Source organism: Corynebacterium lowii (assembly GCF_001412085.1).
Taxonomy (GTDB): domain Bacteria; phylum Actinomycetota; class Actinomycetes; order Mycobacteriales; family Mycobacteriaceae; genus Corynebacterium; species Corynebacterium lowii.
The window spans coordinates 1-110,997 of the sequence record NZ_LKEV01000006.1; the positions used below are offsets into that span (position 1 = coordinate 1).

Genomic DNA, 110,997 nt, shown 5'->3' on the forward strand with positions numbered 1-110,997 from the left:
TAGCTAAGCCCATTTCATGCTGATGGTACTGCATTCGTTGGGGTGTGGGAGAGTAGGTTGCCGCCAACACTAAAACTTCATCAAAAATTAGAGGGAGGGTAGGGTCACACCTACCCTCCCTTCTTTGTGTCTAGGTATAATTTTTCTCGTGGAAAGGCAGCATATGAATCGAGAGCGTCGGCATTCTCAGCGCGCCGGTAGCCGGAATAGCACGAATCCTCAGCGATCTGGTTTCCGCGAGGAGCGTGCGAAGAATCGGGATAATGAGCCGGAGTTGCCGGAGGATATTAATATCCGCGACCTCGATCCTATGGTGCTCCAAGATCTTCGCGTCCTCTCTAAGCAGAACGCAGAGAGCGTAGCCAAGCACATGATTATGGCGGCGACTTTGATGGATGAGGACCCTCAGTTGGCCCTGCGCCATGCCCGCGCGGCTAAGAACCGCGCAGGTCGGGTGGCCGTGGCTCGGGAGACCAATGGCATTGCCGCCTACCGAGCAGGAGAGTGGAAAGAAGCGCTCTCGGAGTTGCGCGCGGCGCGCCGCATGAGTGGTGGCCCGGGCCTCTTGGCTCTCATGGCGGATGCAGAGCGCGGCCTGGGGCGTCCGCTCAAGGCTATCGAGATTGGCCGTTCGGAAGAGGCCACGCAGCTCGATCCCGAGTCCGCCGTTGAGCTTGCTATCGTCCTGGCGGGGGCTCGCCAGGATTTGGAGCAGTTCGATGCTGCGGTGTTGACCTTAGAACGGGTACAGCCCTCTTTGGAGGCCACGGGCCTGAGCGCGGCGCGTTTGGATTATGCCTATGCCGATGCCCTAGTAGCGGCGGGGCGTGAAGAAGAGGCAAAGCCCTGGTTCCAGCGCGTGGTGGAATTGGATACCGAGGGCTTCTTTGATGCCCAGGAGCGGTTATGAGCCTGGCACAGGAATACGATGCCCTGCTTTTCGATCTCGATGGCACCGTATGGCACGGCGATACTCCGATTCCGGGGGCAGCAGCGGCATTACGGGGCCTTGACCCCATCTATCTGACCAATAACGCATCCAAAGCCCCCGAGGAAGTCCAGCGCAAACTGGCTTCGATGGGCCTGCCCACGGGCACGGTGCTTACCTCGGCACAGGCGGCGATCTCCCTGGCCCAAGAGCTCGTTCCGGGAGCCTCCGCGCTGATCCTGGGTGCAGCATCCTTCCGTAACCTTGCAGAACAAGCGGGCCTGCGGGTCGTCGATAGTGCTGATGATAACCCGCAGGTGGTGCTGCACGGCCATAACCCGGAGACGGGTTGGGCGGAGCTATCTGAGGCGGCCTTGGCGATTGCGCGGGGCGCGCGCTATATCGCCTCGAATCGGGATACCTCCCTGCCCTCGGAGCGGGGCTTTTTGGTGGGCAATGGCTCGATGGTCGCGGCGGTGGAGTCCGCTACAGGGGTGCGGGCGGTATCGGCGGGTAAGCCGGAGACGCGCATGTTTGAACAAGCCGCACAAAGCGCTCGGAAGCCGTTGGTCATCGGTGATCGCCTGGATACCGACATCGCCGGGGGAGTGGCCGCTGGCATGGATACCTTGCACGTGCTCACCGGCGTATCCACGGCGCAGGATCTCTTCATCGCACCCCCGGAGCAGCGCCCCACCTATGTGGCCCCGGACCTGAGCGGTCTGCACGAGGAACCGCAGAGTCTACGTCCTGGTCCACAAGGTAATTTCCGAGTCCGCCGCGAGGGCACCAGGATCATCGTGGAGGGCGAGGGCACGGAGCACCAACGCCTTCTCACCCTCCTTCCGGTGGCCTGGGAGGGGCCGTTTACCGAGATTCTATGAACCCGGAGGAACTGGCGGAGCGCCTGGCTGAGGTCTTGTCCCAGCCCACGGATACGCTGGGGGAGGAAGTGGATATTCTAGAGCAGGCCCATGAGGTTTTGCAGGGTGCCCTCAAAAGGAAGGAAGGCTGATGCGCAGAAGGCTGGACGCGGAACTGGTGCGCCGCAAGATTGCCCGCTCGCGGGAGCAGGCGGTGGACATGATTCGTTCCGGCCGCGTGGTAGTAGGGGGATTCCCTGCGCTGAAACCAGCCACCGTGGTGGAAGAGGGGGCGTCGATACGCGTGGAGGCTGCGGAGGAGGATACCTGGGCCTCGCGCGGGGCGCATAAGCTCATCGGGGCTCTCGACGCCTTTGGGGTCAGCCCCGAGGGGAAGCGCGTGCTTGACGCCGGAGCCTCCACGGGTGGTTTTACCGATGTGCTGCTGCGCCGAGGCGCGCGCGAGGTGGTGGCCGTGGATGTGGGATATGGTCAACTTCTCTGGCGGCTGCAAAACGATCCTCGCGTGCAGGTGCATGACCGCACTAATGTCCGCTCCCTCACCCCGGAGCAGATCGGTGGACCCTGCGAAATGATGGTGGGAGACCTTTCCTTTATCTCCCTGCGTCTGGTGTTGCCGGCCCTGGCCCAGTGCGTTACCGGGGACCTCTTTCCGATGGTGAAGCCCCAATTCGAGGTGGGCAAGGAGCGCCTGGGCAGCGGCGGTGTGGTGCGCAGCGCGGCCCTGCGCGCGGAGGTCACCGAGCAGGTGGCCCTGGAGGCTCAGGAACTGGGCCTGGGGTTGCGTCAGGTGGTGGCCTCGCCACTGCCGGGTCCGCAGGGCAACGTGGAGTTTTTCCTGTGGCTGACCAAGGGAGCACCGCCCGCACAAGACGTCGCCGCGATGGTGGCCAAGGCAGTAGAGGAGGGCCCGCAATGAGCCGCGAGGTGCTATTGGTTCCGCCGATGGGCGATAACGTGGAGGCCGCGGGCCGAGCCGCAGAACTCCTGGCTGCGGGGAATATCACCGTGCGGCCGCCCAGCGCCGGGGTGAGCCCGAGCGTGGAGTTGGTGCTCGTCCTGGGTGGCGATGGTACTTTCCTGCGTGCAGCGGATCTCGCCCATGAGGCCGATCTCCCGGTGCTGGGCATCAATCTCGGCCACGTGGGCTTCCTGGCGGAATGGGAGGCGGAGTCGCTGGAAGAGGCCGTGGGGAAGGTGATTGACCGCGACTATCGGGTGGAAGATCGCATGACCATCGACGCCACCGTGCTCTCCGAATCGCTGGCCCCCATCGCTCAGGGGTGGGCGCTCAACGAGGTGAGCATTGAGAATGTGCATCGGCACGGAGTACTGGATGCCAGCCTGGAGGTGGATGGGCGCCCGGTGAGTTCCTTCGGCTGTGATGGCGTGCTTATCTCTACCCCCACGGGTTCCACGGCCTATGCCTTTTCCGCCGGGGGGCCGGTGCTGTGGCCGGAGCTTGACGCCATCCTCGTGGTTCCCAATAATGCCCACGCGCTCTTTACCAAACCCCTGGTGATGAGCCCCCATTCCACCGCGGCGGTGGAATCCCTTTCCCCGGCGCGGGTGGTGATGGACGGTTTCCGCGAGGTCACCATGCCCGCCGGTTCCAGGGTGGAGGTGGCCAAGGGCAAGCGCCCGGTGCGCTGGGTGCGGCTCGACGATTCCCCCTTTGCCGATCGCTTGGTATCCAAACTCGATCTGCCGGTGCAGGGGTGGCGTGGTAGGAAGGATAACCATGCTGGCTGAACTCACCATTGAGAACCTCGGCGTGATTCCCCGCGCCACCACGGAGCTCAGCACGGGGCTCACGGTGCTCACGGGTGAAACGGGCGCGGGAAAAACAATGGTGGTTACCGGCCTGCGCCTGCTCACCGGAGGGCGTGCTGACGCCTCCCGTATCCGCAACGGCGCCACCAAAGCGGTGGTGGAGGGACGTTTTCTCGCGGGGTCTCATTCGGCGGACATAGTAGAGGAAGCGGGCGGGGAGCCCGACGAGAACGGTGAGTTCATCGCCTCGCGGACCGTATCGAGCAATGGGCGTTCCCGTGCTCACCTGGGCGGACGCTCGGTTCCAGCGGCCACCTTGGCGTCGTTTAGCCAGGGTTTGCTCACGATCCACGGGCAGAACGATCAACTGCGGCTGCGTTCCCCGGAGCAGCAGCGGGAAGCCCTAGATAGGTACGCTCAACTGGACCTGGAGGAATACCGCGCTGCTTATCAGCAGTGGCGGGAATTAGAGCGTGACCTGCGCCGTCGCACCCAATCGCGGCGCGAATTGGCTCAGGAGGCTGACCGCTTAGAGTTTGCTCTCAAAGAAATCGACGAGGTAGATCCGCAGCCGGGGGAAGAAACCGAACTTCTGGCGCTGGTGCGGCGCTTGCAGGACGTCGATAGCTTGCGGGAACAGGCCACCACGGCGCTGGCGGCTATCGACGGCGCGGAGGCCTTCGGGGAGACCGACGAGGCCGATCCCGCCTCTACTCTTTTGGGTCGGGCGGCCAGCGCGCTCACGGGGGACCCCGTGCTGGAAGAACTCGGCCAGCGGCTCGACGCGATTACTTCCAGCCTTGGGGAGATCACGGCGGAATTAGGCGCTTTTCTCTCCGAACTCCCTACCGATCCCGAGGCCCTGGAAAAGGCCTTGCAGCGCCAGTACCAGCTTAAAAGCCTCACTCGGAAGTACGCCCCGGACATTGAGGGGGTGATTGCCTGGCGGGACAAGGCGCGCGAAAAACTCTCCCGCATGGATACCTCCACGGAGGCGCTGGCGGAACTCAAGAAGAAAACGCAGGCCGCGTATCGGTGCGTGCATACTCAGGGCGAAAAACTGAGCAAGGAGCGGCACCGAGCCGCCACCGAACTCGGTGCCAGCGTGTCTGAGGAACTACACGGTCTGGCGATGCCGAAGGCGCAACTCATCGTGGATATTCACAAGGGCGAGCCCGGCCCCTATGGCCTGGACGAGGTATCCCTGCTGCTGGCCGCCAACCCCGAAGCCCCCGCTCGCCCGCTCGATGCCGCGGCCTCTGGCGGCGAACTATCCCGCGTGATGTTGGCCTTGGAGGTGGTGCTGGCCGGGGTGTCTCCCGGGACCACCTTAGTATTCGATGAGGTGGACGCCGGAGTGGGGGGCCGCGCCGCGATGGAGATTGGGAAGCGTCTTTCCCGCCTGGCGCAGCACAACCAGGTCATTGCCGTGACTCACCTGCCCCAGGTGGCGGCCTATGCGGATACGCACCTGCACGTGGCCAAGGACGATACCGTGACCTCGGAGGTGCAGAGCCTCACCGGGCAGCGCCGGGTGGAAGAACTCGCCCGTATGCTCGCGGGCTTGGTGGACGCCACCGGCCTGGCCCATGCCGCGGAACTCTTGGAGCGAGCCCAGGAGTTTTCCCGCGCGCCTTCACCACTTGGGGAAGAGAACGCGCAATGATGTGACACATGAGTCTGTTCTCCCGCAAAGACGATCTCCCCGGTAGACACGGGGTGCTGCGCGATTGCACCCCGCAGGGTAAGGGCCTGAAGCGCTTTTCCCAGGGGGACATCGCCATTATTGATGCCTCGGATATTTCGCGCCGCCTTGCGCAGGACCTCATCGACCTTCGCCCCGCTGCCGTGGTGAATAAGTCCGCCTTTAGCACCGGGGCCGTGCCCAACTTCGGGCCCACCATGCTGCTCGATGCCTCCATTACGCTCATTGATTCCGCTGGCCCCCTCGGTGGGCTGCGCGATGGCAAGAAGGGACGCGTCACTGAGGAAGGCGGCGTATACCACGGGGAGAAGCACCTGGGCGACGGGCGCGTGCTCGACCGTAAGGAGACGGAAAAGGCCTTTAACGAGGCCCAGCAATCCCTGGTGGAGCGCATGGAGGCCTACTTTGGCAACACCGTGGAGTTCATTAACTCCGAGGCTCCTTTGCTGGTGGATGGGTTGGGTATCCCCGATACCGGGGAGGAGATTCGCGGGCGCAAAACCCTCGTGGTCAGCCCCGGGGCACGGCACCGCGAGCAAGTCGAAGCCCTGCGCTACTTTATCCGCGAGTATGAGCCCTACATCGTGGGCGTGGAATCGGCCGCAGATACGTTGGTGGAGATGGGCTACCGCCCGCACCTCATCGTGGGTAACCCGGTCAATGTGGGAGCGGAAACGCTGCGCAGCGGAGCCCGCGTGGTGCTCCCCGCTGATGCCGATGGGCACGCCTCCGGCCTGGAGCGTATTCAAGACTTGGGAATTGGCGCCATGACCTTTCCGGCGGCCACCGATTCCGCCACGGACCTCGCCCTGCTCTTGGCGGAGTACCACGGGGCGGAACTCATCGTGAATGCCGGTGCCCCGCTGAACCTCGACGGCATGTTCGCGGGTCAGCACAAGCCCGCGGCCCTGGTAACCCGCGCCAAGGTGGGCACCAAACTCGTTGATGCCGATGCTATGGCTAACCTCTATATCGTCCCCGCCAGTGGAGGAATCGCCTGGCTGTGGGCGATTCTCGGAGTGCTGGTAGCCTGCGCCGCCATCGTGCTCATCGCTGGGTTGGGAGGCTCGGGGAGCTTTAACGATAACCTCATCGACACCTGGAATAACCTGGCACTCACCGTCCAGGGCTGGTTTAAGGAGTAACGCATGGCAAAGTCAGGATTGGTCATCGCGGGCTTGGGGTTCGGCATTGCCATCGGCTCGGCCTTGGGTGCCTTCGTGCTCGCCCCGGTGGACCACAGCGATGAGGAGGCCGTGGCCCGTGCCGAAGAGGCCGCCGCACACAGCGCCGAGGAGGCGGATTCCTCCGATAGCGTGGTGGGCAACCTCGCCCCCCGCGCTCTTTCCGGCACCCTGGACCAGCGCCCCGTGCTGATTTTCGCCACGGCCGATGCCGCGGATCGGGTTTCCTCCGTGCGGCACTGGCTCAATCAGGCCGGGGCTATCGACGCCGGGCAGATCACCCTGGAACCGCGCTTTACCGAGCAAGATGGGGCCGATAGCCTCAAAACCATCGTGACGAACACGCTCCCGGCCGGTGCTCAACTCTCCGAGAACAAACTAGACCCCGGCACCCACGCGGGCGAGGCCCTGGGCTCCGCCCTCATGCTGGGGCCGGAAGGCACACCACAGGCCACGGAGGAGGAGCGCGCTAACCTGCTCATCGCCCTGCGCGATGCCGGTTTTATTTCCTATGCCAGCGGCACGATCCTTCCTGCTCAGGGAATCGTGGTTCTCAGCGGAGACGATGAGGGTTTTGCCAAGGTGAGCCTGGATAACTTCGCTGAGGCCCTGGATACCAGGGGCAGTGCCGTGGTTCCGGCTCGGGAGGTAGATCGGGTTTCTGAGCAGGTCAGCGTGGTATTACAGCTGCGGGATGTGTTAAACTGAGGTTCCGTGAAAACGGCCACTAAGTACATTTTTGTTACCGGAGGCGTCGTCTCCTCTTTGGGGAAGGGCTTGACGGCCGCCAGTCTGGGGCAGCTTCTCACCGCTCGCGGCCTTTCGGTGACGATGCAAAAGCTCGATCCCTACCTCAACGTGGATCCGGGCACCATGAACCCCTTTGAGCACGGGGAAGTCTTTGTCACCGAGGACGGGGCGGAAACCGACCTCGATCTCGGCCACTACGAGCGTTTCCTGGATAGGAACCTCACGGCCAAGGCCAATGTGACCACCGGCAAGGTCTATTCCACCGTTATTGCCAAGGAACGCCGCGGGGAATATCTGGGCAAGACGGTCCAGGTGATTCCGCATATCACCGATGAGATTAAGTCTCGTATTCTGGCGATGGGGGAGGAAGCCGATGTGGTGATCTCCGAGATCGGCGGCACGGTGGGAGATATTGAATCCCAGCCCTTCCTGGAAGCCGTGCGGCAGGTGCGCCACGAGGTAGGCCGGGAAAATATCTTCTTCATTCACGTTTCCCTGGTGCCCTACCTGGCTCCCTCTGGGGAACTTAAGACCAAACCCACCCAGCACTCCGTGGCGGAATTGCGCTCCATCGGTATCGTGCCCGATGCCCTCGTGCTGCGCTGCGACCGCGAGGTTCCGCCCGCGCTCAAGAGCAAGATTGCCCTGATGTGCGATGTGGACGAGGAGGGCGTGATTTCCTGCGCGGACTCCGCCTCCATCTACAACATTCCCGAGGTGCTTTATAAGGAACACCTCGATACCTTCCTCATTCGCCGCCTCGGTCTGCCCTTCCGGGACGTCGATTGGAGCACGTGGGCAGACCTGCTTGATCGGGTGCACCACCCCCAGGGCGAGATCACGGTGGGGATCGTGGGCAAGTACATCGACCTGCCTGACGCCTACCTTTCCGTGGTGGAGGCGATCCGCGCGGCGGCCTTTGCTCACCGGCTGCGGGCGAATATCAAATGGATACCGGCAGACGAGGGGACCGCAGCCCTCCGGGATTGCGATGCTGCCGTGATCCCCGGAGGCTTCGGGGTGCGCGGCATCGAGGGCAAGATCGAGGCCGTGTGCTACGCGCGGGAGAATAACCTGCCGCTGCTGGGTATTTGCCTGGGCCTGCAATGCGTGGTGATCGAGGCCGCCCGCAGCGTGGGAATCGAGCAGGCCTCCTCCACGGAGTTCGCCCCCGAAACCCCGGCCCCCGTCATCGCCACGATGGCGGAACAAGAGGAGATCGTAGCGGGCCACGCCGACTTCGGCGGCACTATGCGCCTGGGGGCTTATCCGGCGCGTCTCAAGGAGGATTCCGTGGTGGCGGGCCTTTATGGAACCACTGAGGTATCCGAGCGGCACCGGCACCGCTTTGAGGTCAATAACGCCTACCGCGAACAAATCGAGAAGTCCGGCCTGGTCTTTTCCGGCACCTCCCCGGACGGCAACCTCGTGGAGTTCGTGGAGTACCCCGATCACCCCTTCCTCGTGGCCACACAGGCGCACCCGGAGTACAAGTCCCGCCCCACAAAGGCCCACCCCCTCTTTGAAGGACTCATCGCCGCGTGTATCAAGTAACGCAGAGCACCCTGCTTATCGACGCCCCGATTATCGCCGTGCGGCGCGATAGCGTCACCATGCCCGGCGGCAACACCGCCAACCGCGAGGTCGTAGAGCACTTTGGCGCCGCCGCCGTGGTGGCCTTCGACGGTTCGCGCATTGCGTTGGTGAATCAGTACCGGCACCCCCTGGGGCAACGCCTCTGGGAGCTCCCCGCGGGTTTGCTCGACGTCGCCGGTGAGAGCGCCTTGGAGGCTGCCCGCCGCGAACTCCATGAGGAGGCTGGGCTCCGCGCAGGCACCTGGGCCATGCTTCTCGACGTCGCGGTGAGCCCCGGTATCAGCGACGAGGTGACCCGCGTATTCCTGGCCACCGATCTCAGCGAGGTGGAACGCCCCGAGGCCCACGATGAGGAGGCCGATATGAAATTGGCCTGGGTGCCACTCTCCGAGGCAAAGGAGATGGTGCTGCGCGGGGAGATCATCAACTCCGTGGCGATTGCCGGAATCTTTGCGGCTACCGAGGCAACGCGCCCCGCCGATACCCCCTTTGAATTGCGCCCGCAGGCCCTGGCGAGGAGACGCCGTGGATCTGGCACAGATCTGGCTTAATCACCTGGCGGTGGAGCGGGGCCTTAGTGCTAATACGTTGAGCAACTATCGCCGGGACCTTTACCGTTACCTCGACTGGCTGGATAAGCCCCTCGACGCCGTGACCAAGGGCGATATTGAGGCCTACGTAGCCGATATTCAACGCGGTGGGCTTTCGGCCACCTCGACGGGCCGCGCCCTGGTGGTGGTGCGCGGATTCCACCGCTTTGCCGTGGAGGAGGGGGCGCTTAGCGTGGACGTGGCGCGGGAGGTTTCCCCGCCCTCTACGGGCCAACACCTGCCGGATGTGTGGAGCATTGAGGAGGTCGGTGCGCTGCTGGATTCCATTCCCTCCGAGACCCCCATTGACCTGCGTGACCGCGCGCTGCTCGAATTGCTGTACGCCACGGGTGCGCGTATCTCGGAGATCGTGGCGCTCAACGTGGACGATATGGGCGACGTCCTCATACTCACGGGTAAGGGTTCCAAGCAACGCATGGTGCCGGTGGGGGGTGCCGCCTTGCGCGCGGTAGAGGCGTATCTGGTTCGGGGCCGTCCCACACTGAGCAAGGGGCGCAGCCACGCTCTGCTGCTCAATCAGCGTGGGGGAGCGCTTTCCCGCCAGAGCAGTTGGGCGGTTCTCAAAGGTCGGGCCGAGGCCGCGGGCATGACCAAGCACATTTCCCCGCATACGCTGAGGCACAGTTTTGCCACCCACCTGCTCGAAGGCGGGGCCGATGTGCGCGTGGTGCAAGAACTCCTAGGGCACTCCTCGGTGACCACCACGCAGATTTATACCCACGTCACCGCGGATAGCCTGCGCACAGCCTGGCGGCAGGCGCACCCTCGGGCCTAGCTGCTCCGTCCCTTCCGGGGAGGCGCGGAGGAGCCGGTAGCGGTTGGGGCGTTTGACCTCCATAGGGTTTGAAGTAATGATAGACGCCACGGCTATATAGTTATGTGATGTTTCTTTCATCTGAACCGGGTTTCATTCTCTAGTATGCGCGCACAAGTAATTTTCTTCTCCCTGCTTTTCACGGCAGGCATGTGGATGTCCAAGGTCGCACAGCCCCTGTACTTTGAAGGCCGGGGTGCGATGATCGCATTTGGGGTCGGCTATGCAGTGATGGCCGTCGTTGGTGGGTTTTCCTTTGCTTGGGGATACTTGGCTGATCGCCTAGGTGGTTTCAACGCCGTGAGGCTGGGTGCTTTCGTATATGCCCTTGGTCTTGGCGGAAGGATTTTTACGGATCTTGTCCCGTCGGTGATCTTCTCGGCTATCGCGGGGGCTGGGGCTTCGCTCGCACTCGTGGGTATTCGCCCGTGGATTCGTTCAAGGGTCGCTGACGAGGAGATTCCCAAGATCGTGGCCTCGCGTAGTTTGGGGAATCAGTCTGGCGTATTCGTGGGAACGCTAGGGGCGGCGCTGATCTTTGCGCTGGCCAGCCAGGCGGAGGCAGGCCAGCGGACCGCGCTCTTGATGGCTCCGTTCCTTGTAATGCTTGCGGTTGCGTGGATTTCTTTTGCGGGTCGTTCGGCTCGATACGCTGTTCCCGCGAAAAATAATGATGTGGTGCACGATAAGGCCGCTACGCGAGTGCTGGTGGTTAAACTTGCGGTTCTTGGGGTTCTTTCTGGTTTCTATGTGAGCTTGGTTGCCCCTTATATACCGGTGATTTTCACGAGGGCTGGTTTAACGGATGCGCGGGGGCTTCCGTTGCTATTTCTGTGATGAGCCTTTCGCAAATCGCCGCAACGGCCGTGATGGCAAAGGTGGGGACCTCTGAGCGTCCGTACCGTCTTTTTGTGGTTTCGGAGAGCGCTACGGCCCTGCTGACTTTGCTTGCGGCTGGGATTCTACAGCTGCCTGCTGTGGTGGTGGTTGCCGTGTTTGTGGCAAGATCGGCGTTTCTTGCCTTGGCTGCTACCGCTGAGGAGACGATTCAATTTTCGGTGATTCCCGCCGCTGCCGTTGGTTTTGTTTTCGGGGCTTCTCAGACCGCTTTTCTCGTTGGCGATGCTCTAGGTGGCGTGGTGGGAGCAGTGTTGTGGAACTCCGCGGGGCCGTGGGAGCTTCTTCTTATTGCGGGAGTTGTTACGGGGATCAATGCCTTCTTGCTCCCGCTTCTGCTGAGGCAAAGATCTGCTGTTGCCTCATCGTGGGCGGAATAGTGTGTTGGTTTTAAAGGCTGGCGCAACGGCTCAGTTTTGATTATCACTGTGCGAGCTGCGGGGTTGGTGTGGTCTAGGCACGTACTTGCTTAGAGCCCTATAGACAAGAAATAGGCGGAGGGAAAGCACATGCTTTAGTCAAGCCTGCTCCCTTGTTTCTGTGGTGGCGGGGCGAAGGCTGTACGCTTAGGAGTGAAATAACACCGGTGTAGTTTCCAGTCAAGGAAGTGGGTATGACTGTGGGTGATGTTGAGTCCGTAGGGCTCACCGGGCGGCCGCTGCGTGAGCTTCCCGAGCCTGCTCCATTGGCTCAGCATGGGCCGGCCACGATTGTGGCAATCTGCAACCAGAAGGGCGGGGTGGGTAAGACTACCTCGACGATCAACCTGGGGGCTTGCCTGGCGGAATTGGGCCGTAAAGTCCTGCTCGTTGACCTAGACCCGCAGGGCGCACTCTCGGCGGGCCTGGGAGTGGCCCACGAGGAACTGGACATCACGGTGTACAACCTCTTGGTGGATAACCACGCGAGTATCCATAGCGCGCTGCACCGCACGAGCGTGCCCGGCATGGACCTGGTGCCCGCGAATATTGACCTTTCTGCCGCAGAGATTCAGCTGGTTAATGAGGTGGGCCGCGAGCAGACCCTGGCGCGGGTGCTGCGCCCGGTCATGCGTGATTATGACTTCATCATTCTGGATTGTCAGCCCTCCTTGGGGCTGCTCACCGTGAATGCTCTGGCCTGCGCCCACGGGGTGATTATCCCGATGGAGTGCGAGTACTTCTCGCTGCGCGGCCTGGCCTTACTCACGGACACGGTGGAGAAGGTGCGCGATCGCCTCAATTTTGATCTGGACATTATGGGAATCCTGGTCACGATGTTTGATCGCCGCACGAGCCATGCCCGCGAGGTGATGTCGCGGGTGGTGGAGGTCTTTGGCGATAAGGTCTTTGACTCCGTGATTACCCGCACGGTGCGTTTCCCCGAAACCTCCGTGGCGGGGGAGCCGATTATTTCTTGGGCGCCGCGCTCTCAGGGGGCCGAGCAGTACCGCGATTTGGCCAAGGAAGTCATTGAACGAGCGTGAGTTTCGGGTAGCCCTGGATAATTTCGAGGGCCCCTTTGATCTGCTGCTTCAGCTGATCTATGCCAAGAAGCTCAACGTCACCGAGGTGGCCCTGGCGGAGGTAACGGATGAGTTCATTTCTTATACCCGTTTGCTGGGGGAACAAGCGGAATTGGAGGAAACCACGGAGTTTTTGGTGGTTGCCGCCACGCTCTTGGACCTCAAGGCCGCCAGATTGGTGCCCCGTGGTGAGGTAGATGATGAGGCGGATATTGAGTTGCTCTCCGCCAGGGATCTGCTCTTTGCCCGCCTTTTGCAGTATCGGGCCTATAAGAAGGTGGCTGATCTGCTGGCCCAGTGGCAGCGGGCGGCACAGCGGCGCTATCCCAGGGCAGTGGGCATGGAGGAGCGCTACGCGAAGTTATTGCCGCCGGTGCGGCTTCCGGAGCGGGAGCGCTTCGCGGAGATTGCCGCCGGGGTGTTTCGCCCCCGCCCGCCGGAGGAGGTGGGCACGGGTCATTTGCACCAGGTGGCGGTGTCCGTGCCGGAACAGGCCGGGCGCATCATGGATATGCTGCGGCTGGTGGGCATTGAGCAGTGGGTGACCTTTGCGGTGCTCACCAGGGATTGCGAGGTATCCATGCAGGCCGTGGGGAGATTTTTGGCTTTGCTGGAACTCTATAAGGCCAAGGCGGTGGAGGTGAATCAACCGGAGGCGCTTGGGGAACTCAATGTGGCCTGGACGGGGCTAGAGGTAGATCCCGCGGTGGTGGCTGCGGCCAATTGGGATTAAGTATCGTGGTGCGCATGGCAGCGATTATTGATGTGGAGCATTGCGCGGGACTGCGAAACAAGGCGGTGCTGCTCTATGCCACGGATAATCCAGGGGAGGGGATTCCCGGTTCCATCGCGGTGAACCTGGACGAGGGGGTTGATTTTGAGGCGCTGGGCATTAGCGACGACACCCCGGTCATCGTGTACGGGGAACTCGCGGCCGCCGTGTGGTGGATGGCAAAGGTGGCGGGGCTGAGCAACGTCGCCGTGCTCGACGGTGGACTAGCCGCCTGGGAGGGCTCGGGGAGGGCGTCGGGAGCCCTGGGCGAGCCGAAGAAACGCGGGACGATTAAAGCCGAGATGGCGATGGAGTACGTCGCGGAAAAGGCGGAATCCGATGGCTACGTGCACACCGTGGAGGTAGATGAGACCTTGGTGCGCGAGTTCGTCGATGAGCAGGGGTACTTTGCGGACGCGCGGGACGTGCTAGAAGCCAAGGCGGGGAGCGCACGCGCGCTGATTTTTGCGCGCGGCGAGCGGGCCTGCGTGGGGGCGCTCGTGGCCACCGTGGCGGGATATGGGGACGTGCGGGTGATTCCGTGAACGAACTGCGCTCCCAGATTGAGTCCATCTTGCTGGTGGTGGATACCCCGGTGACTCCGGCGGCGCTGGCGCGGGCCGTGGAGGCGGAGGAATCTGTTGTGGCCGATACTCTCAAAGGCATAGCAAAAGAGTTTGATGAGCGGGGATCGGGCTTTGACCTGCGGGAAAATACCGAGGGGTGGCGGCTTTATACCCGCCAGGCCAATGCCCCGGCGGTAGAGGCCTTTGTACTCGATGGCACCCAAACCCGGCTTTCGCGAGCGGCGCTGGAAACCCTGGCGGTGGTGGCCTACCGTCAGCCGGTCACGAGGGCGCAGGTATCGGCGGTGCGCGGAGTCAATGTGGACGGCGTGATGCGCACGCTCCAGCTGCGCGGACTCATCAAGGAAGCCGAGGCTCCCTATACCTATGCCACCACGGAGTTATTTCTAGAACTCATGGGCATGGACTCTTTGGATAGGTTGCCCGATCTCGCCCCGCTGCTCCCGGAACTCGATCATATTGATGAGGAGTTCTAGGGGTAGGATGACGAGCGCACAGTAAGCATATAAGGAAGGACGCATCTGTGAAGGACGAGCCCATCGAGCTCTCTTTTGCCCGCCCCGCGCGGCACCAAAACGTGAGCCTCAACGAGCGCCGCGAGAATCCCTCGGCGGGAGGAGTTCGCCTTCAGAAGGTCCTCGCCCAGGCAGGGGTGGCCTCGCGGCGGCACTCGGAAGTGCTGATCGACGCCGGGCGTGTGGAGGTCAATGGCAAGGTGGTAGATCGCCAGGGCATGCGCGTGGACCCGAACGTAGACATCATCCGCGTGGACGGAGTGCGCGTGAACGTCAACGAGGACACCGTGTACTTTGTGCTCAACAAGCCGCGCGGTATGCAATCGACCATGCACGACGACATGGGGCGGCCCTGCATCGGTGACATCGTGGGCGAGCGCGTGGCCGCAGGCAAGCGCCTTTTCCACGTGGGCAGGCTGGACGCCGATACCGAGGGCCTCATCATGCTGACCAATGACGGCGAATTAGCCAACCGCCTCATGCACCCCAAATACGAGATCACCAAGACCTACATGGCCACGGTGCTCGGAGAGGGCGATCGCGCGCTCGTTTCTACCTTGCGCAAGGGCTTGGAATTGGAGGATGGCCCGGCCAAGGTGGACTACGTCCAGGTGGTAGACGCCCACAACGGCCAGTCCATCATCCGCGTGGAACTTCACGAAGGGCGCAAGCACATCGTGCGTCGTCTGCTTAAGGCCGCCGGCTATCCCGTGCAGCGCCTGGTGCGCACCAAGATTCACACGGTGCAACTGGGGGAGCAGAAGCCGGGTTCCATGCGTGCATTGAATAGTTCTGAATTGGCTAGCTTGTACAAGGCGGTGGGAATGTGAGCGAGTTGATCGTAGCGGTGGACGGCCCCGCTGGGACGGGGAAATCAAGCACCTGCCGAGCTCTCGCGGAGAGGCTCGATGCCCTCTACGTGGATACCGGGGCAATGTATCGGGTGGCCACCCTGGCGGTGCTGCGCGCCGGGGTGGACCCGGCGGATACCCAGGCCGTGATCGAGGTGACCAAAGAGTTGCCCACCGAAGTCGATGAGGAGGCCATTCGCGGCCCGGAGGTTACCCAGCACGTTTCTGTGGTCTCGGCCATTCCCGAGGTGCGCCAAAACCTCGTGGCCCAGCAGCGCAAGATTGCTCTCGAGGCGGGCCGCGCGATCGTCGAGGGCCGGGACATCGGAACCGTGGTATTCCCCGACGCCCCGGTGAAGATCTACCTCACCGCCGACGCCGAGGTGCGCGCCCAGCGCCGCTATGAGCAGGACCTCGCCGCCGGGCGCGAGGTGGAGTACGAGGCCGTGCTGGCCGATGTGATTCGCCGCGATGAGGCCGATTCCACCCGCGAGGATTCCCCGCTGCGCCCCGCCGAGGACGCCGTGGTGGTGGATACCTCCCAGATGAGCCTGGAAGAGGTGATTGATAACCTCACCGGGCTCATCCTGGATAGCGAGATGGCCCTGGAATACGAGGATGACCACGAGAAGGAGGCCCTGTGCACGGTGGCCATCGTGGGGCGCCCCAACGTGGGCAAGTCCTCCCTGGTCAATCGCTTCCTGGGCCGCCGTGAGGCCGTGGTGGAGGATACCCCCGGCGTGACGCGCGACCGCGTGAGTTACCTCTCCGATTGGGCCGGGCAGCGCTTTTGGGTGCAAGATACCGGCGGCTGGGACCCCAACGTTAAGGGGATTCACGCCGCTATCGCGCGCCAGGCAGAGGCCGCGATGGAAACAGCTGATGTGATCGTCTTTGTGGTGGATTCCAAGGTGGGAATCACCGCCACCGATGAGGTGATGGCCCGGAAGTTGCAGCGCGCCGAGGTTCCGGTGCTGCTGGTGGCCAATAAGTTCGATTCCGATGCCCAATATGCCGATATTGCGGAGCTATACGCCCTCGGGCTGGGCGATCCCTTCCCCGTCTCCGCGCAGCACGGGCGCGGCGGTGCGGACGTGCTCGATAAGATCGTGGCCTCCTTCCCCGAGGAGCCCAAGGCGGCGTCGATCGTCTCTGGCCCGCGCCGCGTCGCGCTCGTCGGCAAGCCCAACGTGGGTAAATCCTCCCTGCTCAATAAGTTCACCGGGGAGGAACGCTCCGTGGTGGACAACGTGGCGGGCACTACCGTGGACCCCGTGGACTCCCTGGTGCAGCTGGACCAACACCTGTGGAAGTTCGTGGATACCGCGGGCCTGCGCAAGAAGGTACACACGGCGCGGGGCCATGAGTACTATGCCTCGCTGCGCACTCGCGGAGTGATCGACGCCGCGGAGGTGTGCGTCATGCTTATCGACGCCTCTGAGCCGATCTCCGAGCAGGACCAGCGAGTGCTGGGGATGATTCTGGACGCCGGTAAGGCGCTGGTGATCGGCATGAATAAGTGGGACCTCATGGACGAGGACCGCCGCTGGGAGCTCGACCGCGAGCTGGATTTGCAGCTGGCACACCTGCCCTGGGTGAGCCGCATCAATATCTCCGCCAAGACCGGGCGCGCCCTGCAAAAACTGGAACCGGCGATGTTGGAGGCCCTGGAGAGCTGGGATCAGCGCATTTCCACCGGGCGGTTGAATAACTGGCTGCGCGAGACCATAGCTAAGAATCCGCCGCCGATGAAGAATAACCGCCTGCCCAAGGTGCTCTTTGCTACCCAGGCGAGCACTCGGCCGCCGACCATCGTGCTCTTTACCACCGGCTTCCTGGACGCAGGCTATCGCCGCTACCTAGAGCGCAAGTTGCGCGAGGAGTTCGGCTTTCACGGTAGCCCGGTGCGCATCGCGGTGCGCGTGCGCGAGAGGACGAAAGCATCGCAGCGATAGGGAAGCGCTACTGAAGAGCCTTCCTGGTATCCCGAATGTTCGTAGAGATACCAGGAAAGGTTCTTTTCTATTTTGTTCCGAATGTGCGCGGGGGAGCGCAGCCAATAGGAACGGGTGCGCGCCAGGGCGATGATCTCCGGAGGGGTGAGGTGATCGGTCCACTGCGTGCGCAATTCCTGGGCGATGGTCCACGGGGCGGCGATGGCGGGCAGAAAACCGGGGCGCAGCACGTCCCCGGCGTGCATGATGCGGGTTAAGCGCAGTACCCAGGGGTCGGAGACGTCGATAGTATTCCAAGCGAGGAGCACCTGGCCTTTAGGCCGCACGATGCGGTCTAGCTCCGCGCAGGCTTGGGGGACGTCAACCCAATGCCGGGTCTGCGCGCAGGCGGCCGCGTCCACGCTGTGCTCGGCTAGGGCCGTGTGCTCGGCGGTGGCCTGCCAGGAGGGAGCGTAGCGAGAGGCAAGACGAATCATCTCCGCGCTGGGGTCGAGGGCCAATACCTCGTGGTGCTCGGCCAGGGCCTCGGTGAGCTTGCCGGTTCCTGCCCCGATGTCTACGACGCGCCGAAACCCGCGCAGGAGTTCGATGACCTCGGGCGGATAGCCGGGGCGGGCGTCGTGATAGGTGCGTGCTCCGGTGCGGAAAGCCTGGGCTGAGCCTAGACGCTGCTGCGCGTCGCGGAAGCGAGGCTGCTCTACTTGGGAAGGGCGCACGGATGGGGATACTAACAACAGGCCCGCCTTCTTGACCAGATTGCCCCAACAGATAAAGTTTCGGTTATGGTTAGCGGCGAGTCGAGCAATCTCGGACAGGAAGTAGATGGGTGGGTGTGGCAGGAATGAAACGACTACGAGCCGTCGTAGCGCTTGTTGCCGTGGGTATTCTTGCGGGATTGTCTCTGGTGGGACTCGCTTCTATGAAGGACGAGGAAGAAACCGCTGTGGCCTATGAGCCCTTCCAGGAGACACCCCTGGGGGAGAGCTCCGTGATTGCGATGTCCTCGGCGGGAATGCAGCGGTCCATGATTCTTTCCATGCCCACCACCCCGGCCCCGGAAAAGGGCTATCCCGTGATCTTCATGTTCCACGGCTGGCAGGAAAATGCCGCCCTCATGCGGGATTACGCGGAAATGGATAATACCGAGGCCATCGTGGTGTACCCGGATGGACTCATGCGCGCCTGGGGCGGGGGACCCTATGCCCAGACCAACGACAACAGGGGCGATGAGGCCTTGGTGCGTGACATCATAGGGCGGCTTGAAGTGACCTATTCCATCAACCGAGAACGAGTGTTCGTCGCGGGCATGTCCAACGGCGGTGGCTTTGCGACGCTCCTGGGGTGCCGGGTCAACGACGTGATTAAGGCCGTGGCCTCCATATCCTCAGCCAATTACGAGGGTATCCGCTACGGATGTTCCACTGCCCCCATGCCCACATTGGCGATTCACGGCACGGCCGATCAGGTGATGAACTTTGAGGGCGGAATACGCCACGGGACTCGTTATTATTCCATCGCGGAGGCCCGCGAAGCCGACGTGGAGCGCAATCAGTGCCGAGAGGCCATCACTAAACCGGTGAGCGATACCATCGAGCGCACCGTGTGGCAGGGCTGCGATGCCCGCACGGAGTTCTACACGATTTACGGGGGCGTGCATATTTGGGGCGGCAACCCCGACGACCTCAACGAGACGGTGCCAAAGCACTTTGCCAGCGACACGGTGCTGGAGTTCTTTGGAGTGGAAAGGGAATAGCGATGAAGGTTATTCAGCACCGCTTTGGCGGGCCTGAAACGCTGGAAGTAGTGGAATCTGAGCCAGAAAACCCAGGGGCCGATGAGGTGTTGGTGAAGGTTTCTTACGCCGGGGTCAATCCCATTGACATTATGACCCGCAATGGCGGCGGCATGGCGGGGTTGATGACCTTGCCTTACACCCTGGGTTGGGATCTTTCCGGCACCGTGGAGGTCGTGGGAGAAGGGGTGAATCTCGCGTTAGGCCAGCGGGTATGCGGCCTGGTGCGCTTTCCGCAGGAGGGCGGAGCCTATGCCAGCAGTGCGGTGGTACCGGCGGACAACCTGGTGCCGGTCCCCGAGAATCTTAGCGATGAGGCGGCGGCTGCGTTGCCCCTGGCGGCCATGACCGCCTGGCAGGCCTTCCAGGACACCACCGTGGTGGAGGAGGGACAGCGGGTGCTCATCACAGGAGCCGGTGGCGGTGTGGGACACCTGGCGGTGCAATTGGCTCACCACCTGGGGCTACGGTGGTGGCCATTGCTAGCGAGCAAAAGCACGAATGGTTGCGCGGCCTGGGCGCATATGAGACCGTGGACTACCATGACGCGCAGGCGATGGCCGCCATTGAACCCGTGGACGTGGTGTACAGCCTGGCTCCGGGTTCCTTTGAAGCGGCGCTCAAGGCCGTGAAGAAGGGTGGAATACTGATCTCTCTGGGTGCGGGTTCCGCCGATGTTGAAGAGAAAGTAAAGGCGGCCGGGGTGCGCTTTGCCGCCACCCACGTGCGCACGCAGCGCGAGTGGTTAGAAGGAGTGATAGACCTCGCCGGGCGGGGAGTGCTGCTGCCCACGGTGAGCGAGGTCTTTGACCTCAAGAACGCTGCCGAGGCTCACCGGGCTCTGGAGAGCGGGCATACCCAGGGCAAGATCGTGTTGCGGGCCACGTCCCAGGATTAGTGGTATCGGGGAAGCCACTGGAGGCTATGGCCTCATCGTGAGCGCGCTTGGCCTCCATATAGGCCAGCCGCTCCTGGGCGGGCCACGCCCTAGAGTCCTATCGCGCTGATGACTCTGAAGGAAAAGAAAAGCGCGGCCCTCGGGCCGCGCTTTAAGAAGAGTCGGACTGACAGGATTTGAACCTGCGACCCCTACACCCCCAGTGTAGTGCGCTGCCAAACTGCGCCACAGTCCGCCGCTGCATTATCTGCAACGAGAAAGAGGTTACAGCAGTGTGCTTCGATTATTAAATCGCCAGTTCAAACCAGGTATTGATGAGGTCTGCGGCGCGCTGAGCGGAATGTCGCGTGGTGAGCATGTGGTTGGCCTGGTTGAGGCTCACGAGCGATTTATTGGCCGCACGCTGGAAGAGGGATTCGGCCTCGGCAAAGGGCACCACCTCATCCTGCGGGGAGTGGAGCACCAGCAGCGGATTTTCTGCGGCGATGGGCGGGTAGGAGGCGAGGTCGTGGAGGAACCCCTCGGGGAGATTCACGGTATAGCCCGTGATGGTGGCGGTATCGCCACTGATATAGGGCTGAATGGAGCGGTAGGGATCGTCGGGGCTGCTCACGGTGACTACGGGGGCGTCGATACCGGCACGCAGTACCGCCGCCCCGCCGAGGGAATGTCCCACGAGCAGGCTCGGGGCGTCGTAATGCTCGGTGAGCCAGGCGGCGGCCTTGCGCACCTCGGAGATGTTCTCGCTGAGTAGGAGGGAGGAGAAATTAAACCGCAGCGTGGCGATGCCGTGCTGGGCGAGGCGCTTGCTGATCCGCGCGGTGGCCAGGGTGCGCGTGGACCCGGCGAAGCAATGCGCCATGATGGCATAGGCGCGGGGTTGTTCGGGAGTATCCAGCGTGCCGGTACTAAAGGGGAGGGTGACGTGTGGGGATTGCATTTTCACTAGAATATGGGGGTCGTAAACCGAACGCTAGGGAAGGCAGCACCTCATGGGCGCATTTGACTGGTTCTGGAAAGCTATGGGCTCGGGATCGAGCCGGAACCAGAAGCGCAGCATCGCCATTACGAATGACGCGGCGGAGCGCGGAGCCGAACTAGCCGAATGTAGCCAGCAGGAACTCAACGAACGCGCCCGCGCCGCGCTCTCCGGCGGCGAGCTCAAAGACCCCGTGGAGTTCCTTGCGGTACTAGGGGAGGCCTCGCAGCGTACCCTGGGCATGACGCCTTTTAACGTGCAATCCCAGGCGGTGCTGCGCCTGCTGGAAGGCGATGTGGTGCACATGGCCACCGGCGAGGGAAAAACCCTGGTGGGCGCGATGGCGGCCACGGGCTTTGCGCTCATGGGCAAGCGCGTGCACGTGATAACGGTCAACGATTACCTGGCGCAGCGCGACGCCGAGTGGATGCGCCCCCTCGTGGAGTTCTTCGACGTGAGCGTGGGCGCGATTGCCGAGGCATTATCGCCCGAGCAGCGGCGCGAGGTCTATGGCCGCGATGTGGTCTACGGACCCGTCAATGAGATCGGCTTTGACGTGCTGCGCGATCAGCAAATCGTGGATCGCTCCGAGGCCGTGCAGGCCCCCGCCGACGTCGCGCTGGTGGACGAGGCCGATTCCGTTCTGGTAGATGAGGCCCTGGTGCCCCTGGTACTGGCGGGAAACCAACCCGGTGCCGCGCCCACGGGGCAGATCACCGGTGTGGTACGCGGCCTGAAAGAAAAAGAGGATTACACCACCGACGAGGACAAACGCAACGTATTCCTCACCGATCAGGGTGCACACAAGGTAGAGCGCGCCCTAGGAATTGAGAGCCTCTACGACGACGAGCACGTGGGCAGCACGCTCGTACAGGTGAATCTGGCCCTGCACGCGCAAGCCCTGCTGCACCGCGACGTGCACTACATCGTGCGCGAGGGCAAGGTACAGCTTATCGACGCCTCCCGCGGCCGCGTGGCCGACCTCCAACGCTGGCCGGATGGCTTGCAGGCCGCTGTGGAAGCCAAGGAAGGGCTGAGCGTGACCGAGGGCGGCAAGATCCTCGATACGATCACCCTTCAGGCGCTCATGGGACGCTACCCCCTGGTGTGCGGCATGACCGGCACGGCGGTAGAGGCCACAGACCAGTTGCGACAGTTCTATGACCTGCGCGTTTCCGTGATCGAGCGGGAAAAACCCCTGCGCCGCTTTGATGAGGCAGATCGCATTTACGCCACCATGAAGGAAAAGAACGCCGCCATCGTGGAGGAAATCGCCCTCCTTCACGCCACCGGGCAGCCGATTCTGGTGGGAACCCAAGACGTGGCCGAATCCGAGGCCCTGGCCGAGGCACTGGTGGCACGCGGTATCGAGGTGGCGGTGCTCAATGCCAAGAACGACGCCGAGGAGGCCGGAATCATCGCCCAGGCCGGGCAGGTGGGGCGCGTGACCGTATCCACCCAGATGGCCGGGCGCGGCACCGATATTCGCCTTGGCGAGGGAGCCATGGAGGGCCTGGCGGTGATTGGCACCTCGCGGCACCGATCTTCGCGCCTGGACAATCAGCTCCGAGGACGCGCTGGGCGGCAGGGGGACCCGGGTCTTTCCCTCTTCTTCGTTTCCTTAGAAGATGATGTGGTGGCCACGGGTGGGGCCGGGGAGCAGATCACCGCGCAGCCCGATAGTCAGGGCCGCATCGAGCAAAAGCGGGTGCGGGATTTTATTGAGCACTGCCAGCGAGTAACGGAGGGGCAGCTGCTAGAGATTCACGCGCAGACCTGGAAATACAACAAACTCCTGGCCGATCAGCGCGAGATTATCGACGCCCGCCGTGCCCGGCTGCTCGACACCGATCAGGCCTGGCAGGAACTATCGCAGCGAGCCCCGGAACGCGCGGAGGAGATCGCCGGATTGGGCTCGCGGGAGAAGGCCGCGCGCCAGATCATGCTCTACCACCTGGATTCCGCGTGGGCCGATCACCTGGCCCTCATGGACGATGTGCGCGAGTCCATTCACCTGCGCGCCATCGCCCGGGAGACTCCGCTAGACGAGTACCACCGCATTGCGGTGCGCGAGTTCAAGGAATTGGCACAGCGGGCCGTGGACGCGGCGGTGGAGACTTTTAATGAAGTGCGTATTGACGAAACAGGGGCGTATCTGGAGGATTACGGTTTGGCGAGGCCTTCGGCCACGTGGACGTATATGGTTTCCGATAATCCCCTGGCGGGTGGTAATTCCGTTGTGCGGGGCATTGGCAATATCTTCCGGTAGCATCAACATCGGATGGACATCGCTATGATGTGTAGTTAGCGTTTACCCAACAAGTGGAGGATGAGACATGAGCGAGAACACCGGGATCGGTCAGCCGCAGGTGGAAACCACCTCGGTTTTCCGTGCCGACCTGCTCAAGGAGATGGAATCGGGGGCTCCCGCCACCGTGAGTGCGGAGAATCTTCCGAAGGGTTCGGCCCTTCTTGTGGTTAAGCGAGGCCCCAATGCCGGTGCCAGGTTTTTGCTGGATCAGGCCACCACGACGGCGGGCCGCCACCCGGAGTCCGATATTTTCCTCGATGACGTGACTGTTTCTCGCCGCCACGCGGAGTTTCGCCTCACCGATGAGGGAGAATACGAAGTAGTAGATGTGGGATCTCTCAACGGCACCTACGTCAACCGTGAGCCCCGCAACTCCGAGACCCTGTCCACCGGCGATGAGATTCAGATTGGCAAGTTCCGTCTGGTCTATCTCTCCGCCTCCGAGTAACCCTTTTTTCATTGTATGAGCGCTGTAAGTAAGGCTGCGGCTGCGTCAAAGCCAAAAAAGACGATGTCCATTGGCGTCGTTCTCGATCGGTTGCGTCAAGAATTTCCCGACGTCACCGTATCGAAGATTCGATTCCTGGAATCCGAGGGATTGGTGATGCCTCAGCGCACATCCTCGGGTTACCGTCGCTTTACCGATGAGGACGTGGAGCGCCTGCGCTACATCCTCACCATGCAGCGCGATAATTACCTGCCGCTCAAGGTTATCCGCGAGCAGCTTGAGGCTATGGATTCCGGGCAGGTAACCGCGATTTCACATTCGCTGGTTTCCCCGGAGAACTTCCGTAGCTCGCCTTTCCGCCTCACCGATGAGGAGGTTGCCCGCAAAGCGGGAGTCTCGGCCTCCGTGGTGGAGGATTGCATCGCTGCGAAATTGATTAGCCCGGATGCCGCCGGAATGTTTAATGCCGATGATGTCACCGTGGTGAGCAACGCAGAGGCCTTGAAGGCTTTTGGCTTTGATGAGCGTCATCTGCGTTCCCTGCGCAATGCCGCGCGCCGCCAGGCTGACCTGATCGGCCAGGTGGCGGGTCCCGTGGCTAAGTCCCGCTCGGAGAGCGCCAAGCAGCAGGCCGAGGAGATGAGCCAGCAGATGAGTGCTCTGGTGGTTTCCCTGCATGCCTCTTTGTTTAAGAAGGCGCTGCGCGATGAGTTCCGTTGAGTTTCACGGCGTACATAGCACGGGGCCGGAGGATTTCTATTGCGTGGTGTTGCGCTGGGTTGAGCGCAACCGCGTGCTGCCCCTGTGGATTTCGCCTTTAGCCGCGGCGGAGATGGAGGCTCGTTCGGTGGGGTATGAGCCGCGCCGTCCCGGTACCATTGACCTCCTCATCGAGTCCCTACAAGACAGGGTTTCCGAGGTGGGAATAACCAGCGCCTTCGAGGGGGTCTTTATTGCCACGATTACTCTCCACGATGGCACGGAGATTGATGCACGCCCCTCGGATGCCCTGATGGTGGCCCAGGCGCTGGAACTTCCTTTTTATGTGGATGATGATGTGCTCACGCAGTTTTCCTTCTTTATCTCCGACGATGCCTTGCAAGAATATTTGGGTGTGAGCTTTGGAGCGCCGGAGGAAGAGAGGGAAGAAGGGGAATCGGCCTCGGGCGATGCGCAGGCGGATGCCGATTTTGAGCGCATGATGAGGGAACTGGGTGTTTCCGAGTCGGATCTCTTTGGTGACACGGATGTGACTAAAGATGACAATGGTGAAACTTAGGTTTAAACTTCAACTTGAGGTTTAAGTTTTGGGCGTGTCGCACGTGACGCGCTTGACCTTGGGATAACCTTGGCATTGAATAGAGCGTGATACGCGCGCCAAGATCAACACATCATTGGAGTACGACGGTGAGCAACAACCAGGATCGTCCTGTGCAGGAATCACTCTTCGACCTTGGACCGGGGGAAGAGGTGGGCTACCGTGTGCCGATCGCCTGCCAGGTGGCCGGGATTACGTACCGCCAGCTGGATTATTGGGCGCGGACGAACTTAGTGAAGCCCTCCATCCGCGGGGCGCAGGGCTCGGGCTCGCAGCGCCTGTATTCCTTCCGCGATATTTTGGTGCTTAAGATTGTGAAGCGGCTGCTGGATACCGGCATTTCCTTGCAGAATATCCGCCTGGCCGTGGAGCGCCTGCGCGATCGCGGTGTGGATGACATTGCGGAGATCACCCTGGTTTCCGATGGAACCACCGTGTATGAATGTCACTCCGCCAATGAGGTGATTGACCTGCTCGGTGGGGGGCAGGGCGTCTTTGGCATTGCGGTGCCGGGGATCGTCAAGGAACTCTCGGGCACCATCGCCGCCTTCCCCTCCGAGAGGATCGTGGAGGAAGGCAACGTTATCGCCGTGGATGAACTCGCGGCCCGCCGCCGGGCGCGCAAGTCCTCCTAGTTTTAAGAAGGTTCTTCGGGGGTTCTAGAGGGTTCGGGTGGAATCCGCCTGCTCGGCAAGGATCGGATCTGTCTGATCGCCTGCCTGCACAACCTCTAGGGTGATCTGGGGGTTTTCTAGGCTGGCGGCGAGCTGGCGGCCAAAGGCGGCGTCATCGACATCCTCGGGGGAGGTACCGGAGGTAAAGAGCACTACGCGAGCGGGCTGCCCCGTGGTCTGAGCCTGCTCGGCGGCGGTGCGCAGCGCGGCTAGCACGGAGGTGCGGGTGAGCGGGATACCGCCGGTGCCGAAGTTATCGAGGACGGGCATGATGCTTTCGGCGGGGCCGAACTGTACGTTATCGCGCCAGGGGCGAGTCACACCGGGGTTGAGCGGGGAAGAGTAGTTCCACAGCGCCACGGGCTGATTGAGAGCGTTGGCCTCGGAAGCAAGAGCGGCACGGGCGGCATCAAAATGGGGAACCATCTGCTCGGACGTATCGAGGAGGAAGAGAGTCTGCGCCTGAGCGGGCTGTTGATCCTGCGGCTGTTGTTCTTCGCCCTCGCCTTGTTGTTGCTGCTGCGGATTCGTGGCGGCAGCGGCGGCGTCGATAGCCTCCTGGGAGACGCCCTCAACGGGATTCAGCGCGATGGCGGCGAAGTCCAACTCTGCACCCGGCAGGGCGGTGAAGATACGGCCCTCGGGGTTGGTGAGGGCGGTGACAGCAGTAGCGGTGGCCGGGTCCTCGGGGGCGGGTGTCTGGGCATCGCGGGCGGCGAGCACCGTGGCCTGCTCGGGATCATTGGTGAGGGCCTGCGCGGCGGCCTGGGCCACGGCGGGATCCTGGCCGTAATACACCGCTTGGGGGTCCACGGCGGTGACGTCCTCAAGGGCCTGCGGGGTGCTCAACCCCACGGGGGTGCTGCCCACCACCTTGGGAGCGCTGCCCTCGGCGCGGGCGCGGCCCTGCTCGACGAGGATGGCGTCGGTAATGGCGGAATCCACCCCGATGTAGAGGGCGGCCTGAGCCGGGGAATCAACGAGCTCGGGGTGAACGCACTCGGCGGAGAAATCCCTCAAGAACATATCCGCGGCACCGGGATACTGCTCGGCTACGGGCAGGGTGACGGTTTCTGCGCAGGTGCCCTCAGCCTGGGAAGAATTGGAGGAATCATCCTTGTGGTAGAACAACCACCAGATGACGGCGGCAATGACGAGGATGATGACGATGATGGTAGTAATCACCGCACCATGACTCTTTGTTTCTGACCTGTGTTGACCCGGCACCCGGAAGTCCTCCCTTAGCTAGTCTCGCTTTTAGGTAGAAGTTTAGCGTCTTTGACCGCTAAGACAATCTTGAGCAACGCCGCGCGCAGCGGTGCGGCGCTGTGGGAAAGCTCGCGCTGCCTGCGCACATATTCCGCCTTGCCCTCGGTTGTCTCAATGGGCACAACCCCAAAGCCCAAACCGCGCACATCATAGGGGGAGGCCTCCATATCCAGAATCCGCGCGCGGCGGGCGAGCTCAAAGGTATCCAGCAGCAAATCCCCTGGCACCAGGGGGCCGAGCTTGTGCGCCCACTTGTACAGATCCATCGTGGCATGAACGCAACCGCGCTGGTCATGCTCAGGCTGTTGCGAGCGGCTCAGCACCGTGAGGTTCAAAGGCCGCGCGGGCGGGGTGAAAAACCGGAAGGCATCGTAGTGCGTGCACCGCAGCTGATGGGCCTCCACCACCTCGTTGGTTTTATCGCCCAGGCGCAGCGGCAGATCGTGGCGCGGGGTGCCGTGATAAACCATCGCCCATTCGTGCAGGCCAAAGCAATCAAAATGCGCTGGATTCGTGGCGGTGCGAGAAAGAAGCTCCCCAATTTTGGCTATTCCCTCGCCGCGGCGCGCGCTAAAAGCCTGCGTATCGACGCCCCCGCCGCAATAATCCTTCCACTGGGCATGGGGCGGATCGCCCAATAAATAGGTACCCAGGCCAGGGTGCCACTTCCGCAATTGACCGGGGCGCACCTGGTAATAATCGAAAAGGAAATCAAAGACGGGGTGCTTTTCTCCCGCCTTGCGGCGCTCTAGATGGGCGCGGGTGAGATCATCGGCGCGCTCCTCGTGATGGCGCATTTCTGCGTGCCACTGGTGCGGTTCGAGATACCTCATTCATGGGTCCAGTCGGTTACCGTGCCCACGTACTCCTCGATGAGATCCTCCAAGGCCACGATGCCGATGAGCTCGCCGCGATCGCGTACCTGGGCCATGTGCGCAGAGCGCACGTGCAGCGTGTTCAGGGCCTCATCTAGGGGCTGCTGCCCATCGACAAAGATGAGCGGGCGCAACTGCGTGCGGGGAATCACGGTGTGGGGCGAGGAAGAGGACATCCAGCCCAGCACGTCCTTGACGTGAACATATCCCAGGTAGGAGCCATCGCGGCCCGTGACGGGGAAGCGGGAAAAGCCTGTTTCTTGCACCAACTGCTCTAGATCACCGATGGTGGGGCCGGTGCGGCCAAAGGCCAGGCTGCGCACCTGATCCAGCGGAATCATCACCTCCTTGAGGCTGCGGTTTTCCGAGCGGAGCGCCTTATTAAGGCGCGCGTGTTCCTCCGCGTCAAGATAACCCTCGGCGCGGGACTCCGCGATCATGGAGGCCAGCTGCTTTTGATCCACGGTGGAATCCAGCTCATCCTTTTGCTCAATGCCAAAAAGACGCAGCGTGATACGGGCCAGCCAGTTGAGCAATTCCACGATCGGTTTGGTGAGGCGCACCCAGCCGATGATGCCGGGGGCCAGCCACAAAGCCAGGGTCTCCGGTCCCGCAATGGCGATATTCTTGGGCACCATCTCACCGAAGAGAATGTGCAGGAAGGTGATAATCGCCAGGGCAATAACAAAGGAGATGGGGTGAATGAGATCGGTGGGCACGCCCAGTGCGGTGAAAGGTTCTTCCACGAAGTGCGCCACGGCGGGCTCGGCTACCTTGCCGAGCACCAGCGAACACAGGGTGATACCAAACTGCGCCCCGGCAAGCATGATGGAAAGGTGCTCGGTGGCGTATAAGACCCGCTGGGCACCGGGGCGGCCCTGGGCGATGAGAGCCTCCACGCGATCGCGCCGCGAGGAAATGAGAGCGAACTCGCTGGCCACGAAGAAGGCATTGGCCGCAAGAAGAGCCGCGATGAGAGCGATGGTGGTAAAGATACTCATTGCTGGTACTCCTTTGCTTCCTCCTCCGTGACCGGGGTGAGAATCGCCCGGTCAATGCGGCGCTCGTCCATTCCGGAAACCCGGGCCAGCCAATGCCCCTGGGCATCGCTGAGCACTACGACGTCGCCCACCTGGGGTATGCGGCCCATCTGGGACATAATTAGCCCGCCCAAGGTTTCGTAAGGACCCTCCGGGGCGTGATAGCCAATTTCCTCGGCCAATTCACTGGTGCGCACCAGCCCGGAGACCTCCCAACTAGTGCCAAAGCGCTGAAAATCGCGCTCGGCTACTTGGTCATCGTGTTCGTCGTAAACATCGCCCAGAATCTCCTCCACGACGTCCTCGATCGTGATGATTCCGGCGGTGCCGCCGTACTCGTCGGCCACCAGCACCATTTGAGAGCCCGCAGAACGCACGGCCTTGAGGACGGCATCGCCGCCGAGGGATTCCGGGATCGTGGGTATTTTGCGGGCCAAAGAACCCACGGTGACCTGGTGGCGCTCCTGGGAAGGAACGGAAAAAGCATCCTTGACGTGCACCACGCCCAGGGTCTCATCGAGATCGCCATTGACCACGGGAAAGCGGGAATGACCGGTATCCAGGCTGAGCGCGATGAGGTGATTAACGCTTTCCTCGGCCTGCAAGAGATCCACGGTGGAACGGGGAGTCATCAGTTCCTCGGCGGTGGTCTCACCGAACTTCAGCGAGGCCTCCAAGACCTCGGCCGTGGCGGCGTCGATACCGCCCTCCCCGGCGGAGTGGCGCACCAGGGAGCCTAATTCCTGGGGGGAGCGCGCGGAGGCTAATTCATCGGCGGGCTCGATGCCGAGCCTGCGAACCACCCAGTTAGCCGCCACGTTGAGGAAGTTGATGAACCATTTGAAGGCGGTGTTGAAGATGTGCACCGGATGCACGACGAAGCGCGCTACCGGTAGCGGCATGGTGATCGCAATATTCTTAGGTACGAGCTCGCCAAAGACCATCGAGAGGGCGGTGGCAACGATCATCGCCAGAATCACCGCCACGGTGGAAGAGGAACTTTCCGAAAGCCCCACGAGTTCGAGGACGGGGGTGAAATACCGCGCCAAGATGGGCTCCGCGAGGAAACCCGTGGCCAGGGTGGTGACCGTGATGCCAAGCTGTGCGCCGGAAAGCACGAAGGAAAGATTGCGGAAGTCCCGCTGCACGGCGCGCGCGGAGGCGTCGCCACGCTCCTTGACGTGGCTATCTACGGTGGAGCGCTCCACCCCGGTGAGCGCAAACTCGATGGCCACGAAGAGCCCCGTGCTGGCCGTGAGCAAAATGAAGCCGAGTAGAGAGAGAATACCTATGAATATGTCCATGGTGGCTTAGGAGCCAGCCTTCTTCTTGGAAACACGTGCTCCCGTGATTTTAGCCAAATCCGGAGAATCGGGGGTGATCGTTATTTGCTGTGCGTCCACCCCGGCCTTGCGCAGGAGCTGGGCCACCTCTTTTTCCTGCTGCTCCATCACCAGGGTGACCACGGTGCCGCTGTGCCCGCCGCGGGCGGTACGCCCGGCGCGGTGCACATAGGCCTTATGCTCGGCGGGGGGATCGACGTGAACTACCAGGGATACCTCCCCGATGTCGATGCCGCGCGCGGCGATGTCGGTGGCCACGAGCACCGGCACGGAGCCATCGGCAAAGCCTTCCAGGGCTCTCGTGCGGGTGGATTGCCCCTTATTACCGTGCAGGCCCGCGGCGGCGATACCGGCGCGCTGGAGCTTTTTGACCTGGCGATCCACGCCGTGCTTCGTGCGCATGAACATGATGGTTCGCCCCTTGCGCGCGCCGATGCGCAGCACGATCTCGTTGCGGGCCTCGCGGCTGCCCACCAGAAACTCGTAATGGCTCATGGTATCCACGGCTGCCTGCACGGGGGCGGTGGAGTGCTCCACGGGATCGTGGAGGTAGCGCTGCACCAGGGTGCTGACCTGACCATCGAGGGTGGCCGAGAAGAGCAGGCGCTGGCCACGGGGGGTGAGGTCGAGGAGTTTGCGCACCTGGGGCAAAAAGCCCATGTCCGCCATTTGATCGGCCTCGTCCAAGGCCGTGATCTCCACGGAATCAAAAAAGAGGGCGCGCTGATTGATGAGGTCCTGGGCGCGACCAGGGGTGGCCACGAGCAGATCCACGGGGGCGGCCAGGGCGGTCTTGTGGCGCTTGATATTCACCCCGCCCACGACGTCGATGACCCGCAGGCCCAGGGCAGCGGCGGGATCGGCCAAACGCTCCCGAATCTGCGCGGCGAGCTCGCGGGTGGGCACGAGCACCAGGCCACGTGGGTGGCCGGGGCGGGAGGGTGCACCGGCCAGGAGAGCCAGCATGGGCAGACCAAAGGCGAAGGTCTTACCCGAACCCGTGGGGCCGCGCCCCAAAAGATCACGCCCGGCGAGAATATCCGGGATTGTGGCCTCTTGAATAGGGAAGGGGGAGGTGATCCCCTGGGAGCGCAAAGAACGGGTGATGGGCTCGGGCAAGCCGAGCTCGGAGAAAGAAGTCACCCGTAAGATACTAGGCTACGCCTCCACCTCGGTGCGGTCCTGGGACCACAGGGTGTGGAAGTGGCCGGGGCGATCGGTGCGCTCGTAGGTGTGCGCTCCGAAGTAATCGCGCTGCCCCTGGATGAGTGCGGCGGGCAGACGTTCGGCACGCAGGCTGTCGTAGTAGGACAGCGAGGAGGCAAAGACCGGAATGGGCAGGCCCAGCTGGGTAGCCAGAATCACCACGCGGCGCCAGGAATCGAGGGAATCGGCCACCTCGCCCTTGAAGTACGGGTCCAGCAGCAGGGACTCCACCTCGGGGTTCTCGTTATAGGCCTCCACGATGCGGTTGAGGAACTTGGCGCGGATAATGCAGCCGCCGCGCCAGATAGTAGCCAGATCGCGGGGGTCCACGTCCCAGCCGTTTTCCGCCGAGCCCGCCTTGATCTCATCGAAGCCCTGCGCATAGGAAACCAACTTGGAGGCGTAGAGCGCGCGGCGGACGTCCTCGATGAAGCCCTGGGTATCCACGCCCAGATCCTTCAGGGTGGTGAGGCTACCGGCGGGCAGGGAGCGGGCGGCCTCGCGCTGGGTGCGAGCCCCGGAGAGCGCGCGGGCGAACACGGCCTCACCGATGCCGGTGACGGGAATACCCAGGTCGAGGGCGGCCTTTACCGTCCAGCGGCCGGTACCCTTTTGGCCTGCGGCGTCCACGATGACGTCGATAAGCGGGCGGCCCGTGGCGGCATCGACCTGGGCGAGTACCTCGGCGGTGATTTCGATGAGGTAGGAGTTGAGGGCGCCCTGGTTCCACTCCTGGAATACCTGGGAAATCTCGGCGGGCTCTAGGCCTGCGGCATAACGCAGCAGGTGGTAGGCCTCACCGATCACCTGCATATCGGCGTATTCGATGCCGTTGTGCACCATCTTGACGAAGTGCCCGGCGCCATCGGGGCCGATGTGGGTGCAGCAGGGGGTGCCATCGACCTTGGCGGAAATATCCTCTAGCAGCGGACCCAGGGAGGCGTAGGACTCCTTGGTGCCGCCCGGCATGATGGAGGGGCCGGTGAGCGCGCCCTCCTCGCCGCCGGAGATGCCGGTGCCCACGAAGTGCAGGCCGCGGGCGGAGATTTCCTTCTCGCGGCGCACGGTATCGGTGTAGAGGGCGTTGCCGCCATCGACGATGATGTCGCCTTCCTCCATCGCGTCCGCGAGCTGGTTAATCACGGCGTCGGTAGCAGCACCGGCCTGGACCATGATGATGGCCCGGCGCGGGCGTTCCAGTGAGGCCACGAACTCCTCGATGGTCTCGGCGGGAAGGAAGGCACCCTCCTCGCCGTGGGCGGCCATGAAGTCCTGGGTCTTGGCCGCCGTGCGGTTATAAACGGCCACGGTGTGACCGTGATGGGCGAAATTGCGGGCAAGGTTGGAGCCCATCACCGCGAGTCCGATAACACCGATGTGAGCCTGAGAATTATGAGTCATGCCCAAAAGACTACCCTGCGAGCCCGCGCAGATGCTTGGATGAGAAGCATGGACTTTCAGCAGATGATGAAACAGGCGGCACAGGAGCCGCTGGACGCCGCAGCCCTGGACCAGATCAATGCCGCTTCCCAGGGGGCCGAGGCAGCGCTGGGAATCCGCTTTACCGCCGTGGGGCCGGAGGAAGTATGCGCGGAACTAGAGGTGGATGATCGGCATAAACAACCGATGGGTTTGGTGCACGGGGGGATTTACTGCCTGCTCACCGAGGGGGTGGGCTCGATGGCGGCGCTGGTATCCACCGAGGGCAGGCCGGTGGTGGGGGTCAATAACAGCACGGACTTTATTCGCTCCGTTTCTTCTGGGGTTGTGACCGCGCGCGCGACCGCGATTCAGTGCGGGCGACGCACTCAGCTGTGGGACGTGCAGATGCGCCAGGGGGACAGATTGCTGGCCCGTGGCACGCTGCGCACCATGACGGTGGGGTAGGAGCGCTGGGCGGGGGAGGCGGCGAGCCTCGCCGGTGGATTAAATGACGGCGGGGCTAAACGGCAGACGAACTCGACTCAGCTGGGCCGAGTACGCAGCTGGGCTGGGGGCACTGCGTACACAGCCAGACCAGGCTCAGCCGGATTAGACCTAGCCAGGCTAGACCCAGCCGCGCTTCCGGCAAATCCACCACACCAGCAGCACAGAAACCAGCATGGCGAGCAGCGCCAGCGGATAACCCAGCGGCCAGGATAATTCCGGCATGCGCTCGAAGTTCATGCCATAAATACCGGCGATGAGGGTGGGCAGGGCCACCATGCCCACGAGCACGGAAAGTTTACGCATGTCCTGGTTCTGTTGGAGGGAGATCTTGGCCGCCCCGGCGTCGATAAGGGCAGATAGGCGCTCATCGCAGCTCACCACCCGGTCGCGGGCGATATTTGCGTTATCGGCCACGTCGCGGAAATAGGAGCGCACCTCCTTACTCAATAGGTCTTTATTTTGTTTTAGTAGATTGTTTAATGCCCCAGGAAGGGGGTCGAGGCTATGGCGCATTTCCAAAACCTCGCGCTTGAGTTGATAGATCTCATCAATATGAAAGTTCGAGCTCGGGTTAAACACCGCCTCTTCCAGATCGTTAAGGTCCTCTTCTAGCTCATCGGCAATGCGCAGGTATTCCTCCACGATGGTGTCCGCGGCGCACCAGGCCAGGGCAAAGGGGCCGTGGTCCTCCAAGGCCAAGGGGCGATCCATTCGCTCGATGAGGCCGGGAACCTGCACCCCGTGGCGCACGCTGAGCAGGAAATCGGTGCCGATCACCAGGTGAACCTCCCCGGTGCGAATAATCTGCCGGGGATCGCTGGGGGCTTCCGTATAGGCCACCGTGCGCATGACCACAAAGAGCACGGAATCATAGCGCTCCACCTTGGGGCGCTGCCGGGCGGTAACGGCATCTTCCACGATCAATTCATCGAGATCAAGGCGCTCGGCCACCTCAGCCATGCGTTCTTCAGTGGGGTGCTGAAGGTCTAACCAGCAGAAATCCCCTTTTTCCGGGCCGGTAGAGGGAACACCGTTGTGAAAAATGCGGCACAGATCCATGAGTCTAGAAGGATACACTGGTGCCCATGCCAACCTGGAAAGAACTCCTGGCCGCCAATCCCCAACACTCCCACGACTATGCCGCGCGCTGGCAGCGCATCGCCGCGAGCGGAAAGGACATCTTTGGCGAGGCCCGGCTTATCGACGCCCTCGCGCCCCGCAACGCTCGCATCCTGGATGCGGGCTGTGGCACCGGGCGTATCGGAGGCTGGCTGGCTCGGCGCGGGCACGAGGTAGAAGGAACCGATCTTGACCCCGTGCTTATCGAGCACGCGCGCAAGGATTACCCCGAGGCGACCTGGCAGGTAGCGGATCTGGGGAGAGACGAACTCCCCAGGAACAAGTACGACGTGGTGGTGTGCGCCGGTAACGTGGTGACCTTCATCGAGGAGCCGCGGCGCGGGGAGGCGCTGCACAATATCGCGGGGGCCGTGGCACCCGGAGGCCGCTTTGTGGTGGGCTTTGGTGCCGGGCGCGGCTGGGAGTTCGGGGACTTTACGGAGACCTGCGAGCAAACCGGCCTGGTGGTGGAGAACCGATACTCCACCTGGGATCTACGCCCTTTTCACGAGGAAGCGGACTTCCTCGTGGCGGTGCTGGCTAAGCCACAATCTTGAACACGATCGCGCTGATGGCCACCACGCCGGAGATCACCACAAAGACATTCGAGGCCTGGTGGCGATAGGGCGCCAGCGCCGGAACCTTGGAAATCGCATACATGGGCATGAGATAGAGCAAGGCGGCGATCACGGGGCCGGAAAGAGTCTCGATGAGGTCGAGCACGCTGGGATTGACGATGGCCGCCAACCAGGTGGTGAGAAAGATGAAGGCATAAACGCCGAGCTCCAGCGGGCGCTGCGGAAGATCGCGCTTGACGACGCCGCGCACGATACTCTCCGCGCCCTCCGCCGCGCCGAGCACGTGGCCGAAGTAAGAAGAGACGATGGCCGCGATGGCGATAATCGGGGCGAGGTAGGACAACACGGGATTATCAAAGGCATTGGCCATATAGGACAACACCGGAAGATTGGCCTCGCGGGCGGCCTCTAGCCCCTCGGTGCCCAGGGCCAGCGAACAAGACCACACGAAGAACATGGTGAATACCGTGAGCAAGATGGCGGTATAGGCCAGCACCACCGAGGCGTGCCGGGTGGCTTTCTCCCCGTGATTGCGCTGCATGGCCAGGGAGAACTGGGAGATGGCTGGGGAGTGGTTGAAGGCAAAGACCAAGACCGGAATGACCAGCCAGACGGCGCCGATGGTCGCCCACACGCTCTCGCTGGGAGCACCAAAGAAGCCATCGAGATCCCAGGAGGGAATGAGGTACAAGGAGATAGCACCCAGCAGGAAGATGAGCGGGTACACCAGGAACTGCGTGACGGCCAGCATGATCTTTTGGCCAAAGACCAAGATGAGCGTCATGCCGCCCACTAGAAGGCCGGAGAGGAGCGGGCGGGGAATCTCCGGGCCGTGGAATTGATTGACGATGAGGCTATTGACGGTATTGGTGATGCTCACCCCGTAGATGAGCACGATGGGATAGATGGCCGCAAAGTACAGCAGGGTGATAACCCAGCCGATCTTCTCCCCGAAGTAATCGCGGGCCACCACGGTGATGTCCTCCCCCTTGCGCGGGGAGACGCACACCATGCGGGCCAAGGCCCGATGGGAAAAGTACGTCATGGGGCCGATGAGGAGGGTGGCGATGAGCAGCGGCCACACCCCCGAACTTCCGGCGTTGATGGGGAGGAAGAGAATACCGGCGCCCACAGCGGTACCAAAAAGGGAGATGGTCCAGCTCGCATCGAGACCGCGCGGTGGGCGCTGCGTGGTTGTGGCCATAGGTAAGCGTCCTTGCTATTGAGGGGTAATTCCTATGACACTGTAGAGCCTCTGGTGAGCGCACGCACAATCAGCGGCAGGATGCCTGCCGGAAGAAATCTCGTTCGAAGTAGCACGCGGCCACGAAAGCCCGCGCGGCACTCACTCGCTGGGCCGGGGAGGCCTCGGCCAGGGCGTGTTCCACCCGCTCAATGGCCCTATGCGTCTCCTCCACAAAGGCGGCATCCCCATAGGTGTGTAACCACGGGGCATAGGGGTGATCCGAGTGGGTAGCCGCGCGCAGATGCATACCCACGTGCGCGTAAATCCAGTAACAGGGCAGCACCGCGGCGGCGGCTTCGGCGTAGTGGGAATCGGCGGCGGCCGCGAGGAAGGAGGTATAGGCCAGGGTGACGGGGGAGACCTCCTCGGTGAGGGTACCGAGTTCCGAGCGATGGAGCTGGGCTTCTTCTTCCAAGCAGGCCGCCGCGCTGCGCGCCCAGGCGATAGAGTGCTCCGGGTGATCGCAGCGGGAGGCCACCCTGGCCAGGGTGCGGGAATAAGAAAGCAGGTAATGGGAATCCTGGGCCAGATAGAAGAGGAAGTCCTCGCGCGGCAGGGTGCCCTGGGCCAATTCTTCGATAAAGGAAAGGCGGTGGGTTTCCTCCAAGGGGCGTTGAGCCAGGCTCCACAGCGCGCGCGTCCAGGGTCCGGCGGCCCAGGAATCATCGGACTCAGGGATCGGGGAGAGTTCCGTGGGCAGCGGCCAGGGCTGCGCGGAGGCGGCCTCGGCTAGGCGTCGGCTACGGTGGCTGTGATCCACGGGGCCGTTGCCGCTGCCGACGTGAAGGTCCGCGCCGTGGCGGATCGCCTCGGCCAGCCAGCGGGTAGACCATGCGAGAGCCTGGGCCGGGGTGGCGTCGATAAGCAGGCGGGTGGCGAGGCTGGAAGAGAGGGAACAGCCGGTGCCGTGGGTGTGCGGGGTGTCGATACGCGGACAGGGGACGCGGGAGACCGAGCCCTCCGGGGTGACTAAGGCGTTATCGGCGTGGGTGCCACCTAGATGGCCGCCCTTGACGATGAAGGTGGTATCCCAGCGCCGTGCTAGGGCCGCGGCCTGGTCGATTGCCTCGTCCAGGGTGGTGGCCTCGGGGGCCTCGGCCAGCACGGCCAGTTCTTTGAGGTTGGGGGTGACCACGGTGGCCTGGGCGCAGAACTCGCGCAGGGCGGCCTCGGCCTCGGCGTCGAGCAGGCGGTGCCCGCTGGTGGATACCATCACCGGATCGAGCACGATGGGGATGGGGTGCTGGGCCAGATAGTTCGCCACCGTGGCGATGGTGTCGGCGGTGCCGAGCATGCCGATCTTCACGGCATCGACGGTGACGTCCTCAAAGACGGCATCGAGCTGGGCCACCAGGAACTCCTGGGGCGGGGTGTGGATGGAGCGCACCCCGTGGGTATTTTGGGCTACCAGGGCGGTGGTCACGGAAAGGGGGAATCCCCCGGCCTCCGAGATGGCCTTGATGTCCGCCTGGATACCGGCACCCCCGGTGGGGTCGGTTCCGGCGATGGTGAGCACGCGCGGCAGTGCCATATGACAAAATCCCTTCGCTAGCACGAACTAGAGCAGGTTCCACGGGTGTGTTCTCAGCGCTCAGCGCACCCCGTTTGCCTGCTCCACAGGCTAGCAGAAGGGAGGAGGGGCTTACTTTTCCCCGAAGCGGCGGGTATCGCGTACCTCGATGGGGAAATCGGCATCCGGGCCAATCAGACCATTGAGCTTGTTCAGGCCGTTGCGGCCGTGCAGCTGCTGGCGGGTGGTGGCCAGGTTCCAGCGCTTGCGCGAGAGGGCATTGAGACCCCAGGCGAAGGCGGCCACGAGGCGGTTGCGGAAGCCTACCAGGTACATCACGTGCACGGCCAGCCACAGCAACCAGCCGATGAAGCCGGTGACCTCTACCTTGCCCATCTTCACCACGGCGGAGAAGCGGGAGATGGTAGCCATCGAGCCCTTGTCAAAGTACTCGAAAGGCTCGCGCTGCTCCGGCTGCTGGGTGCCCTCGGTCTCGGCGGCGATCTGCTCGGCTACGTACTGGCCGGTTTGAATGGCGGTCTGGGCCACGCCTGGCAGGCGGTTGAGGCCCATCATGTCACCGATGACAAAGACGTTCTTGTGCTCGCCCACGGTGAGATCGGGATTGACCTGCACGCGCCCGGCGCGATCCACCTCCACGCCGGCCTGATCTGCCACGAGCTTGCCCAGCGGGGAGGCGGCCACACCGGCGGACCAGATCTTGGTGTAGCTCTCGATGGTGTGCTCTTCCTCGCCGGCCTTGTAGGTCACGGAGGTCTCATCCACGTTGGTGACCATTGCGCCGAGCTTGACCTCCACGCCGAGCTTTTCAAGCTGACGCTGAGCCTTGCGGCCCAGGCGCTTACCGAAGGGCGGGAGGACCTGGGGCGCGCCGTCGAGAAGCAAAATCTTGGCGGAATCGGTGGAGAAGTTGCGGTACTCGCCGGAAAGCGTGCGGTGCGCCATCTCCGCGAGCTGACCGGCCAGCTCCACGCCGGTGGGGCCCGCGCCCACGATGACGAAGGTCAGGAGGCGCTCGCGCTCGGCGGGATCGGTGGTCAGCTCGGCGCGCTCGAAGGCGCCGATGATGCGGGCGCGGATCTCCAGGGCGTCGTCCAGCGTCTTCATGCCGGGGGCGTACTGGGCAAAGTGATCGTTGCCAAAGTAGGACTGCCCAGCACCGGCGGCGATAATGAGGGAATCGTACTCGTAGCTGCGCTCGTAGTTGCCCAGGTGAGTGGTCACGGTCTTGGACTCAATATCAATGTCGGTGACCTCGCCCTTGACCACGGAGGCGTTCTCCTGCCCCGCGAGGATTTGGCGGGTAGACGGGGCGATCTCCCCAGAGGAAAGAATACCCGTGGCTACCTGGTAGAGCAGGGGCTGGAAGAGGTGGTGGTTACCGCGGTCAATGAGGGTGACGTCAACGTCGGCGTCCTTGAGGTCCTTGGTGGCAAAAAGGCCGCCGAAGCCGGAGCCGATCACGACGACGTGGTGGCGCCCACCTGCGGGGCGGTAGGCCTTCTTCTCGGATGACATGGGCGTGTACGCTCCTGTTTTTCGATTGAGGTGCAGTGCTAGTGCAGATGATGTTAGTCGCCTCTCTCACCTTTGGCAGTGCACGGGCCACAGGAACCCACCCATTCGGGCTAAAACACACAATGAAGGTGGGAGGGATTTTTGTTTTAGCGCGCTGAGCCCTGCGCTGGGTATCGTTGTGAAGCGGTGAACGGATATGAAGGCACAGAGGCACACATGACACACCAGCACCTCGCGGCCATTGACATGGAGGCCTGGCCGGGGCTTGCCGCCGTGCCGAGGGATTGGCGGATGCGCAGGCGCGCGCGCCGCGCCGAGGCGGAGTTTGCTCAGGCATGCCAGGAGGCGGGGTTGGATTTGGAATCCGAACGCCCGGACCTCGTAGTGGAACACGAGGAACTTTTTTATCGCCTCGCGGCCTCCGGCTGGCTGGGGCTGGCGGAATCATATATGGCGGGGGAATGGTGGGCCAGCGATCTGCACGCGGTGCTCATGGCCTTGTTGCGCGCCGGGTACAAGCCCGCGCGCGGCGAGGTACGTCCGCGCCCTTATGACGGTGGCGCGCTGCCCGCCGATTTGGTGGAGTTCTCCTCCGCCGATGACATGAGTTTCATGGGAGGGCTCTTTGAATCCGGGGTGCCCACCACGGTGCGGGAATCCGTGCCGAGCTTTGTCCGCGGTGCCGGGCACGGCAACGAGCCGGGCACACATTTTGTGGACATCACCCGCGTGGCCCCGCCCGTGGCAATCGAGCGCGCGGATTTAGAGGCCGCCCAGGCCACGGCGGTGCAGGCGCTTCTCGACGCCGCGGAGGTCCGGCGCGGCACCGACGTTCTGGAATACCCGGCCACGGGGGGAGCGGTGGCGCTGGCCGCCGTGGATCGCGGGGCACGCCCCAGCGCCGTGACCGCCGACGCTACCTGCGCCAGTGCCACCGAGGAACGCCTTACCCTCGCCGGGGTGACCGACGCGCGCACCGTGACGATGCCGCAGCCGGTGGCACCCGGTGGGGTTCGTCCCCAGGCGGAGGCCGTGGTGAGCGTGGAATACCTAGAACAGCTCAGCCCCGCCCAGCGAGCGGACTTCATGGCCAGCCTGGATCAATCCCTGCACCCAGGGGGCTATTGCGCGATACAGGCCCTGGTGGCCACTGCGGAGTTTGGTGCGGCGGCGCAGCGCAGCGTGGATGTGCTGCGGGCCTATATCTGGCCGGGGCTGGAATACCCCAGCGTGGAACAGGTACATCGGCTGGCAGATCAGGAAAGCCGGCTGCGGGTGGTGGCCGAGAGGCATTTTGCCGAGCACTACTCCCTGGCCCTCAAGCTCCATGCGGAATGCTTTGAGGCGCACTCCCGAGAGGCCGCCGCGGCGGGCTTTGATCGCGTGTTCCGCCGCCTGTGGCGCTATCAGTTTGCCCTGCGCCGCGCCCTGCTGGATACCGGCATGATCGAGGCGGTGCAGTTTAGCCTCACGCACCGCCGACGCCGCGGGCGCTAGATTGCGCTGAGGTCCTGTTCACGGGTCTCGTGCATGACGATGATGGCGATGAGAGAGATCACGGAGACCACTCCCAGATAGAGGCCCACGGCGCTCACACCGAACTTGGCGTTCAAGGCGGTGGCGATGAAGGGGGCGATGGCCGCGCCCAGGATAGAAGCCACGTTATAGGCGATGCCGGAGCCGGTATAGCGGACGTTGGTGGGGAAGAGCTCGGGGAGAACCGCAGACATGGGGCCGAAGATGAGCCCCATGAGCAACATGCCGATGCTTAGGAAGAGCAGCACGCTGGTGGTGTTGGCGCTGCCACTGCCGAGGAAGAGGGAGAAGGTGGCACTAAAGACGATGATGGCCACCGTGACCCACAGCAGGGTGGGCTTGCGGCCTACCTTATCGGCCAGCCATCCGGAAAGGGGCACGCCCGCGATGAAGCCGAAGATGGAAATGAGCTGGAGCTTGAGGAAGTCTGTATAGGCAAAGTTCAGGCCGGCTGCATCAATGCCGTAAGAGAGAATCCACGTGGTGACCAGGTAGAACAGGGTATAGCAGCCCACCATCACGAAGGTGCCGATGACGAGCGGGCCCCCGGCGGTGCGGAATACCTCAAGGAGCGGGGAGGAGACGCGCTTATCTTGGTCGATGACCTGTTGGAACACCGGGGTTTCTTCCAGGCGCAGGCGAACGTAGAGGCCCACGGCCACCATCACCGCCGAGGCCAGGAACGGGATACGCCAACCCCACACCATGAAGGCATTATCGAGGTCACCATTGGTGTAATCGAAGGCCGAGACCAGGATGAGGAAGAGACCATTGGCGAGCAAGAAACCAAAGGGGGCACCCAGCTGTGGCCACATGGCGGCCCAGGCGCGCTTTCCCTCCTCGGCGGTTTCCGTGGCTAGGAGGGCCGCTCCCGACCATTCGCCGCCCAGGCCGAGGCCCTGGCAGAAGCGCATGAGCGCCAGCAGGGCCGGGGCGATGATGCCCACTTGCTGATAGGTGGGGAGCACGCCGATGAGGAAGGTGGCGATGCCCATAGTGAGCAGAGCAAAGACCAGGGTGGCCTTGCGCCCGATCACGTCCCCAAAGTGCCCAAAGATGATGGAAACCAGCGGACGAGCCAAGAAGGCCAGGCCGAAGGTGGCAAAGGAAGCCAACAGGCCTACGGTGGGATTTTCTGACTTGGGGAAGAAGAGATGGGGAAAGACCGCCACGGTGGCGGTGGCGTAGACGTAGAAGTCATAGAACTCAATGGTGGTACCCACGGTGGAGGCGGTAATAACGCGGGTGCGCTCGCGGGCGGTGAGGGTTGGTGCTGTGGTCATGAACTGCCTTAACTATCGGTGAATCGTTGAGATAAAGGTACAATTCCGTGCGATGGGCGGCAAATCCCGTAAAATGAGATGAAAAAATTGTTTCCCCTTTCCGCGATTCTCGCGTTTGATGGAGTGCTATGAAAAAAGGAAACCTCCCACCCTGGGGGCCGGCTTGGTCCGGTGCCGCGCTCGGCACCGCAGGGTTTGCCATACTCGGCGGCCTTCATGGCTGGACCGTTATTTCTGCCCTTCTCACGTTGCTCGCCGCCGGATTGGTGCTGAGTATCCTCGCGGGCTGGGCGCGCCACCGTATTCCGCCGATAGAGCGAGCCTCCCTGCCTGCCTGGGCAATCCTTGGCATGGCGATCACCGCCGTGGGCATGGCACAGACCCCGCTGACTCACCAGTGGTGGCTGCACGCGATCTTGGCAGGCCTGGGCGCGATCATCTGCGTGGGGGCCAACCTTGCCTACTGGCCAGCGCTGCGCGGAGAACTCAACTTCCTCTCGCTCTTTCCCGTGATGTCCCCCGTGGTGCCCGCCGTGGGCATGGCGCAGTGGGCGGCGTCGGGAGCTGGCGACGTCGTGAAGCTCATCGGTTGGGCGCTGTGCCTGCTGGCCATAGGCGGCGCGATTCCCGCCTTTATCCTGGTGTATCGCCGCATGCTGCCCCTGGGGCCACCCGCGCCCCTGGCGGCCACCTGCTGGATTCCCCTGGGTATCGTGGGGCAATCCGTCGTTGCGGTGCTCACCCTCGGCGGGCCACGCGCCTATGGCTGGATCGTGCTGGGGCTGGGTATTCCCCTGGCGCTCTGGGCCGCGTGGCGGCATTGGAGCAGCCTTCCGCAGTGGGCACCCTATAACCCAACCTGGTGGGCCTCCACCTTCCCCGTGGCCACCTGCGGGGCCGGGGCCTATGCGCTCGGCCTGCACGGGGCGAGCCTGGCCCTGCTCTATCTCCTCGTGATTCACTGGTGCATAGCCGCCGCCCGCGCGCTCAGCCACGCCGTGAAGGGATAGACCAATTGATTAGCATTGATAGCGCCAACTTCGTGATTGACCGCCCCGAGGGGGCCGTGCGCGGTTACGTGCTCTTCGCCCACTGCTTCAACAACCCGGCCGCCGTGCGCATTTCCCGACGCCTCACCGAGGTGGGCTACACGGTGCTGCGCGTGGAATACTCCGAGGAGAACGCCCCCAACCTCCGGGAGGCCGCCGCCTGGATGTCCCGCAACGTGGGGAGCCCCAACCTGCTCATCGGGCACTCCCTGGGCGGGGCCGCGGCCCTGGCCGCCGCCAACGACGTCGAGGGCTTGAGCGCCGTGGCCAGCATCGCCGCGCCCTTTGAGGTGGTGGAAAGCAGCCTGCGGCTGGGGGATAGGGAGGTGCCGCTGAGCGGGGAGTTCCTGGACGATACCCGCACGGATAAGCAACGCACCCGCATCCAAGGGCTGCGCGTGCCCCTGCTCGTCATGCACTCCCCGGAGGATGTGGTAGTAAATATCGGCAACGCCCAATCCATCTACCGCCACGCCCACCAGCCCAAGAGCTTCATCAGCCTCGACGGGGCCGACCACCTGCTTAGCGACCCCACCCATGCGGCCTATGCCGCCGAGGTCATCGCCGCCTGGGCTGGGCGCTATATCCCGGAGCACGTGAGCGTCGATGCCGTGGCCAAGCCCGCGGAGGGCTCCGACTTCACCACGGAGATACGCTCCGGGCGCCACGTCATACTTGCCGACGAGCCCGTGAGCGTCGCCGGAGCCGCTGACCTCGGCCCCAACCCCTTCGACCTGCTGAAGGCCTCGCTCGTGGCCTGTACCTCCATGACGATGGGTATGTACGCCCGACGCAAGGGATTCGACCAAGGAGACACCAGGGTAGAGGTGAACCTCGAACAACGCCGCTGGGAGGAAGGGCTGCTGACCACTTTCCGGCGCGTGATTCACTTTGACCCGGCGCTCAATGAGGAACAGCGCGCCGGGCTGCTGCGCATTGCCGATAAGTGCCCGGTGCACCGCTTGCTAGAGGGCACCGTGAAGATTGAGACGGCGGTGGGTTAGGTTTGTTTATCGGCTTTTAACGGATAAAGCGGGGGAGAAGGCGCACGTAGACCACCATGCCCAGCAACTCCACCAGGGTTTGGGTGACCACCACGGCGGCCGCTCCCGGAACGGTGAGCGCCAGGGGGAGCACCACCAGGGAATTGCGGGTGGCCCCGGAAAAGACGAGGGCGCGGGTGGCGGGAACGTCCTGGTGGAAAACTTTGGCGGTGAGGGCACCGATGGGGGCCATGATGAGCAGAAAGGCCACGTAGATGGGTATTGCCGCCAGGGGAAGATCGTGGCGCACCGCCGGAATCTGCGAGGCCACCACCACGGCCAGGGTGAGCATCATCAGTGGCACCATGCTGGACTCGGCGGTGTGCTGAGCCCGTTGAGCGATGGGAAGCCGCTGGGTGAGGGCTGCGGCCGCGAAGGGCAGAGCGATGAGAAGAAGGAAGGCCCGAATGAAGGGGCTGAGCTGAAAGACCTCGCTTGCCGCCGGGGCAAAGAAGCGCAGATACACCGGTAAGAGAAGCATTTGCAGGCCCATGAGCAGGGGAGTGGCGGCCAAGAGCTTTTCCTTGGCTCCACCCGCGAGGCCGGAAAAGACGATGACATAATCCACGCAGGGGGCGAGCAACACCAGGAGTACGCCGATGAGAAGCGTGTGATTCTGAGCGATGGGGCGGGTGAGGAGGTAGACCACGGCGGGAACTAGCACGAAGTTGAGCACCAGGAGCGCAGCGAGGAAGCGGGTATCACGCAGAGAGGAACCCAGGGTGGAGCTCGGGGAAGCTAGCGGAAGCCCCAGGAAGGTGGCGTAGATGAGCGCCATGAGGAGGGGATCAATCCACGCCTCCGAAACCGGGACGATGAGACCGACAGCTGCGCCGACGCCCAGGGCCAGGAGATAGAGGGGGATTTGGTGGCGATCTAACCAGGGGACGATGCGAGCCATTTAAGCAACCTCTAGCGGACCGCCGGGGCCAAGCAGAAACTCACGGAAATATGGCAGACGAAATTGAAGCATGCCCCAGGCTGGCGCCCGCACGAGATCGGCGCCCAGCAGGGCGTGCCGCAGCGTGGATAGAGAGGTGACGGGTTTGCCGAGTTCTTCCGAGATGCTTTTCATGCTGGCGGTATCAACCTCGGCAACGCGCGCCATCGCCTGCAAAAACTCCACCTGACGGTGCGATAAGGCGGATACCTCCGGCAGGTGAACCTGATTGCCCATGATGGGAATGGCCTGTGCAGTGGCCTCGGTAACCTCATCTATCCCGATGGTGGTATCGGATAGCTCCCAGGCGAAAGAACCGATGAGTTGGATCAGATAGGGATAGCCATAGGCGCGTTCGGTGAGCAGGTTGGTGGCTTCGGGAGTGATGGACTTAGAGGAGGCCGCCACTGTTTCGCGGACCAGGCGGGCGGAATCCGCATTGGTAAGCGGGGCGAGTTGATAGCGCAAACTGCGGCGCAGAAAGGTGGTGCCGGGGTGTTCGAGGAGCGCGGCGACGCCGGCGGTGAGACCCGCACCGATGAAGGCGACAGGGAGGTCATCGCGGATAGCGTCTTGGATGGAGGTGGCGAGGCGGTTGAGGTCCTGGGTGTTCGCGGCCTGTATCTCATCGACGGTAATGAGAACTCCGGTTACTGCACCGGCTAGTTCTCGCAACAGAGAGGTGAGTGTTTTAGTCACCTGTGGCGTATTTATGGGGTGCGTGGGTTCCGGGGTGGTGATGGACGAATCCGCGACTATGGGTGAAGAATGATCTTTGTGTTGTGACAGCGCCGCGGGCAGCGCGTGCCCAACGAGTTTGTCGATCATGCCGGAATGGCTTGGAGCGCGGAGGGTGATCCAGCCATGCGTAAGGGCAACCTCCTCAAGTTCGTTGAGGAGGGCCGTTTTTCCGATGCCGCGCGAGCCGTTGATAAGTAAAGAGCGTCCGGTGGAACCGGGTGATCCCAGGGCCTGTGAGAAGTTTTCCAATATGGGTGTGCGGCCCGCCCATACGGTAGGCGACTCACCGAAGCCGGGACGGAAGGGGTTGTCCATGAGGACAGTCTACGCGGTTGGATAAAGTGGATAAATTGGGCGGCATGGATAAATTGGATAAATCTCAGGAGGCTAGGGTGTCGAGAAGCCTCCAAAATGACATAATGTACATTATCGGACAATATCGCTAACCTGCCGAGCGGCCTCACGGGCATAAGGACTTACTCCCATGATGGTCGCTGAACCCGGCCCCGTCCAGTCCCCATAACCAACCGGAATAAGCCCCGGCACCTGGGGTTTCCCGTTTTTAATGAGGTGACGCACAGGCCCCAGCGCCGGGCGGAACCCGGTGCACCAAATCAGATGATCGGCCCGCACTTCATCGAGACTGGTGAACATGGGCGTGGCTTTCATCTCTCCGCTATCCCGCGCCCTGCGAATGGGCTCTAGTACGACGATGTCGCCTAAAGCCGAGTCCGCTCCGGGGTCGGCTTTCCCTTGGGCCAGCGCCATGAAGCGCTGCCTGTTGCGGTGGAATAAGGCCCTTCCATCCACCTCGTCCGGCATCCATCGAGGTGGGTGTTTGGTGTACCAGGTTACCGCTGTGACTTCGGGATTTTCTATGAGTTCAGCGGCAATTTGGGCGCCGGAATTAGCCCCGCCCACCACGGCAACATGACTGTTACGAAAAGGCTGTGGCCCTGGGTAATTGGCTGCGTGCCACTGCTTGCCGTGAAAAGTGCCGGGATAGGTGGGAATAAAGGGCGCTGACCGGGTGCCGGTGGCGGCAATGAGGGCGGTGGACGTCCAGGCGTTTTCTCCGTCCTGGCCCTCGGACTGAACCCGGAATACTCTCCCATCGTGCTGCACTGAGTGAACGTGCACGGGGCGCTTAACGGGTATTTGATAACGGCGCTCATAAGCGGCGAAGTAATCTACCACGTGGGAGGCGGGCGGAAACCCCTGGTAACTGGGCATGGGTATTCCGGGAAGGTTGGAAAAACCGGCGGTGGAAAATAGCCGCAATGAGGGCCAGGAATGTTGCCAGGCTCCGCCGGGGCTCGGTTGGTCATCGAGTATGAGGTAATCAATCCCCTCTTTCCTCAGGTAATATGCGGTGGCTAACCCGGCTTGCCCGGCGCCGATAATGATTGCGTCGTGGTGCGGAGGACCATTATAGGTAGGCATTACAGGCGCTGAAGATCGTGAACAAGGGTCTCCGCGAGTTTCTTGGAGGATTGCGGATTCTGGCCGGTATAGAGATTGCCGTCTACTACCACGTGCGGGCGCAGCGGGAACCCCTTGCTGTACTGCATACCCATCTCTTTGAGCTTGTCCTCCAATAACCACGAGGCTTTCCAGCCAAAGGGGTTGATCCTTTCCTCCACATTGGAGAGCCCGGTGACCTTCCTGCCTGCGAAGGAGCTGCTGGGGGCGTCGATAGCCGTGGCGAGCAATGCGGCGGGTGCGTGGCACAGCAATGCCAATGGCCTGCCGGAGGCGAGGCGCGCGTTGAGAATCGCCGCCGAGGTGGTGTTAAAGGCGAGGTCCTCCATCGGCCCGTGGCCACCGGGGTAAAAGACCAGGTCGTATTGCCCTTGGTCGATCTGGGCGAGGTCAGCGGGATTGTTCAAGATGGGCGCAAGATCGCGGAGGCGGGCTCGGAATCGTTGCGCGGTGCCTGGGGTTACTCCCCCGCGCAGGCCGAGGCTGAGTTGATCGACTACGGGAATCTGTGCGTCGGGGGTGGCGATGGTGATGTCGTACCCCGCGCTCAGGAAGGTTTCGTAGGGAACTAAGAACTCCTCCGCCCAGAATCCGGTGGGATGGCGGGTGCCGTCTTTGAGCGTCCAGTACTGCGCTCCGGTAACCACCATGAGAACTTTTTTCATGTTTAACCTTTCTTGGTGAGGGCTCCGAGCGCGAGGCGAACGCGCTCCTCTACTGCCTTACGGGGCTGGGGCGATAATTTTCCGTCGAGGTGTAGGAAGGCCAGGCCGTGGGCGGTGCTCCACAATGCTAGGGCAAGACCTTCCGCGGGTGGGAGCTTTGCCGCGAGATTGGTGCGCAGCTGGGTGGCTGCCTGTACGCGTTCGTCGCTGCTGTTATCGCACTCGGTGCCGAACATGAGGCGGAACATCTGCGGGCGGTCGAGGGCAAAGTTGACATAAGTAACGGCAAACTCCACCGGATCGGTGGGTTGATCGGGCGGAAAGAGAAGGACATCGAGGGTGCGGAACCCCTGTGCCGCCACGGCGGATTCGAGCTGGTCACGGTCGCTAAAGTGCCGGTACGGCGCGGTCTGGGAGACTCCGGCTCGCCTTGCGACGCCGCGCAGGGAGAACGTCTCCCCTTCCTCGATCATCTCTATGGCGGCGTCGATAAGCGCTTGGCGCAGGTTGCCGTGGTGGTAGTTCAATGTTGACAATGTTAACTCCCTCGGTTTAGTCTCCTATGTAAACACCGTACACATATGGAGAGAGAAACGATGAATCTTTTTGAACCCCTCACCCTCCCCGCAGGTCAGGTACTCCCCAACCGGATTGCCAAGGCCGCGATGGAGGAAAATATGGCGGCGCCGGGGCAATTGCCTGGGGAGCGCTTGCGCGGTTTATACCGCCAGTGGTCGCTCGGCGGCGCCGGATTGCTGATTACCGGCAACGTGATGGTGCACGATGCCGCGATGACCGGCCCGGCTGGCGTGGTGCTCGATAAGAAGAGCCCGCTTGAGCCCTTCCGGGAGTGGGCCGAGGCCGCGCATAGTGGCGGCAGCCGCGTGTGGATGCAGATTAATCACCCAGGGCGCCAGGTGCAGGCGAATATGCCGGGAGTGGCGTGGGGGCCTTCTGCTAACCGCGTGAATATTGGCCGGAATAGCGGCATGTTTGCCCAGGCGGAAGCGATGAGCACGCAGCAGATTGAGCAGACGATCCAGCGCTTTGTGGATACCGCTATCCTTGCGCAGGAGGCGGGTTTTGATGGCGTGGAGATTCACGCGGCGCACGGCTATCTGCTTTCTCAATTCCTTTCCCCGCTGGTCAACGAGCGTACCGATGAATGGGGCGGCAGCTTGGAAAATCGCGCCCGGTTGTTACTAGAGGTGGTTCGCCGCGTGCGCACGGCGGTGCGGCCCGACTTTGCCGTGGCCGTGAAACTCAACTCCGCGGATTTTCAGCGCGGCGGTTTCGATGAGGGCGATGCTCGCCAGGTGATCTCCTGGTTGGCTCCGCTGGGGGTAGACCTCGTGGAACTATCGGGTGGCAGTTACGAGAGCCCGGCGATGAGCGGCAACGCCAGCGGGGATAGTCGCACGGCCGCGCGTGAGGCGTATTTTCTGGACCTGGCCCGCGAACTCGTGGCGGACGCTCCCCTGCCGCTCATGGTCACCGGCGGGATCAAGCGCCTGCCCGTGGCCCAGGAAGTAATGGAAAGCGGCGTGGCCGTAGTGGGGATCGGCACGGCGCTGGCCATGAAGCCGGACCTTCCGCGCCTGTGGCGTGCCGGTGACCATGCCGCAGTGGAGGTGCCGCGGCCGCGCACAAAGAATAAGGCCGTGGCCTCGGCCGCGAGCATGGCTCACGTGCGCGCGCAGTTGCGCCGCCTGGGCCGTGGGCGCTCTCCTAAGCCGCAGTCCAATGCCCTGCTGGCCCTTGCGGTAGATCAGGTGCGAGAGGTTGCTTATCGACGCCGCTACGGCTCCTGGTTACAGCAGCGCTCCTAGGTTTATGCGTGAGATTCCTATTTATGTCTTTTATGTGTGGCTAGTAGGTTTATGTGAACTATGCTGGCTGCTATGGAATCATCGCGCAACCCCTTCCACCCCACCTTTGGCCGCTCCCCTGCCATCGTGGCGGGGCGCGAGGAAGAAGTAGCGCAATTTGAATTGGCCCTGGCCGAAGGGCCGGGTAACCCGTGGCGCACCGCGCTTATCTCCGGCAACCGTGGCATTGGGAAAACCGTGCTGCTCAATGAGCTAGAGGAGGCGGCCAAGGCTCAGGGGTGGGTGGTGTTACGCGCGCATGTGGGAGAAAATATGCTGAGTGACCTCACCGAGGTCACTATCCCCCGCACCTATGAAGCCTTGGACACCGCAGGCCCTGCTCAACGCAGAAACCTCACGGGTATCACCCTCGGGGGCGTCGGCGGCATCAAGACGGAGGTGCAGCGCACGCGCCCGGAACCGGGGCGCAATGTGCTCAGTCAATTGCAGGATTTGGCGGCCCTCACCATGCCACGCGGCACCGGAATCCTGCTCACCGTGGACGAGATTCAAAGCGCGGCCCCGGAGCACCTTCACGAACTCGCCGTGGCTATTCAAGACCTCAACCGCGACGAGATGGATATTGCCTTCCTGGCGGCGGGGCTGCCTAGTGGCGTGGAAGATCTACTTCAACTAGAGGGCACGACGTTTCTGCGCCGCGCGGAGCGTATTCAACTCGAACGCCTTGATGAGGCCACCACCCGCACGCTGCTGCGCGATACCTCCCACCTCGGCGGGCGCCCCATGATGCCGGAGGCTATCGACGTCGCCGTGAGAATCAGCCACGGCTACCCCTACTTGGTGCAGGTGGTGGGCTCTATTTCTTGGGCGAAGGCCCGACTCAACGGTGCCTCAGAGGTATCTGCCCAGCACGTAGCGGATTCCTTTACCGATGTGGTCAAACGCATAGGAACCCAGGTGCACGCGCCCTCGCTGCGCAGCGTGCCCACCCGCCAACTCGACTTCCTTCACGCTATGGCCCGCCTAGATGAGGGCGAGGGGGTGGAGATCAGCGAGATAGCCGGTGCCCTGGGCACCGCCACCACGGGTGTATCGCGGCTGCGGCACGAACTGATTTATCGGGAACTGATAGTGCCGCACTCACACGGAAAGGTGCAGTTCAGCCTTCCCTATATGGCCGAATATCTCAATTCCCTTATCCGCTAGCATAGGCGGGGTGCAGCGAGCGGATATTATTCAGCATATAGCGCAAAAATATGGGGTTGAGCCCGAATATCTCTGGCCGAAAAAGCACCCGGGCTACGCGGTGTTTCGTTGCCCCAGCAATGGCAAGTGGTTTGGCATGCTCATGGATATTCCGGGAGGAAAGATTGGTCTGGGTGGGGTGAGCGGGGCCGAGCGCACCGATATTCTGGTGCTAAAAAATGACCCCGATGTGGTGGCTCTGCTTTTGTGCAAAGAGGGCTATGTACCTGCGTATCACATGAATAAGGAGCACTGGTTTTCCATTCTGTTGGGAGACGTGGTGCCGGGAGAAGAAATACGTGCCCTGATAGCCGATAGTGCGGATATGGTCTGCACAAGAAAATAATTGATAGCGAAGATCATGTACGGTGGGGAGGGTCAGGTTTTCACGAATGGAAAGGACCGAAGAATTATGAAGAACAAGACGCTCCGTATTCTCCCCCTCTTGGCTGTGGCTCCCCTGGCTCTGGCTGCCTGCTCTTCCGATGATGGTGACAGCAGCGAGGCCACCACGAGCGAGACCGTAGCCACCACCGCACCGGCTACCACCTCCTCCGCGCCGAAGGAATCCCTCTCTTCCGAGGTATCCGACGCTTCTCAGGAAGCCTCCGAGAGCGCCGAGAACGCGCTGAATGACCTCAACGAGAAGAAGGATGAGGTGGGCGACGACCTCTCCGAGAAGAAGGACGAGGCCGCAGATCAGCTTTCCGACATGAAGGATGACGCTGCTAACGACCTCTCCGATGCCGCCAATGACCTCTCCGACAAGCTGGACGAGCAGGCTAATAACTAATCTCGGTGGCGGTAGGCTGCCACTAATTGCCAGATGGTGAGCCCACCCAGCACAATGGATACGGCTCCGATGAGCCACATGTGCTGGGTGAATACCCACAGGCCAAAGGCAATAATCACGATGAGGCGCAACCACAGCGCCGGAATCATACGAGCGGGGTTCATTTCTTCTCTAACGCTAGAAGGATATTGATTTCTCCCTCCTCATCAATGGAGGCTGCGACGAAATCGGGGGTTTCTACCGCGTAATCCGCGCGCGAGATGGGAATATCGCCAGATACCACCACGGAATCGCCGCTGCGCAGCACTTTCAACGTGGCAGTGACGTCCTCGGTATGCCCGTGCAGGGTGAGTTTTCCGGGTACGGCGACCTCCCCCACCGTGCCATCATCGGGGATGGTGGAGAGATCGACTGGTTCCGTGACCTCAAAATCCGCCGTGGGGTAAGTATCTGTTTCTAAGATTTTGGTGCGCACATTGATGTCTCGCCGCTCATTATCCGAGGCCACCTCAGACATATCCACGGTAATAAGCCCCTGCACGAGGGTATCGTTATCCACGCTCAGGGAACCCTCGACGTGAGTGGTAGATCCCGAGGTGATGCGCTTATCCCCCGGCAGAATCTCGTGGAAAGTATAACCGGCAGAGGTGATATTTTCCCCCGCGCGATCGGTGACCTCCCAGTGCCCATTCACGCTTGTCGACGCCGCCGTGGCGCCTTGGGTATTGAGCTCTTCCGTTTTAACCCCAGGTCCGTTGAGAGCATTGAGCACCGTGGGCAAAATGGAAAGAACCGCGATAAGCGCAATGGCAATGATAAATACCGTGATGATGAGTTTACGGTTGCGCAGCATGGCTACCTCAATTTCTCTATGGACCGGGCCAATTCCACGAGTTCTGAGCATAGTTCGCGCAGTTCCTCCGCGGATACTCCCTCGCTGGCGGCGGTGGAAATATCCTCGGCGGAACAGCGCAGTTCAAAGAGGGAATCTTGGAGGCGTTCCGCGCGCTGCGGCGTCATGATGACGGCATCCTGGGGAATCTGGGTTCCGGTGATGTTATGGCGCTGCTCATAAGCGCGTTGCTTACAGGAGGGCGTGCAGTACTTCTTGGGCCTTCCCCGCGTGGAAGGCTCCATTTCCTTGCCGCACCAGGCACATCGCTGTTGCTTCTTATGCGTCACGTGACTCATACTAGACCATCGCGGCGGGATGGGAACAAACTAGCCAGAGGATTCGTTATAATCGCGTAGTTGCTATTAATCGCCGGATGTAAAGGATGATGCTGCAATGGCAGATCGGGTGCTTCGAGGCAGCCGCATGGGTGCGGTGAGCTATGAGACGGACCGGGATCATGACCTGGCACCGCGTCAGATGGTGAAATACCGCACGGAATCCGGGGAAATCTTTGAGGTGCCCTTTGCGGACGACGCCGAGATTCCCGGCGAGTGGATGTGCAAGAACGGCCAGCTGGGAATCCTCATCGAGGGCGAGGGTGTTGACGCCAAGCCGGTGAAGCCCCCGCGTACCCACTGGGATATGTTGTGCGAGCGGCGCAGCATCGAAGAGCTCGATGAACTCCTCGAAGAACGCATTGAGGCTCTGCGCAAGCGCCGCCGCAACGCCGCCAAGCTGCTCAAGCAACAAAAGGAAGAAGAAGCAGCTAAGGCGGCGGAGAAGTAATTACTTCTCCCAGCCGATATTTTCCTTGGGGATCGTGGCAAAAATAGCCGCGCCCATATTGGCTAGTCCCGGCTTGACGGCTACAGTGGCGGGGCCATTAACGTAAGGCATGACTCCGAAGCGAGCTAGGGCCTCCTTCTCGATGTCCCGGGCCATTGCGTTTTGCTCCTCGGCGGTGGGAAGTTGCTCTAGCACCTTGATCTTTTCATCAATCTCGGGGGTTCCGGTACCGGAGAGATTGAGGGTGGAATCGGAGTAATACTGCTGGCCGAAGTAAGTGGTGCCGTTGGGATCATTACTCCTGATGAGGGAGTTAAAGAGGTCAAAATCCTTATCGGCAACCACCTTGGCAAAGTCGGAGGCGGGGCGTGATTGGATTTTCAGCTCTATGCCAATGTCCCTGAGCATTTTCTGCAAGGCTATGGCGGTGGCTTTAGAAGTGGGGCTATCGCCAAAATTAGGGAAGTGCAGGGTAAAACGCTCTCCGTCTTTTATCCGAATACCATCGGAGCCTTCCGCCCAACCGGCCTCGTCAAGCAGCGCGCGGGAACGGTCCGGGTCAAAGGCGATGAGCTCCCCCATCGCATCGGCATAGTCCGGCTGGTTCTGAAAGAAAGTGAGTGAGCCGGGTAGGTCCTCGCTATAGCCGAGACCATTGAAAAAGATGGTGGCAAGCAAGGAGCGGTCGATCCCGGTGAAAATGGCCTCGCGCACCTTGATGTCACTCAGCAGGGGCGCTTCGGAATTGAGCGTGAGGAGGGAAACCGTGGTATCCATCGCCGTGCGCAATTCCGCGTTGTCCCCCATGCCCAGCACGGTAGCGAGATTGTTTTTGTTAGACACACTCACGGAATCAATCTCCCCGGCGCGGAAGGCATTGATGGCGGCCTGCGATTCCATCTGGCGGTAGAGCACCTTATCTAACCTGGGCTTGCTCCCCCACCACTTATCATTGGGCACAAAGCTGACGGTGCCGCCCTGATAGTCTATTTCGCCTACCGTATAGGGGCCCGCTCCCCATTCGGGGCGCATTTTCTTAAGGAAGCCCTCGTTAAAGTCCTCCGGGGTGACAATGTTGGGATGAAGGAGGATGCCAAAGAGTCCGTTCCACCAGGGATAAATGTGGGAATAGGTGACCACGGCCTGCTTATCGTTTTCCCCGGCGGTGACGGATTCAATTTGGTTATAACCATCTGAGGCCGCGATTTGGTAGGCCTCGTCCTTGCCGTTATTGATCCGCCAGGTGTTCTCGTAGGTGCGCCAGTCCATCGGCGTGCCGTCGTTATAGGTGGCCTCGGGATTGATGGTGTAGGTGACCACCGTCTTGCCGTCAATCACTTCACTGGTGACGTCCGTGAGGTAATTGGGGTTGGGGGCATAGGTGCCCTCACTATCGCTCAGTGCGGGTTGCGGCATGTACCAGCTCCACAGCGTAGAGGTGGGGACCGTGGTATTGGCGTGGGAGGCGTTCTGCTGCTCGGGAATCTCCGAGATGGGCAGGGTGAGCGTGCCACCCTGGCGCAGGTCCTCCGGGTCCTGCGGATTGTAGGCCCCCTCCGGGGATACCACAAGCTCAATATCCTGCGGCACGCCGCAGGAGGCCAGGGCCAGGCAGGCGGCCAGCAGTGTGGCGATGAGCGGAATCTTTCTCATGGCTTTTCCTTTCGAGCGCGTTCCGCCTGGGGATCGGGAATGGGGATAGCGGAAAGAAGAGAGCGGGTATAGGGGTGCTGGGGATTCTCGAAGAGGCTATCGGTATCGGCCACCTCCACGAACTCTCCCTTGTACATCACGGCCACCTGGTCGGAGAGGTGGCGCACCACGGAAAGATCGTGGGAGACGAATACGTAGGAGATACCCAACTTGCGCTTGAGGTTATCCAGGAGGTTAATCACCCCGGCCTGCACCGAGACGTCGAGAGCCGAAACCGGCTCATCGAGCACGATGAGGGAGGGATTGGTGGCCAGCGCCCTAGCCAGGCCGATGCGTTGGCGCTGCCCGCCGGAGAAGTGGCTGGGGAAGCGATCGCGCTGGTGAGCGCCCAACTGCACCAACTCCATGAGCTCGGTGACGCGCTCGGAGATATTGCCCTCGTAGCCCAGGGCATGCAGGGGCTCGGCCAGGATTTCCTCTACCGTCATGCGGGGGTTGAGCGAGCTCAGCGGGTCCTGGAAAACGATCTGAATATCGCGCCGGGCGGCCTTGCGCTCCTGAGAACCGAAGGCGGCAACGTCCTTGCCCTTGAGCACGATGCTCGTGCCATCGCTGGGTTTGAGGTCCATCACCTCTAGTAGCGTGGTGCTCTTGCCGGAGCCCGACTCCCCCACGATGGCAAAGCACTCGCCCTGGCGCACCTGAAAGCTCACGCCCTTGACGGCTTGGGTGGTGCCCACGTGCCTCTTGAGCACTGCGCCCTTGATGATGGGGAAACTCTTGGTGAGGTCGCGCACCTCCAAGACGGTGGGGCGCTCTGCGCGCGGAACGTCTCCCAGAACGTCCTCCTCTACCTCGGGCAGCGGGTACATGCGCTCCCCGCCGAGGGTGCCGCCGCTGATCTCCGGGGCGCGCAGGCAGGCCGAAGAGTGCTTCTCCCCCACGGTCACCAGCGCGGGCTCCGATTCCTGGCAGGCGGGCAAGGCCACCGGGCACCGCTCGGCAAACTGGCAGCGCGGCTGCAAATCAATGAGGGTGGGCGGAGAACCCTGAATGGGAATAAGCGGCTCGTGCGCGGCGACGTCCACGCGCGGGGTGGAGCCAAGAAGCCCCACGGTATAGGGCATGCGGGGATTGTGGAAGATGGAATCCACCGGGCCATATTCGACGGGCGCGCCCGCGTACATCACCAGCACATCATCGGCGGTGCGGGCCACCACGCCCATATCGTGCGTAATCATGATGGTGGCCGCCCCGGTCTCGCGCTGGGCCACCTTCAGGACGTCGAGGATCTGCGCCTGGATCGTGACGTCGAGGGCCGTGGTGGGCTCATCGGCGATGAGCACCCTGGGATTATTGGCGATGGCCATAGCGATCACCACGCGCTGACGCATACCGCCGGAGAACTGGTGCGGGAAGGCCTTAAAGCGCTTCTGCGGCTCGGGAATCCCCACCAGGTCAAGCAATTCGATGGCCTGGGTGCGGGCCTGAGCCTTGGTGACGTCCTGGTGAATACGGATGGCCTCGGTGAGCTGGGAGCCAATATCGAATACCGGGGTGAGCGCGGAGAGCGGGTCCTGGAACACCATGCCGATGCCGTTGCCGCGCACCTGGGACATCTGGGCGTCGGTTTTGCCGATGAGTTCCTCGCCCTGGAAGCGCACGGAGCCCTCCACCTTGGCGTAATCGGGAACCAGGCCCATGATGGACATGGAGGTGACGGACTTGCCGGAGCCCGACTCCCCCACGATGGCCAGAGTGGTGCCGGGGTGGAGATCAAAGGAGACGCCGCGCACGGCGTGGACCAAACCGGCCTCGGAGGGGAAGGTAACGCGGAGATCCTTGACGGATAGAACGGGCTGATTCATGCTCGGCCTCCAGATTGTGAGTGCGGATCGAGAGCATCGCGCAGCCCATCGGCGATGAAGGCCATCGACACGGTGAGCAGGGTCAGCGTGAGGGCGGGAACGTAGAACTGCCAGGGGGCGGACTCGATGGTTCCCGCTCCCACGGAAAGCAGCGTTCCCAGGGAAACGTCTGGGGGTTGCACGCCCAGGCCCAGGAAGGAAAGGGCGGTTTCAGAACTCACGGCGGCCACGATTCCCAGGGTGAACTGAATGATGATGAGGGAACCGATATTGGGAATCACGTGGCGCACCACGGTGCGCGGGCGTGAAACACCCATGTACTTGGCGGCGCGCACATAATCGTTTTCCTTCACGCTCAGCGCCAGCGACCAGATCACGCGCGCCGGATACATCCAGCCGAAGGCGATGAGCACCACGATGAGCATTTTCCAATCCCCGCCGGAATCGGAGACCAGCAGGGCGATGAGCAAGAAGGTGGGAATAGCCAGCAGGAAGTGAATGGCGATGAGCACGATGCGCTCGGCCATGCCGCCGTAGAGGGCGGCACCTGCACCGATGATGGCCGAGAGCACGGAGGTGGCCGTGGAAACAGAGACCGCGATGATAAGAGAGCGGCCCAGACCGTGCACCGTTTGGGCGAAGAGATCGTTACCGGCGTCGTCCGTGCCAAACCAGTGCAGCCCGCTCGGCGGGGAGGAAAGGTTGTAGAAGTCCGGATCATCATAGGCCCACTGGGCGGCGAACCGGCCGAATACCGCCAGGAGAATCAGGGCTGCGAAGATGATGAGGCCGATGACCGCCATGCGATTGCGGAAGTAACGGCGAGTGTATAAACGGAGCTTATTCATTTAACTCACCCGAACCCGAGGATCGAGGATCACCACGAGGAAATCGGCCAAGATGGCCGAGATCGCCACCATGAGGGCGCTAAAGGCCGCCACGGCGGTGGCCCCGTGCACGTCATTGCGGGTGATCGTTTGAATGAAGTACTGGCCCATGCCGTTCCAGGCAAAGATCTGCTCCGTCATCACCGCGCCGGTGAAAATACCCGGCACGGAGAAGGCCACGGAGGTAGCCACCGGAATGATCGAGGTGCGCAGCGCGTGCTTGCGCACCGCCTGATTGCGGGTGAGGCCCTTGGCGCGAGCCGTGCGCACATAATCCGCGGAGATATTATCCAGCAGGAGGCTGCGCTGCATCATGTGATAGCCCGCATAGGAAATGGCCGTGAGCGCGATGGTGGGCAAAATGAGGTGCTGGGCCAGGTTGAGGGTTTGGGGAATGAAGCCCTCAATATCCGGAGAGGTGGCCCCGGTGACGTAGAAGATGCGGGCGCCGGTGATCTTATTGATCCACAGGCCCGCGCCCACGACCACCAGGGAGGCCACCACCACGTGAGTATTCATCAAAATGATGGAGATGGCCTGCCAGGCCCGATCACCGCGCTGATACTGGCGCGAGGCTGTGTACACGCCCACCGCTACTCCGATGACCACGGAGAGCAAGGTGGCCAGCAGCAGCAACTGCGCCGAGACCAACATGCGGTGCACGATTTGTTCATTGACGGGATCACCGATGGGAGAGGTACCCCAATCCCAATGTAGAAGGACCCCCTGAATCCACGTCCATCAGCGCTCAAGGAGCGGGGTGTCCGGGTTGAGATTCAAGGGGGTGAGAATGTCCGCGATCTGCTCCTCCGACAGGGGGGGGCGTCGGCCAACATAGTTGGAACGGGGGTCTAGGAACAGCGAGGAGAGAAAGTACGCCAGATTGGTGGCGAGGAAAATCACGATCAGCCAACTGACCGATTTTCTGAGGAGATATTTAAGCATGCGCCCTCCACTCATCTAAAACAGGGTCACTCAACACTTGCTGAGTGACCCTGATAATAGTTTGTGAAGGCTGTGCCCTTGGTGGTTTTGGGCTTGAGAACCTATAAATTAAATCCGGTGCTTGCGGCGGAAGCGCTCTACCTCGTGGCCGATGAGCTTGCTCGTCTCCGCGTAGATATTGCTGATCTGCTCGCCGCGGTGGCGCAGGCCCCACTTGGTCACCTGCACCAGGCTGTCCTTGACAAAGCTGCCGTCTAGCTTGGACTCCCCGATCTCGCGCTCGGTGAAGGTGATGGGAACCTCGCGCACGTCGTGCCCCGCCTCCACGGCACGCCAGGCCAGATCCACCTGGAAGATATAACCAGCTTGGGCCAGCTCATCGAGGTCCAGGGCTTCGAGCACTTCGCGGCGATAGGCCCGGTAGCCCGCCGTCATATCGGAGAGCCCGGCCCCCAGGGCCAGGGAGATGTAGACGTTTCCGGCCTTAGAGAGCACCCAGCGCTTCATCGGCCAGTTCACCACGCGCCCGCCGGTGATATAGCGCGAGCCAATCACCAGATCGGCCCCGGCATCGACTTCTTGGAGCAGCAGGCGCAGCTGCTCGGGGGCATGGGAGCCATCGGCATCCATCTCGCACAGGACGGTGTAGCCGCGCTCTAAGCCCCACTGAAAGCCCGCCACGTAGGCCCCACACAGCCCGCCCTTCCCGGCGCGGTGCAGCACGTGGACCTGGGAGTCCTCGGCGGCGAGGGCGTCGGCCTTCTCCCCGGTGCCATCCGGGCTGTTATCGTCCACGATGAGCACGTCCACCTCGGGAGCGGCGGTGCGCACGCGGCCCACGATGAGGGGGAGGTTTTCTAGTTCGTTATAGGTGGGGATGATAACGAGTGTTGCATCGCTGGGACGAGCCACTGACTTACTCCTTACGGGGTGCGGATGAGCGCCGGCGCCACAAGGCCACGAGTGTACCTAATGCTCCAATGATAGCGATGCTCGCTTGGACCCAGAAACCGAATCGCACGGCGGGAGTGATCGAATCACGCAGCGGCAGGGTATCAATCAGCGTGGCGGGCTCAAAGATGCCGGTCTCTGCGAGCACGGTGCCATCCGGGGCCACCATCGCGGAGACCCCGGAGGTAGCGGCCACCACCACGGCGCGGTCGGTCTCGATGGCGCGCATGCGGCTCATGGCTAATTGCTGGTAGGTCATATCGGTAAAGCCAAAGGTGGCGTTATTGGTGGGCGTGGTGAGCAACTGAGCCCCGGCGCGCACGGCGGAGCGGTAGGCATCGTCAAAGATCACCTCGTAGCAGGTGGCTACGCCCAGGGGGATGGGGCCCGCGTGGACGAGCCCGGTGCCCTGGCCGGGCTGGAAATCCCCGGCCTGGTCCACGTAGGGGGAAAAGCGGCGCAGCAGGGAACGCAGCGGCATGGTCTCCCCGAAGGGTTGGAGGTACTTCTTGTGGTGGTACTCCCCTGGGCCCTGCTCGGGTTCAAAGACCATCATCGTATTGTGCGGTCCCTGCTCATCGGAGGTCAGCGTGCCCACGAGGATCGGGGCCTGGGCAGTAGCCAGGGCGCGATCGACGAGCGCGCGGGCCGGGGCGTCGGCAAGCGGGTTGACGTCGGCGGCGTTCTCCGGCCAGATCACGAGGTCCACCGGCTCGCTGAGCTTTTCCGTCTCGCGCACGTGATTGGCCAGCACGGCGCGGCGTTGGGCGTTGAAGTCCAGGCCCATGCGCGGCACGTTGCCCTGAATGGCGGCCACGCGGGTCTCCCCGATGGGCTCGGGGCTGGGCATGGGGACCAGCGCGAGGGCCAGGGGAACGAGCGCGCAGAGGGTGGCCAGGCGGGGCTGGGGACGCAGGCGGAACAGGGCGCAGCCCACCAGGGCGGTGGCGAAGCTGACCAGCGCCGGGCCGCCGAGGCGGGCGAGATCGGCCAGGGGGCCGTCGATTTGCCCCCAGGCCAGGCGCACCCAGGCGAAACCCCCAAAGGGCCAGGAGGAACGCAGGTATTCCACCGCGCACCACCAGGCGGGAAAAAGGATGATGCTGCCCCGGCGCAGGGCCACCCCGCCGATGCCGGTGAGAATCCCGTAGAGCGCCAGGAAAACGCTCAGCGCGATATAGGGCAGGGCGCCCACGAACTCCCCCACCCAGGGCAGCATGAGGGCAAAGAGACTCAAGGCCTGTACAAAGCCCAGTAGCGCGCCCTCGCGCAGGGTTTTTGCGCGTTGCAGGGCGAAGTATAAAAGCCCCAGGCCGACGATGCCCGCGGGCCACCACCCCAGCGGCTCATAGGAGGCAAAGACGAGAAGCCCCGAGGCCGCTGCTGCGAGCAAACGCAGCAGCATTTAGCGGAAATCCTCCGGCTTAATATCGCGGCTCCAGCGCTGCACCTCTTCCTCGTTAATCACCTCGCCACCGGCAAAGGAACCATAACTGGTGCGCTGGCGGTAGGAATTAACTCGCTCGAAGCTGCGCATGCCAGCCTCTTCCAGGCGGGCGCGCAACTTCTTAGCCAGGCTGCGGCGAATGAGGGAACGGGTGGGCGGGATGATAAGCAGCAGGCCCGCAGCGGCGGTGGCAAAACCGGGCAGGGCCACCAGCACCGCACCGATGGCGATGAGGCCATAATTGCCCATCGCTTCGCCCGGGCGAATACGGCCCGTGGAGGCGGAGACGGCAATGGAACGCATCTCATAGGTGGCTAGGAAGAGGCCGCCGAAGAACACCAGAATCAGGGCGAGGAGCGCCCAGCCGACGCCGATCCAGTGAGCGACGGCCCAGAAGGTCAGGGTTTCAAGGAGGATATAGGGTAAAGCAAGAAAAAGTGGCACTCCACCAATTTACCTATATTGCGTTCACCACGCTCTGCGGCGTATCGGCGATGATGGCGCCGGGTAGCGCGGGGCGGGCAATGAGGGCCACCGGGATATTCAGGGCGGCCGCCGCTTCCACCGTGGGGGCAAGATCCAGGCGGCCGGTATCGCTGAGAATAATGCCGTCAATCTGGTGATCGCGCATGAGCTTCTTCTCCCCCGCCACGTCGCCGGGCTGTGGGGAAATCACGCGGTGGCGCGCCGGGGCCTCGGCGCGCCGAGGCCGCTGGGATTGGCGCAGAACATAGAGGTTATCGGAATCCGCGGCCAATTCCGCCACGAGTTCTGCGCCGGTGCCCTCCGCATCCACCAAGATGTGATGCCAGTGGAGCCGCGCCCAGCGGGCGGCCTCGGCCAGATCGGAGGTTTCTATCTGCGGGGCAATATCCCAGCGGCGCGGCGAATAGGCCACCAGGGCCGCCCCGGTGGCGTGCGCGGCCTCGGCAATATCGGCGTGCGCGGGGTCGAAGGGATGGGTGGCGTCCACGAGGGCGTCGATACGCTCGCGCACCACCAGGGCGGCCAGCTCGGCGGGGCTGGCGGGCAGGGCTGTGGTGACCTCCCACCCAGCCAGCGTGAGGGAATGAGAAATGCCGGGAAAACCCGCCTCCCCCACGATCACCAAAACACGCATGCGCATTGGAATAAACCTCCTTTTCATCGGGGCATTCTACGCCACAGGGGGCGCGGCACCGCACGCATGACATAGGCCAACAGGCGCAGGCGCCCGGGAATCCACAGGGTGCGGCTGTTCTTGCCGTGCTGCACCTCGTGGGCCACGGCCTCGGCCACATCGGCGGGATACACCGAAAGCGGCGCGGGCTTCATGCCCCGAGTCATCCTTCCGATCACAAAGCCGGGGCGCGCGGTGATAAGGCGCAGCGGCCCGCCGTGGAGGCGATCGGCAAGGCCCTGGCAAAAGGCATCCAGCCCGGCCTTGGTGGAGCCATACACGTAGTTGGCGCGCCGGGCCCGCCAGCCCGCGATGGAGGAAAAGGCCACGATCACCCCGCGCTCCATCACCTCGGCCAGCACCGTAAGCGCCACGACCTGCGCGGTGTAATCCACCGTGGCGATCTCGGCGGCGTGCTCCTCGGAGGCCTCCGCGCGCGCCTGCTCGCCCAAGATGCCGAAGCACACCAGGGCTATCTCGGGATTCGCCTGCTTGACGACGCCCCGGTGGGCGCGCAAGTCCGTGGCCTCGAAGGGCACCACCTCGACGCTGCGGGCACCGGCGGCGCGTAGTTGGTCTGCGAGTTCTTCCAAGCCCTCGGTGCGGCGAGCGGCCAAGACCACGGGGCGGCCCGCGCACAGGCGCAGGGCCAACTCCCCGCCGATCTCGCTGGTGGCTCCCAGCACCAGCAGCGTGCCGCTCACTGCAAGGTCCTCGGCTGGTTATTCAGCCGCTCGCACCCGGTAGCGGTGACCACCACGATGTCCTCGATGCGGGCACCGCACTGGCCGTCTAAGTAAATGCCCGGCTCCACGGAAAAGGCCATGCCCTCCTCTAACACCAGGTCATTGCCCGCCATGATGAAGGGCTCCTCGTGGGTGGAAAGACCAATGCCGTGCCCGGTGCGGTGGAAGAAGGCCTCCCCGTAGCCGGCCTCCTCGATGATGGCGCGGGCGGTGGCGTCGATCTGCTCGGCGGTAACACCTGGGCGCACGGCGGCGCAGGCGGCTTCCTGGGCACGCCGCAGCACCTCGTACATGGCGGGCTCCTCGGTGGGCCCGCCCACGATATAGGTGCGGGTGCAATCCGAGTGGTAGCCCACCCCATAGGTACCGCCGATGTCTACCACCACCATCTCCCCTCGTTCCAGGACGCGCGGAGAATAAGAATGATGGGGGTTGGCCCCGTGCGGGCCGGACCCCACGATGATGAAGTCCACCGCCTCGTGCTCAGCGAGGATCAGCGCGCGCAAATCCTCGGCCACCTCGGCCTCGGTGCGGCCGGGGGCGAGCAGAGCGGGCACGCGAGCATGCACGGCGTCGATAGCCTGAGCGGCGGCGCGCAATTGGGTGATCTCGGCGGGGTCCTTGCGCATGAAGAGTTCCTTGAGCGCCGTGGCCGCCAGCACCATCGGATTATCAAAGCGCTCTTGCAGGGCCAGGATATGCGCGCTGGTGAGAGAGTCCCCCAGGCCGATGGCACCTGGGCTCGGCAGCTCGACGAGTCCGTGGGCATCGGTGCCATCGGACCAGGGCAAAACTGTGACCCTCAGTTCCGCTAACAGCGCGGGCTGAAAATCCGCCACATCGGACTTGGGCGCAATCACATGCGGGGTGCCGGAGGCCGGAACAACCAGGGCACTAAAGCGCTCGTGGGTGCTGGGACCCGCGCCGATGAGATAGGCCATCTCCGCCCCCGTGCCGATGACCAGGCCGCTTAAGCCCTGTTCGCGGCACAGCGCGGCGGCCCGGGAAAGCCGCTCGGCATACACGGTGGAATCAAAGCGTTCACTCATGGCAGCCATCGTAGCGCCCTAGAGACCCACGGCCACCACCCCACGGCGGATAGCCTCGGTGGCCCGGCGCGCCTGCGCCCTGGTCTCCTCGCTATAGGCGGTGGCCGCCACCTGGGCCAGCAGGTCCATCACCTGACGGCACCAGCGCACAAAGTCACCGGCGGTGAGTTCCGCCCCGCACTGGGCGGCCGCCGCCAGGCAATAACCCAGGGGGGCACCGGCGGTCCACTGGTGCATGGCCAGGGCAAAGGCCGCCTCCGGAGGCGAGGAGGGTGGGAGGCGGTGGCGCTGCTCATCGTGGGCGAGCTCGGCCCAGACGTGCTCGGTGGCGTTCATGGCGGCGGCCATCGGCTCGGTGGCCGCGGCGGCCTCCCCCTGGGTGCTCTTGCGGTTTTCAAAGACGCACAGGGAGGCCACGGCGGCGAGTTCGGCGGGGTCGAGGCCATCCCAGATACCGCGCCGCAGGCATTGGGCCACCAAGAGATCGGCAGCGGAATGGATACGCGCCAGGCGTTCGCCCTCCTCGGTGAGCGTATAGCCGGGCTCCACGTAGCACATCTGCGTGAGCAGATCGAGGATGCGGCGGAAGGTATGGGCCAGGGTATCGCTGCTGCGGGCCGCGGCCTCTTGGCGCTGTTCCTGGGCGCGGTAACGGGCGATCTTCTCAGCAAAGCGCGCCAAGTGTTCCCTATCGCTCGGCGGCCAGTGGTGCACCGGGTGGCGGCGTATCTCCTCGCGCAGCCGGGCGACCTCCTTGGAGGGGCGAATACGGGCCTTGGTTTTGAGCTTGGCCGGGCCGGTGAAGCGGTGCAGCCCACGCACCAGGGCCTTGGTATTTCTGCGGTAGTTTCCCGGCACCCGCATGTGGCCCAGGCGCACCGGGGCGTTGCCCAGGGTGCGGGCCTCGATACGGCCGGTCCAGCCGTTTTGGGAGACCATCAGGGGGCGCGGATCCGTGGAACTGCGCGCGGGTTCGACCACCACGGCAATGAGGGGGCGCTTCTTACCCGGAAGTGCCAGCACCTCCCCCCTCTCCGCCGAGGCGAGCAGGCGAATGATCTCCTTATCCCGCTGCTCCCTGGCCCGGTGGCGATGCTCCTTTTCCTCGGCGGAAAGGCGCTGGCGCAGGGCAATGTACTCAAAGAGATCGTCGTGGGTACCGGGAGGACGCAGCGCCTCGAAAGCCTGGGCAAAGGCAGCCTCCTCGGAACGCAGCAGGGTGCGGGTGCGATCGAGGGTGCGGGCCTCATCCACCACGGAGGCATCGGCCTGGAACTGGGCAAAGGACATCTCTAGCAATTCCACGGCGCGCTCATAGCCGTGGAGGCCCAAGAGATTAACGGACATGTTATAGCCCGGCTGGAAGGTGGATACCAGCGGATAGGTGCGCGTGGAGGCTAGCCCCACCACCGCGCGGGGGTCTATGGAGGGCACCCACTGGACCACGGCGTGACCCACGGAGTCGATACCGCGACGCCCCGCCCGCCCGGTGAGCTGGGTGTACTGGCCGGGGGTGAGATCCACGTGGGCCTCACCGTTGAACTTCACCAGGCGCTCCAAGACCACCGTGCGCGCGGGCATATTGATCCCCAGCGCCAGGGTCTCCGTGGCAAAGACCGCGCGCACCAGGCCCCGGGAGAAAAGATCCTCCACGATGTGCCTAAAGGCCGGCAACATGCCGGCGTGGTGGGCGGCAAAGCCCCGCATGAGCGCGCTGCGCCACTGGCGGAAGCGCAGCACCTCTAGATCCTCGGCGGGAATATCCTTGACTGCCGCGTCGATGATCTCACCGATGCGCTGGGCCTCCTCCGGGGTGGTCAGGTGCAGGTGGGAGCGTAGGCATTGGAACAGGGCGGAATCGCAGCCCGCGCGCGAAAACACGAAGGTGATGGCGGGCAGCATATCGCGGCGCTGAAGGGCCTTAATGATCTCCGGGCGCGCCGGGGGGCGGTAGCGCTCCTCGGTTTTGCGCTCTAGGCGATGCAGGAGGCTGCCGGATACCTGGGTGGGGTCGGCGGCGTCGAAAAGCGGGTACGGGGTGGTGCCCACCATCAACCACTGGTGCAACGGCACGGGGCGATCCTCGGAGACGATGACCTTGGTATCCCCGCGCACCGTGGAAAGCCAGCGGCCAAACTCCTCCGAGTTAGAGACGGTGGCCGAAAGGCCGACGATCTTCACCTGCTCGTCAAGCCCCAGAATCACCTCCTCCCATACCGCGCCCCGGGAGGCATCGGCCAGGAAGTGAATCTCATCCATCACCACGTGGCTGAGCAGGTCGAGGGCAGCGGAATCCGCGTACATCATGTTGCGCAGCACCTCGGTGGTCATCACCACGATGGGCGCGGAGCCGTTGATGCTTTGATCGCCGGTGAGCAGGCCCACCTGGTTCTCCCCGTAGCGGGCCACGAGGTCGTGATACTTCTGATTGCTCAGCGCCTTGATGGGGGTGGTGTAAAAGCACTTGGTGCCCTGGGCGAGGGCCAGGGAGACGGCGAACTCCCCCACGATGGTCTTGCCCGCCCCGGTGGGGGCGCAGACGAGCACGCCATGACCGGCCTCCACCGCCGTGCAGGCCCGGGCCTGGAACTCATCAAGGGGAAAATCAAGGGCGGCGGTGAATTGGTGGAGGTGGGTCATTTAGAGAATATCGTCGTAGTTCGTGAAAGCTGCGTTCCCAGGGGCTGCTTGTGGTACGGGGGCCGGGGTGGCGATGGCCGTGGCCTCTTCATCCTCGGTATCCAGCCAATCGGGGCGCTCCTTGGCCCGGCGCTTATCCTGCCAGCGGCAGAACTGCAAGGAGAGTTCCACCAGAGCCACCAGGGAGCAGGTGAGCACCAGCATGGTGAAGGGATCGCCGCCGGGGGTCATCAGCGCGGCAAAGATAGCCAGGATCACGATGATATAGCGGCGCTTATCCTTCACCTGATCGTAGGAGATAATTCCCGCGGTATTGAGCGCCGCGATAAGCAGCGGCACCTCAAAGCTCACCCCGAAGATGAGCAGCAGGTTAAACATGAAGCTAAAGTACTGCTGCCCGGTCAGCGCAACCTCCTGGGCTTGGTCACCGATAGTGAGCAAGAACTCCAGGCCATAGACCAGCACGAAGTACGCCAGGGTGGCCCCGGTGACGAAGAGAAACACCGCGATGGACACCACGGTGGCCGTCCAGCGCCGCTCGTTTTTGAGCAGACCGGGGGTGATAAAGCCCCAGATTTGAGCCAGCCACACCGGGGAGGCAAAAACGGCACCCACCAAGGCGCCGACTTTGAGGCGCAGCATGAACATCTCGAAAGGGCTGGTGGCCAGCAGGCGGCACTCCCCATCTCCGCTTAAGTCCACCCGCTTATCGGGGTCAAGGGCGCAGTAGGGGCCGCGCAAAATCTCCGCCAGCGTGGGAATACCGAAGGCGGAGTGCTGATACCAGATGAAGCCCACGATGGTGCCCACGCACAGGGCCAGCAGCGAGATGATGATGCGCCGCCGCAATTCCTGAATGTGCTCAACGATGGACATGGTGCCATCGGGATTCTTCTTACTCACAGGGTATCGCGGTGATCTGCGGTGTTATAGGTGGTTTGGGCCTGGGGTTGCTCCTGGGCGATCTGCTTGGGAGCCTCGTCGTCCTTCTTCATCTCTTTGACCTCGGACTTGAAGATGCGCATGGAACGGCCCAGGGAGCGTGCGGCATCGGGCAGACGGCGCGCACCGAAGAGCAGCACGAAGAGCAGCGCGATAATGATGATTTCGGTGGTACCTAGAGGCATGATCGGCCTTTCTATCGGACGGGGAATCTACCGGCCATCATAGGCCCCGAGAGCCTGAGAAGCCCGGAGAGACACCTGTGAACTTACCTGGGAAGGGCTGGTAACTTTTAGGCGGTCCGCATTATTGAGCGCAAAGCGTACCAACCACTCCGTGGAACCATAGGGCATGGTGGCGGGAATCCACTCCTGCTCGGGTGCCTCCCCCAGGCTAATCGGGAAGTAATCTGCCAGCCAAGCCGCCTCGCGGTGCACCAACAGGTGGGCCTGCTGGCCCAGGGAAAAGGAGGTGGGGGCCTGCGTGGGAGCCTGGGCAGCCGGGGTACTTAAGACCTCCGGGGCTCTCATGCGGTCCAGGCGGAAGATTCGGTGATCTTGGGCACTCTCCTCCCAGGCGCTGAGGTACTGGTGGCCGGAATCCACGAATACGCGCTGGGGAGAGACCTCGCGCAGGCTCTCGGTATCGCTGCTGGCGGAGGAATAATAAAAGCGCAGTTGCTTCTTATCCCCCAGGGCCTGACGCACCACCTCCCCCACCTCGGAGCGTTCCTGCTGCGGGGTGGAATCAAAGATGGCATCGGCCTTGGTGATCTCGCGCAGCTTCGTGGCCGCGGAGCGCACCGCGGCGGCGTCGATAAGCCCCGGCTGATTTTCCAGAGATTCCAGCATGAGCAGGAGCACCGAGGCCTCCGCGGCGGTGAGCCTCAGCGCGCGGTCAAGCCCCTGATTATTGGTGATGCGCACGGAGGTATAACTGTGCACCATATCCACGAGGTTATCCGGCATAAGCCCCGGCAGGCCGCAGCAAAAGAGCCGGTTGAGATCCGCCATGATCTCCTGCGGGGTGCTGCCCAGGTCCCGGGCGGCCTCAAAAACGGAGCGGCCAGGGTGTGCCTCAAAGTACGGAATGAGATTGAGCACGCGGGCCAGCTCGGCCACCCTGTGCAGGTTCGTCATAGCGCCTCCTTGAGCAGGGCGCGGACCTGCCCGCGCAGTTCTTCATCGTCGAGGAGAATCGCGTCCGGCCCACAGGAGGCCACGGTGCGCACCAACCAATCGCGGTCCACCCCGCGCAGATACACCACCTCGCCGCGTACCTCCCCGGCCTCGCGTAGCTCCCAGGCCTTTCCTGGGGCAAGGCGTACCTTTGCATCCACGCGGTGACGGTGGTGCTCTAGGGCTTCTATCACGATCTGTTGCAGGTCACGGCCCTGCGCCTCGTGCTCGCGGGGGCCGACCTCGGAGAAATCGGAGGTGCGCAGCAGCCGGAAGGAACGCGGCTCGCCACGCTCCACGTCATAGCCCACCAGATAGAGCCGATCGCGGTGATTGACCACTCCCCAGGGGTCCATCACGCGCCGGGAACCCCCGCGATACTCGAACTCCACGCGGCGGCCCCTGCTAATCGACGCCACCAGGGTGGCCAGGGTGCGCGCAGAAAGCTGGTCCCAATCCCCACTGGCGGCATTGCTGAGTGAACCCAGATCGCGCTGCGCCCCACTGGCGGCGATCTTCGTCCACCCCGAACGCGCAAAGGTCCCCAACTGCCCGCTGCGGCCCATCTCTCCGGCCACCCCCAGCACGGCGGCCTCCTCGGGGGTGAACTCCACGGGCGCCAGCTCGTATTCTTCCTCCCGCAAGCGATACATCGGGGTGCCCTCGTGCACCTGCTTTTCTAAGGGCACCCCCGCCTGGGCCAGGGTGCGCAGATCGCGCTGCAAGCGCTTGCGGGCGGTGTCCTCGCTGACGTCGGCGTATCCGGGCACCCGCTCGCGCAGCCACCGGCCGGTGAGATAAGGGCTCCCGGTGCGCGCGGCGTCGAGGAAGGCAAAGGTGAGATTCACCAATCGCTCTACATCATTGCTCTGCGTGCTCATAGTGCTCTTCCATATAGGCGATCAGGCCCTCCACCCGCTCATCGCAAGGGGCAAAGGGATCGCCTAACTCGATGAACTGCGGCTCGGGCCGATTGACCTTCAAGCGTAGCCAGTCCACCGTCACTGGCGCACCCAATTGGCGCGCCCGGCGCAGAAAATCTCCGCGCAACCTCGCCCTGGTGCTCTGCGGCGGCTCCTCGACGGCCGCGCGTACTTCCGCCTCGGTGCTCCACCGTCGTATCAGGCCCTTGGCCTCTAGCACCCGCGCCAGGCCGCGGCCGGGGCGAATATCGTGGTAGGCCAGGTTAATTTGGGCGAGTTTGGGGTGCTCCCAGCCGCAATCAAGGCGCTCGCGGTAGCGGTTCAGCAGGGAATACTTGATGGCCCAATCGACCTCGCGGTCAATCCCGGAGTAATCGCCCGATACCAGGGCCTCTAAGGTGCGCCGCCACAGATCCACCACGGCGGTCAGGGAATCATCCTCGGGGCGCTGGGCGAGCCAGTTTTCTGCGGCCTCGCAAAAGGCGGACTGAATATCAAGCGCGCTGAGCGTGGTGCCATCGCTGAGTTCCAGGGGGGCCGTGGCGCTCTTATTGACCGCCCGGATCGCGGCGATGGGATCGGCCAGTTCCCAATCGGGCAGCGGGTAGCCCTCCTCTAGCATTTCCAGCATGAGCAGGGCAGAACCGATCTTCAGGGCCAAGGTGGGCTCGGCCATCACGGAATCGCCCACGATTACGTGCAGGCGGCGATAGCGGGAGGAATCGGCGTGGGGCTCATCGCGGGTATTGATGATGGGACGCGAGCGCGTGGTGGCCGAGGAAACCCCCTCCCACACCTGCTCGGCGCGCTGGGAAAAGCGAAAACCGCCGTCGATATTTCCCGCCCCGCAAATAATCTGCCGGGTGACCATGAAGGCCAGCAATTGGCGGCCCAGGGTTTTGAGCACCGTGCCCCGGCTAATGAGGTAATTCTCGTGGCAGCCATAGGAATTACCCACGGAATCGAGATTATTCTTAAACAGATACAGCGGGGTATCTAGGGCGGTCTCGGCTCTGCGGGCCAGATTATCCACGATCTCGTCCCCGGCGCGCTCGTGGGCGATGAGCTGGGAGATGCTATCACATTCCGCCGTGGCGACCTCCGGGTGCGCGCCCACATCCAGGTAGAGCCGCGAGGCATTGGGCAGGAATACATTGGAACTGGAATATTCCTCCACCACGGGGCGGAAGAGTTCGCGCGCCAATTCCTCGGGGCTTAATCCCCGGCGGCCGGTGCTCAGCCCGTATTCCGTTTCGATGCCAAAGATTCGGCGGAGCATGGGATTATTGGCCGCCCTTCTGCACGTAGGAGTGCACAAACTCCTCCGCATTATCCTCTAAAAGGCCGTCAATCTCATCGAGGAGATCATCGGTGCCCTGGGTATTAATCTGTACCTGGCCTGCCTCTAGGGGCTCGTCCTCGTCTCCGGGGCCGGAATGACGGTGGATCTGGGTGTTCTCGGACAAAGTATCTGCTCCTTATTAGTAATAATGAATGGGATAGCCGCGCTTTTCTAAGGCGGAAAGTAATTCCGTGGCGCTGGTGGTGGCGCTGAGTTCGGCACCGATTTCGCTTTCGGTCAGCGACCCCACCTCCGGCATCGCCAGGCGCGCCCCGCTCAGCACCAGGGATTGCCAACTCGCGGCCTCCACCTCGGTGGGAAAGCGCGCGGAGACGCTGCCGCGGAACCACGCCCGGGAATCCGGCGGCGGGGTGAGCGCCGCGCGCGCTATCTCCTCCTCGCTCAGCAGGGTGCGCATGCGTTTTTTGCGCACCAGCGCCGAGTACAGGCTGCGCTGGGGATCGACGTCGCTGTACTGCAAGTCGATGAGGTAGAGGCGGGGGTCATCGGCCGCCATACCGCGCTGCCGGTAGGCGCGGATCAGCGCGTACTTGGCCACCCAATCGAGCAGGTGCGCGGCCTTCATCGGGTCCTGAGCCAGCAGGGCCGCGGCCTCATCCCAGGCGTCCAGCACCCGCTTATCGACGCCCCCCTGGGGGCGCACCCGTGCCCGGTACTGCCCCAGAATCTCTAGCGCGGTGAGTTCGCGGCCATCCTTGAGCGCCAAGCGCTCGGTGAGGCTGAGATCCCGGGACACCCTGGTGAGATCACCCACGGGGTCGGCCAGGCGCAGATCGGAGAAGTCAGTGCCCTCCTCGATGGCGTCAATGACCAGGGAGGTCATGCCCAATTTGAGCAGGGTGGAGGTGTGCGAGCGGTTGGCATCGCCCACGATCACGTGCAGGCGGCCATAGCGCTCGGCATCGGCGTGGGGCTCATCGCGGGTATTGATGATCCCGCGGTTGAGGGTGGTCTCCAGCGAGACCTCCTGGCGGAAGTAATCGGCGCGCTGGGAAATCTGAAAGCGGTGCTCCTGCCCCTCCTCCCCTACTCCCATGCGCCCGGCCCCGATGAGCACCTGGCGGGTGACGAAGAAAGGGATAAGCCCCTGCGCCAGGGCCTCAAAATCGGTGGAACGGGAGTACTGATAGTTCTCGTGCGCCCCGTAGGAGGCCCCCTTGCCGTCCACGTTGTTCTTATAGATGCGCAGCGGCGGGCAGGGCTCGTGGCCCTTGAGAACGGAGGTATTCTGCGCCGTTAGCGCCGCCACATCGCAGGTGGCCTGGTGGGCGATGAGATCGCCGGCGGCGTCGTAAAGCATGGCCTGCCAGGCGTTCGAGCACTCCGGAGAGGAATACTCCGGGTGGGCGTGATCCACGTAGAAGCGCGCCCCATTGTGGAGCATGACGTTAGCCACCCCCACGGCATTGGGGTCTACCACCGGCACGGTGTGGTAACGGCGCAGGTCAAAGCCACGGGTATCGCGCAGGGGGGACTCATCCTCATAGTCCCAGCGCGAGGGCGCCCCCGTGTGCGCGGCGGCGTGAGCCACCACCGCATGCGTGGAGGTGATGATGGGGCTGAGGGAGGGATCGCTGGGCGTGGCGATCCCGTATTCCGTTTCAGTTCCCAGGAAGCGCGTCATGGCTCTCACCATATCGAAGGGCCCGGGCCTCGATCACGCGGGCGTCCTGGCGGCCGATGATGCGCGACCACTCCTCCGGATTGGAGGTATTGGGAAGGTCCTCGCTTTCGCGCTGCTCGGCGGCTACCGCCTCGCGCATGTGGCGGGCGGAGATACCCGCCTGGGAGGCCTCGGCCAGGTGCTCCTTAATGGCGATCTTCTTGGCCCTATCCACCACGTTGGCAATCATCGCCCCGGAGGTGAAATCGCCGTAGTGCAGCACCGCCGTGCTGCCATTGCTTAAGGTCAACTCCACGTAGGGGCGTGGGGCAAACATCTCCTCCACGGCGGCCTCGATGAGGGCTTCCGGGGGATCAGCCACCGGAATATCCCCGCCTATGTAGCGGCGGAAAATATCGCGGGCGGCCTCGGGGCCGGGGCGCTCAATGCGAATCTTCACGTCCAGGCGGCCGGGGCGCAAAATGGCGGGATCAATGAGCTCCTCGCGGTTGGTGGCCCCAATGACGATGACGTTGTGCAGGCCCTCCACCCCATCGAGTTCGGTGAGCAACTGCGGCACGATGGTGGTTTCCACGTCCGAACTGCGCCCGGAGCCGCGGGTGCGGAAGAGCGATTCCATCTCATCGAAGAAGATAATCACCGGACGCCCCCCAGAGGCCAGCTCTCGGGCGCGCTCGAAGATGGTGCGGATCTGGCGCTCCGTCTCACCCACGTACTTATTGAGCAATTCCGGGCCCTTGACGTTAAAGAAGTACGTCGCCGAGCCGCTGCGTTTAGAAAGGGAGTGCGCCACGGCCTTGGCGATGAGGGTCTTGCCGCAGCCGGGAGGCCCGTAGAGCAGCACGCCCTTGGGCGGGCGCAGGTCATAGGCCGCATAGAGTTCCGGGTGGGTAAAGGGCAGCTCCACGGCGTCGTGAATCTGCTCGATCTGGCTATCGAGGCCCCCGATGTCCGCATAGGTCACATCGGGAATCTCCTCCAGGGCCAGCTGAGCCACCTCGGAGCGGGGAATCACCTCAAAGCCATAGGCGGACTTGGGATCGCACAGCAGGGTATCGCCCACCTTGGGCGGGGTCTCCAGCAGCGGGCGGGCCAGGCGAATCACCTGCTGATCCCCGGTGGAATCCTCCACCACCGCCCGGTGGCGGCCCAATAGCTGCTGCACGGTGACCAGTTCCCCGGTGGTGCGAAAGCCCGTGGCCTCCAAGAGCTGGTGGCCCTGACCTAGGCGCACCTCTACCCCCGGCATGAGATCGCCCAGGCAGACCATCGGGGACATCGGCACGCGCAGCCTGCGGCCCTGGCTCATAATCTCCGCCGAGGAGCCATCATCGGAGCGCTCCAAAAAGGTGCCATAGGTGGACGGCGGGGCCGCCATGTCCTCGATCTGCTGGTAGAGATTGGATAACTTATCCCTGGAGGATTTCAGCATCTCCGCCAGCTTGGTATTGCGCTCCCCCAGGTACCTGTTATTGCGTTTGAGCTCCTTGACCTCATCGGCAAGGTCGATCATCCGGGCATCAGGACGCGGGCTAGTCATGTGTCTAGCCTAGCCTAAGCAAGGTTGGCCTATCGACGCGCCTTGCGTTGCGGCCGCGGGGGCGTGACACCATCGGCCAAACGACGCGCGCTGACCAGGAAGGCCGTGTGCGCATTCATGCGGTGTTCGGGGCGCGTGGCCAGGCCCTCCACGCGCCAATCGCGCACCAGGGACTCCCAGGCGCGGGGCTCGGCAAAGCACTTGAGGCCGCGAATCGTCTCCATCGTGTTCATCAACTGCGGCACGGTGGCCACGTACGTCATCAACACCCCGCCGGGAATAAGCAGGTTCCGGGCGGTATCCATGAAGTGCCAGGGCTCCACCATGTCCAAGATGATGCGATCCACCGGGCCGCCCAGATCCTCTAGGGTGACCTCCCCGAAGTCGCCTAAGCGCGGGTGCCAATTGGCCGGGCGGCCGCCAAAGTACTCGTCCACGTTATTCTCGGCGTATTCCAGGTGATCCTTGCGGATCTCGTAGGAGAACACCTCGCCCTTCTCCCCCACGGCGCGCAGCAGGGACATGGATAGCGCACCCGAACCCGCACCGGCCTCTAGGACGCGCGCGCCGGGGAAAATATCGCCCTCCACCAGGATTTGAGCGGCGTCCTTGGGATAGATCACCGCCGCCCCGCGAGGCATGGAAAGAACGTGATCCACCAACAGGTGACGGAAAAGCAGGAACTCGCTGCCCTGCACGGAGCGCACCACGCTGCCCTCGTCAAGCCCGATGATGTCATCGTGGAAGATCTGGCCCTTGTGGGTGTGGAACACCCCGCCCTCGGTGAGCACGATGGTGAAGTGCCGCCGCTTGGCGTCGGTAAGCTGCACGCGGTCGCCGGGCTGGAAGGGGCCGGAATAGGCCATGAGGGCGCTCTCCTTGGGAGGTCGGGGGAACTTAGCTGTTGATTAAGTATGCCTCAAGGGCCTCCCGGAACCACACCATGTCCTGCGCCCCGCATACCTCGCGGGCCGAGTGCATGGATAGCAGCGGCACGCCCACATCCACGGTGTCAATCCCCAGGCGCGTGGCGGAAATCGGGCCGATGGTAGAACCGCAGGGCACCGCATTATTCCCGGCAAAAACCTGCGTGGGTACCCCGGCCGCCGCACAGCAGCGCCGCCACATCGCCACCGTGGCCGGATTGGAGGCATAGCGCTGATTGGCGTTGATCTTAGTGACGGGGCCGTGATTCAACAGCGGGTGATGCTCGGAATCGTGCTTCTCGGGATAATTCGGATGCACCGCGTGGGCGGCATCGGCCGAGACCATCGTGGAACGCGCAAACATCGGCGCGGTGCTCAGCCCACAGGAATCGGCAATGCGCTCCAAGACGCTGCCCAGCAGCGGCCCTGCGGCCCCGCGGGTGCTCGCACTGCCCACCTCCTCGTGATCGAAGGCCGCCAATACCCAAATGTCCTGGCTCTCCTCCCCGGAGGCCACGGCTCCTTGGAGGGCGCGCAGGCCCGCATACACGGAGGTGAGATTATCCAGCCTGCCCGCGGCCAGCAGATCGCCGCTGAGGCGGCCCGGCTGGGCGTCGGCAAGCATGAGCCAGTGGCCGAAGATGTCCTCCGGGGCCACCTCGGCGGCTTGGGCCACCACTTCCATCACCGAGGTTTCCTCCACCGTGAGGATGGGCTGCACGTGGGTTTGGCGGTTGACCTCCGGGGCACGGTCTAAGTGAATAGCCAGGTTCGGAATGCGCAGCACCGGCTCTGTGCGCACCAGGGTGCTGGAACCATCCGCGAGCACCACCTCCCCGGCCAGGCACAACTCCCGATCGAACCAGGAACGAAGAATCGGCCCGCCATAAACTTCCACCCCCGCCTGCGGCCACCCCGCACCACGGCGCTCCGGCTGCGGCTTGAGCACGAATCCGGGGGAATCCGTGTGCGCGCCGATGATGCGGAAACCGGAGGTGGAATCGACCTCCTCGGGAATCCAGAAGGCGATTATTGCCCCACCCTGGCGCAGCACATAACCACCGGGGCTCAGTTCCCATGCGGCGGTTGCGTCGAGGGCCTGAAAGTCCAGGCGGCGCTCCACCTCCCGGGCGGCGTGCGGGGCGCTGGGAGAGGCGGCGAGGAAATCGAGGAAATCTAGATTCTCATTCATACCCTCTAGTCAATCACGGTTAGGGTGGTAAGCATCATGAGTTCTCCGGCACTATCCCCCTCGCGGGCCAACGATTATCAGCAATGCCCCCTGCTGTACCGCTTCCGCGCCATTGATAAACTCCCCGAACCCTCCACCGTGGCGCAGGTCAAGGGCACCCTCGTGCACGCCGTGTTGGAAGAAATGCACTCCTGGCCCCGCGAACAGCGCGAATACCCGGCGGCCGTCAAAAGGCTCAAGCCCCACTGGGAACGCATGTGCGCCGAGGACACCGAACTGAATGAACTCGTCCCCGATACCCTCCCCTTCCTCGTGGAATGCCGCACCCTGCTCAAGGGCTACTTCATGATGGAAAACCCCCAGGGCTTCGACGCCCACTCCTGCGAGGAATACGTGGGCACCACCCTGCCCAACGGAGTGCCCGTGCGCGGATTCATCGACCGCATCGACATCGCCCCCACCGGGCAGGTGCGCGTGGTGGACTATAAAACCGGCAAGAAGCCCCTGCCCCGCTACTCCCAGGCCGCCCAGTTCCAGATGCGCTTTTATGCCCTGGTGTACTGGCGCCTCCACGGAAAGATTCCCGATCAACTGCGCCTGATGTACCTCAAGGTGCACGACGACATGCTGCTGGCCCCCTCCAAGGAAGAGCTCGAATACTTCGAGCGCGACCTCGCCCGGTTATGGGAGGCCATCGTGAGCGATGGCGAGGCGGGCACCTTTGAGCCCAAGACCTCCAAACTCTGCGGCTGGTGTTCCTTCCAGGAATACTGCCCCGCCTTTGGCGGCACCCCGCCGGAGTATCCCGGCTGGCCTACCGCCTAGGTCTTGTTGCGGTAAGCCCCAGCGCCTTAGAAGAGCCCGCTGATGGTTCCGTCGGAGGCGATGTCGATGGCATTGGCCGCCGGCTTCTTCGGCAGGCCCGGCATGGTCATCACGTCCCCGGTGAGCACCACCACGAACCCTGCCCCGGTGCGCGGAATCAACTCGCGCACGTGCAGGGTATGGCCCGAGGGAGCGCCCAGAGCCTTGGGATCATCGCTAAAGGAATACTGCGTCTTAGAGATGCACACCGGCAGGCGATCCCAGCCCCAGCGGCGCAACTGCGCGAGGTCTTTGCGGGCCCTAGGAGAAAACTCCACGTTCTGCGCCCCATAGATCTCGCGGGCAATGGTGGTGATGGAGGCTTCCACGCCTTCTTCTGGATCGTAGAGCGGGTGCGAACCCTCACCAAGCGCGGCCATGACCTTGGCCGCGAGGTCGGCAGCCCCCTCCCCGCCCTTGGCCCACACCTCTACCTCGCTGAGCGCCACCCCGAACTCCTCGGCCCACTGCGCCATCACCTCGCGCTCGGCGGCGGTATCCGCGCTAAAGAGATTCAAAGCCACCACTGGCTCCACCCCGAACTTGCGCACATTGGTCACGTGGCGCTCTAGGTTCATCAAACCTCGGCGCAGGGCCTCGGTATCTTCTTTTGCGTAGTCGGAGGCCTCGCCATTGAACTTCAGGGAACGAATGGTAGCCACGATCACCGTGCCTGCCACCTCCAGGCCATAGCGGGCCTTGATGTCAAAGAACTTCTCCGCGCCGAGGTCGGAACCAAAGCCGGCCTCCGTAACCACCACATCACCACACTGCAAGGCCGTGCGGGTGGCCAGCAGCGTATTACAGCCGTGGGCGATATTGGCAAAGGGGCCGCCATGCACCAGGGCCGGGGTGCCGCCCAGGGTTTGCACCAGGTTGGGATAAATCGCGTCCTTGAGCAGCACCGTCAGCGCCCCCTGGGCGCCGAGATCGGCGGCGGTGACAGGCTCCCCGGAGTAGGTATAGCCGATGGTGATACGCCCGATCCGCTCCTTGAGGTCCTCAAGGTCCTCTGAGAGGCCGAGCACCGCCATGATCTCGCTGGCCGCCGTGATGGTAAAGCCCGTCTCCGCAGGCACCCCGTGGGCCCGGCCACCTAGGCCGGTGATGACCCCGCGCAGGGAGCGGTCATTGACGTCCACGCAGCGCTGCCAGGTCACCTGGCGAGGGTCGATATTGAGAGCATTGCCCTGGTGAATGTGGTTATCAATCAAGGCCGCCAGGGTATTCGTGGCGGCCGCGATGGCGTGAAAATCGCCGGTGAAGTGGAGGTTAATATCCTCCATCGGCACCACCTGGGAATAACCGCCGCCAGCGGCCCCACCTTTGATACCCATGACCGGCCCTTGAGAGGGCTCCCGCAGCGCGGCCAGGGAATTGTATCCGGCGGCGCGCAGGGCGTCGGCAAGCCCGATGAGGACGGTGGACTTCCCCTCACCCGCCGGAGTGGGTGACATGCCGGTGACCAGTACGAGTTTTCCGGGCTTGCCTTCCTCAAGGAGAGACGGATTCACCTTGGCCTTGGTGGTGCCATAGGCGATGAGGGCACCCTCCGGGATTCCGGCGCGCCGGGCAATATCCGCGATGGGTTCGAGGGGATGGTTCTGGGCAATTTCGACGTCGCTGAGGCTCATGCCTCCAAGCCTAGCGGTAGCATGGCGGCACGTGATCTCTTTTGCCCGCCGTCTTTTCCCCCGCGGCACCGAGCCGGACCCTCGTTTTACTCTGGCCAATGAGCGCACCTTCCTCGCCTGGACGCGCAGCGCACTGGCCTTTATCGCCGCCGGGGTGGCGCTCAAAGCCTTTGGCGGTGAGGTGGCCGAGGGTGCCCTGTGCACCGCCCTGGCGGTGGGAGCCTGTTGCCTCGGGGTGCTCATCGCCGTGGGGGCGGCGGTGCGCTGGGTGCAGGTGGAACGCGCGATGCGGGAGGATCGACCCCTGCCCGTGCCCACCCTGGTGCCGGTGCTCATGCTGGGGGCCGTGGCGGCGGGAATCGGGGCGATGGTGGTGTTTCTGGAATGAGAGACCCCGGATTGCAGCCCGAGCGCACCGCCTTGGCCTGGGCGCGCACGACGGCCGCCCTGGCCACCACGGCGGCGTTGCTGCTGCGCTGGGTGCAGATGGGGTGGTGGCTGTGCATGCCGGTGGCCCTGCTGGTGGCGGCAGCCGGAACCATCTACGCAACGCAGCGGCGGCGCTACCAGCGCGACGGCGCGGAGGTGGCCGCCGTGCTGAGCTTGGGGGCCTGCGTGGGGCTGTGCGGGCTGTTGGCGGTGGCTCTGATCTGTGTGGCTTAGCGTTGTGGCCTAGTGACGCAGCTCAGCGCGGAGTGGTGGGGCGAAGCGGCCTAGAGGATCAGCGAGCCAAAGAGGTAGCCCAGCCCCACGGCGATGGCGGTATAGACTACTCCCGGAATCAGGAAGGGATGGTTGAATACCGCCTTACCGATGCGGGTGGAGCCGGTATCGTCCATCTCCACGGCGGCGAGCAGGGTGGGATAGGTGGGCAGTACGAAGAGCGCCGAGACCGCCGGGAAGGCCGCCACCGCCGTGAGCGGGCTGACCCCCATCGCCAGGGCCGCGGGCATGAGGGCCTGCGCGGTGGCGGCCTGGGAATAGAGCAGCGAGGCGGCGAAGAAGAGCACCACGGCCAACAACCAGGGGCTACTGTGCAGCACCGAGCCGGAGAGCGATTCGATGCCCTCCATATTGTTCTTGATAATCGTGGTACCCAACCAGGCCACGCCGAGCACACAGATGCAGGCGGACATGCCCGAGCGGAATACCTGAGTATCCAGAATCTCGCCGGCGGGAATCTTAGTGGCCACGACGATGGCCGTGGCGGCGCTGAGCATGAGCGCCATGATCGCCTCATTGCGCGGCAGGGTGGGATCGGCAATCAGGCCCACCTGCGAGGAGGTGAGCGTGGCATAAAACACCACGAGTACGATGGCGCCGAGGAAAATCCCCACGGAGGTACGAGCCGCCCGCGTGGGTTCATAGGAAGCGGCTATCGACGCCTCCTTGACCAGCCCTTGACGCACCCGCTCCTGGTACACCGGGTCATCCTCCAAATCCTTGCCCAGGCGATTGCTCAGCCAGGCCGTAGGGAAAATGGCGAGGAAGGTAGCGGGGATCATCACGGCGAGCAGGGACAGATAGGAAACTCCCAGGGGTTCCAGGATGGAAGCCAAAAAGACCACCGCGGCGGAAATAGGCGAGGCCACAATGCCCATCTGGGCGGCCACCACCGCTACCGAGAGTGGACGCGAGGGGCGCACCTTGCCCTCCTTGGCCACCTCCACGATGACCGGGAGGGTGGAAAAAGAGGTGTGCCCGGTGCCCGCAAAGACCGTCATGAGATAGGTGACCACCGGGGCCCACAGAGTGATCTGGCGGGGATTGCGGCGCAGGAAGCGCTCGGCCCAATACACCAGGAGTTCCATGCCGCCCGCGCGCTGCATGGTGGCGATGGCGGCGATAACGGACATGATGATGCCGATGACATCGAAGGGAATATCCTCCCGGCTGACCGGAACGCCGGTCAAACCCAGGAGGAGAACACCAAGGCCACCGGTGAAGCCGATGGCGATGGAACCGAGACGGGCACCGAGGACGATCGCCGCGAGAACGATCACTATGTGCAGGATAAGCATATCCGAGAAGCCCCTTGCAGAGATACGGTTTCTAACACCGTAATTATCCTGCTGAGGAGCTTATCGGGGCAACTTATGTGAGCGGTTAGTCATCCAGATAAATGGTGCCGCGGAACTCCGGGTGCATGAGGTTTTCCTTGGAGAGCACGCGATCAAGCGTCTCCTTATCCATCAGGCCCTTATCCAACACCAGATCGCGTACCTTGGCGCCGGTGGCCGCGGCCTCCTTGGCGATGAGGTCGCCATTGTGGTGGCCGATGAAGGGGTTGAGGTAGGTGACGATGCCGATGGAATTATCCACGTAGGCGCGGCACACCTCCGCATTGGCGGTAATACCCGTGACGCACTTGGTGCGCAGGGTATCGGCCGCATTGCGCAGAATACGCAGAGACTCAAACAGCGCCTCACCAATCACCGGCTCCATCACGTTGAGCTGGAGCTGCCCGGCCTCGGCGGCCATCGTCACGGTGAGGTCATTGCCAAAGACCTTGAAGCACACCTGATTGACCACCTCGGGGATCACCGGATTGACCTTGCCCGGCATGATCGAGGAACCCGCCTGGCGCGCGGGCAGGTTGATCTCGTGCAGGCCAGCGGTGGGGCCGGAGGAAAGCAGGCGCAGATCGTTACAGATCTTGGAGAGCTTCATGGCCGCGCGCTTTATGGCGGAGTGCGCCAACACGTAGGCGCCGGTATCGGAGGTGGCCTCGATGAGGTCCTTGGCGGACTTGATCTCTAGGCCGGTGGTCTCGCTCAGGGCCGCGACCACCTGGTGACGATAGCCCGCCGGGGTGTTCACCCCGGTGCCAATGGCAGTGGCGCCGAGGTTAACCTCCAACAGACGATCCGCCGCGGCCCGCATAATGGCCTGCTCCTCGCTGAGATTGGAAGCAAAGGCGCGGAACTCATCGCCCAGGGTCATCGGCACGGCGTCTTGGAGCTGCGTGCGGCCCATCTTGAGGATGTCCTCGAACTCCGCTCCCTTGGTCTGGAAGGCGGATTGGAGGGCGTCGTAAGCCTCGATGAGGCTCATCAGCTCGTTGTACACGCCCAGGCGGAAGCCCGTGGGGTAGGCGTCGTTGGTGGACTGGGACATGTTCACATCATCGTTGGGGTTGATGATGTCGTAGGAGCCCTTGGGCTCGCCCAGGTATTCCAGGGCGAGGTTGGCAATGACCTCGTTGGTGTTCATGTTGAGGCTGGTACCGGCGCCGCCCTGGAAGAGGTCAATGGGGAATTGATCCATGCAGCGGCCCTTGTCCAGGATTTGATCGCAGGCCCAAATGATGGCCTCGGCCTTCTTGCGCGGCAGGGTGTGCAGGCGGCGATTAGCCATGGCCGTGGCCTTTTTCACCTGCACCATGCCGCGGATAAAGGCGGGCACTTGGTTGATGGTGTTGCGAGAGATTTGGAAGTTCTCCACGGCACGCAGGGTGTGGATGCCGTAATAGGCGGAGGCGGGAACTTCCATGGTGCCTAGAAGGTCCTCCTCCGTCCGGGTACCCGGGGTGGGGGTGTTCGCTTCCTGGTTCTTAACCTTGGCAGTCTTTTTCGACGTAGCCATGTGGAAACGGCGTCCTTTCTCGATGGATCAATTGACGCCTCCATAGTAGCGATGATGTGGGTTTTGCCTAGATGCGCGCAATCCTCAGATCCGTGGCCAAAATCGCCTCCGCCCCTACCCCGGCGAGGGCATCCATGACGTCGTTAGCCTCCGAGCGCGGGATCATGGCGCGCACCGCCACCCAATCCTTCCTGGTGAGCGGCGAAACTGTGGGGCCGGAAAGCCCAGGGGTGATCGCCGTGGCTTCGTCAAGGCGATCGCGGGAGACGTTGTAATCGAGCACCACGTAATGATGAGCGTGGACGATGCCTTCAAATCTGCGTAACATCACACGTTGCTCGGGGGTGATTTCGGGGGTACGCCCGACGACGATCGCCTCGGAACGGCAGATCACCTCCCCGAAAGGCTCCAAGCCCTGCTGGCGCAGGGTGGCTCCGGTGGACACCACATCCGCGATAACATCGGCCACGCCGAGCTTGATGGAAATTTCCACCGCGCCATCGAGCCGAATAACGGTGGCCTCAATCCCCTTGCCTTCCAGGTAGGTGCGCACCAGGTGCGGGTAGGCGGTGGCCACGCGCTTTCCGGCCAATTTCTCCACCGTCCAATCCTGGCCCGCCGGGGTGGCAAAGCGGAAGGTGGAGGCCCCAAAGCCCAGGGGCAGCACCTCGGTGACCTCGGCCTGAGAGTCGGCGGCGAGATCGCGGCCGGTGATGCCGAGGTCGAGTTCCCCGGAGGCCACGTAAATGGCGATGTCCTTGGGGCGGAGGAAAAAGAACTCCACGTTATTGGCCCGATCAATCACGTTGAGGGCCTTGGAATCCCGGCGGCTGGCGTACCCGGCCTCCTTGAGGATGGTGGCAGCTACCTCGGAAAGGGCGCCCTTATTGGGCACGGCAATGCGCATCATGGGTGGGTTCTCCTAAAGGTAGCGGTAGATATCTTCGGGGCTCAGGTCCCGGGAGAGCATGATGACCTGCACCCAGTACATCAGCTGGGAAATCTCTTCAGCCAGTTCCTCCTTGGATTGATACTCTGCGGCCATCCATACCTCGGCGGCCTCCTCCACCACCTTCTTGCCAATGCCGTGGACCCCGGAGGCGAGGGCGGCGGCGGTGGAGGATTCCTCCACGCTCGCCTGGGCGCGAGATTGTAGTTCCTGATAGAGGGAGTCAAAGTTCTTCACGGAAGAAGATTATTTCATGCCTGGGTGCTCAGGGTGAACCATCTCTCAACATCGGCAGCTCGAACCCCCTCAAAGGAGCGCGAACCCCCGTGGAGGCTTTGCATGAGCAGCACGCCCTCAACGAGGTCCGATTCATCCTCCGGCAGGCCGATGACCTGGCAACCAGCGGCCACGGCGGCGGTCATACCGGCCTGGGAGTCCTCAAAGACCAGGCACTCCTGCGGGGCCACCCCCAGGCGGCGGGCGGCCTCCACGTACATGTCGGGGGCGGGTTTAAATCGCCCGGCCTCGTCACCGGCCACGGAATCGCAGAAGAACTGCTCCCCCACGGCCTTGATAGAAGGGTCGGCAAGGGCGCGCTCGGTATTAGTGGTCACCATCATCGGCACGCCAAGAGCGCGCAGGCCTTCGAGCAGGGGGCGGACCCCAGGGCGTGGGGCGAGGGATTGCTCAAAGAGCCTGCCCACGCGGGCAAACATGGCGTCGTGAAGCTCCTTGGCCTGCTCGGGGCTCACCTCTACTCCGGCATGATCCGCGCAGACCTGAAGGGTGTGGTGGAAGGAACCGCCCACGGTGGCGGCGCGCAGTTCCGGGGTGAGGCGGCGGCCCAGGTGTTCACTGAGTTCGTAGGTGGCGATTCCCCACAGGGGCTCGGAATCTACCAGGGTGCCGTCCATATCCCAGAAGATCGCGCGGGGGCCGTTACTCCAAGATGGGGAGGTCATGCAGCTCCTCTTCTGCTACTCCGGCACCGCGGGCGAGGGCGCGGAAGAGATCGTTGAGCTCCGCGTATTCCTCCGGCTCAAGCACGGCGCAGTGGTGCTTCTCGTTGAAAGCGTGCAATTCCTCGATGGTGGCGCGCAGGAACACCGGCACGGCTTCCGGGGGCTCGCCCTCTACCCGGTCCAGCAGGGTACCAAGGATACTGCGCAATTCCTCCAGGGCAGTGGGATCGAAGGGCTGATCCCAGAGTTCCTTTTCCTCCTCCTGGAGATAATCCCCGGAGACAAAGGTGCTTAGATCCTTCAAAAACTCGTCGATAGCCGGTTGAAACTCGCTGCGGATGTGGGCGGAGGGGGTACTCATGGCTTCCATTGTGAATCAAACCCCCTATATGCGCACGCCCAGCAGGGATTCCATCGCCAGGCTCACCGCGCTGCCCTGCCCCTCTGTCGAACAGGTGCACGCCCACTCGTCGAGCACCGCCAGGGCACCGGGGGTATCGAGGTCGTCGGAAAGCCGGGCGCGCAGTTCGGCCACCACGGATTCGGCGTGGTCGATGCTGCCACCGCGTTGGGCGGCCTCGCGCCAATAGGCCAAGCGCTGCTCGGCCTCGGTGAGCACGGCCTGAGACCAATCGCGGTCGCTGCGGTAATGCGAGGAAAAGACGCCTAGGCGGATGGCATCGGGCTCATGGCCTGCACGTAGGAGATCGGAGACGAACACCAGATTGCCGAGGGACTTGGACATCTTCACCCCATCCAAGGCCATCATGCCGGCGTGCACGTAGTGCCCGGCCATGCGCTCGCAACCCAGGGCAGCCTCCGCGTGGGCGGCGGAGAACTCGTGGTGCGGGAAGGCGAGGTCGGAGCCACCGCCCTGGATAGCAAAGTGCGGCCCCAAGCGCTTGGTGGCGATGGCGGAGCACTCGATGTGCCAGCCGGGACGGCCCGGGCCGAAGGGAGAATCCCAGGCGGGCTCCCCCGGCCTTTGCGCGCGCCAAATCAGGGCATCGAGGCTGTGGGCCTTGCCGGGGCGCTCGGGGTCGCCGCCGCGCTCGGCAAAGAACTTCTCCATCTCGGCCCAGGAATAGTGGGACTCGTAGCCGAACTGCTCGGTGGCGTCCACGGAGGCGTACACATCCGGGTATTCGGAATCATCCACGGTGTAGGCGGCCCCGCTATCGAGCAGGGCGGAGACCATCTCGATCACCTCGTCGATGGATTCCATCGCTCCCACATAATCGCGCGGCGGTAGCACCCGCAGGGCCTCCATATCCCTGCGGAACTTTTCTATCTGGGAGGTACCCAGTTCGCGCCAATCCACCCCATCGCGGGCGGCCCGCTCAAAGAGCGGATCGTCCACATCGGTGATGTTTTGCACGTAATGTACCTCGTGGCTATTATCGCGCAGCACCCGATAAGCCAGGTCAAAGGCGAGGTAGGTGGCCGCGTGCCCCAAATGCGTGGAGTCGTAGGGGGTGATTCCGCACACGTACATGCCCACCGGCCCGCTCTCGGGTACCTCCACCTCGCGCACGGTTTGCGCCGCAGTGTCGTAGAGGTGAAGCGGTACTGGGTTGCCGGGGGCCGTGGGAAGCTGAGGGGAGGGCCAAGAACGCATGGGATACACCCTATCCCCTTTGGCGCCTCCGTGGCCCAGCTGGGTGCGGAGGGTCCGCTTAGAGCAGGCCCACAGCCAGCAGAATCATCACCAAAATACCCAGCGGAATGCGGTAGGCGGCAAACCAGGAGAAGGAATGGTGCGCCACGAACTTCAGCAACCAGGCAATACAGGCATAGCCCAAGACAAAGCAGATGAGGGTGCCCACTAGCAATTGCCCGCCCGAGGCCGCTTGCCCCACCGCGGGATCAAAAACGTCCTTGAGGGAGAACAGCCCCGAGGCCATCACGGCGGGGATGGCGAGCAGGAAGGAAAACCTCGTGGCCACCTCGCGCTCTAGGCCCAGGAAGAGGCCGCCGGAGATGGTGCCGCCGGAGCGCGAGACGCCGGGGATCAGCGCAAGACACTGGCACAGGCCCATGACCAGGGCGTCTTTCATGGTGAGTTCTTCATAAGAGCGTTCTTTGCGGCCGATCTTTTCCGCCAGGATGAACACGAAGGAGAACAAGATGAGCACGGTGGCGGTGATCCAGAGGTTGCGCAGCGTATCGCGGATGGCGTCCTGGAAGAGCACCCCGGCGATGCCGATGGGCAGGGAACCAGCAATCACCATCCACCCCATGCGGTAATCAAAATTACGGGCCTCGCGGTTAAAGAGACCCCGGAACCATGCGGTGAGAATATTCCAAATATCGCGAGCAAAGTACACCACCACCGCCAGTTCCGTGCCCAGTTGCACCACAGCCGTGAAGGAAGCCCCTGCATCGGCCCCCCAGAACAGCTCTGAGACGATGCGCAGGTGGCCCGAGGAACTCACCGGCAAAAACTCGGTGAGCCCCTGGACGATGGAGAGCACGATCACCTGTATCCAGGACATCTGCTCGGTATTGGCGGCAGCGGAGGCAAGCAAGGTCACGTCATTCACCCGCATGACCCTACTACTAGGCTGGGACCGGTGGATTTAAGAACACTGGGGCAATCCGGTCTAAGAGTCTCCGAGCTGGGCCTGAGCACGGGGCATTGGGGAACACAGGTGGCTATCGACGCCGCCCCGGCCCTCTTGCGCGCCTTCCTCGACGAGGGAGGAAACCTGGTGGACGTGGCCTCCGCAGCGGCGATGGCCGAGGTCAATTCCGGGGTACACCGCCGCGAACTGGTGCTTTCTGCGGCCTCGGGGGTGAACCCGGCATCGCCCGCGGGGCGTCGGGTGGATTGCTCGCGGCGCGCCTTACTCAACGATCTCGATGATATTTTGGCCACTCTTGGCCTGGACCACCTCGACTTGTGGAGCGTGGCCTATTGGGACCCTCACACCCCCGTGGAGGAGGTTTGTGCGGCGCTGGATTATGCGGTGGATACCGGGCGGGTGCGCTACGCCGGGGTACGCGATTACGCCGGATGGCAATTGGCCGCCACCTACGCACAACGTCCCCTCGTGGCCACGCAGGTGCCCTATTCTCTCCTGGTACGCGAGGCGGAATTGGAGGTTATGCCCGCCGCCGAATATCTGGGGGTGGGGTTGATCGCCGCCGATCCCCTCGCCCACGGGGTGCTCAGCGGAGAGATCGCCGCCGACGATCCCCATGCCCCGCGCTTTATGGGCCAGCGCTCGGAGAAGATCACAGAGGCGCTGCGCACGGCGGCTCAGGGGCTGGGGCTTTCGGCTGCCACGGCAGCGGTGGCCTGGGTACGCCAGCGGGCAGAAGTGGCCGCTACCTTGGTGGAAGCCCAGGAACCGGAGGACATATCCCGGTGCGCTCGGGCGACCTTGCCGGTGCCTATTCACAGGGCTCTTGACGATATATCTCGCTGAGCACACTGCTAAAGTTCCCTATTGTGAAGATGGCAAAGAAAGCGAAGTTCACGGCCATGCTCGCGCTGACGTGCACGGCGTTTTTGGCGGCTGGCTGCCAATCGCAGATTCCCTCGGATCTGGGTGATGAGATGGGCAATGCCCAGCCCGTTGCCTCGCCACCCAGCAGTGATCCCGCCGGTGAGGTGATCGCCCTGCCGGTGTCGGTAGCCAAGGTGCAGGCCGTGGAACGGGTGGGCAACACGCTGGCCGTGCGCTCGGCTGAGACCATCGCCCTGGGCACGGTGGAAGATTTCCGCTCCGGGGACGCCGTGGAGGTTTCTATCCCCGCCGAATGTGGCGAGCTGAGCGCCGCGAGCGATTCCTTCGTGCTGGCCTGTGGCCAGGAGGTGCGCCTCTACCCCGCCGATCATCCGCGCGAGGAGCAGGTGCGTTCCGTGGAGCACCGCGCCACCGCCGCCACCCTGCTCAGCAGCGGGGAGCTCGCCACCGCCAACGACAGCGAGGACGAGGTAGTCATATACCCCCCGCAGGGTGACCCCGTGGTGATCGGCGTGGAGGCCCCCACCACCCAATTGCTTTCCCAACCAATCAGCGGCGCCCCCGATGCCCTCGTGCGGACGTGGGCGGAGGATACGACGATCCAGGACATTGACTGGACCAATGAACGCGAGGGAGGCCGCCTGCGCGTGGGCCTGGGCGTGGGGCGGATAAGCACGGGAACCGAGGAGCTGCTCTTGGCCTCGGATACCACCGGCGATCAATTGGCGGTGTACACCACCGATGACGTTGTGCGCTTGCACCAGACGGCACCGGTGCCGGATTCCCCTTGGGCGGTGGCCTGGGATGAATCTCACCGCCTCGCCTGGGTGGCTTCTACCGCCGGTAATATACTGACTGGCTGGGATATTTCGCAGGGGGTCCCGGAGCAGCGTCACAGCCTGTCCACTGTGGCCAATGCCACCTCGCTCCTAGCGTTGGATAACGGCACCCTCGTGCTGGCCTCCGCGAGCGGCGAGGGCCTCCAAGTGATTAATAACCCCACCTCTTCCACGTAAGGATTTCTCATGGGTGCTCTTCGCAATACCGCTTATCGTCTGGTTCTCAAAGGACTCTTCGTTATGGACCCAGAGAAGGTTCATGGCTTGGTCAGTGATGTGTTGGGGGTTCTGCAATTCATGGGGCCACTCAATCGCCTCATCGGGCGAGTGATGCCTGTGCGCGATCCCATTCTGGCTCAGGAGGTTTTTGGCGCGGTATTTCCGCGTCCCCTGGGTTTGGCCGCGGGCTTTGATAAGTCCGCGCACTCCCCCGATCTATGGACTCCCATCGGCTTTGGTTATGCGGAGATTGGTACCGTCACGGCCTCTCCCCAGCCCGGTAACCCCACACCGCGGCTTTTCCGCCTTAAGGCCGATCGCGGCATCCTCAACCGCATGGGCTTTAATAACCCTGGGGCCGCCCAGGTGGCCACCAACCTCTATCGACGCCGTTACGAGGACATCGTGGGCGTCAATATCGGCAAAACCAAGGTGGTGCCGCTGGAAAACGCGGTGGAGGATTATAAGCGCTCTGCCAATCTCCTAGAGCACCTGGCCACCTACCTCGTGGTCAATGTTTCCTCCCCCAATACCCCAGGATTGCGGGACCTCCAGGCAGTGGAATCCCTACGCCCCATCTTGCAAGCAGTTCAGGGGACCACAGATGCCCCGGTGTTGGTGAAAATCGCCCCCGATCTTTCCGATGAAGATATTGATGCCGTGGCTGATCTGGCCTTGGAATTGGGGCTCGATGGAATTGTGGCTACCAATACCACCATCTCCCGCGAGGGCTTGGCTACCAAAAAGGTAGAGGAGATGGGGGCCGGAGGGGTTTCTGGCCCACCCGTGGCCGCCCGCTCCCTAGAGGTGCTCAAACGCTTGCGCGCCCGAGTAGGCGATGAGCTGGTGCTTATCTCCGTGGGGGGGATCGAGACCCCGCAGCAGGCCTGGGAGCGCATTGCCGCTGGGGCTACCCTGCTCCAGGGATATACCGGACTCATCTACGGTGGGCCGGATTGGATTCGGGATATTCACCGTGGACTGGCTGATCAATTACGAGCCCAGGGTTTTGGCAATATCGCTGAAGCCGTGGGCTGCGGACGAGCCTGGGTGGATTAATTCTCGTACCAACCCCACAGGATTGCGCGACCCAGGGAATGGAAGTAAAGCTGAAAACCGAGCACCGTGGGGCTAGCGGTGGCGTCGATTTCTAGCTCTTCCACGTCTACCGCATGGACGGCAAAGAGATAGCGGTGCGGGCCGTGCCCCTCGGGCGGCTGGGGGCCATAAAAAGAGCGCTGCCCGCTATCGTTCACTAGGGATAGCGCTCCTTCTATTTCTTCCCCGGCGGTGATCTCCGTGACGTTCACCGGGATATTGCACACCGCCCAGTGCCAGAAACCGGCGGCCGTGGGGGCATCGGGATCAAAGCATGTGATGGCGAGCGATTTGGTGCCCTCGGGCAGATCGGACCAGGCGAGGTGCGGGGAACGCGATGAGGGGGCGGCTATGTTCTCCGAGAGGCGCTGGCTTTCCTCGAAATCTTCGGAGCGGAGCGAGAACTCGGGGAGTTTCTTGAGCGGAGCATAGGGATCGGGGCCGGGGAAACGGGAATCGTGGGCGTAGGAATAACTCATGCCTTCCACTACTACACGAACTTCCACAGTTGTTATTTAAAAAGGTATCCTGAACTGCCAGTTTGTTGCTAAATGTGGGGTTGGGTTAAGGTAAACGTCGTTCGCATGAACCACCTTGCCCGGGTGGCGGAATGGCAGACGCGCTAGCTTGAGGTGCTAGTGTCCTATTAACGGACGTGGGGGTTCAAGTCCCCCTCCGGGCACAAGAGATATAAGGCCCGCCGAAAGGCGGGCTCTTTTTCATTTAGGATATTCCCCATGACTATTCGGCCTTATCAGCCCCACGACAGGGAAAGCGTGGTCCGCATCCTCGTGAGTGCTTTTCGTGAGGACCCCTCCTTTGCTCGCACCACGGCATTAGCCCTCTCGGATGATAAGAAGCAGGTATTGGAGGATATTTTTCGCCTCCAGATCGACCACGAATACGCTCCCCACGGGGTGATAGACCTCGTGGAAGAAGAAGGCCAGATCCTCGGCGTCGCCCTGTGGAACCGCCCCGATGGTGAACCCGGAGTGATCGACCAGCTCCGCAGCACCAGGCAATACACCCGTATCTTCGGGCGCAATATCGTCAAGGCCTACCTCCGGGAGCGCGAATCGGGGGCCTATCACCCCAAGTTCCCCCACTGGTACCTCTATACCCTGGCCGTCTCCCCCGCCGCCCAGGGCAAGGGGGTGGGCTCGGCCCTACTCAAGGCCGGATTGGAGCGCGCGGGTCATGAGGCAGTGTATTTGGAGGCCTCCACTCCCCGTTCCGCCAAACTCTATGCCACCCTTGGCTTCGTCCCCTTGGGCGAACTTCCCCGTCATGGTGCGGGGCCGAGCGAATTAGCCATGTGGCGCGCACCGGCCCTGTGATAGCTTTCCTTCGCCTCATAGCGCGCGACGCCCTCGCGGCGATACGCGGGTGGTCCTGGGCCAAGCGTGGGGTGGTACTCGGGGCGTCGATAGCTTTCATAGCCATCACCGCCTGGGTGGAGGTGCCCGCGGTGAGCACGCTGCGCGACTGGGCCGAACAATGGGGCGCGGGCTTTCCTCTGCTCTTTTGGACCCTCTACGTGGGTATTACGCAGTTCCCCGTGCCGCGCACCATGCTCACCTTGGCCTCGGGGATTCTCTTCGGCCCGTGGTGGGGGCTGGCCATAGCGCTCAGCGCCACGGCGGTATCGGCGTTGATCTCCTTGCTCATCGTGCGTGGACTGTTAGGCGAATGGATAAAGCCCCGTCTGCGCCACCCCGCCGTGGCAAAGATGAGCGCACGCCTGGAACAACGCGGCTGGCTGGCGGTGGGCTCGCTGCGTCTGATCGCCGGTATCCCCTTTAGCTTGCTCAATTACGTGGCGGCGTTAAGCCCCGTGCCGGTGCTTCCCTTCGTCGCGGCCACGGCCGTGGGCTCCGCTCCCGGAACGGCGGCGATAGTGCTGCTGGGCGATTCCCTGGCCACGCGGCCGAATCCCGCCCTCGTGGTGGTGATGGTGCTGCTCGCAGGAGTGGGCGTGGCCGGGGTGGTGATGGATCGTCGATTGCCAGTCAAGGCTGGGGAGTAGACGCTACACTAAAGGAATGTTTGCCCTTCATGCTCGGTATCGGGGGCGTGCCACGCGGCGCGCCGATCTGGTGTCCCGCTCGGCCCAGGCGCTGAGCACGTTGGATGGGGTGGGAACCTTTGAATCCCTCGGCGTGGAGGATATTCGCGCGGAGATCAGTACCCCGGAGGCCCTATGCAACGTGGTCATGGCCCTGCTTTCCGATGGCGACTGGGCCATCGGGCTGGGTCTGGGTACGCAGGCACTCGATGAGGCCACCGGCAGTCTGAGCCGCGCGGCCAGGCCGGGCACGGTGAGCGTGGGGGCGCACCCCCAGGCGGGCGATATAGCGGCGGTCTTTGCCCTGCTGGGCCAGGTATTAGCCAAGCGCACGGTGGAGGGCCGGGAGGCCACGGCCCTGGTGCGCGGCGGGCTGAGCCAGAATGAGGCGGCCGCGGAGCTGGGCATCTCCAAGCAGGCGATGTCCCAGCGCCTACAAGCCGCGGGATGGCAGGCGGAAAACGCCGGGTGGCAGCTGGCGGTGAACCTCCTGCGGCGGGCTAGTTAGAGCCCTCCTCCTTGACCAGCTCGGCCAGGGAGGGGTCCACGGGCTTATTAGCCACGGCATTAGCGGCCGCCACGGCGGCGGCGATCTCGGGGGCGGATTCCGTGGAGAACCAGCTATCGGTATTCTCCGGCTCCGCCATTTCCTTGGTCTCGGCGTCCACGGCCTGCGGCTCGTAGCGGAACACGCCCTCCTCGTCCTTCTTGGCCATCGCACGGGCGAATTGCTCCAGGGAATCGCCAAACTGGGAGGGCACCATCCACATCGTCGAGGCTTTGCCCTCGGCCATCTTGGGTAGCTTCTCGAGGTACTGGTAGGCCAGCACCTCGGGGGTGAGCTTGGTGGACTTGATCGCGGCGTTGACCTTTTGAATGGCGCGGGCCTCACCCTGAGCCTCCAGGTAGCGGGCGGCGCGGCGGCCCTCGGCACGCAGAATCTCCGCCTGACGGTCGGCCTCGGCGGCCAGGATGGCGGCGTGCTTCTCGCCCTCGGCCGCGAGGATACGGGCCTGCTTTTCACCCTCGGCGGTCTTAATATCGGATTCTCGCTGGCCCTCGGCGCTCAGAATGGTGGCGCGCTTCTCGCGGTCCGCCTTCATCTGCATCTCCATGGACTGTTGAATCGAGGGCGGCGGATCAATGGCCTTAAGCTCCACGCGGCTAATGCGCAGCCCCCACTTGGTAGTGGCGGCGTCGAGTTCTCCGCGCAGGCGGCGGTTGATGATCTCTCGGGAGGTCAGCGTTTCTTCCAGGGTCATTCCGCCTACGACGTCGCGCAGCGTGGCCACGGAGATCTGCTCCACGCCCACGATGTAGTTATCCACTCCGTAGATGGCGCGGGCGGGGTCGTTGATTTGGAAGGTCACCACGGTATCAATGGCCACGGTGAGGTTGTCCTGGGTGATAACGGCTTGGGGTGGGAAGGACACCACGCGCTCGCGGGTGTCGATGCGGGCGCGCACCCGGTCGAGGAAGGGCACGAGGAAGGTTAGGCCGCCTTCCACGGTGCGGGTATAGCGGCCCAGGCGCTCAATCACGGCGGCCTGGCCCTGGGGAATAAGCGCGATGGCCTTGATAACTAAGAGGGCAATAAAAAGGATGAGAACTGCCAGAACAAGTAATCCTGGTTCCATTTAAGTCTCCTTCCAGACGATAGCGACGGGACCGTCGATACGCACAACGGTGACGTACTCGCCCGCGTTGTACTCGGCGTGGGGATCAACGGTGGCGGCGGACCAGATGGTGCCGTCGAGCTTGATCTGCCCGCCGCCTTCGGTGACCGGCTCAATGACCTCGGCGCGGTGCCCCACCAGGGCACCCGTGGAGGTATCGAGGGCGAGCGGCACCTGCATTCTGCGGCGTAGAAGGGGCTTGATGAAGAACAGCAGGCCGAGGGAGACGAGGGCAAAGGTGAGCACCTGCGCCCACAGTGGTGTTTCGAGCACCGCCATGCCGCTGGCGGCTAATGCTCCGCCGCCGAGCATGAGAAGGGTGAACTCCCCCACCGCTAGTTCTAGACCCGCCAGAGCAAGGGCTGCGATGAACCAAGCGATGATTTCCACCCCACCCACCTTACCGGATTAGAGGAGGTCCGATTTGCTGAGTTCGGGGGTGGTCACAAAGTCCACCAGCCGCTCCACGGCCCCGATGAGGGTGGAATCCACGTCCCGGAAGGAGCCCACGGCGTTATACACCCGGCTCCACCCCTCCTTGGGATCGGACCATCCCAGGCGGCGGCACACCCCCGTTTTCCAATCCTCCCCGTAGGGCACCTCGGGCCAGGCCCGCATGCCCAGACGCTCGGGCTTCACCGCCGCCCAGATGTCGATGTACGGGTGCCCGGTAACCAGCACGTGCGGTCCCACCTGTTGAGTCAATCGCGTTTCCTTCGAGCCCTCCACCAGGTGATCGGCCAGCACGCCTACGCGGCGGTCGGGGCCGGGCTGGAACTCCGCCAGCCGCTCGGGCAGATGATCGAGGCCTTCGAGGTATTCCACCACCACGCCCTCCACGCGCAGGTCATGGCCCCAAATCTTTTCCACGATGGCGGCGTCGTGAATACCCTCCACCCAAATCCGCGAGGGCGCGGCTACCTTGGCCTCCACATTGCGCACGCGGCGCGAGCCGGAATTAGAACGCTGCGGGGCCTGCGGGGGCACGTATCGGCTCAGGCTCACCCGCTGCCCCTCGTAGAGGAAGGCGCCGGGGCGCATGTGAAAGAGCCGCTGGGTGCCGCGGCGATCCTCTAGCCGCACGAAGTCGCCGTCGTACGTGCGCTCGGTGCCGATGATCGCCCCCACGAAATCCTGGGCGGGTACCTCCACCACTTCCCCGGGTTTTGCGGGGATCGTCGGATAGCTGGGGCGCTGCGTGCGCGCATGCCCGGAGAAGATGTCTGCGCCGTAGGGATCCATGATGACCTACACTACTGGGATCATGTCTATCCGCCTTCACGTGTATTCCCCCTTGCAACACAGCGCCCTCTGGCTGGGCGCATGGCTCTACGGCAGGCAATCCACCGATGCGCTTATCGACGCCCTCCTGGACCTCCAGCAGCCCACCTCCGTGGAGGTGCTGCACCGGCTGCGTGCCACAGCAAAGCTCCACGGGGAAGAACCCGCCGTGCGATTAGTGCTCGCCGGACCCGCCCAACCCAGCGGCCTGCCCGCACCCGCCGACGAGCACGGGGCGCTGCTTATTCCGGCCGGTGACGACCACTATCACATGCTCATCGCCTTGCCGGGTGAGGAGGAATGGCACTGGCAGATGGTGGAAAACCCACCCGCTGCTCTCTATCTTTCCCCCGGTGAGGCCGATCTACGCCTGGCCGAGGCCACCCGGCAGGCAGCCAGCCTCATTGAGGCCCAAGGCCTGCGCACCAGTTCCCTGAGCAATCCCCGCCTTACCGTGGGCATGCTCAGCGACTTTTATGAAACCCCCGGTATTCCCGAGGACACCCCGCCCCGGGCCGCCAAACTCATCGCGCGGGCCGACCGCGTGGCCGCGATTATCGAGGCGCTCCTCGATCAGGCGGGAGACCACAGCCTCGACCCCGAGCTATTGGGGCTGTGGCGCTATATCCGGGAGGCCAGAATGACGGCGGTGGACTATGCGGTGCGAGAAATGGGCCGCTTGGCGGGCTGACAACACCCATCGTGGCAGGGCTCCCCGTTGATGGTGCAGCCCTGCACCGTGGTATTGCCCAGCATCTCGGGGGTGCGACCGGCGGTGATTTCCTCGATGAGGTCCACCACCATCGCGGTAAAGAGCTCCGTGGGGCCCGCGGTGCGGGTGCGCTCCATGTGCATGCCGCGCTCGTCGGTAGCCTGGCGCAACTCCGTATCGAGGTCCCACACCACCTCCATGTGATCGGAGATGAAGCCGATGGGACACACCACGATGTTCTTGATTCCCTCCTCATCGTGGAGGGCGCTGGCGTGATCCACGATGTCCGGCTCCAGCCACGGAATAGCCGGGCTACCCGAACGCGATTGCCACACCAGGTCGTAGTTCTCGATCCCGGCTTCCTGGGCCACCAATCGGGAGGCCTCGGCCACCTGGCGCTCATAGAGCCCCGAATCCTCGGGGCCACCCGCTGCCGTATTGGCGCTGAGCGGCACCGAATGGGCGGTAAAAATGGTGCGGGGATTCTCGCCGGGAGCAAAGCGAGCGTGGGATTCCTTCAGGGCCTCGGCCATCGCGGTGATGAACTTGGGGTGATCGTAAAACTGGCGCAGCTTGGTGAAGGTGATCTCGGGGAGGTCGCGCTGCGCTAGGTGCTGGCGAATACGCTGAATATCCTCGTCATACTGGCGGCAACCGGAATAGCCACCCCAGGCGGAGGTACTGAAAACGATGGCATTGCGCACCCCATCGGCGGCCATTTGTTCGGCGGTATCTTCCCCCAGCGGGTGCCAATTCCTATTACCAAAGTAGACGGGAAGATCCATGCCGCGTCGGCTCAGTTCCCCCTCGACATTGGCGATGATCTCCTTGTTCAACCTGTTCAGCGGGCTTACCCCGCCAAAGTGGAAGTAGTGCTCCCCCACCACTTCGAGGCGCTCACGCGGTATCCCACGGCCTCTCGTGACGTTTTCCAGGAAGGGCACAACCTCCTCCGGGGCCTCCGGGCCACCGAAAGAGAGAACGAGGAGGGCATCATAAGGCATGACACCAGATTACGACGCTGGGAAGAACCAGAGCAAAGCTACACCATGCGCACGGCGTACGGGCTCATTCCCGCCCAGCGCACCGGGGAAACCTGAACGTAGGAACCGGATTGAGGGGCTTCCACCATTTGGCCATCACCGAGGTAAATAGCCACGTGAGTATTGCCCGAGGGGCCGTAGAAGATCAGATCGCCGCGCTGCATATTGCTGGGGTCGATCTGCGTGCCGCGCTGGTACTGGTAACCCGTGTAGTGCGGCAGCGAGATACCGGCCCCGGCAAAGGCGTAGAGCACCAGGCCGGAGCAATCGAAGCCCACCTTGTTGTAATCACCGTAGGAATCGGCCACGCCGCCATCGCGGATACCCTGGCTGGGGCCACTGGCGGTACCGCCGCCCCAGGCATAGGGCTGCCCCACCTGGGAGAGCGCGCGGGCGATCACCGTCTCGATGATCTCGGAGCGAGCACCCTGGGCCGCGGAACTAGAGACCTCAGAGGAGCCACTGGAAGAACCCAGGGAACTGGAACCGAGGGCATCCTCCTCGGCGGGTTCTTCCTCTACGACCTCTTCTTCCGTGGTCTCTTCCTCGATAACCTCTTCCACGGTGGAGGAGGCTGCCGCGGGCTCCTCGTACTGCTCGCCGCTCTCAGCCGTGGTATCAGCCTCGGCGGTGATAGCGGCAGCGGTCTCCTCGGCGGTGACCTCCTCTAGGTAGGTCTCCTCCTCGGTCGTCGTTTCCACGGGTGCTTCGGTTGCGGTTGTTTCCTCTGCCACGGGCTCCGGGCTTTGCCGCTCGGCCACCTCGGCGGGGCGGGCCTCTTCCTCCGTGGGATAGGGGTTGGTCAGCTCCGTGTGCACCGGCTGGCGGCTTTCCACGGCTGCGGCGGCGGCCTCGGCGGCCTTGCGCTGCGTATTCTTCTCGGACTGCTCTGTGGCTTTCTTGCGCGCTTCTTCCGCCTGGCGGGCCTGCTCCTGCTCGCGGCGCTTCTTCTCCTCGGCCTGATACTTTTCAAAGTCCTCGCGCTGCTGAAGAAGGTTCTCCGCATTGCCCTTGGCGGCGTCCAGTTGCGTCTGCGCCCACTGCTGCTGAGCGAGTAATTGATCGTGCTCCTGGGAACTCGCCTCTAGGGCACGCGAGTTCTCCTCGATGGCAGCCTGAGCGGATTGCTGGGCCTCGGTGGCCTCGGCCTCGCGCTGCTCTGCGAGATTACGGGCCTCGCGCAGCTGCGATTCCTTATTTGCCGTGGCGGTGCGCGCCCGATCGAGGGCCTCAATAGCGGCACGCTGCTTTTCAGAATTAGTGCGCAGGTAGGTGCTGCGATCCAGGGAATCCTCCGAGGTGGTCTCGCCGGAGACTGCGCCTAAAGGATTCGAGGCCCCGCGGCGATACGCGGTGCGGGAAATCTCGTTGAGGGTCTTTTGAGCCTTCTCCAATTCCTTTTGGCTATCACCGAGCTCCGTTTTGGCTGCGGCGGCAGCCTGGCGCGCGCGCTCGGCGGTGCCCTGGGCATCGTGGAGATCCACGAGCGATTTATTTACCGCCTCGCGCAGCTCTCCCACAGAGAGTTCAAGGCTGGCAATGCGCTCTTGGGCGGAGGTTACCTGCCCGGCCAGCTGAGAGACAGAGGCCGCGTCGTTTTCCAGTGCCGCCTGAGCGCGCTCAAGGTCGGTATCGCTGGGATTGGCCGGGGTGGCCGCGACAGGAGCCACGGTGGCCAAGGAGGAGGCGCACACGATCGTGGCGATGCTGGCTCGCATCATACGTTTCACGAGCGCGGTGTTTTTGGAAGCGGATGTTCCCACAAGAGTCTCCCTTCGGAAGCGAATCGTCAAGCATTTACTCTTGACTATTCGCCCCGTGAAGCATGCCTACACGGAGGTGACGCACGGGCCGCATGGGGCCTTTGCGATGGAGAAGGTGATTCGCGGCAGGCTTCCCCACGTGCCCGAATCATCTCCCCACAGCTGCATACTCAAGCCTCACGGCTTGAAGATGGCCTCATGCAACTCGTGAGTCAATACTGAAACCATATGACACCTTGCCCCCTCTAGTCTCATTCACGTCAATATTCACACCAGTCAAACGTGTTTCATGGGGCGCTAAATGTGGGCTATCCAGCGGGAATGAAGAGAGGTTGCGTTGATTTGTGATTTCTATTACATAATCGGGCGATGTGCGTGTCGCTGCCGCGCCGTCAAGTTTTCCCTCTTGACTCTTGCATACCCCGATAGAGGCAAAACGATGCAGAGAAGTAGAAGGGAAAGGGATGTGGGAACCCAGGGGATCGACGAGCTATCCAGGTGCTGAGGATATTCGCGGATGGCGGTGGCGTAATTCGACGTGGTGAGGAAGTCCTGTTGCGCGCGCTCTAGATCATTGCGGGGATAGATAGAACTTACGACGGCCCCCGATTGCGGAGAGCGCACGAGGATCGTGTCGATCTCGGTGGAGTCGTGAAGCTCTTGGGCGACGTCGCGCAGATCGGATGTGTCTTTGGGGGTGAAGTCGAGGATTGCTACCCCGAAGGTTCCTTTGCCGGTGGCCTCGGCGGCGTCGATAGCTGCCACGAGGTCTCGGTACTGTGCGTCGGTGGTGCCACTTTTTACCGCTACCCCGTCCTTGCTGAGCTCTGCGCTCAGGGCGGTGAGGTCAAGCCGGTCCGGGATCATGCGCGTGCTTCCTTCCCTGTTATCTTCTGCCCCCTTTTATATAACGGGGCTTATAGAACGGGGGTGGCGCGGCGCGGGAGTTCATCAACAGAACGGTCGTACTGTTATGATGCTGTGAAACGAGGAGCCGGTGTGAGCCGGATAGTAGACTCGTGGACAAGCCTCGTGGTAATGCCGGACTCCGGCTCCGGCAACGAGTCTTTTCTCAACCCGTTAGGAAATGGAGCTCACTGTGATAGAAAGCAAGAACTCCTTTGACGCCAAGCGGAAGCTGAAGGTTGGCGACAAAGAGTACGACTACTTTGCTCTCGATGCCGTAGACGGCATGGACAAACTGCCCTATTCCCTGAAGGTGCTCGGTGAAAACCTCCTGCGCACCGAGGATGGCAAGAACGTCACCGCAGATCACATCCGTGCTATTGCGAACTGGGACCCCAAGGCGGAGCCCTCCACCGAGATTCAGTTCACCCCCGCTCGCGTGCTCATGCAGGACTTCACCGGCGTGCCCTGTGTGGTGGACCTGGCTACCATGCGCGAGGCCGTGACGGCCCTGGGTGGCAACCCCGATCAGGTGAACCCCCTCAACCCCGCCGAGATGGTGATTGACCACTCCGTGATCGTGGAGGCCTTCGGTGGCCCCGAGGCCCTGGCCAAGAACGTGGAGATCGAGTATCAGCGCAACGAGGAGCGCTACCAGTTCCTGCGCTGGGGCTCGGAGAACTTCTCCAACTTCCGCGTGGTGCCCCCCGGAACCGGCATCGTTCACCAGGTGAACATCGAATACCTCTCCCGCGTGGTCTTTGACAACGAGGGCGTGGCCTACCCCGATACCTGTATTGGTACGGACTCCCACACCACGATGGAAAACGGCCTGGGCATCCTGGGCTGGGGCGTGGGCGGCATTGAGGCCGAGGCTGCCATGCTGGGCCAGCCCGTCTCCATGCTCATCCCCAAGGTGGTGGGCTTCAAGCTCACCGGCGAAATCCCCGTGGGCGTGACCGCTACCGACGTGGTGCTCACCATCACCGATATGCTGCGTAAGCACGGCGTGGTGCAGAAGTTCGTGGAGTTCTACGGCAATGGCGTGAAGTCCGTGCCGCTGGCTAACCGCGCCACCATCGGCAACATGTCCCCCGAGTTCGGTTCCACCTGTGCGATCTTCCCGATCGACGAGGAGACCGTCAACTACCTGCGCTTGACCGGCCGCCCGGAGGAGCAGGTAGAGCGCGTGGAGGCTTATGCCAAGGCTCAGGGTATGTGGCTGGAGCACGACGCCCCCGAGGCCGAGTACTCCGAGTACCTGGAGCTGGATCTTTCCACCGTGGTTCCCTCCATCGCCGGCCCGAAGCGCCCGCAGGACCGCATCCTGCTCACCGATTCCAAGGCCACCTTCCGCGAGCAGTTGGGTACCTTCACCAACGATCCCATCTGCGAGGATGACTCCCCCGCTGCCGCCCGCATGGGTGCCGAGGGTGAAAACGAGGAGAACGCCGAGGTTTCCGTGGCGGGCTACAACTCCACCCCGCGCGGCCACGGCGAATCCGCCGCTGCCGGTGCCAAGGGGCGCCAGTCCAAGCCCGTGGTGGTGAAGTCCCCCAATGGCGGTGAGTTCACGGTGGATCACGGCATGGTGGCCATCGCCTCCATCACCTCGTGTACCAACACCTCCAACCCGTCGGTGATGGTGGGTGCTGGTCTGATCGCCCGCAAGGCGGCCGCTAAGGGTCTGACCTCTAAGCCCTGGGTTAAGACCATCTGCGCCCCCGGCTCTCAGGTGGTGGACGGTTACTTCAAGCGCGCCGATCTGTGGAAGGACCTGGAGGCCCTGGGCTTCTACCTTTCCGGCTTCGGCTGCACCACCTGCATCGGTAACTCCGGCCCCCTGCCGGATGAAATCTCCGAGGCGATCAATGAGAACGATCTCACCGCCACCGCCGTGCTCTCCGGTAACCGCAACTTCGAAGGCCGCATCTCCCCCGATGTGAAGATGAACTACCTGGCCTCCCCGATCATGGTGATCGCTTACGCCATTGCGGGCACGATGGACTTCGACTTCGAGACTCAGCCCCTCGGCCAGGATCAAGAGGGCAACGACGTGTTCCTGCGGGACATCTGGCCCTCCACCGAGGAGATCGAGTCCACCATCGCGGAGTGCATCACCCGCGAGATGTACGTGGAGGATTACGCCGACGTATTCAAGGGCGACGAGCAGTGGCAGAACCTGGACGTTCCCACCGGCGAGACCTTCGAGTGGGATGAGGATTCCACCTACATCCGCAAGGCCCCGTACTTCGAGGGCATGCCTATCGAGCCCGCGCCGGTGGAGGACATCCACGGCGCCCGCGTGCTGGCCAAGCTGGGCGACTCCGTGACCACGGACCACATCTCCCCCGCTTCCGCCATCAAGCCAGGTACCCCGGCCGCGCAGTACCTCGATTCTCACGGCGTGGAGCGCCAGGACTACAACTCCCTGGGTTCTCGCCGCGGTAACCACGAGGTGATGATGCGCGGTACCTTCGCCAACATCCGCCTCCAGAATCAGCTGGTGGACGTGCAGGGCGGCTATACCCGCGACTTCACCCAAGAGGGTGGCCCGCAGTCCTTCATCTTCGATGCCTGCCAGAACTACAAGGCCGCGGGCACCCCGCTCGTGGTCATCGCGGGCAAGGAGTACGGCACGGGTTCCTCGCGTGACTGGGCCGCCAAGGGCACCAACCTGCTGGGCGTGCGCGCGGTGATTACCGAGTCCTTCGAGCGTATTCACCGCTCCAACCTCATCGGCATGGGCGTGATCCCGCTTCAGTTCCCCGAGGGCTCCTCGCACGAGTCCCTGGGCCTGGACGGCACCGAGGTCTTTGACCTCACGGGTATCGCCGCGCTGAACGATGAGGCTGCGGGTATCCCGGAGACCGTGCACGTGACGGCCACCAAGAACAGCGGTGAGAAGATCGAGTTCGATGCCAAGGTGCGCATTGATACCCCCGGTGAGGCGGATTACTACCGCCACGGTGGCATCTTGCAGTACGTGCTGCGCTCGATGGCTAAGGCTCAGTAACTTCTCATCGTGCCCGTCATCAGCGAAGAAGAGCTGGAACGGCGCCGCCACGAGATACTTGAAGGGGCACGCAAGTGCTTTGGAGAGTTTGGCTATGAGGGAGCGACGGTGCGCCGCCTTGAGGCGGCCACCGGGAAATCGCGCGGGGCGATCTTTCATCACTTCGGTGATAAGGAATCGCTCTTCCTCGCCATAGCCCGGCAGGACGCGGAGCGTCAGGCCGATGTGGTGGCCGCCGAGGGCCTGGTGGAGGTGATGCGCGATATTCTGGATCACCCCGAGCGCCACGATTGGCTGGCCACTCGCCTAGAGATCGTGCGGCTTTTGCGCACCGATGCGGCTTTCCGTTCCCGATGGCAACAGCACCAGGAGGTGCTGGATCAGGCGGTGCGTTTCCGCCTACAGCGCAACGCAGAGCAGGATCGCATGCGTACCGACGTCCCGGTGGAGGTGCTTATCATGTACCTGGAAACCGTGATGGAGGGGCTTATCTCCCGGTTGGCCTCTGGGCAGCCGGTGGAGGGCTTGGCCCGCATGCTGGATCTTGTGGAGGCCTCCGTTCGTAAGTAGACCGCTTAGTTCATATCTCCCCCGGGATGATATAGACTAAGCGGTATGTCTTTGTTCCTCCTGCTTTCTCCCCGCCGCGGTGCAGCCGTGGCGGCCTCCGAATACCGGGACTTCCTGAACGCCACCGGCCTGCGCTCGGAGCAGTTGGAACAACGAATGCTCGATTCCGCAGAATCCCGAGTGGGCTCACTGGAAGGATACGCGGGCATTTTCGTGGGAGGCAGCTCCCTCAACATGACCACTCCGGTCTACGATGCCTGGCAGCGCACCGTCATCCGCGAACTCTCCGCGCTTATCGACGGCCCCCTCCCCGTCTTTTTCGCCTGCTTCGGCACCGCACTCATCACCCAGGTACTCGGCGGCGAGATCGGTCACGAGTACGGGGAAAAGGCTGGGTCGAGCCAGGTGGAACTCACCGAGGCCGGGCGCGAGGATCCCCTCTTTGGCTCCCTGCCTTCTTCTTTTATGGCCCTGACCGGGCACACGGAGTGCGTGCTCACCCTGCCCCCGCAGGCCGTGGCGGTAGCCAGCGGCCCCACCTGCCCGGTGCAGGCGCTGCGGGTGGGCCGCCACACGTGGTCGAGCCAGTTCCACGCGGAGATGAACCCCGAGGGCATGGCCAGCCGCATGAGTTTTTATCGCAACCACGGCTATTTCAGCGAGGATGAGTATGACTCCATCGTGGAATCGCTGCGGGACGTGGATACCCAGCACGCGCACCAGATTCTGCGCAACTTTGTGGAGTACTGCCGCTGCCTCATCCCCGATTACACTGGCAAGGTATGTATGCCATCATGACCGTCACCGGCGAGGACCACACGGGGATCATCGCCGCAGTGACCACCGCCCTTGCCCACCAGGACATTAATATCCTCGATGTTTCCCAGACCCTCATGGATAAGTGGTTCACCATGATTCTGCGGGTGGAGTTTGAGGAGTCCCAGCGCGGTATCGCGGCCATACAGCAGGAGATGGCCGAGGTGGAAAAGGAGCAGGGTTTGACCATCCGCCTGCAATCGGAGGCGCTTTTTAGCGTCGTCAACGAGATTTAAGGGGCGGCCATGAGCTTGAGCTTTAACCCCGGATCGGTGCTGGATACCATCGAGATGATCCAGAAGTACCGCCTGGATATTCGCACCGTGACGATGGGTATTTCCCTGTTAGAGTGCCGCCGTTCCACGATGGCAGAAACCGCCGAGGCCATCTATGATCGCGTGACCACCCAGGCTGCTCGCCTGGTGGAGGTCTGCGAGGGCATTGAGGCGGAGCTGGGGATTCCCATTGTGAATAAGCGCATCAGCGTTACCCCGGTGGCCCTGCTCTGCGGTGGGTTGGAGGGCAACCCCGCCGATCTTGCCCGCGCGCTCGATCGCGCCGCCACCGAGGTGGGGGTGAACTTCATCGGCGGCTATTCCGCGCTGGTGGAAAAGGGCGCCACGGCTGCCGACGCCCGCTTGATCTCCTCCCTTCCCGAGGCCTTGAGCGAGACCAAGGTGGTGTGTTCCTCGGTGAACGTCGCCTCCTCTCGCGCGGGAATCAACATGAACGCGGTGCGGGATCTGGGCGTGGCCATCAAGGACGCCGCGCAGGCCACGGCGGATGATGCCGCCATTGCCTGCGCGAAGTTGGTGGTCTTTGCCAACGCCGTGGGCGATAACCCCTTCATGGCCGGGGCCTTCCACGGCGTCGAGGAGCCCGATTGCGTGGTTTCCGTGGGCGTTTCCGGCCCCGGCGTGGTGGGGCGCGCCCTGGGCTCCCTAGAGGGGGCGAGCCTGGATCAGGTGGCTGAGGAAGTGAAAAAGGCCGCCTTCAAGATCACCCGCACCGGGCAACTCGTGGGAACGATGGCCGCGCAGCGCCTGGGCGTGCCCTTTGGGATCGTGGACCTCTCCCTTGCTCCCACGGCGGAATTGGGCGATTCCGTGGCGCATATCCTGGAGAACATGGGGCTGGGCCAGGTGGGCACGCACGGCACCACCGCGGCTTTGGCGCTGCTGAACGATGCCGTGAAGAAGGGCGGCATGATGGCCTGCTCCCGGGTGGGCGGACTTTCCGGTTCCTTTATCCCGGTCTCCGAGGATAAGGGGATGATCGACGCGGTGCGCTCCGGGGCTATTTCCATCGACAAGCTAGAGGCCATGACGGCCATTTGCTCGGTGGGCCTGGATATGATCGCCATTCCGGGGGATACCTCCGCCGAGACGATCTCCGCGATGATTGCCGATGAATCCGCCATCGGGGTGATGAACCATAAGACCACAGCCGTCCGAGTGATCCCGGTGCCGGGAACCACCCCAGGCCAGGAGGTGAACTTCGGTGGGCTTTTGGGCTATGCCCCGGTGATTGAGGTGAACACGGTTCCTTCCACCGAGTTCATCCAGCGCGGAGGTTTTATCCCCGCGCCGGTGCACGGCTTCCGCAACTAGCTTTCGCTCGGCTGAGGAAGTTTGCGGGGCACGACCTTCCCGGCGTCGTTACGCGGGAGAGAATCCATCCAGCAGATGAAATCCGGGATATTGTGCTGGGCGAGGTGGGATCGCACGAGGTTGCGCACGGTATCGGCGCTGAGCCCGCGCCCGGCCTCGGATTCCTCGCGCACGATATAGGCATCTAGGCGGGCGATAATGTCGTTGCGCACGCCGCGCACAAAGACGTCGGCAATGCCTTCTTGGCGCAGCAGGAAATCCTCTACCTCGCGCGGATACACATTTTCGCCGCCCTTAATCACCATGTCATCGCAACGGCCGTGGACGTGGAGGAAGCCCTGGGCGTCGAAGTGCCCGTAGTCTCCCGTGCTGAGCATGTGGTCACGCACATCGACGCCATCGCGCTTGGAGAGGTATCCGATCATGGATTCGGAGTTGGCGCTGTAAATGATGCCCTTCTCCCCCGGCGCGGCCAGGGAGCCATCTTCTTTGTATAGCGCGATGCGTACGCCGGGGGCGACGGTACCGGCACGGGTGGGATCCACGGTGAGTTCCGGTCCGCTGGCGGAGGCCACCGGGCCGTGTTCGGTGGAGCCATAGAAGTTGCACACCACGGGGCCAAAGCGGGCGTGAAGAGCCTGGATCAAGGTGGGCGGGATGGCATTGCCGGAGGAGGCGATGAACTCCGGGGGACGCAGCTGGCGCTGTTTCTCCTCGGGCAGAGCCTCTAGGGCCTTATCGAACTCGCGCAGGAATACCGCGGCGGAGAGGATACCCGTGACTCCGTAGCGCAGGCAATCCTCCACGGCCTGCTGGGGATCGAAAACGCGGCGCAAAATGGTGGTGGACTTGGTGGCAAAGGTGAGATTGACGTTGAGCCAGCCCCAGGCGTGGTACGTGGAGCAGGTCATTTGAATCACGCCCTCGCGCCGCCAGGGAATCTTAGGCAGAAGGCTGGCGGCTACCGCGGGAGATTTGGGGACGCCGCGCACCACACCCTTGGGGGTGCCGGTGGTGCCTGAGGACATGATGACGGTGGGGCCAGGGGTGGGGCGGAATTGTAGGCGCGGGGCCGGGGCCTGCGCTAAAGCGGCTTGGTAAGAGACGGCATCGAGGCCTTCGGCATCGCCGTAGCCGACGATGATGGGGAGGCCGGGGACGTCAAGAGTGGGGATAAACTCCGCATCCGCGATCACCACGGCGGCACCGTAATCCATGATGGTCCGCGAAATCTGCTGAGCGGAGGAACCGGGGTTGATAATCATGGGTACCGCACCCAGGTAGGTGCAGGCGGCCAGGGTCATGGGGGTGATGCGACTATTGCGCGCGATGATCGCTACCTGGGAACCCTGCTCTACTCCCCTGCTTTGGAGGGCCGCCGCCAAACTCAGGGCCTGGCGGTGCAGCTCCGCATAGGAGATTTCCCCCATGTCATCAATGATGGCCGTGCGCCTGGGGCAATAATGCGCCGCGGTGTTGAGGAAGGTGCCCACGGAGAAACCCCACCGGGCGTAACAGCGAGCCCAGTTAGCGAGGTCGCTGGGGCTTTTCAGGCTGAGTATCCCGGCCCGCAGAATGTGCGGTACTGCGTGGACGAAGGATCGAGCCTGCTCTCCCAGCGGGACGGGTAGAGCGACAGGTTGTTCCATGCGGAAGCGATCAGACATGATTCCCCTAGCTTGCGGCGACGATTTCGGAGGTCTTGGTCACGCCCAGGTCCGTCATGTGGATGGGGACGTTGCGGGGCTGGCCAAAGTCGATGGCGGCGCCATACCAGCGCTCACCATCGGGGGCGCACATGCCGTGGCCCATCGAAGCGGAGCGCAGGTCGATGTACTGCACCCCTGCCTGGGCGGCGGCGTCGCGGTTCATGGCCTCTGCCATGTTTTCTAGATCGGTGGTCAGCGGCACGCCCTCGAAGGAATGAATGTTATTGCCCAGCTGCACCAGGCAGGTACCCACGTTATCGGAGATGGAGGGGTACCCCACTACCTTGATGGCGGCATTGGGGGCGGCCTGGCGGATGCGGTTGATCTGCTCCACCATCGCGGCCACAAAATTGCGGTGAATCTCCTCGGGCTTCTTCATATCCGCGAGGTTGAGATACGTGTCGTTGAAGCCGATTTGGATAAGCACCTCGCGGGTGCCGCCGTCGAGGGCGCCCTGTGCGATGGCGTCGTTAATCTGCGCGGAGATGCGCTTGCCGCCGGTGGAGGCGGAGGCGCCGGGGCAGGAATAATCGTGGGCCTCCATTCCCTTGAGGCGCGCCACCTGCTTAACCATGCCGTTGGGATCCGAGGCGCAGTGGTTGTGCACGTTCTGCTTTTGTTCCTCGGGGATGGGCAGGCCCGCGGAGAGGTGATCGAGGGCGCGCGGATTGGCCATCACGGAATCGCCAAAGCCAACGAGGGCATTGGGGGCGGCGGTGGCGGGTATGGTGCTCATCCCCAGTGCGATGGCAGCAGATACGGCGGTGACGAGGGCGCGGTGGGGCAGGGAACGGAGACGCATTGCTTTGGGCAGTCCTTACTCTATTGATGCGATACCTACGGGGTGGATGTTACTGGTGTGAATTGAGATCATACTAACCTCTTTATTATTTTGTTGGCAAAATGTGCACCGATTGTCTGTGTTGCTTGCCAACGGTTCCAGCAACGTTCCAGGGATACTTTACTCATCGTGGGCCGTGATGGAACTGTTACCTACCCCGCAGTTTCCGGGGCTCTGCGGGGATTTATATTCACGGTGTGAGCAGGATAAATGGCGGATTGAGAGTAAAAACGTACCGCACGGTCTGTCTTGTCCTCTACGCTAGGCAGCAACCTATTCAGAGCGGCCGAGAGACCCGGCTCTACGACGCCGCAGCAACCCCCAGAGCCCTGGAAGGGTGCTACAGCCAGGTTCGATAGGGAGCAACTATGTCTACCGCACACCTCTACAGCGAGTACCGCCCCGGCGTGCCCGCTGCTACCCCCACGGTGTCCTTTGAGCTTTATCCCCCACGCAACCCCTCGCGGGGCTCCGGCGTGTGGGCTGGAATCAGCAGGCTCATCGACACCGCCCCCGATTACGTCTCCGTCACCTATGGCGCGGCTGGCAAGCGCACGGATACTCGGGATCGCTCTGTTCAGGTATTGCTCAATGTGCTTGACCGCCACCGCAATCTTCCCGCCGTGGCGCATTTAACGTGCCTGGGCTCGACCCGGGCGGAACTCACCCTCATCGTGCGCCTGCTGTTGCGGGCCGGGATTAGGGATTTTCTTGCCCTGCGCGGCGATCCCCCGGGAGGCGACCCCAATTATCTGCCCGCCGAGGGCGAGCCCGCCCGGGCAGTGGATCTGGTGCGCCTCATTCGTGAGATTGCGGCGGAGGAACTACCCCTGGGCGTGGGGCGCGGTTATAACGGCGCCGGTGCCACCAGTGCGCCACGCCCGGAGGATTACGTTTCCATCGCCGTGGCGGCTTACCCCGCGGCCACGGGCCAGGGCCGCGCCAATGACATCGCGGCCCTGGTGGAAAAGGAACGCGCGGGGGCGGATTACGCCATTACCCAGGTGTTCTATTCCCCTCACGATTATGACTCGATGGTGCGCGAACTCAGCTTGGCGGGCGGGCGGCTGCCCATCGTTCCGGGCATTATGCCGCTGCACGATCTCAAGCGGCTGCGCGCTATGGAGAAACTAGCCGGTATCCCCGTGCCCAAGCATATTGAGCGCATTTTCTCCCAGGCCACCAGCCCGGATCGCCTGGTGCGCGAGACACTGAGCGCCACCGTGGATGTGATCGGCGGGGTGCTCGATGCGGGTGCTCCGGGTATTCACCTCTACACCTTCAATCGTCCCCGTCCCACCCTGGACATCCTGGAATATCTCCGGGCCTCGGGGTATCTGGGCAGAACCGCCGGGGTGCGCACCCCGCGCGAACCCGAGGTGGATACGGAACTCGTATCCCTCGCTCTGCACCGCATGACCCCTAGTTACTACTGATGAGCAACGAAAAGAAAGGCATGACCATGACCCACTTCCCCACCGCCACCGTGCTGGGTTACCCCCGCATCGGCGCCAACCGCGAGCTCAAGCGAGCCTTGGAATCCTTCTGGTCCGGGCGCGGCGGCAACCCGGCCACCACCGCCGAGGAACTGCGCGATACCCGCACGAACCGCCTGCGCGAGTTGGGTTTGGGTGAGGCTGCGGCCGTCCCGGAGGATTTCAGCTACTACGATCAGGTGCTTGACATCACCATCGCCACCGGCGCGCTGCCCAGCCGCTTTGCCCCAGAGCGCGAGGTGCTCAAGGCACAGGCCGCCACCCCGGAATCGGAGGAGGCGCTGCGCGCCCAGTTCACCGTGGCGCGCGGCCAGGGGGATCGCCCCGCTTTGGAGCTGACCAAGTGGTTTGACTCCAATTACCACTACCTCGTGCCGGAGATCGGCCCGGAGACCGCCCTGGAATGGCTGGGTTCCCCCCGCGTGGCCACCGCGCAGCGCCTGGGTGAGGCCGTGCGCCCCGTGCTCGTAGGCCCGGTGACCTACCTGGCCCTGGCCAAAGCCAGCGAGGAGGCCCCCGAGGGCTATAACCCGCTGGATCGCCTGGACGACCTGGTGGCCGTGTACACCCAATACCTCCGCGCCCTCAAGGAGGCCGGGGTGCAGTGGGTGCAGTTCGACGAGCCCGCGTTGGTCACCCACCGTCACCGCACCCCGCAGGAGCGCGAGGCGCTTCTCGACGCCCTGCGCCGCGCCTACACCGCGCTGGGCAACGAGGGCGTTAACCTCGCCGTGGCACTCACCTATGGCCATGCTTTCGACGCCGTGGACGCGCTCGCTGAAACTCCCGTGCAGGCCGTGATTATCGACGTCGTTCGCGGCAAGAAGCCGGGTGCGGCCGAGCTGGAGCGCTGGGCTACGAGCCTCAAGGGCAAGACCCTGGGCGTGGGCGTGGTCTCTGGTCGCAACATCTGGCGTGCCGATCTGGATGCTGATTTGGCCGTGCTGCGCGAGATCAAGGCGGGGCTGGGCGAGGCCGTGGCGGTGGCCGTGACCACTTCCACCTCCCTGCAACACGTTCCCCACGATGCCGAGCGCGAGACCCAGCTGGACGCCGAGCTGCGCTCCTGGCTCTCCTTTGCCGATCAGAAGGTGAAGGAAGTAGCCGTGCTCGCCCGCGGTCTGGCCGAGGGGGACGAGGCCATCGCCGC

General features: G+C 63.1%; 112 protein-coding genes, 2 tRNA genes, 2 pseudogenes and 2 riboswitches (1 of these 118 only partly in view). Of the genes and pseudogenes, 55 read left to right on the plus strand and 61 right to left on the minus strand.

Going from position 1 to position 110,997, the window contains the following annotated elements:
- Positions 1 to 148: 148 nt before the first annotated feature.
- The 19 genes from Clow_RS08695 (at position 149) to der (ending at position 17,326) form a co-directional block, all read left to right on the plus strand.
- The gene (locus Clow_RS08695) at positions 149 to 910 is read left to right on the plus strand and encodes a tetratricopeptide repeat protein (protein ID WP_245625740.1); all 762 of its coding nucleotides are present in this window, start codon (positions 149 to 151) and stop codon (positions 908 to 910) included.
- On the plus strand, positions 907 to 1,812 hold the full coding sequence (locus tag Clow_RS08700; protein WP_055178401.1) for an HAD-IIA family hydrolase: 906 nt from the start codon (positions 907 to 909) through the stop codon (positions 1,810 to 1,812). Before Clow_RS08695 ends, Clow_RS08700 begins: the two co-directional genes overlap by 4 nt.
- The gene (locus Clow_RS12175; RefSeq protein WP_281175676.1) at positions 1,809 to 1,943 is read left to right on the plus strand and encodes a hypothetical protein; all 135 of its coding nucleotides are present in this window, start codon (positions 1,809 to 1,811) and stop codon (positions 1,941 to 1,943) included. The genes Clow_RS08700 and Clow_RS12175 overlap by 4 nt, the downstream gene beginning before the upstream one ends.
- Positions 1,943 to 2,731, plus strand: a complete 789-nt coding sequence (locus Clow_RS08705; RefSeq protein WP_055178402.1) for a TlyA family RNA methyltransferase — start codon at positions 1,943 to 1,945, stop codon at positions 2,729 to 2,731. Before Clow_RS12175 ends, Clow_RS08705 begins: the two co-directional genes overlap by 1 nt.
- Entirely contained in the window at positions 2,728 to 3,564 is an 837-nt protein-coding gene (locus tag Clow_RS08710; RefSeq protein ID WP_055178403.1) for an NAD kinase, read from the plus strand. Before Clow_RS08705 ends, Clow_RS08710 begins: the two co-directional genes overlap by 4 nt.
- On the plus strand, positions 3,554 to 5,251 hold the full coding sequence (recN, locus tag Clow_RS08715; RefSeq protein WP_055178404.1) for a DNA repair protein RecN: 1,698 nt from the start codon (positions 3,554 to 3,556) through the stop codon (positions 5,249 to 5,251). Before Clow_RS08710 ends, recN begins: the two co-directional genes overlap by 11 nt.
- 8 nt (positions 5,252 to 5,259) lie before the next feature.
- Positions 5,260 to 6,435: a putative cytokinetic ring protein SteA gene (gene steA, locus Clow_RS08720; RefSeq protein WP_055178405.1), complete on the plus strand. Its 1,176-nt coding sequence runs from the start codon at positions 5,260 to 5,262 to the stop codon at positions 6,433 to 6,435.
- A gap of 3 nt (positions 6,436 to 6,438) precedes the next feature.
- The gene (locus Clow_RS08725) at positions 6,439 to 7,182 is read left to right on the plus strand and encodes a copper transporter (RefSeq protein ID WP_055178406.1); all 744 of its coding nucleotides are present in this window, start codon (positions 6,439 to 6,441) and stop codon (positions 7,180 to 7,182) included.
- Between the two features lie 6 nt (positions 7,183 to 7,188).
- Positions 7,189 to 8,778, plus strand: a complete 1,590-nt coding sequence (locus Clow_RS08730) for a CTP synthase (RefSeq protein ID WP_055178407.1) — start codon at positions 7,189 to 7,191, stop codon at positions 8,776 to 8,778.
- Positions 8,766 to 9,371, plus strand: a complete 606-nt coding sequence (locus Clow_RS08735) for an NUDIX domain-containing protein (protein WP_055178408.1) — start codon at positions 8,766 to 8,768, stop codon at positions 9,369 to 9,371. Before Clow_RS08730 ends, Clow_RS08735 begins: the two co-directional genes overlap by 13 nt.
- Complete coding sequence (xerD, locus tag Clow_RS08740; protein ID WP_055178409.1) at positions 9,346 to 10,206, plus strand: site-specific tyrosine recombinase XerD; 861 nt, start codon at positions 9,346 to 9,348, stop codon at positions 10,204 to 10,206. The genes Clow_RS08735 and xerD overlap by 26 nt, the downstream gene beginning before the upstream one ends.
- A 144-nt stretch (positions 10,207 to 10,350) precedes the next feature.
- Positions 10,351 to 11,082 carry a hypothetical protein gene (locus tag Clow_RS08745; protein WP_156334828.1) on the plus strand — a complete coding sequence of 244 codons (732 nt, stop codon included), beginning with the start codon at positions 10,351 to 10,353 and terminating at the stop codon, positions 11,080 to 11,082.
- Positions 11,082 to 11,522, plus strand: coding sequence for a hypothetical protein (locus Clow_RS08750; protein WP_055178411.1), 441 nt, complete (start codon positions 11,082 to 11,084; stop codon positions 11,520 to 11,522). Before Clow_RS08745 ends, Clow_RS08750 begins: the two co-directional genes overlap by 1 nt.
- Positions 11,523 to 11,755: 233 nt before the next feature.
- A complete protein-coding gene (locus tag Clow_RS08755) occupies positions 11,756 to 12,607 on the plus strand; it encodes a ParA family protein (RefSeq protein ID WP_055178412.1) in 852 nt (283 codons plus the stop codon).
- Entirely contained in the window at positions 12,594 to 13,379 is a 786-nt protein-coding gene (locus Clow_RS08760) for a segregation and condensation protein A (protein WP_055178413.1), read from the plus strand. Before Clow_RS08755 ends, Clow_RS08760 begins: the two co-directional genes overlap by 14 nt.
- Before the next feature lie 14 nt (positions 13,380 to 13,393).
- On the plus strand, positions 13,394 to 13,963 hold the full coding sequence (locus tag Clow_RS12085; protein WP_245625741.1) for a sulfurtransferase: 570 nt from the start codon (positions 13,394 to 13,396) through the stop codon (positions 13,961 to 13,963).
- A complete protein-coding gene (scpB, locus tag Clow_RS08770; protein ID WP_156334830.1) occupies positions 13,960 to 14,481 on the plus strand; it encodes an SMC-Scp complex subunit ScpB in 522 nt (173 codons plus the stop codon). Before Clow_RS12085 ends, scpB begins: the two co-directional genes overlap by 4 nt.
- Before the next feature lie 47 nt (positions 14,482 to 14,528).
- On the plus strand, positions 14,529 to 15,350 hold the full coding sequence (locus Clow_RS08775; protein WP_082418618.1) for a pseudouridine synthase: 822 nt from the start codon (positions 14,529 to 14,531) through the stop codon (positions 15,348 to 15,350).
- Complete coding sequence (gene der / locus Clow_RS08780) at positions 15,347 to 17,326, plus strand: ribosome biogenesis GTPase Der (RefSeq protein ID WP_055178417.1); 1,980 nt, start codon at positions 15,347 to 15,349, stop codon at positions 17,324 to 17,326. The genes Clow_RS08775 and der overlap by 4 nt, the downstream gene beginning before the upstream one ends.
- Here der and Clow_RS08785 read toward each other — a convergent pair.
- On the minus strand, positions 17,263 to 18,042 hold the full coding sequence (locus Clow_RS08785; RefSeq protein ID WP_082418619.1) for a class I SAM-dependent methyltransferase: 780 nt from the start codon (positions 18,040 to 18,042) through the stop codon (positions 17,263 to 17,265). The genes der and Clow_RS08785 overlap by 64 nt on opposite strands.
- Before the next feature lie 125 nt (positions 18,043 to 18,167).
- Here Clow_RS08785 and Clow_RS08790 point away from each other — a divergent pair, with 125 nt between their 5' ends.
- Genes Clow_RS08790 through Clow_RS11830 form a run of 3 tightly spaced genes read left to right on the plus strand, consistent with a single transcriptional unit; the run spans position 18,168 to position 20,016 of the window.
- Positions 18,168 to 19,079: a CE1 family esterase gene (locus Clow_RS08790; protein WP_082418620.1), complete on the plus strand. Its 912-nt coding sequence runs from the start codon at positions 18,168 to 18,170 to the stop codon at positions 19,077 to 19,079.
- A gap of 2 nt (positions 19,080 to 19,081) precedes the next feature.
- Entirely contained in the window at positions 19,082 to 19,750 is a 669-nt protein-coding gene (locus Clow_RS11205; RefSeq protein ID WP_082418621.1) for a quinone oxidoreductase family protein, read from the plus strand.
- Positions 19,675 to 20,016 carry a zinc-binding dehydrogenase gene (locus Clow_RS11830; protein ID WP_082418622.1) on the plus strand — a complete coding sequence of 114 codons (342 nt, stop codon included), beginning with the start codon at positions 19,675 to 19,677 and terminating at the stop codon, positions 20,014 to 20,016. The genes Clow_RS11205 and Clow_RS11830 overlap by 76 nt, the downstream gene beginning before the upstream one ends.
- Positions 20,017 to 20,177: 161 nt before the next feature.
- Here the strand turns inward: Clow_RS11830 and Clow_RS08805 are convergent.
- Positions 20,178 to 20,251, minus strand: a tRNA-Pro gene (locus Clow_RS08805).
- Positions 20,252 to 20,302: 51 nt separating this feature from the next.
- A complete protein-coding gene (locus Clow_RS08810; RefSeq protein ID WP_055178422.1) occupies positions 20,303 to 20,956 on the minus strand; it encodes an alpha/beta hydrolase family protein in 654 nt (217 codons plus the stop codon).
- A 52-nt stretch (positions 20,957 to 21,008) separates the two neighbouring features.
- On the opposite strand from Clow_RS08810, the gene secA2 reads away from it, so the two are divergent.
- From secA2 to Clow_RS08835, 5 genes are all read left to right on the plus strand, one after another.
- Positions 21,009 to 23,264 carry an accessory Sec system translocase SecA2 gene (secA2, locus tag Clow_RS08815; RefSeq protein ID WP_055178423.1) on the plus strand — a complete coding sequence of 752 codons (2,256 nt, stop codon included), beginning with the start codon at positions 21,009 to 21,011 and terminating at the stop codon, positions 23,262 to 23,264.
- 67 nt (positions 23,265 to 23,331) lie between these two features.
- The gene (odhI, locus tag Clow_RS08820; protein ID WP_055178424.1) at positions 23,332 to 23,754 is read left to right on the plus strand and encodes an oxoglutarate dehydrogenase inhibitor Odhl; all 423 of its coding nucleotides are present in this window, start codon (positions 23,332 to 23,334) and stop codon (positions 23,752 to 23,754) included.
- 63 nt (positions 23,755 to 23,817) lie between these two features.
- Positions 23,818 to 24,474, plus strand: coding sequence for a transcriptional regulator FtsR (ftsR, locus tag Clow_RS08825; protein WP_156334846.1), 657 nt, complete (start codon positions 23,818 to 23,820; stop codon positions 24,472 to 24,474).
- Entirely contained in the window at positions 24,461 to 25,033 is a 573-nt protein-coding gene (locus Clow_RS08830; protein ID WP_055178426.1) for a bifunctional nuclease family protein, read from the plus strand. Before ftsR ends, Clow_RS08830 begins: the two co-directional genes overlap by 14 nt.
- Before the next feature lie 128 nt (positions 25,034 to 25,161).
- Positions 25,162 to 25,707 carry a MerR family transcriptional regulator gene (locus Clow_RS08835; protein ID WP_055178427.1) on the plus strand — a complete coding sequence of 182 codons (546 nt, stop codon included), beginning with the start codon at positions 25,162 to 25,164 and terminating at the stop codon, positions 25,705 to 25,707.
- A gap of 24 nt (positions 25,708 to 25,731) precedes the next feature.
- Here the strand turns inward: Clow_RS08835 and Clow_RS08840 are convergent, their stop codons facing one another.
- Genes Clow_RS08840 through gndA form a run of 6 tightly spaced genes read right to left on the minus strand, consistent with a single transcriptional unit; the run spans position 25,732 to position 32,880 of the window.
- Entirely contained in the window at positions 25,732 to 26,931 is a 1,200-nt protein-coding gene (locus Clow_RS08840) for a vWA domain-containing protein (protein ID WP_055178428.1), read from the minus strand.
- Positions 26,932 to 26,987: 56 nt separating this feature from the next.
- The gene (locus tag Clow_RS08845; RefSeq protein WP_055178429.1) at positions 26,988 to 27,848 is read right to left on the minus strand and encodes a hypothetical protein; all 861 of its coding nucleotides are present in this window, start codon (positions 27,846 to 27,848) and stop codon (positions 26,988 to 26,990) included.
- Positions 27,845 to 28,891 carry a hemolysin family protein gene (locus Clow_RS08850; RefSeq protein ID WP_055178430.1) on the minus strand — a complete coding sequence of 349 codons (1,047 nt, stop codon included), beginning with the start codon at positions 28,889 to 28,891 and terminating at the stop codon, positions 27,845 to 27,847. Before Clow_RS08850 ends, Clow_RS08845 begins: the two co-directional genes overlap by 4 nt.
- Positions 28,888 to 30,234 (minus strand): hemolysin family protein, encoded by a 1,347-nt coding sequence (locus tag Clow_RS08855; RefSeq protein ID WP_055178431.1) that lies wholly within the window; start codon positions 30,232 to 30,234, stop codon positions 28,888 to 28,890. The genes Clow_RS08850 and Clow_RS08855 overlap by 4 nt, the downstream gene beginning before the upstream one ends.
- Positions 30,235 to 30,240: 6 nt before the next feature.
- Entirely contained in the window at positions 30,241 to 31,416 is a 1,176-nt protein-coding gene (locus Clow_RS08860; protein ID WP_055178432.1) for a DEAD/DEAH box helicase, read from the minus strand.
- Between the two features lie 15 nt (positions 31,417 to 31,431).
- The gene (gene gndA, locus Clow_RS08865) at positions 31,432 to 32,880 is read right to left on the minus strand and encodes an NADP-dependent phosphogluconate dehydrogenase (protein WP_055178433.1); all 1,449 of its coding nucleotides are present in this window, start codon (positions 32,878 to 32,880) and stop codon (positions 31,432 to 31,434) included.
- 48 nt (positions 32,881 to 32,928) lie between these two features.
- Between gndA and Clow_RS08870 the strand changes: the two genes are divergently transcribed.
- Positions 32,929 to 33,366, plus strand: coding sequence for a PaaI family thioesterase (locus Clow_RS08870; RefSeq protein ID WP_055178434.1), 438 nt, complete (start codon positions 32,929 to 32,931; stop codon positions 33,364 to 33,366).
- Positions 33,367 to 33,525: 159 nt separating this feature from the next.
- Here Clow_RS08870 and Clow_RS08875 read toward each other — a convergent pair whose 3' ends face one another.
- Positions 33,526 to 34,467, minus strand: a complete 942-nt coding sequence (locus tag Clow_RS08875; protein ID WP_082418623.1) for a magnesium and cobalt transport protein CorA — start codon at positions 34,465 to 34,467, stop codon at positions 33,526 to 33,528.
- 26 nt (positions 34,468 to 34,493) lie between these two features.
- On the opposite strand from Clow_RS08875, the gene Clow_RS08880 reads away from it, so the two are divergent.
- Positions 34,494 to 35,084: a class I SAM-dependent methyltransferase gene (locus Clow_RS08880; protein ID WP_055178435.1), complete on the plus strand. Its 591-nt coding sequence runs from the start codon at positions 34,494 to 34,496 to the stop codon at positions 35,082 to 35,084.
- Here the strand turns inward: Clow_RS08880 and Clow_RS08885 are convergent.
- The 3 genes from Clow_RS08885 to Clow_RS08895 all read right to left on the minus strand — a co-directional run bounded on the left by Clow_RS08885 (position 35,068) and on the right by Clow_RS08895 (position 39,400).
- Complete coding sequence (locus Clow_RS08885) at positions 35,068 to 36,309, minus strand: amino acid permease (RefSeq protein WP_055178436.1); 1,242 nt, start codon at positions 36,307 to 36,309, stop codon at positions 35,068 to 35,070. The genes Clow_RS08880 and Clow_RS08885 overlap by 17 nt on opposite strands.
- Before the next feature lie 70 nt (positions 36,310 to 36,379).
- A complete protein-coding gene (locus Clow_RS08890; RefSeq protein ID WP_055178437.1) occupies positions 36,380 to 37,882 on the minus strand; it encodes a bifunctional hydroxymethylpyrimidine kinase/phosphomethylpyrimidine kinase in 1,503 nt (500 codons plus the stop codon).
- Positions 37,874 to 37,965: riboswitch (TPP riboswitch) on the minus strand. It overlaps the preceding gene by 9 nt.
- Positions 37,966 to 37,993: 28 nt before the next feature.
- Positions 37,994 to 39,400, minus strand: coding sequence for an NAD(P)/FAD-dependent oxidoreductase (locus Clow_RS08895; RefSeq protein ID WP_055178438.1), 1,407 nt, complete (start codon positions 39,398 to 39,400; stop codon positions 37,994 to 37,996).
- A 216-nt stretch (positions 39,401 to 39,616) separates the two neighbouring features.
- On the opposite strand from Clow_RS08895, the gene Clow_RS08900 reads away from it, so the two are divergent.
- The gene (locus Clow_RS08900; RefSeq protein ID WP_055178439.1) at positions 39,617 to 40,897 is read left to right on the plus strand and encodes a class I SAM-dependent methyltransferase; all 1,281 of its coding nucleotides are present in this window, start codon (positions 39,617 to 39,619) and stop codon (positions 40,895 to 40,897) included.
- On the opposite strand, the gene Clow_RS08905 is transcribed toward Clow_RS08900, so the two are convergent.
- On the minus strand, positions 40,894 to 42,219 hold the full coding sequence (locus Clow_RS08905) for an MFS transporter (RefSeq protein ID WP_055178440.1): 1,326 nt from the start codon (positions 42,217 to 42,219) through the stop codon (positions 40,894 to 40,896). The two genes, Clow_RS08900 and Clow_RS08905, sit on opposite strands and share 4 nt — an antisense overlap.
- A gap of 128 nt (positions 42,220 to 42,347) precedes the next feature.
- Here Clow_RS08905 and Clow_RS08910 point away from each other — a divergent pair, with 128 nt between their 5' ends.
- Together Clow_RS08910 and Clow_RS08915 are read left to right on the plus strand one after the other, a co-directional pair.
- The gene (locus Clow_RS08910; protein WP_055178441.1) at positions 42,348 to 43,229 is read left to right on the plus strand and encodes an SLAC1 family transporter; all 882 of its coding nucleotides are present in this window, start codon (positions 42,348 to 42,350) and stop codon (positions 43,227 to 43,229) included.
- Between the two features lie 5 nt (positions 43,230 to 43,234).
- Positions 43,235 to 44,272, plus strand: coding sequence for a bifunctional alpha/beta hydrolase/OsmC family protein (locus Clow_RS08915; protein ID WP_055178442.1), 1,038 nt, complete (start codon positions 43,235 to 43,237; stop codon positions 44,270 to 44,272).
- 16 nt (positions 44,273 to 44,288) lie between these two features.
- On the opposite strand, the gene Clow_RS08920 is transcribed toward Clow_RS08915, so the two are convergent.
- The 5 genes from Clow_RS08920 to Clow_RS08940 all read right to left on the minus strand — a co-directional run bounded on the left by Clow_RS08920 (position 44,289) and on the right by Clow_RS08940 (position 48,675).
- Positions 44,289 to 45,212, minus strand: a complete 924-nt coding sequence (locus Clow_RS08920) for an arsenic resistance protein (RefSeq protein ID WP_055178443.1) — start codon at positions 45,210 to 45,212, stop codon at positions 44,289 to 44,291.
- Complete coding sequence (locus tag Clow_RS08925) at positions 45,213 to 46,307, minus strand: ATP-binding protein (RefSeq protein ID WP_069724605.1); 1,095 nt, start codon at positions 46,305 to 46,307, stop codon at positions 45,213 to 45,215.
- 111 nt (positions 46,308 to 46,418) lie between these two features.
- Positions 46,419 to 47,435 carry an FAD-dependent oxidoreductase gene (locus tag Clow_RS08930; protein ID WP_055178445.1) on the minus strand — a complete coding sequence of 339 codons (1,017 nt, stop codon included), beginning with the start codon at positions 47,433 to 47,435 and terminating at the stop codon, positions 46,419 to 46,421.
- On the minus strand, positions 47,435 to 48,139 hold the full coding sequence (locus Clow_RS08935; RefSeq protein ID WP_055178446.1) for a type 1 glutamine amidotransferase domain-containing protein: 705 nt from the start codon (positions 48,137 to 48,139) through the stop codon (positions 47,435 to 47,437). The genes Clow_RS08930 and Clow_RS08935 overlap by 1 nt, the downstream gene beginning before the upstream one ends.
- A gap of 2 nt (positions 48,140 to 48,141) precedes the next feature.
- On the minus strand, positions 48,142 to 48,675 hold the full coding sequence (locus tag Clow_RS08940) for a TetR/AcrR family transcriptional regulator (RefSeq protein ID WP_055178447.1): 534 nt from the start codon (positions 48,673 to 48,675) through the stop codon (positions 48,142 to 48,144).
- A 60-nt stretch (positions 48,676 to 48,735) separates the two neighbouring features.
- On the opposite strand from Clow_RS08940, the gene Clow_RS08945 reads away from it, so the two are divergent.
- The 4 genes from Clow_RS08945 (at position 48,736) to Clow_RS08960 (ending at position 52,006) form a co-directional block, all read left to right on the plus strand.
- Entirely contained in the window at positions 48,736 to 49,968 is a 1,233-nt protein-coding gene (locus Clow_RS08945; RefSeq protein WP_055178448.1) for an NADH:flavin oxidoreductase/NADH oxidase family protein, read from the plus strand.
- Positions 49,969 to 50,040: 72 nt separating this feature from the next.
- On the plus strand, positions 50,041 to 51,174 hold the full coding sequence (locus tag Clow_RS08950; RefSeq protein ID WP_055178655.1) for an ATP-binding protein: 1,134 nt from the start codon (positions 50,041 to 50,043) through the stop codon (positions 51,172 to 51,174).
- Positions 51,175 to 51,184: 10 nt separating this feature from the next.
- Complete coding sequence (locus tag Clow_RS08955; RefSeq protein ID WP_055178449.1) at positions 51,185 to 51,559, plus strand: MmcQ/YjbR family DNA-binding protein; 375 nt, start codon at positions 51,185 to 51,187, stop codon at positions 51,557 to 51,559.
- Positions 51,560 to 51,625: 66 nt separating this feature from the next.
- Positions 51,626 to 52,006, plus strand: a complete 381-nt coding sequence (locus tag Clow_RS08960) for a hypothetical protein (protein ID WP_055178450.1) — start codon at positions 51,626 to 51,628, stop codon at positions 52,004 to 52,006.
- Here Clow_RS08960 and Clow_RS11910 read toward each other — a convergent pair.
- The 3 genes from Clow_RS11910 to Clow_RS08970 are packed head-to-tail and all read right to left on the minus strand — an operon-like array spanning position 52,003 to position 53,197.
- Positions 52,003 to 52,170, minus strand: coding sequence for a hypothetical protein (locus tag Clow_RS11910; RefSeq protein WP_169786580.1), 168 nt, complete (start codon positions 52,168 to 52,170; stop codon positions 52,003 to 52,005). The genes Clow_RS08960 and Clow_RS11910 overlap by 4 nt on opposite strands.
- The gene (locus tag Clow_RS08965; RefSeq protein ID WP_055178451.1) at positions 52,167 to 52,859 is read right to left on the minus strand and encodes a YceI family protein; all 693 of its coding nucleotides are present in this window, start codon (positions 52,857 to 52,859) and stop codon (positions 52,167 to 52,169) included. The genes Clow_RS11910 and Clow_RS08965 overlap by 4 nt, the downstream gene beginning before the upstream one ends.
- 2 nt (positions 52,860 to 52,861) lie before the next feature.
- Positions 52,862 to 53,197, minus strand: a complete 336-nt coding sequence (locus Clow_RS08970; protein ID WP_055178452.1) for a hypothetical protein — start codon at positions 53,195 to 53,197, stop codon at positions 52,862 to 52,864.
- A gap of 97 nt (positions 53,198 to 53,294) precedes the next feature.
- Here Clow_RS08970 and Clow_RS08975 point away from each other — a divergent pair, with 97 nt between their 5' ends.
- On the plus strand, positions 53,295 to 53,687 hold the full coding sequence (locus tag Clow_RS08975; protein WP_055178453.1) for an RNA polymerase-binding protein RbpA: 393 nt from the start codon (positions 53,295 to 53,297) through the stop codon (positions 53,685 to 53,687).
- On the opposite strand, the gene Clow_RS08980 is transcribed toward Clow_RS08975, so the two are convergent.
- The 21 genes and pseudogenes from Clow_RS08980 to Clow_RS09080 form a co-directional block, all read right to left on the minus strand.
- On the minus strand, positions 53,688 to 55,340 hold the full coding sequence (locus Clow_RS08980) for an ABC transporter family substrate-binding protein (protein WP_055178454.1): 1,653 nt from the start codon (positions 55,338 to 55,340) through the stop codon (positions 53,688 to 53,690).
- A complete protein-coding gene (locus Clow_RS08985) occupies positions 55,337 to 57,208 on the minus strand; it encodes an ABC transporter ATP-binding protein (RefSeq protein ID WP_055178455.1) in 1,872 nt (623 codons plus the stop codon). The genes Clow_RS08980 and Clow_RS08985 overlap by 4 nt, the downstream gene beginning before the upstream one ends.
- Positions 57,205 to 58,056: an ABC transporter permease gene (locus Clow_RS08990; protein ID WP_082418627.1), complete on the minus strand. Its 852-nt coding sequence runs from the start codon at positions 58,054 to 58,056 to the stop codon at positions 57,205 to 57,207. Before Clow_RS08990 ends, Clow_RS08985 begins: the two co-directional genes overlap by 4 nt.
- Positions 58,057 to 59,040: pseudogene (locus tag Clow_RS08995) on the minus strand (ABC transporter permease).
- 108 nt (positions 59,041 to 59,148) lie between these two features.
- Complete coding sequence (locus tag Clow_RS09000; protein ID WP_055178456.1) at positions 59,149 to 59,952, minus strand: polyprenol monophosphomannose synthase; 804 nt, start codon at positions 59,950 to 59,952, stop codon at positions 59,149 to 59,151.
- A 4-nt stretch (positions 59,953 to 59,956) separates the two neighbouring features.
- Positions 59,957 to 61,396 carry an apolipoprotein N-acyltransferase gene (gene lnt / locus Clow_RS09005; protein ID WP_055178457.1) on the minus strand — a complete coding sequence of 480 codons (1,440 nt, stop codon included), beginning with the start codon at positions 61,394 to 61,396 and terminating at the stop codon, positions 59,957 to 59,959.
- Positions 61,397 to 61,882, minus strand: coding sequence for an FxsA family protein (locus tag Clow_RS09010; protein ID WP_055178458.1), 486 nt, complete (start codon positions 61,880 to 61,882; stop codon positions 61,397 to 61,399).
- Between the two features lie 13 nt (positions 61,883 to 61,895).
- Positions 61,896 to 62,564: a precorrin-6A/cobalt-precorrin-6A reductase gene (locus Clow_RS09015; RefSeq protein WP_055178459.1), complete on the minus strand. Its 669-nt coding sequence runs from the start codon at positions 62,562 to 62,564 to the stop codon at positions 61,896 to 61,898.
- Positions 62,565 to 62,581: 17 nt separating this feature from the next.
- Positions 62,582 to 63,301, minus strand: coding sequence for an SDR family oxidoreductase (locus Clow_RS09020; RefSeq protein ID WP_055178460.1), 720 nt, complete (start codon positions 63,299 to 63,301; stop codon positions 62,582 to 62,584).
- Positions 63,298 to 64,392 (minus strand): M24 family metallopeptidase, encoded by a 1,095-nt coding sequence (locus Clow_RS09025; RefSeq protein ID WP_055178657.1) that lies wholly within the window; start codon positions 64,390 to 64,392, stop codon positions 63,298 to 63,300. The genes Clow_RS09020 and Clow_RS09025 overlap by 4 nt, the downstream gene beginning before the upstream one ends.
- A gap of 18 nt (positions 64,393 to 64,410) precedes the next feature.
- A complete protein-coding gene (locus Clow_RS09030; protein ID WP_055178461.1) occupies positions 64,411 to 67,032 on the minus strand; it encodes a DEAD/DEAH box helicase in 2,622 nt (873 codons plus the stop codon).
- Positions 67,033 to 67,908: a twin-arginine translocase subunit TatC gene (gene tatC, locus Clow_RS11980; RefSeq protein WP_055178462.1), complete on the minus strand. Its 876-nt coding sequence runs from the start codon at positions 67,906 to 67,908 to the stop codon at positions 67,033 to 67,035.
- Between the two features lie 62 nt (positions 67,909 to 67,970).
- Positions 67,971 to 68,159: pseudogene (gene tatA / locus Clow_RS09040) on the minus strand (Sec-independent protein translocase subunit TatA); the annotation flags it as partial.
- Between the two features lie 27 nt (positions 68,160 to 68,186).
- Positions 68,187 to 69,113, minus strand: a complete 927-nt coding sequence (locus Clow_RS09045) for a WYL domain-containing transcriptional regulator (protein ID WP_055178464.1) — start codon at positions 69,111 to 69,113, stop codon at positions 68,187 to 68,189.
- On the minus strand, positions 69,110 to 70,033 hold the full coding sequence (locus tag Clow_RS09050) for a helix-turn-helix transcriptional regulator (RefSeq protein ID WP_055178465.1): 924 nt from the start codon (positions 70,031 to 70,033) through the stop codon (positions 69,110 to 69,112). The genes Clow_RS09045 and Clow_RS09050 overlap by 4 nt, the downstream gene beginning before the upstream one ends.
- The gene (pafA, locus tag Clow_RS09055; protein ID WP_055178466.1) at positions 70,014 to 71,354 is read right to left on the minus strand and encodes a Pup--protein ligase; all 1,341 of its coding nucleotides are present in this window, start codon (positions 71,352 to 71,354) and stop codon (positions 70,014 to 70,016) included. The genes Clow_RS09050 and pafA overlap by 20 nt, the downstream gene beginning before the upstream one ends.
- A gap of 4 nt (positions 71,355 to 71,358) precedes the next feature.
- On the minus strand, positions 71,359 to 71,523 hold the full coding sequence (locus Clow_RS09060; protein ID WP_370871890.1) for a ubiquitin-like protein Pup: 165 nt from the start codon (positions 71,521 to 71,523) through the stop codon (positions 71,359 to 71,361).
- 33 nt (positions 71,524 to 71,556) lie between these two features.
- A complete protein-coding gene (gene dop, locus Clow_RS09065; RefSeq protein WP_055178468.1) occupies positions 71,557 to 73,062 on the minus strand; it encodes a depupylase/deamidase Dop in 1,506 nt (501 codons plus the stop codon).
- Positions 73,040 to 74,602, minus strand: a complete 1,563-nt coding sequence (gene arc / locus Clow_RS09070) for a proteasome ATPase (protein WP_055178469.1) — start codon at positions 74,600 to 74,602, stop codon at positions 73,040 to 73,042. Before arc ends, dop begins: the two co-directional genes overlap by 23 nt.
- 29 nt (positions 74,603 to 74,631) lie before the next feature.
- Positions 74,632 to 75,468: a tRNA (adenine-N1)-methyltransferase gene (locus Clow_RS09075; protein ID WP_055178470.1), complete on the minus strand. Its 837-nt coding sequence runs from the start codon at positions 75,466 to 75,468 to the stop codon at positions 74,632 to 74,634.
- Between the two features lie 31 nt (positions 75,469 to 75,499).
- Positions 75,500 to 76,720 (minus strand): M18 family aminopeptidase, encoded by a 1,221-nt coding sequence (locus Clow_RS09080; protein ID WP_055178471.1) that lies wholly within the window; start codon positions 76,718 to 76,720, stop codon positions 75,500 to 75,502.
- Between the two features lie 36 nt (positions 76,721 to 76,756).
- On the opposite strand from Clow_RS09080, the gene Clow_RS09085 reads away from it, so the two are divergent.
- Positions 76,757 to 77,545, plus strand: coding sequence for a RecB family exonuclease (locus tag Clow_RS09085; RefSeq protein WP_055178472.1), 789 nt, complete (start codon positions 76,757 to 76,759; stop codon positions 77,543 to 77,545).
- A 26-nt stretch (positions 77,546 to 77,571) separates the two neighbouring features.
- Here the strand turns inward: Clow_RS09085 and Clow_RS09090 are convergent, their stop codons facing one another.
- Entirely contained in the window at positions 77,572 to 79,218 is a 1,647-nt protein-coding gene (locus Clow_RS09090) for a formate--tetrahydrofolate ligase (RefSeq protein WP_055178473.1), read from the minus strand.
- 31 nt (positions 79,219 to 79,249) lie between these two features.
- Here Clow_RS09090 and Clow_RS09095 point away from each other — a divergent pair, with 31 nt between their 5' ends.
- Both Clow_RS09095 and Clow_RS09100 read left to right on the plus strand, forming a co-directional pair.
- Positions 79,250 to 79,606 carry a YidH family protein gene (locus Clow_RS09095; protein WP_245625743.1) on the plus strand — a complete coding sequence of 119 codons (357 nt, stop codon included), beginning with the start codon at positions 79,250 to 79,252 and terminating at the stop codon, positions 79,604 to 79,606.
- Complete coding sequence (locus tag Clow_RS09100; RefSeq protein ID WP_055178475.1) at positions 79,603 to 79,881, plus strand: DUF202 domain-containing protein; 279 nt, start codon at positions 79,603 to 79,605, stop codon at positions 79,879 to 79,881. The genes Clow_RS09095 and Clow_RS09100 overlap by 4 nt, the downstream gene beginning before the upstream one ends.
- 50 nt (positions 79,882 to 79,931) lie before the next feature.
- Here the strand turns inward: Clow_RS09100 and Clow_RS09105 are convergent, their stop codons facing one another.
- The 8 genes from Clow_RS09105 to Clow_RS09140 all read right to left on the minus strand — a co-directional run bounded on the left by Clow_RS09105 (position 79,932) and on the right by Clow_RS09140 (position 87,263).
- Positions 79,932 to 81,239 carry an anaerobic C4-dicarboxylate transporter gene (locus Clow_RS09105; protein ID WP_055178476.1) on the minus strand — a complete coding sequence of 436 codons (1,308 nt, stop codon included), beginning with the start codon at positions 81,237 to 81,239 and terminating at the stop codon, positions 79,932 to 79,934.
- Between the two features lie 85 nt (positions 81,240 to 81,324).
- Positions 81,325 to 82,803 (minus strand): aspartate ammonia-lyase, encoded by a 1,479-nt coding sequence (gene aspA, locus Clow_RS09110; protein ID WP_055178478.1) that lies wholly within the window; start codon positions 82,801 to 82,803, stop codon positions 81,325 to 81,327.
- A gap of 67 nt (positions 82,804 to 82,870) precedes the next feature.
- Positions 82,871 to 83,713 carry an ATP phosphoribosyltransferase gene (hisG, locus tag Clow_RS09115; protein ID WP_055178479.1) on the minus strand — a complete coding sequence of 281 codons (843 nt, stop codon included), beginning with the start codon at positions 83,711 to 83,713 and terminating at the stop codon, positions 82,871 to 82,873.
- A gap of 12 nt (positions 83,714 to 83,725) precedes the next feature.
- A complete protein-coding gene (locus Clow_RS09120; RefSeq protein ID WP_055178480.1) occupies positions 83,726 to 83,989 on the minus strand; it encodes a phosphoribosyl-ATP diphosphatase in 264 nt (87 codons plus the stop codon).
- A gap of 14 nt (positions 83,990 to 84,003) precedes the next feature.
- Positions 84,004 to 84,714 (minus strand): HAD family hydrolase, encoded by a 711-nt coding sequence (locus Clow_RS09125; protein WP_055178481.1) that lies wholly within the window; start codon positions 84,712 to 84,714, stop codon positions 84,004 to 84,006.
- Positions 84,692 to 85,075, minus strand: a complete 384-nt coding sequence (locus tag Clow_RS09130; RefSeq protein ID WP_055178483.1) for a hypothetical protein — start codon at positions 85,073 to 85,075, stop codon at positions 84,692 to 84,694. The genes Clow_RS09125 and Clow_RS09130 overlap by 23 nt, the downstream gene beginning before the upstream one ends.
- Positions 85,076 to 85,099: 24 nt before the next feature.
- Entirely contained in the window at positions 85,100 to 86,332 is a 1,233-nt protein-coding gene (gene mshC / locus Clow_RS09135) for a cysteine--1-D-myo-inosityl 2-amino-2-deoxy-alpha-D-glucopyranoside ligase (RefSeq protein ID WP_055178659.1), read from the minus strand.
- Between the two features lie 58 nt (positions 86,333 to 86,390).
- Positions 86,391 to 87,263, minus strand: coding sequence for an undecaprenyl-diphosphate phosphatase (locus Clow_RS09140; RefSeq protein ID WP_055178486.1), 873 nt, complete (start codon positions 87,261 to 87,263; stop codon positions 86,391 to 86,393).
- Positions 87,264 to 87,287: 24 nt separating this feature from the next.
- Between Clow_RS09140 and Clow_RS09145 the strand changes: the two genes are divergently transcribed.
- The 3 genes from Clow_RS09145 to Clow_RS09155 are packed head-to-tail and all read left to right on the plus strand — an operon-like array spanning position 87,288 to position 90,304.
- Entirely contained in the window at positions 87,288 to 88,145 is an 858-nt protein-coding gene (locus tag Clow_RS09145; RefSeq protein WP_069724607.1) for an aldo/keto reductase, read from the plus strand.
- Positions 88,146 to 88,174: 29 nt separating this feature from the next.
- Positions 88,175 to 89,203, plus strand: coding sequence for a hypothetical protein (locus tag Clow_RS09150; protein ID WP_245625744.1), 1,029 nt, complete (start codon positions 88,175 to 88,177; stop codon positions 89,201 to 89,203).
- A 9-nt stretch (positions 89,204 to 89,212) separates the two neighbouring features.
- Positions 89,213 to 90,304 (plus strand): quinone-dependent dihydroorotate dehydrogenase, encoded by a 1,092-nt coding sequence (locus Clow_RS09155; protein WP_055178490.1) that lies wholly within the window; start codon positions 89,213 to 89,215, stop codon positions 90,302 to 90,304.
- On the opposite strand, the gene Clow_RS09160 is transcribed toward Clow_RS09155, so the two are convergent.
- Positions 90,301 to 90,822 (minus strand): YbhB/YbcL family Raf kinase inhibitor-like protein, encoded by a 522-nt coding sequence (locus tag Clow_RS09160; RefSeq protein ID WP_055178492.1) that lies wholly within the window; start codon positions 90,820 to 90,822, stop codon positions 90,301 to 90,303. The genes Clow_RS09155 and Clow_RS09160 overlap by 4 nt on opposite strands.
- Positions 90,823 to 90,939: 117 nt before the next feature.
- On the opposite strand from Clow_RS09160, the gene Clow_RS09165 reads away from it, so the two are divergent.
- The 4 genes from Clow_RS09165 to Clow_RS09180 all read left to right on the plus strand — a co-directional run bounded on the left by Clow_RS09165 (position 90,940) and on the right by Clow_RS09180 (position 92,916).
- Positions 90,940 to 91,025, plus strand: a tRNA-Leu gene (locus Clow_RS09165).
- Between the two features lie 55 nt (positions 91,026 to 91,080).
- A complete protein-coding gene (locus tag Clow_RS09170; protein WP_055178494.1) occupies positions 91,081 to 91,680 on the plus strand; it encodes a GNAT family N-acetyltransferase in 600 nt (199 codons plus the stop codon).
- Positions 91,677 to 92,369: a TVP38/TMEM64 family protein gene (locus Clow_RS09175; RefSeq protein WP_055178663.1), complete on the plus strand. Its 693-nt coding sequence runs from the start codon at positions 91,677 to 91,679 to the stop codon at positions 92,367 to 92,369. The genes Clow_RS09170 and Clow_RS09175 overlap by 4 nt, the downstream gene beginning before the upstream one ends.
- A 16-nt stretch (positions 92,370 to 92,385) precedes the next feature.
- Positions 92,386 to 92,916 carry a hypothetical protein gene (locus Clow_RS09180; RefSeq protein WP_055178497.1) on the plus strand — a complete coding sequence of 177 codons (531 nt, stop codon included), beginning with the start codon at positions 92,386 to 92,388 and terminating at the stop codon, positions 92,914 to 92,916.
- Here Clow_RS09180 and Clow_RS09185 read toward each other — a convergent pair.
- The 3 genes from Clow_RS09185 to Clow_RS09195 are packed head-to-tail and all read right to left on the minus strand — an operon-like array spanning position 92,909 to position 95,326.
- Positions 92,909 to 94,045: an SPFH domain-containing protein gene (locus Clow_RS09185; RefSeq protein WP_055178499.1), complete on the minus strand. Its 1,137-nt coding sequence runs from the start codon at positions 94,043 to 94,045 to the stop codon at positions 92,909 to 92,911. The genes Clow_RS09180 and Clow_RS09185 overlap by 8 nt on opposite strands.
- On the minus strand, positions 94,046 to 94,474 hold the full coding sequence (locus Clow_RS09190; protein ID WP_156334834.1) for an NfeD family protein: 429 nt from the start codon (positions 94,472 to 94,474) through the stop codon (positions 94,046 to 94,048).
- 18 nt (positions 94,475 to 94,492) lie between these two features.
- The gene (locus tag Clow_RS09195; protein ID WP_055178503.1) at positions 94,493 to 95,326 is read right to left on the minus strand and encodes a DUF3097 domain-containing protein; all 834 of its coding nucleotides are present in this window, start codon (positions 95,324 to 95,326) and stop codon (positions 94,493 to 94,495) included.
- A 22-nt stretch (positions 95,327 to 95,348) separates the two neighbouring features.
- Between Clow_RS09195 and Clow_RS09200 the strand changes: the two genes are divergently transcribed.
- Entirely contained in the window at positions 95,349 to 96,056 is a 708-nt protein-coding gene (locus Clow_RS09200) for a hypothetical protein (RefSeq protein ID WP_055178665.1), read from the plus strand.
- Here the strand turns inward: Clow_RS09200 and Clow_RS09205 are convergent.
- From Clow_RS09205 to Clow_RS09215, 3 genes are all read right to left on the minus strand, one after another.
- Positions 96,020 to 97,081, minus strand: a complete 1,062-nt coding sequence (locus Clow_RS09205) for a ferrochelatase (protein ID WP_055178505.1) — start codon at positions 97,079 to 97,081, stop codon at positions 96,020 to 96,022. The two genes, Clow_RS09200 and Clow_RS09205, sit on opposite strands and share 37 nt — an antisense overlap.
- A 38-nt stretch (positions 97,082 to 97,119) precedes the next feature.
- A complete protein-coding gene (locus Clow_RS09210) occupies positions 97,120 to 98,841 on the minus strand; it encodes a DIP1281 family NlpC/P60 protein (protein ID WP_069724613.1) in 1,722 nt (573 codons plus the stop codon).
- 396 nt (positions 98,842 to 99,237) lie between these two features.
- Entirely contained in the window at positions 99,238 to 99,750 is a 513-nt protein-coding gene (locus Clow_RS09215) for an Rv1476 family membrane protein (RefSeq protein WP_055178509.1), read from the minus strand.
- A gap of 232 nt (positions 99,751 to 99,982) precedes the next feature.
- Between Clow_RS09215 and can the strand changes: the two genes are divergently transcribed.
- Genes can through Clow_RS09240 form a run of 5 tightly spaced genes read left to right on the plus strand, consistent with a single transcriptional unit; the run spans position 99,983 to position 105,801 of the window.
- Positions 99,983 to 102,805: an aconitate hydratase gene (gene can, locus Clow_RS09220; protein WP_211256952.1), complete on the plus strand. Its 2,823-nt coding sequence runs from the start codon at positions 99,983 to 99,985 to the stop codon at positions 102,803 to 102,805.
- Between the two features lie 9 nt (positions 102,806 to 102,814).
- On the plus strand, positions 102,815 to 103,375 hold the full coding sequence (locus Clow_RS09225) for a TetR/AcrR family transcriptional regulator (RefSeq protein WP_055178513.1): 561 nt from the start codon (positions 102,815 to 102,817) through the stop codon (positions 103,373 to 103,375).
- Between the two features lie 45 nt (positions 103,376 to 103,420).
- Positions 103,421 to 104,173, plus strand: a complete 753-nt coding sequence (locus tag Clow_RS09230) for a glutamine amidotransferase (RefSeq protein WP_055178515.1) — start codon at positions 103,421 to 103,423, stop codon at positions 104,171 to 104,173.
- Positions 104,158 to 104,427: an ACT domain-containing protein gene (locus Clow_RS09235; RefSeq protein WP_055178516.1), complete on the plus strand. Its 270-nt coding sequence runs from the start codon at positions 104,158 to 104,160 to the stop codon at positions 104,425 to 104,427. Before Clow_RS09230 ends, Clow_RS09235 begins: the two co-directional genes overlap by 16 nt.
- 9 nt (positions 104,428 to 104,436) lie before the next feature.
- Positions 104,437 to 105,801 (plus strand): PFL family protein, encoded by a 1,365-nt coding sequence (locus Clow_RS09240; protein WP_069724608.1) that lies wholly within the window; start codon positions 104,437 to 104,439, stop codon positions 105,799 to 105,801.
- Here the strand turns inward: Clow_RS09240 and Clow_RS09245 are convergent.
- Complete coding sequence (locus tag Clow_RS09245; RefSeq protein WP_082418630.1) at positions 105,798 to 107,468, minus strand: AMP-binding protein; 1,671 nt, start codon at positions 107,466 to 107,468, stop codon at positions 105,798 to 105,800. The two genes, Clow_RS09240 and Clow_RS09245, sit on opposite strands and share 4 nt — an antisense overlap.
- A 7-nt stretch (positions 107,469 to 107,475) precedes the next feature.
- The gene (locus Clow_RS09250; protein ID WP_055178520.1) at positions 107,476 to 108,312 is read right to left on the minus strand and encodes a GDSL-type esterase/lipase family protein; all 837 of its coding nucleotides are present in this window, start codon (positions 108,310 to 108,312) and stop codon (positions 107,476 to 107,478) included.
- A 309-nt stretch (positions 108,313 to 108,621) separates the two neighbouring features.
- A riboswitch (SAM riboswitch) is annotated at positions 108,622 to 108,713 on the plus strand.
- Positions 108,714 to 108,719: 6 nt separating this feature from the next.
- On the opposite strand from Clow_RS09250, the gene Clow_RS09255 reads away from it, so the two are divergent.
- Together Clow_RS09255 and metE are read left to right on the plus strand one after the other, a co-directional pair.
- Complete coding sequence (locus Clow_RS09255) at positions 108,720 to 109,787, plus strand: methylenetetrahydrofolate reductase (RefSeq protein ID WP_055178522.1); 1,068 nt, start codon at positions 108,720 to 108,722, stop codon at positions 109,785 to 109,787.
- Positions 109,787 to 110,997 carry the 5' portion of a 5-methyltetrahydropteroyltriglutamate--homocysteine S-methyltransferase gene (gene metE, locus Clow_RS09260; protein WP_370871868.1) on the plus strand. 1,162 nt of this gene lie beyond the right edge of the window, so 1,211 of the gene's 2,373 nt are visible here — the first part of the coding sequence; the start codon lies at positions 109,787 to 109,789; its stop codon lies beyond the right edge, outside the window. Before Clow_RS09255 ends, metE begins: the two co-directional genes overlap by 1 nt.

What these genes read in the sequence shown, in the direction of transcription:
- Clow_RS08700 (WP_055178401.1), top strand. Translation starts at nt 907, where the DNA reads ATGAGCCTGGCACAGGAATACGATGCCCTGCTTTTCGATCTCGATGGC.
- Clow_RS12175 (WP_281175676.1), top strand. Translation starts at nt 1,809, where the DNA reads ATGAACCCGGAGGAACTGGCGGAGCGCCTGGCTGAGGTCTTGTCCCAG.
- Clow_RS08705 (WP_055178402.1), top strand. Translation starts at nt 1,943, where the DNA reads ATGCGCAGAAGGCTGGACGCGGAACTGGTGCGCCGCAAGATTGCCCGC.
- Clow_RS08710 (WP_055178403.1), top strand. Translation starts at nt 2,728, where the DNA reads ATGAGCCGCGAGGTGCTATTGGTTCCGCCGATGGGCGATAACGTGGAG.
- recN (WP_055178404.1), top strand. Translation starts at nt 3,554, where the DNA reads ATGCTGGCTGAACTCACCATTGAGAACCTCGGCGTGATTCCCCGCGCC.
- steA (WP_055178405.1), top strand. Translation starts at nt 5,260, where the DNA reads ATGAGTCTGTTCTCCCGCAAAGACGATCTCCCCGGTAGACACGGGGTG.
- Clow_RS08725 (WP_055178406.1), top strand. Translation starts at nt 6,439, where the DNA reads ATGGCAAAGTCAGGATTGGTCATCGCGGGCTTGGGGTTCGGCATTGCC.
- Clow_RS08745 (WP_156334828.1), top strand. Translation starts at nt 10,351, where the DNA reads ATGCGCGCACAAGTAATTTTCTTCTCCCTGCTTTTCACGGCAGGCATG.
- Clow_RS08750 (WP_055178411.1), top strand. Translation starts at nt 11,082, where the DNA reads ATGAGCCTTTCGCAAATCGCCGCAACGGCCGTGATGGCAAAGGTGGGG.
- Clow_RS08755 (WP_055178412.1), top strand. Translation starts at nt 11,756, where the DNA reads ATGACTGTGGGTGATGTTGAGTCCGTAGGGCTCACCGGGCGGCCGCTG.
- Clow_RS12085 (WP_245625741.1), top strand. Translation starts at nt 13,394, where the DNA reads ATGGCAGCGATTATTGATGTGGAGCATTGCGCGGGACTGCGAAACAAG.
- Clow_RS08790 (WP_082418620.1), top strand. Translation starts at nt 18,168, where the DNA reads ATGAAACGACTACGAGCCGTCGTAGCGCTTGTTGCCGTGGGTATTCTT.
- Clow_RS11205 (WP_082418621.1), top strand. Translation starts at nt 19,082, where the DNA reads ATGAAGGTTATTCAGCACCGCTTTGGCGGGCCTGAAACGCTGGAAGTA.
- Clow_RS11830 (WP_082418622.1), top strand. Translation starts at nt 19,675, where the DNA reads ATGGCCGCCATTGAACCCGTGGACGTGGTGTACAGCCTGGCTCCGGGT.
- Clow_RS08810 (WP_055178422.1), bottom strand. Translation starts at nt 20,956, where the DNA reads ATGCAATCCCCACACGTCACCCTCCCCTTTAGTACCGGCACGCTGGAT.
- secA2 (WP_055178423.1), top strand. Translation starts at nt 21,009, where the DNA reads ATGGGCGCATTTGACTGGTTCTGGAAAGCTATGGGCTCGGGATCGAGC.
- odhI (WP_055178424.1), top strand. Translation starts at nt 23,332, where the DNA reads ATGAGCGAGAACACCGGGATCGGTCAGCCGCAGGTGGAAACCACCTCG.
- ftsR (WP_156334846.1), top strand. Translation starts at nt 23,818, where the DNA reads ATGTCCATTGGCGTCGTTCTCGATCGGTTGCGTCAAGAATTTCCCGAC.
- Clow_RS08830 (WP_055178426.1), top strand. Translation starts at nt 24,461, where the DNA reads ATGAGTTCCGTTGAGTTTCACGGCGTACATAGCACGGGGCCGGAGGAT.
- Clow_RS08845 (WP_055178429.1), bottom strand. Translation starts at nt 27,848, where the DNA reads ATGAGGTATCTCGAACCGCACCAGTGGCACGCAGAAATGCGCCATCAC.
- Clow_RS08850 (WP_055178430.1), bottom strand. Translation starts at nt 28,891, where the DNA reads ATGAGTATCTTTACCACCATCGCTCTCATCGCGGCTCTTCTTGCGGCC.
- Clow_RS08855 (WP_055178431.1), bottom strand. Translation starts at nt 30,234, where the DNA reads ATGGACATATTCATAGGTATTCTCTCTCTACTCGGCTTCATTTTGCTC.
- gndA (WP_055178433.1), bottom strand. Translation starts at nt 32,880, where the DNA reads ATGACTCATAATTCTCAGGCTCACATCGGTGTTATCGGACTCGCGGTG.
- Clow_RS08870 (WP_055178434.1), top strand. Translation starts at nt 32,929, where the DNA reads ATGGACTTTCAGCAGATGATGAAACAGGCGGCACAGGAGCCGCTGGAC.
- Clow_RS08875 (WP_082418623.1), bottom strand. Translation starts at nt 34,467, where the DNA reads ATGGATCTGTGCCGCATTTTTCACAACGGTGTTCCCTCTACCGGCCCG.
- Clow_RS08880 (WP_055178435.1), top strand. Translation starts at nt 34,494, where the DNA reads ATGCCAACCTGGAAAGAACTCCTGGCCGCCAATCCCCAACACTCCCAC.
- Clow_RS08885 (WP_055178436.1), bottom strand. Translation starts at nt 36,309, where the DNA reads ATGGCCACAACCACGCAGCGCCCACCGCGCGGTCTCGATGCGAGCTGG.
- Clow_RS08890 (WP_055178437.1), bottom strand. Translation starts at nt 37,882, where the DNA reads ATGGCACTGCCGCGCGTGCTCACCATCGCCGGAACCGACCCCACCGGG.
- Clow_RS08895 (WP_055178438.1), bottom strand. Translation starts at nt 39,400, where the DNA reads ATGTCATCCGAGAAGAAGGCCTACCGCCCCGCAGGTGGGCGCCACCAC.
- Clow_RS08900 (WP_055178439.1), top strand. Translation starts at nt 39,617, where the DNA reads ATGACACACCAGCACCTCGCGGCCATTGACATGGAGGCCTGGCCGGGG.
- Clow_RS08905 (WP_055178440.1), bottom strand. Translation starts at nt 42,219, where the DNA reads ATGACCACAGCACCAACCCTCACCGCCCGCGAGCGCACCCGCGTTATT.
- Clow_RS08910 (WP_055178441.1), top strand. Translation starts at nt 42,348, where the DNA reads ATGAAAAAAGGAAACCTCCCACCCTGGGGGCCGGCTTGGTCCGGTGCC.
- Clow_RS08920 (WP_055178443.1), bottom strand. Translation starts at nt 45,212, where the DNA reads ATGGCTCGCATCGTCCCCTGGTTAGATCGCCACCAAATCCCCCTCTAT.
- Clow_RS08925 (WP_069724605.1), bottom strand. Translation starts at nt 46,307, where the DNA reads ATGGACAACCCCTTCCGTCCCGGCTTCGGTGAGTCGCCTACCGTATGG.
- Clow_RS08930 (WP_055178445.1), bottom strand. Translation starts at nt 47,435, where the DNA reads ATGCCTACCTATAATGGTCCTCCGCACCACGACGCAATCATTATCGGC.
- Clow_RS08935 (WP_055178446.1), bottom strand. Translation starts at nt 48,139, where the DNA reads ATGAAAAAAGTTCTCATGGTGGTTACCGGAGCGCAGTACTGGACGCTC.
- Clow_RS08945 (WP_055178448.1), top strand. Translation starts at nt 48,736, where the DNA reads ATGAATCTTTTTGAACCCCTCACCCTCCCCGCAGGTCAGGTACTCCCC.
- Clow_RS08950 (WP_055178655.1), top strand. Translation starts at nt 50,041, where the DNA reads ATGGAATCATCGCGCAACCCCTTCCACCCCACCTTTGGCCGCTCCCCT.
- Clow_RS08960 (WP_055178450.1), top strand. Translation starts at nt 51,626, where the DNA reads ATGAAGAACAAGACGCTCCGTATTCTCCCCCTCTTGGCTGTGGCTCCC.
- Clow_RS11910 (WP_169786580.1), bottom strand. Translation starts at nt 52,170, where the DNA reads ATGAACCCCGCTCGTATGATTCCGGCGCTGTGGTTGCGCCTCATCGTG.
- Clow_RS08965 (WP_055178451.1), bottom strand. Translation starts at nt 52,859, where the DNA reads ATGCTGCGCAACCGTAAACTCATCATCACGGTATTTATCATTGCCATT.
- Clow_RS08970 (WP_055178452.1), bottom strand. Translation starts at nt 53,197, where the DNA reads ATGAGTCACGTGACGCATAAGAAGCAACAGCGATGTGCCTGGTGCGGC.
- Clow_RS08975 (WP_055178453.1), top strand. Translation starts at nt 53,295, where the DNA reads ATGGCAGATCGGGTGCTTCGAGGCAGCCGCATGGGTGCGGTGAGCTAT.
- Clow_RS08980 (WP_055178454.1), bottom strand. Translation starts at nt 55,340, where the DNA reads ATGAGAAAGATTCCGCTCATCGCCACACTGCTGGCCGCCTGCCTGGCC.
- Clow_RS08985 (WP_055178455.1), bottom strand. Translation starts at nt 57,208, where the DNA reads ATGAATCAGCCCGTTCTATCCGTCAAGGATCTCCGCGTTACCTTCCCC.
- Clow_RS08990 (WP_082418627.1), bottom strand. Translation starts at nt 58,056, where the DNA reads ATGAATAAGCTCCGTTTATACACTCGCCGTTACTTCCGCAATCGCATG.
- lnt (WP_055178457.1), bottom strand. Translation starts at nt 61,396, where the DNA reads ATGCTGCTGCGTTTGCTCGCAGCAGCGGCCTCGGGGCTTCTCGTCTTT.
- Clow_RS09015 (WP_055178459.1), bottom strand. Translation starts at nt 62,564, where the DNA reads ATGCGCATGCGTGTTTTGGTGATCGTGGGGGAGGCGGGTTTTCCCGGC.
- Clow_RS09025 (WP_055178657.1), bottom strand. Translation starts at nt 64,392, where the DNA reads ATGAGTGAACGCTTTGATTCCACCGTGTATGCCGAGCGGCTTTCCCGG.
- Clow_RS09030 (WP_055178461.1), bottom strand. Translation starts at nt 67,032, where the DNA reads ATGACCCACCTCCACCAATTCACCGCCGCCCTTGATTTTCCCCTTGAT.
- tatC (WP_055178462.1), bottom strand. Translation starts at nt 67,908, where the DNA reads ATGTCCATCGTTGAGCACATTCAGGAATTGCGGCGGCGCATCATCATC.
- Clow_RS09045 (WP_055178464.1), bottom strand. Translation starts at nt 69,113, where the DNA reads ATGACGAACCTGCACAGGGTGGCCGAGCTGGCCCGCGTGCTCAATCTC.
- Clow_RS09050 (WP_055178465.1), bottom strand. Translation starts at nt 70,033, where the DNA reads ATGAGCACGCAGAGCAATGATGTAGAGCGATTGGTGAATCTCACCTTT.
- pafA (WP_055178466.1), bottom strand. Translation starts at nt 71,354, where the DNA reads ATGCTCCGCCGAATCTTTGGCATCGAAACGGAATACGGGCTGAGCACC.
- dop (WP_055178468.1), bottom strand. Translation starts at nt 73,062, where the DNA reads ATGACGCGCTTCCTGGGAACTGAAACGGAATACGGGATCGCCACGCCC.
- arc (WP_055178469.1), bottom strand. Translation starts at nt 74,602, where the DNA reads ATGACTAGCCCGCGTCCTGATGCCCGGATGATCGACCTTGCCGATGAG.
- Clow_RS09075 (WP_055178470.1), bottom strand. Translation starts at nt 75,468, where the DNA reads ATGGCCTATTCCGGCCCCTTCCAGCCCGGCGACCGCGTGCAGCTTACC.
- Clow_RS09080 (WP_055178471.1), bottom strand. Translation starts at nt 76,720, where the DNA reads ATGAATGAGAATCTAGATTTCCTCGATTTCCTCGCCGCCTCTCCCAGC.
- Clow_RS09085 (WP_055178472.1), top strand. Translation starts at nt 76,757, where the DNA reads ATGAGTTCTCCGGCACTATCCCCCTCGCGGGCCAACGATTATCAGCAA.
- Clow_RS09090 (WP_055178473.1), bottom strand. Translation starts at nt 79,218, where the DNA reads ATGAGCCTCAGCGACGTCGAAATTGCCCAGAACCATCCCCTCGAACCC.
- Clow_RS09100 (WP_055178475.1), top strand. Translation starts at nt 79,603, where the DNA reads ATGAGAGACCCCGGATTGCAGCCCGAGCGCACCGCCTTGGCCTGGGCG.
- Clow_RS09105 (WP_055178476.1), bottom strand. Translation starts at nt 81,239, where the DNA reads ATGCTTATCCTGCACATAGTGATCGTTCTCGCGGCGATCGTCCTCGGT.
- aspA (WP_055178478.1), bottom strand. Translation starts at nt 82,803, where the DNA reads ATGGCTACGTCGAAAAAGACTGCCAAGGTTAAGAACCAGGAAGCGAAC.
- hisG (WP_055178479.1), bottom strand. Translation starts at nt 83,713, where the DNA reads ATGATGCGCATTGCCGTGCCCAATAAGGGCGCCCTTTCCGAGGTAGCT.
- Clow_RS09125 (WP_055178481.1), bottom strand. Translation starts at nt 84,714, where the DNA reads ATGACCTCCCCATCTTGGAGTAACGGCCCCCGCGCGATCTTCTGGGAT.
- Clow_RS09130 (WP_055178483.1), bottom strand. Translation starts at nt 85,075, where the DNA reads ATGAGTACCCCCTCCGCCCACATCCGCAGCGAGTTTCAACCGGCTATC.
- mshC (WP_055178659.1), bottom strand. Translation starts at nt 86,332, where the DNA reads ATGCGTTCTTGGCCCTCCCCTCAGCTTCCCACGGCCCCCGGCAACCCA.
- Clow_RS09140 (WP_055178486.1), bottom strand. Translation starts at nt 87,263, where the DNA reads ATGCGGGTGAATGACGTGACCTTGCTTGCCTCCGCTGCCGCCAATACC.
- Clow_RS09150 (WP_245625744.1), top strand. Translation starts at nt 88,175, where the DNA reads ATGGCAAAGAAAGCGAAGTTCACGGCCATGCTCGCGCTGACGTGCACG.
- Clow_RS09155 (WP_055178490.1), top strand. Translation starts at nt 89,213, where the DNA reads ATGGGTGCTCTTCGCAATACCGCTTATCGTCTGGTTCTCAAAGGACTC.
- Clow_RS09160 (WP_055178492.1), bottom strand. Translation starts at nt 90,822, where the DNA reads ATGAGTTATTCCTACGCCCACGATTCCCGTTTCCCCGGCCCCGATCCC.
- Clow_RS09170 (WP_055178494.1), top strand. Translation starts at nt 91,081, where the DNA reads ATGACTATTCGGCCTTATCAGCCCCACGACAGGGAAAGCGTGGTCCGC.
- Clow_RS09180 (WP_055178497.1), top strand. Translation starts at nt 92,386, where the DNA reads ATGTTTGCCCTTCATGCTCGGTATCGGGGGCGTGCCACGCGGCGCGCC.
- Clow_RS09185 (WP_055178499.1), bottom strand. Translation starts at nt 94,045, where the DNA reads ATGGAACCAGGATTACTTGTTCTGGCAGTTCTCATCCTTTTTATTGCC.
- Clow_RS09195 (WP_055178503.1), bottom strand. Translation starts at nt 95,326, where the DNA reads ATGGATCCCTACGGCGCAGACATCTTCTCCGGGCATGCGCGCACGCAG.
- Clow_RS09200 (WP_055178665.1), top strand. Translation starts at nt 95,349, where the DNA reads ATGTCTATCCGCCTTCACGTGTATTCCCCCTTGCAACACAGCGCCCTC.
- Clow_RS09205 (WP_055178505.1), bottom strand. Translation starts at nt 97,081, where the DNA reads ATGCCTTATGATGCCCTCCTCGTTCTCTCTTTCGGTGGCCCGGAGGCC.
- Clow_RS09210 (WP_069724613.1), bottom strand. Translation starts at nt 98,841, where the DNA reads ATGATGCGAGCCAGCATCGCCACGATCGTGTGCGCCTCCTCCTTGGCC.
- Clow_RS09215 (WP_055178509.1), bottom strand. Translation starts at nt 99,750, where the DNA reads ATGATCCCGGACCGGCTTGACCTCACCGCCCTGAGCGCAGAGCTCAGC.
- Clow_RS09230 (WP_055178515.1), top strand. Translation starts at nt 103,421, where the DNA reads ATGTCTTTGTTCCTCCTGCTTTCTCCCCGCCGCGGTGCAGCCGTGGCG.
- Clow_RS09235 (WP_055178516.1), top strand. Translation starts at nt 104,158, where the DNA reads ATGTATGCCATCATGACCGTCACCGGCGAGGACCACACGGGGATCATC.
- Clow_RS09240 (WP_069724608.1), top strand. Translation starts at nt 104,437, where the DNA reads ATGAGCTTGAGCTTTAACCCCGGATCGGTGCTGGATACCATCGAGATG.
- Clow_RS09245 (WP_082418630.1), bottom strand. Translation starts at nt 107,468, where the DNA reads ATGTCTGATCGCTTCCGCATGGAACAACCTGTCGCTCTACCCGTCCCG.
- Clow_RS09250 (WP_055178520.1), bottom strand. Translation starts at nt 108,312, where the DNA reads ATGCGTCTCCGTTCCCTGCCCCACCGCGCCCTCGTCACCGCCGTATCT.
- Clow_RS09255 (WP_055178522.1), top strand. Translation starts at nt 108,720, where the DNA reads ATGTCTACCGCACACCTCTACAGCGAGTACCGCCCCGGCGTGCCCGCT.